Source organism: Microbacterium sp. NPDC064584 (genome assembly GCF_040687315.1).
GTDB classification, from domain to species: domain Bacteria; phylum Actinomycetota; class Actinomycetes; order Actinomycetales; family Microbacteriaceae; genus Microbacterium; species Microbacterium lacus.
Window position 1 is genome coordinate 647,599 of the sequence record NZ_JBFBMZ010000001.1, and the last position, 113,429, is coordinate 761,027.

A 113,429-nucleotide genomic window follows, 5' to 3' on the forward strand; every position below is an offset into this window, starting at 1 on the left:
CACGGTCGTCAGCGGCGTCGCCGGTTCCGGCAAGTCCTCGCTCATCCACGGGAACGTGCCACGCTTCGACGATGTCGTGGTCGTCGATCAGGCGCCGATCAAGGGGTCCCGCCGCAGCAGTCCGGCGACCTACACCGGGATCCTCGACGCGATCCGTGCAGCGTTCGCGAAGGCGAACGGCGTGAAGCCGGCCCTGTTCAGCGCGAACTCCGAGGGCGCGTGCCCCGCGTGCCGTGGGCTCGGGGTGATCATCACGACGCTCGGCTTCACGCAGACCGTGGAGACCCTGTGCGAACTGTGCGGCGGATCCGGGTTCAGCGACGAAGTGCTCGAATACACGCTCGACGGGCGCAACATCGCCGAGGTGCTCGCGATGTCCGCGGCAGAGGCAGAGGAGTTCTTCGGCGGATCCAAGGCGGTCGCGGCGGCGGCCCGCACGACGCTCGCGCGCATGAGCGACGTCGGACTCGGCTACATCACGCTCGGTCAGGCCCTCAACACGCTGTCCGGCGGCGAGCGACAGCGGCTCAAGCTCGCGATCTCGATGGCGAAGAAGGGCGCGATCTACGTTCTCGACGAGCCGACGACCGGTCTGCACCTCGCCGACGTCGACAACATGCTCGCGATGCTCGATCGACTCGTGGATGCCGGCGACTCGGTCATCGTGATCGAGCACCATCAGGCGGTGATGGCGCACGCCGACTGGATCATCGACATCGGACCCGGTGCGGGCCACGACGGCGGCACGATCGTGTTCGAGGGCACACCGGCCGACCTGGTCGGGGCCGCCGACACCCTGACGGCCCGCCACCTGAAGGCCTACGTCGGCGCCTGAGCGTCAGCGGAGCGGGGTCGTTCGTCCGCGAGGCTGGCATCGGGTCTGGCGGGGGCGCCGGCCGAAGGCCGCCGCCGGGGCATGCCTCGCGGACGAACGACCCCGCGGAGTCCCGAAGCGCCGCTCAGCGCCCGGCGTCGAAGAGGTGCCGGCCGCCGTGGCTCAGCACCTTCACCATGACTCCGCGCCGCCGCAGCTCGGCGACGGTCCGGGTCTCTTCGTCGATGTCACGGCCGAGGGCGTGCACGGTCGCGACGACGAGCACATCGCCGGTCTTGAGGGTGCCGAACAGGCGGACGAGTCGTTGCTCCCACGACTCGAGCCTCTCCGGGGCCGGATGCCGGAACCCCTCGATCGGCACTCCGAAACGCGTGAGCTCTTCGCGCTGCTCGGTCACGCTCGGCATGTCCTCGCGGGAGATCACCAGACCCACGAGGCGTGATCCCGCCGGTCGGGCGAGCCACCAGTCACGATCGCGCTGCAGCTCGGTGAAGCACTGCGGGCACTCGGCCGCCTCGTGCGGCAGGTGCAGCGGGCTGGTCCGGCTGTGCGGGTCGGCGTCGAGCGCGGCGGAGCGCTGCCGGGCGGCATCCGCTCTCTCGCTCATGGTCTCCATTCTCACCCGGATGCCGCCCGCCGCGTGACCGCTCAGAAATCGTCGTCGAGCCTCAGCTCGAGACTGAGCTGATCGGCGTCCAGCTCCGCGAGGGCGTGACGCAGCGCCGCGGTGCTGAATGTCCCGTCACGGGAGAGGTCGTTCAATCGCACCCGCATCGCGCCGATCATCGCGAGACGCAGCTCGAGCATGTCGTGGGCGAGCGAGGTCACATCGTCGTCGGGGGGCTGAGTGAGACGCGAGCCGACGCGCTCCACGAGTGCCGGGTCGAAGGCCCGACCGTCGCGCTTCGTGAGGTCACCCGTCGTGAGGTGCGCGGCGGCCGCCACGCGCATCTCCTCGTCGATGCGCCGTTGCTCTTCCGCCGTCGGTCCGGCCGAGGCCGAGTCCTCGATGCGAAGGGCGCGGACGAGCCACGGGAGGGTGAACCCCTGCAGCAGGAGGCTGCCGACCGCCACCAGGAACGCGACGAAGACCAAGAGGGCCTGCTCGGGGCCGGCAGGCAGGGTCTGAGCGGCGGCGAGGGTGACCACGCCGCGCATCCCGGCCCAGACGATGACCGTACCGTGCTTCCAGCCGAGCGGGGAGGCCTGGTAGTAGTCCAGATCGGTGAGTGTCCGCGAAATACGACGGCGCATGCGGCTGAGCCAGCGATCGCGGCGTTCATCCGGCCCACCACTGGACGTGTCGCGCGACCGCTGGACGGCCCCGTCGATCCGCCGGGCGAAGGCCTCGACCCGTGCGCGGGTCATCCGCTTGGCCCGGCGCGCCTGGGTCCACAGCAGCACGCTGACGTACGCCGCGCGGACCGCGATGAGCACCAGAAGTGCACATCCGGCGAGCCACGCGCCGTGCCACAGACCCTGGTGGTCCTCGATGTTGAGCCGCACGATCTCCTTGAGCTGCAGCCCCATGATCAGGAAGACCGCGCCCTCGAGCACGAGCTCCACCGTGCGCCAGTTCAGCTCGTCCGACAGGCGCTGCTCCGGCGTGAACCATCTCGCCGCGCCCTGGCCGGTGACGATGCCGGCGACCACCGCGGCGACCAGGCCGGAACCGCCGAGCTGCTCGGTCGGAAGGTAGGCGACGAAGGGGACGACGAAGCTCAGCGCGGTATTGGCGGCCGAGTGGGCGAGCCATGCGCGCACGCGGAGCGCCAGCAGACCGACAAGGCCGCCCACGACGATCGCGACGACCACTCCCCATCCGAAATCGATCACGGCTCCGCCGATCGGGACGCTGCCGATCGCGATCGCCGCGACGGCGGTGCGCAGCAGCACGAGCGAGGTCGCGTCGTTGAGCAGGCTCTCGCCTTCGAGCATCGTCACGACCCGTGGGGAGATGCCCACTCGTTTCGCGATCGATGTCGCGACGGCATCCGTCGGACTCAGCAGCGCCCCCATGCCGATCGCCAGGTACGGGTCGATCCCGGGGATCACCAGACCGAACAGGACGGCGAGAGCGGCCGTGCTGACCAGGACGAGGAGGATGGAGAGTCCGGCGATCGGGCGGAAGTCACGCCGGAACTCGATCGCGGGCAGCTGCACGGCCGATGAGTACAGCAGTGGAGGCAGGACACCGACGAGGATGATCTCGGGGTCGATCTCCCACGCGGGGACGAACGGCAGAAGGCTCACGCCGATGCCGATCGCCACCAGCGCGAGGGGCCCGGCGATCCCCACACGCGGGGCGAGCGCCGTGGCGAGGGAGACCACCACGACGCCGACGACTGCGACGAGAAGCAGTTCCATCGCCGCTAGAACACCCCGAGCGCGCGGACGGCATCGCGTTCCGCGACGAGTTCCGCCACGGAGGCCTCGATGCGGGCGCGGGCGCGGGCGTCGACCTCGAGTCCTTCGATCACGCGATAGCCGTTCCCGTCGGAGCGCACCGGGAACGAGCAGACGAGGCCTTCCGGCACGCCGTATTCGCCGCGCGAGACGACGGCCGCCGACGTCCAGGGCGTCCCGGCCTGCTCGTCGCGCACGTGCTCGATCGCGGCGTTCGCGGCGGAGGCGACCGATGACGAGCCGCGCACCTCGATGATCTCCGCCCCGCGCTTCGCGACCCGCGGGATGAACGTGTCATCCAGCCACGCCTGCGCGGCATCCCCACCGCCGAGCCGTTCGGCGAGCGCGTCGACCACGCGTTCGCCTCGGGCCCGCGCGTGGGAGACGTCGGGGAACTGCGTCGCGGAGTGATTGCCCCAGATCGCGACGTTCTCGATCTCGTCGGCGCGGACGCCGAGGGTCTGGGTGAGCTGGCCGACGGCGCGGTTGTGATCGAGCCGGGTCAGGGCGGTGAAGCGGTCGGCCGGGATCCCGGAAGCGGATGCCGCGGCGATGAGCGCGTTCGTGTTCGCGGGGTTGCCGACCACGACGACGCGCACGCCGTCGGAAGCGGCCTCGCCGATCGCCGCGCCCTGCGGACCGAAGATGCCGGCGTTCGCGGCGAGGAGGTCGGCCCGTTCCATCCCGGGTCCTCGCGGGCGTGCGCCGACGAGCAGGGCGATGTCGCATCCGTCGAACGCGACGGCCGGGGCGTCGCTGATCTCCACGTCACGCAGCAGCGGAAACGCGCAGTCCTGCAGCTCGAGGGCAGCCCCCTCGGCGCTGCGGATCCCCTGCGGGATCTCGAGGAGCCGGAGGCGGACCGGCCGGTCCGGGCCGAGCATGTCGCCCGCGGCGATCCGGTACAGCAGGGCGTAGCCGATCTGCCCGCCCGCGCCGGTGATCGTGACCGTGGTCTCGCGCTGTCTCGAGGTCGCCATGAACGAGAGCCTATTGCGGCGCCTGTCCGCGCGCAGACGCATACCGGATCGGACCGCGCCGAGCAATACCGCTCGTCGCAGGCGGATTTCCCGGACCGCGCGCGGCGGCACCGGTACCGTGATCCCATGACCTTCAACGACAACGCGAGCGTCGGAGGCAACTCGGCCCGCCGCCGGGGTGCCGGCGTCGCGGTGGCCGGCGGCGGTATCGCGGGCATCGGCGCGATCGCGGTGCTGCTGTTCCAGCTCTTCACGGGCACCGACATCTCCGGCCTCCTCGGCGGCGGGGGTGTGCCGAACCCGGCAGACACCGGCACGGCGATCGCGAACTGCGAGACCGGGGCCGACGCGAACGCGAGCGATGACTGCCGTCTGGCGGCGGCATCCCTGTCCATCAACCAGTTCTGGGCCGAGAACGTCGAGGGCTACCGCGAGCCGACGCTCATCATCGTCGACCAGTCCACCTCCAGCCAGTGCGGCACGGCATCCAACGCGACCGGTCCGTTCTACTGCCCGCCCGAAGAGACGATCTACGTCGATCCGACCTTCTTCGCGCTCCTGCGCGACCAGTTCGGTGCCACGGCGGGGTCGCTGTCGCAGCTGTACGTGCTCGCCCACGAGTACGGCCACCACATCCAGCAGATCACCGGCATCATGCAGCAGTACCCGAACAACGGCACGGGCGAGGACTCGAACGGCGTCCGCACCGAACTGCAGGCCGACTGCTTCGCCGGTGCGTGGGTCGCCGGGGCCTCCCAGACGGTGGACGAGAACGGCGTGCCCTATCTGAAGCCGCCCACCCAGCAGGAGATCAACGACGCGCTCAACGCCGCGCAGACCGTCGGCGACGACCACATCCAACAGCAGTCCGGAGGTGCCGTGAACCCCGAGACCTGGACGCACGGCTCCAGCGAGCAGCGCGCGCGCTGGTTCTCGACCGGACTCGACGGCGGCATCGCGGCGTGCGACACGTTCGCCGTCGCAGGAAGCGATCTATGACCCAGCCCGATGAGCTCGACTGCCTCTACCCGGAGATCGAACCGTACGAGACCGGGATGCTCCTGGTCGGCGACGGCCACCGCCTGTATTGGGAGCAGAGCGGCAATCCCGACGGCAAGCCGGTCGTGTTCCTGCACGGCGGCCCCGGAGCGGGGACATCCGCGTGGCACCGGCGCCTGTTCGACCCCGAGAAGTACCGCATCGTGCTGTTCGACCAGCGCGGCTGCGGGCGCAGCACGCCGCACGCGAGCGAACCGGGCGCGGACCTCCGCTACAACACCACGTGGCACCTCGTCGCCGACATCGAGCTGCTGCGCCGCAACCTCGGCATCGACCGGTGGCAGGTCTTCGGCGGCTCGTGGGGGAGCGCGCTCGCCCTCGCGTATGCGGAGACGCATCCGGATGCCGTGACCGAGCTCGTCCTGCGCGGGGTCTTCACCCTGCGCCGCCACGAGCTGGAGTGGTTCTACGAGGGCGGCGCGTCGGCGGTGTTCCCGGACCTGTGGGAGGACTTCATCGCGCCGATCCCGGTGCTCGAGCGCTCGCGCATGATCGAGGCCTACCACCGGCGGCTGAACGATCCCGACCCGGCGGTCCACGTTCCGGCCGCGGTGGCATGGTCGCGCTGGGAGGCCGCCACGCTCACCCTGCGCCCGGATGAGGCCCTCGTCGCCGCGATGACCGAGCCCGCGGCGGCCACCGCCTTCGCCCGCATCGAGAACCACTTCTTCGTGCACGGGGGATGGTTCCGCGACGAGCAGCTCATCGCCGACGCTGGCGCGCTGCGCGGCATCCCCGCCGTCATCGTCCAGGGGCGCTACGACATGTGCACGCCCATCATGACCGCCTGGGACCTGCACCGGGCGTGGCCGGAGGCCGAGCTCGTGGTCGTCGACGACGCCGGGCACTCGGCGAGCGAGCCGGGCATCGCCGCGGCGCTCGTCGCCGCGACCGACCGCTTCGCCGGCTGACCCGGACGGATGCCGCGGTTCAGCGCCCCCGGATGAGGTCGGCCGCGACCTCACCGACCACGATCGCGGGGGCGTTCGTGTGCCCGCGGATGAGCGACGGGATCACGGACGCATCGGCGACGCGGAGTCCCGCGGCCCCGCGCACGCGAAGCTCGGGATCCACGACCGCGTCGGCATCCGTTCCCATCCGCGCCGTGCCGACCGGGTGGTAGAGGGTGTGGGAGTAGCGCCGCAGCGATAGTTCGGCGCGCTCGTGCGGCGTCATGTCCTCCCCGCCCTCCGGCTGAACCCAACCGCCGGTGGTCACAGCACGCATCGCGGGGGTGGACAGCAGTCGCTCGCACTCCGCGAGCCCCGCGAGCATCGTCGCCCGGTCGACCCCCTCGCTGTCGGACAGGTAGCGCGGGTCGATGAGCGGCTTGTCGGCGGGGTCTGCCGAGCGCAGGCGGATGGTCCCGCGACTGCGCGGCCGCAGCAGGATCGCACCGACCGTGAGGCCCTCCGCGGGCGGTGGCACGAGCCCCTCGCCCACGTACGGCGCCGACGCGAAGATGATCTCGATATCGGGAAGCTCGGCCGCCATCCCGGTGCGGTCCGCGACATCGGTGCGCACGAACCCGTACGCTTCCGCGACGTTCGAGGTCAGCATCCCGCGCCGCGTCGTGAGGTACCGGGCGAGTTCGGCCGCGCGTGTGGCTCCGTACAGGGTGCCGCTGTGGGCGGAGGGGGCGAGCCCCGCGACGAGGTGATCCTGCAGGTTCGCCCCGACGCCGGGTCGGTCGGCGATGATCGGGATGCCGAGATCGGCCAGGTGATCGGCGGGTCCGAGCCCGGAGAGCATCAGCAGCTGCGGGGTGTTCACCGCGCCGCCCGCGAGGATCACTTCCCGCCGGGCCGCGGCGTGGCGGGTGATGCCGCCGATCTCGACGTACACGCCGGTCGCGCGCGGCACCTCGGCGTCGGAGTCGAACGTCACCCGCCGCACGAATGCGTTCGTGAGGACCCGGAGGTTCGCGCGCCTGCGCGCGGGACGGAGGTACGCATCCGCGGTCGAGGCCCGCGCGCCGCGGTGCTGCGACACCATGGTCTGCGAAAAGCCCTGATGATCGGGGAGGTTCGGTGGCGTCACCGCGTGCCCCGCCTCGATGGCAGCCTCGAGGAACGCCGCCGTCTGCGCGCGGGGCTCGCGCTGGTGCTCGACGCGCTGGGCCCCGTTCGTGCCCTGCGTCGGGTGCGTCGCGTCCTCGGTGCGCTCGGCGCGGCGGAAGTAGGGGACGAGCGCGTTCCACGACCAGCGGTCACCCGCGACTTCCGCCCAGTCGTCGTAATCCGCCGCGAAACCGCGGATCCACATCATGGCGTTCAGCGACGACGAGCCGCCGAGCGTCTTGCCACGCGGCCAGAACACGGTGCGGTCCTCGAGCTCGGGCTGGGGGACGGTGTCGTAGTTCCAGTCGTAGCGTCCGCGGAAGAGCTTCGAGAACGCGGCCGGGACGTGCAGTTCGAGCGCGGTGTCGGGGCCGCCGGCCTCCAGCAGCAGGACGGAGACCCCCGGGTCTTCGCTCAGCCGCGCGGCCACTGCAGCGCCGGACGAGCCCGCACCGACGATCACGTAGTCGGCGGACAGGTCGTGCGCGCTCATGCGCGGAACGCCTGGACGAGCGTGCCGGCGAGCCGGGCGAGGTTGCCGTCCATCCGGTAGCGCGTGAAGCCCTCACTCACGGCGGCGCCGGTCCGCGCGTCGACGAACCACGGGGGCTTGGGGAGGACCGAGAAACGGCTCCCCCGCAGCGACCGGGGGAACGGTCGGAACGGACCGCGCGTGATCGAGCGCTCCACGCCGTCCAGCAGAAGGGCGTTGTGCACGACGCCGATGCCGCTGTGGACGTCCTGCAGGGTGGCGCCAGGGAACCCTCCCCACGTGAGCGTCGGGGTGAGGAATCCGAACGCCGTCCACGAGTTGATCGCGATCGCGCCGTAGCGGAGCTCGGCGATCGCCCGCTCGAATCCGTCTCCGAGCGCGGACTGTGTCGCCGGATCGATCAGCACGTTCGCACCGAGGGTGCCCACGAGCGCGTCGTTCGCGTGCGCGACGGCGGCGTCGAGGAACTCCTGTCCGTTGCCCGGCAGGTCGACGACACCGAGGACGGGCGCGAAGTACTCCGTCGTCTCCAGGGCGGCGGCATCCGCACCGGCTCGCACTTCGACCAGGAGGCGTGAGCCGTCGCCGCACCGGCGGGCATCCGGGTAGCTCGCCGCGGCGGTGTCGAGCTTCTCGTCGCTGCGGGGGTACCAGACCGGGGGTGCCGGCGCCGCATCGAACGCGCGGCGGAGCTCGCGCAGGAACGCGGCCCGCTGCGGCCAGTCGGCGCTGAGGATCACGACCTGCCCGGCGATGCAGTTGTGTCCGCTGTTCTGCAGGCGCATCGTGACCACGTGCTCGGCCTGGAAGCGGAGGTCGGCCGCGCTCCAGGTACCCGGCACGACGATGATCGGTGAGACGCCCCCGAGCTCGGACGTGATGGGCTTCTTCAGCTGCGGTCGGTTCTCGCGCCGCCGACGGCTGCCCGCCGCCCCTGTGCCCCACACGATCGCATCGAACGTGGGGGCGGCCCCCGTGATGTGCACGTGGTCGACCTGCGGGTGGGCCGTCAGATAGGCGCCGACGTCGCCTGCGCCGGTGACGATGCGCAGCAGCCCCGGCTCGATGAGCGGGGCGAGCGCGCGCTCGAACACCGGTACGAGGGAGTCCTGCGTCGGGTTGACCTTGAGGATCACGACGCGGTTGTGAGCGAGCAGTTCGTACAGGACGTCGAGCACGGGGATCGAGGTGACGTTCCCGGCGCCCAGCACGAGTCCGATGCCGCCGCTGCGCGTCGGGTGGCGCTGGCCGAGGCCCGCCGCCATGAGCGCCTCGTGCCGGGTGACTCCCGCCTCGAACCACACTTCGCCGGTGTAGCCGGAGAGCAGCACGGAGTCCATCGCCGCGAGCGGGAACACGTGCGCGCGGAGGCGCCCGCCGGGAGCGGCATCCGTCTTCACGCCGTCCAGGGGACTGCGTCCGCTCGCCAGCGCCTCGAGGCTGCGGCGATAGGCCTCGAGGGCGACGAGCGTCGCGTACGGACCGCTCAGCCATTCCTCGCCACGCAGCGGATGCCGCGGGTCGAGTCCTTTCGAGGTCGCGGCCGTCTCGGCCCATTCCTGCGCGACCGCCGACACGGTGGCGTGCAGCCGCTCCAGCAGGCGCGCGCGTTGCGCGAGGGTCAGATGCGACCACGTCCGCGTGCCGGCGCTCAGATCGTCGATCGCGGCGTCGAGCCGGTCGGCACCGTCCGGGAGCGCCTCGGTGGACGGGGCGGGGGCTTTCACGCTGGACGACACGGCGCTCTCCTTCGGGCGGGCCTTCAGCTTACGGCGCGGAACTGAGTTCCATCATCGGTGCGCCTCGATCTCACGATGTGATGGTCGAGACCGCGTCGCGCACCGCGCGCATGCCCGCGAGGGTCTCGGCGAAGCTCGTCGACAGCGGCGACAGTCCGATCCGCAGGCCTCCGGGATCGCGGTAGTCCGGGATGACGTCCTGCGTCCACAGTCGCGCGGTCACGTCGCGCATGGATGGATGCTGCAGCGTCACGTGACCGCCGCGCTCGGCGGCATCGCGCGGCGAGGCGACGGTGACGCCGAGCGGGGCGAGCAGATCGTCGGCCAGGGCGATCGCGAACTCGGTGAGGGCGACGGACTTCTCGCGGATCGCCGGGACGCCGACCTCGGCGATCAGGTCGACCATGTCGCGCACCGGCAGCATGCCGATGATCGGCGGGGTGCCCGAGAGGACGCGCCGGATACCGGGCGCCGGGGTGTAGCCGGGACCCATCGCGAAGACGTCCGCGGTGCCCATCCAGCCCTGGATGGGCTGGGCGAGACGCGACTGCAGGTGCTCGGCGACGTAGGCGAACGCCGGCGCACCCGGTCCGCCGTTGAGGTACTTGTACGTGCAGCCGACGGCGAGGTCGAAGCCCCACGCATCCGCCTGCACCGCGACCGAGCCCGCCGAGTGGCACAGGTCCCAGAGGATGAGCGCCCCCGCGTCGTGCGCGATGCGGGTGAGTGCTTCGGCGTCGGCCAGGTACCCCGAGCGGTACGCGATCTGGCTGATCACGACGACGGCCGTCGCAGGTCCGGTGGCATCCCGCAGCTGGGCGGCGCTCACACCCGCCGACCGGTCGACGTCGATCCACCGCACGCGTCCTCCGCGCTCGGCGGCGATGCCCTCGACGAGGTAGCGGTCGGTCGGGAAGTTGTCGGTGTCGATCACGATCTCGACTCGGGCGGGGTCGGCGGCGCGCTGCGCGTCGAACGCCGCGCGGATGAGCTTGTACAGCAGCACGGTCGTGGAGTCGCCGATCACCGTCTGCCCGGGCGCCGCGCCGATGACCGAGCGCCCGATCGCGTCGCCGATCCGGAACGGCAGCTCCATCCAGGACTCGTCCCAGCCGCGGATGAGCCGCCCGCCCCACTCCTCGTGCACGAACCGTCCGAGGGTCTCGGCGCTGCGGCGCAGCGGCCGCCCGAGGGAGTTCCCGTCGAAGTACACCAGCGGGCTCTCCGCACCGATGAACGCATCGCGGTACGGGGCGAGCGGGTCGGCCGCATCGAGCTCGGCCGCCCGGGCGGTCAGTTCGTCAGCGATGGTCGTCATGGATCAGCTCCTCAGTGGGGACGACGGTGGCACCGGCCAGCCAGGCGGGGACCTCATCCACGGATCCGGGTGCCTCTCCCGCCACGAACGACGCGACACCGTGTGGCGCCTCGCGCAGCGGCCACGGGTCGGCCAGTGCCGCGACCAGCGCGGGTCCGCGCACGCCCGCGGAATCCAGCGCGGCCAGTTCGTCCGGCTGGATGCCGCTCGCACGGTCGCCGTTGCCGAGATCGGTGCCGTAGAGCACGCGCCCGCCCGCCGCGGCGAACGTGGTCAGATTGATCGTCGCCCGCTCACGGCCGGGCCCGTCGTGTATCGACAGCGTGGAGATCCACCGCTGCCCCATGGCCCGGGCGCGCGCGATCGACGCTGGATCGGCCCATTCGCTGAACGGCGTGTGCGCGAGGGCGTCGACGCCGGCGTCGAGCGCGCGGCGCAGCATCCCCTCGCCTTCGACGTGGGCGACCACGGGCAGCCCGCGGGCGTGCGCGGAGGCGACGATCGCCTGCAGCGTCTCGAGGTCGAACACCGGACCCGAGGAGAAGTTGAGGGCGACCTTGATCACCGACGCTCCGCACGTGTGCTGTTCGTCGATCGCGGTCGCGACGCCGCCGGGCACCCCGGCGTCGAGCGAAATGTTCGTGATCTCGTGCGTGGTCTCCGGGGGCGCCCACGATCGACCGACCGGATAGCCTCCCGGTGCGGTCAGGAATGCCCCCGCATAGGCGACGGCGGGGAAGCCGCCGCCCGGCCGGCGCGCCAGGGCGATCGGATCTCCGCCGAGGTCCACGACGGCGGCGATGCCGTGACGGGACAGTGGGGCCTCGTCGATCAGGTGGGTGTGCACGTGGTGATCGGTGAAGGCCGGCAGCGCGGTCCCGCGCTCGCCGGTGACCGCGCGCCGGCACGGCCGGGCATCAGGTCCGAGCAGCTCGTGCAGGGCGGAGAGATCGGCGTGCGGCATCCGTCACCCGCCGATCTCGGTCCTGACCGCGAACAGCTCGGGGAAGAACGTGAGTTTCAGTGCCCGCTGCAGGAACGGCACGCCGCTCGAGCCGCCCGTCCCCTTCTTGAACCCGATGATGCGGTCGACGGTCTTCAGGTGCCGGAACCGCCAGAGCTGGAAGTTGTCCTCGAGGTCCACGAGCTCCTCGCACGTCTCGTATGCGGCCCAGTGCGTCTGCGGATCGGCATAGATCTCGGCGAACAGGGGCACGAGTTCGGGGGTGAAGGTCCACGCCTTGGTGACATCGCGTTCGAGGACGGAGCCGGGGATGCCGTAGCCCTGCCGGGCGAGCAGGCGCAAGAACTCGTCGTACAGGCTGGGTGCCTCCAGCGCGTCGCGCACGAGGGCGTGTGCGGCGGCATCCGCGTCGAACACGCGCAGCATCGCGGCGTTCTTGTTGCCGAGCGTGAACTCCACCGCGCGGTACTGCGCGGACTGGAAGCCGCTCGCGTTGCCCAGCACTCCGCGGAACTGCGCGTACTCGGCGGGGGTGAGCGTCGCGAGCACCGACCACTGCTCGGTGAGCGTGCGCTGGATGTGCTTGACGCGCGCGATGCACTTGAGGGCCGGAGCGAGCCGGTCTTCGCGCAGGAAGACGCACGCGCCGGAGAGCTCGTGCAGGACGAGCTTGAGCCACAGCTCGGTCGTCTGGTGCTGGATGATGAACAGCAGCTCATCGTGATGCTCCGGGGAGCTCAGCGGATGCTGCGCCGCGAGCAGGGTGTCCAGCTCGAGGTAACCGCCGTAGCTCATGCGGTCGGAGAAGTCCGTGACGACCGACTCTTCGATCGTCCGGGTGTTCTGCTGCACGCCGTCGCTCACCCGCTCAGCCTAGTGAGCGGGGTGCGCTCAGATCAGGGACAGCTCGCGCAGCTTCGACTCGACGTCGGCGTTCGACGGCTCGACGTGGTGCGACGAGTCGGGGTACACGACCACGGGGATCTGCGTGCGTCCGGAGATCTCGCGGGCGACGTCCGCGGCGGCGGGCTCGGCCACCAGATCGACGTAGGTGTACTCCACGCCGAGGCCGTCGAGCTGGCTCTTGGTGCGGATGCAGTCGCGGCACCAGTCGGCACCGAACACCGTCAGGGAGGAGGGTGAAGAAGTCATCCCTCCATCCTCCCGCATGCAGCCTGGATGACGGCCGGATGCCCGGCACGGGGTCGCATGGCACGATTAGACCGGCATGCACCTCTCGATCGTCGTCCCGACCTACAACGAGGCTCCCAACATCGCGGAGCTCGTTCGGCGTGTCACGACCGAGACGGCGGGCATGGACGCGGAGATCGTCTTCGTCGACGACAGCACGGACGACACTCCCGACGTGATCGCCGCGGTCGCGGCGGAGGCGACGATCCCGGTCCGCCTGATCCACCGCGCGCGGCGCACCGGCGGTCTCGGCGGTGCGGTCCTGGAGGGCATCGCCGCCGCGGCGGCGGATGCCTGCCTCGTGATGGACGGCGATCTGCAGCATCCCCCCGAGGAGATCCCCGCGCTCTACGCCAGATTCCTGCAGGGCGACGTCGACGTCGTGATCGCCTCCCGCTACGCCGGCGACGGGACCTCGGCGGGCCTGGCCGGACGCACCCGTGTCATGGTCTCGAAGGCCTCGACGGCGCTCACTCGCGCGATGTTCCCCATCCGGCTCAAGGACGTCAGCGATCCGATGACCGGATTCTTCCTGATCGACCGGCGGGCGCTGGATGCCGAGACCCTGCGTCCGCGGGGCTTCAAGATCCTGCTCGAGATCCTCGCCCGCAAGAACCTGCGCGTCGCCGAAGTGCCGTTCGAGTTCGCGGACCGTCACGCGGGGGATTCGAAGGCCTCCGTGCGCCAGGGGCTGCACTTCCTCACCCAGCTGACCGCACTGCGCTTCGGGAAGATGTCGCTGTTCGCCGTGATCGGCGGACTCGGGGCCCTGGCGAACGTCGCCCTGGTGTGGGCGCTCACCCACCTCGGCGTCAACTACCTCATCGCCGCGATCGTCGCGTCCGAGGTCACGATCATCGGCAACTTCCTGCTGCAGGAGCGCTTCGTCTTCCACGACATGAAGGGGGCGGCATCCGGCGTCTGGTCGCGCTTCGCGAAGTCGTTCACCTTCAACAACGCGGAACTGCTGATCCGCATCCCCATCGTGGCCCTCATGGTGAACACCGGTCACATCTCCGCCGTGATCGCGACGGCGATCACGCTCGTCGTCGCCTTCATCGTGCGCTTCGTGTTCCACTCACTCGTGGTCTACGCGCCGCGGAAGGCGGGCGCTCCCGTGAGCGCCGGTCGCCGCTTCGTCGACGAGCTCGATGCGCAGGCGATGTCTCCCGGTGAACTCTGACGGGGCGATCAGCCGATCAGGTTGATGATGTCGTTCACGTTCATGCCGTAGTTCACGCGCACCACCGGGAGCGCGAGCTTGTCGGTGCCGATCGTGACGTATCCCGGCTCGATCGTGCGCGCCATCTCGAAGCCCGCTTCGCGCAGCGCTTCCTTCGCCGTCTCGTTGTAGTGCCCGAACGGGTAGGCCATGACCTCTTTCACGCCGAGCACGTCGGCGGAGGCCTGCATGTCGGCGACGATCTCGGGGATGCTCCAGTTCACGATGCGACCCTGGCCGTTCGCGCCCGCCTGGTGCATGTCGTGGGTGTGGGAGCGACGCAGCACGTACGGGCTCGGCGCCGGGTCCTGGCGGTAGGCGGTGATCATGAACGACGTCGACAGCAGCTTGTACTTGTCGATCACCGGCACCGCGAGGTCGAACCAGGTCTGGTCGGCGTCGTCGTCCGTGATGACGACGGAGTGATTGGGCAGCCAGAGCCGGCCGTCGATGAAGGCGCTCAGCTCGTCCCACGTCGGGAGGTAGAATCCGCCGGTGGCGACATGGTTCATGTGCGCGTCGAAGTCGCCGATGTACGCGTAGTTGCCGCGCAGCCACCCGTCCTCGCCCTCGGGCCGCGTCGTGAACTGGTGGTACATCATGATCGGGATCCGCGCGTTCTCCGCCACGTTCTCGTCCGGTGTCTTCCACGACCCGTACAGCGTGATCTGCTGGTCGGTGCACGCGACGAGCTCGGAGCCGTTGACGCGGGACGGGATGCTGAACGCGGCCGCCTCTGCGGGATCGGCGTACCAGCCGGCGAACACCATGCCGTCGCGAGAGGGGATCGGAAGCCCGGAATACAGGGCGCCCTGCGTCTGGAGCATGGGCGCATCGGCGACTCCGTCGCCGGCGAAGCTCACGGCGCACGCGTTCGGGTCGTCGGTCGAATCCAGCAGCTGCTGCGCGGCCGTGAGCGGGGTCTGGGTCGGCTCGGGCGTCGGATCGCTCGTCGCATCGGCCGGCGCGGGAGCGGCATCCGCCCCACCGCGGTTCAGCGCGATCACCGAGATCGTGACGACGAGCGCGGCGACGAGCACGAGGGCGGAGATGAAGGCGGTGAGGCGCCGACGGCGCCGCACCCGCGCGGACGGGCGACGCCTGCGCGCGCCGCTGCGTGTGGAATCAGTCACTCTGGTCGGCCCCAACCGTTTCGAGGCGATGTCGCTCGCCTGCCCCTCGCACATCGTACGACCGCATCTTGCGCCTGCCTGGGAAGTCGGCCGGTGGGTACGCTGTGGCCATGACAACGCTCGTCCTCACCGTCGTCGGCCCCGATCGCGCCGGCCTGGTCGCCGCCGTCGCCGATGTCGTGGACGCGCACGGCGGCAACTGGGAGAACAGCCAGCTCGCCGAGCTCGCGGGCGCGTTCGCGGGCATCGTCCAGGTCTCGGTCGACGAGACCCGCGTCGAGGAGCTGCGCGCCGCGCTCTCGGCGCTGGACGGGCTCCTCACCGTCACCGCGCACGCCGGTGCCGGCGAGGGTGTCTCGACACCCGACCGCGAGTTCTCGTTCCGGGTGCTCGGCAACGACCGCCCCGGCATCGTGCGGGAGGTCTCCACCGCCCTGAGCTCGCAGGGCCTGAGCATCGAGCGGATGAGCACCGAGACGTACGACGCGGCGATGGCCGGCGGCAGGCTGTTCGAGGCCTCCATCAGCGCCCGGGTGCCGGCATCCGTCGACGTCGACGCCGTCCAGGCGGCGCTCGAGGCGCTCGCCGCCGAGATCCAGGTCGACGTCACCCGCGAGGCCTGACCCGCCTGCCTTTTTCGCTGAGACTCCAACTGCACGTCGAGACCATGGGGTTTCCCCACCGTCTCGACGTGCAGTTGTCGTCTCACGGGTCGGTGCGGGCGCCGCGTAGCGTGGAGGCGTGGACGAAGCGACGTGGGACGAGCGCATCGCGGCCTTCTGGGCGGATGCCGATGACGAGCGACCGGACGCGATGTGGGCGGCGCTCGAGCCGCTGCTGGCCGAGCGCGGCGCCGACGATGCGGCGGCGCTGTTCGAGCGCGCGTCCTTGCACGACATGCTGGGCGATGAGCGGCAGGCCGTTCCGCTGTACCAGCGGGCCATCGCCGCGGGCCTGGATGCCGGACGCGACGGCTTCGCCGCGATCCAGCTCGGCAGCACGCTGCGCAACGTCGGCCGGTTCGACGAGGCGGCGGAACTGCTGCAGACTCGCGTGGACGATCCCGATCTCGGGCCGGCCGCCCGGGCCTTCCTCGCCCTGACCCGCCACGACCAGGGTCGGCACGCGGAAGCGCTCCGGCTCGTCCTCACGGACCACGCGCCGAACGTGCCGCTGTACGGACGCGCGCTCGCCGAGTATTCCGGGCTGCTGACCGACTGAGCGAGTTCAGGCGCCGAGGTCGCGGAGGGCCGCGTCGATGCGCCGCGCACGGGTTTCGGGCCGGCCGGCGGACTCGATCGACGCGAGTCGCTGACGGCGGTCGGCCGGGGTCAGTGCGTTCCAGGCAGCGCGCAGCACCGGGTCGTCCAGCGCCACCGCGACGTCGTCGGGCAGCGGTACGACCGACGGGTCCACGGGCGCCAGCTCTACGGGCCGATGACCCTCACCCTGTCCGGCCGGAACGGCGAGGTGAGACTGCGACAGCGGACGAGCTACCCGTTCGGCGAGGACGTCGACATCGAGGTGAGCGCGGGGGGAGAGGTCTTCACCTCGAGCTTCGCGTGCCCGGCTGGTGCCGCGAAGCGTCCGTGGTGACGGCCCGTGTCGACGAGGTCGTGATCGAACGGCGCGCGATGACGATCGCGGTGACCGGGCGCTGGGGTGATGCGATCACGGTCAGGCTCACACTCGCGCAGTCGCTCGACGCGGTGCCCACCGCGGATGGGCGGGTCGCGCTCCGGCTCGGCCCGCTCACGCTCGCCGCACCGATCGTCCATCGGGCCGTGGCGACGCGACAGTATCCCGGGAGCAACCTGCGCGATCTCGACATCGTGCCCGCCGACGGTGCCGCTCGATCACCGCTCGTGCTGCGGGAGGCGCGACTCTCCGAGGCGCGGGTCGAACGTGCGGGCGGCGAAGTGAGCTGGGCCGACACCGGCGTGCGCGTGACGGTGCCGATGATCGATCCCTCGCCGCGGTCCACGGCGACGACAGGTGCCGAAGACACCGAGGTCGTGCTCGTCCCGATCGGGCAGACGACGCTCCGTCAGACCGTCTTCAGCATGGTGCGATCCGGCTGACCGCCGCCGGGCCGGCTCAGGTCAGGTCAGGTCGCCGAGCGCCTCGAGGAGCTCGCCGACGGTGTGCGCCGCATTGGACGGATGGCGCAGGTGTCGCTCCGGGTGCACGACGTAGTGGTTGCGGCGACCCCGACGGTGTCGCTCCAGGTACCCGCCCGCCTCGAGGTCGCCGAGGATCTTCACGGCTGAGCGCGTCGAGATCCCCGCGGCTTCGGCGATCTCGAGGACGCTCGCGTCGGGGTTCGCGGACACCTGCAGGAGCACGTGCGCGTGATGGGTGAGGAAGGTCCACGCCGACATGCCTCCATTCTCGCCCCCGCTCTCGCACGGGTGGTCAATGGGTGAAGTATTCTTCATGTATCCTCCGATAGGTGAAGAAAGCTTCACCTATAAGGAGGCGTGGAGATGGATTCATCGATCACGATGGCGAGCCTGCTGAGCGCGCCCGTGCTCGCATTCGTGCTGGGCGTTCTGGCGGTCGCGATCCGCTCCGACCTGAAGGTCCCCGACGCGTTCACGCAGACCCTTTCCATCTACCTGCTCCTCGCGATCGGCCTGAAGGGCGGAGTCGCGCTTGCGGGCACCGATCCGTCCACCCTCGCGGTCCCGCTCGCGCTCGCGATCGCATTCGGTCTGGTCACCCCGGTCCTCGCCTATCTCGCGCTGCGCGTCCTCACCCCGCTCGGCCCGGTGGACCGCGGCTCGGTCGCCGCGCACTACGGGTCCACCTCGCTCGTGACCTTCACCGCCGCGATCGTCGCGCTGGAGTCCGCGAAGATCGCGGTGCCGCCGTACGCGGCGACCGTCCTCACGGTGCTCGAGGTTCCCGGCATCCTGATCGGTCTTCTCCTCGCCCGGCGGCACACCGCGCGGCGCGGGCGGTGGGGCGCCACGATCCACGAGATCCTCACCGGGAAGTCGATCCTCCTCCTGGTCGGCGGACTCGCGATCGGCGCGGTGATCGGCGAGAGCGGCTACGCGAGCGTCGAGCCGTTCTTCGGCGAGCCGTTCCGCGGCGCGCTCGTGCTTTTCCTGCTCGCCCTCGGTATCGATGCCGCCCGCAGATTCGGGGCGCTGCGCACCGGCGCGGTGGGTCTGATCGCCTTCGCGATCCTCTTCCCCCTCGTCGTCGGATCCACCGCGGTCCTCGTCGGCTCCGCCGCGGGGCTGGACACCGGAGGTGCCGCGATCCTGGGTGTGCTGTGCGCGAGCGCGTCGTACATCGCCGCGCCCGCCGCCGTGCGGATGTCGCTGCCGGACGCGAACCTCGCGTATCCGCTCGCAGCGAGCCTCGGCGTCACGTTTCCGCTGAACCTGACGGTCGGCATCCCGCTGTTCATCGGCCTCGCGCTGGTGCTGTGATGCGGGCGATCGGGCATGAAGAAACCCCCGTGCGTAGAAGCCACACGAGGGTCCCAGTGGCTCCGACGGGCGTCGATCCCGTGACCTCACGATTTTCAGTTGTGTGACACGGGTTTGTGGGTGTCAGTTGGTGCTCGATTGCCGTGTGATTCCGCGGATGTCGTGCTCGTTGGTGACGACTGGTGCTGGGCAGTTTCAGCCGAGTTCCCGGCCCGGGACCGGCCCGCAACTCCGGTCTCAGGTACCCACGCGTCCCCTGACCTCAGTGGCAACTCGCGTCCGCAGTCCTGCGCGAACCTCATCATGCACGGCCACCGTGCTGCCCACCCGGGTTTCAATCGACACAACCAGTCCATACCTGACCGATTTTCCACGTCGGAGCGTCGCCCCGTCCTTCATGCAATCGATGTGCAAGGTGAGAGACTCCTCGTCGGTGAAAACAAGTGCGCGGTCGCCCTCGATAATTTCGTGTTGACACGACCCGCGGCGCGCGGCGTGATAGTCCGCTTCGCGCCGGTCGCCAAGAGCGAACCGCTTCTCAGGCGCATCGAAAAAGACCTTCGTTCCGCGATATCGGGTGAGTGCTCCAGAGGTGGGCGCGAAGTAGGCGAGCGTCACTGTCAATCGGTGCCATTCGGCTTGGCGTCGAAGCGAGGGCGGGAGAGGAATGTCGTACGTGTGTCGCTGATCTCGTTCAATGGAGCCGCCCGCGATGAGTGTCGCTCTTTGGGCGAGGTCGCGGTCGATTCGGTCCGAGTTGAGCACGCCGTATCCCAGGAGTGCGGTGAGTTCCTTCCGCGCTTTGAGCGCGTCCATGCTGAGGACGCGCCGAAGCTGCGAGTTGCCGTCTCCCCACTCGCTTGCGTGTACGAGGAGCGCCTTCACGAGTACAGGATGGTAAAGCGCATCGGGGAATGCGGGGTCGCCCGTCGAAGCACCCTCCTCCAAGAGGTCGAACAACATGCTTGCTTCACGGGTAATGAGTGCGGTCGCATTGCTCGTGCCAAACGTAAAGACAGAGTTGTCGAGACTTCCGCCGACTCCTGGTGCGGCGACCTTCACCCCCGGACCGGTGGCGCGCGATTGGATGATTCCTACCCGCTGCTCGCTTTCTCCGAGAATCTGAACTGGTCTCGCGTATAGCGCCCGCCCGCCGGTGTGGTGGATTTCGGGCTTTACGGATCGACCAACCCCCGGGCCTACGCCTCCGTAGAAGGCCGGGAGGCCCGCGATTGCGAGATCCCATGCGGTCGCGGGAACATCGATGTCGCCAGCGCCGTCCGCGTGCGTGGCACCGACCGTCAGCGCGTTTAGCGAGTCACCTGGTGGGAGAATTCCACGAACGCGGGCGGACGCCTTCGCTGATCTCAGCGCCTCGGCTCTGACTCGATCTAGATCCTGGGCCTCTTCGGCGGTGATCGTCAGCTCATGTGCGTGGTTGCCGGCGCTTACGACGAACAGAACGTTGTACTCGAGTGAAAGCCAGTCGAGCAGTCTGCCGGCGGCGCTCATGCGGCGGACAAAAGCCCGAGTTTCGGCTCCGATAGAGAGGTTGAAGACGCGGACACTCGGCGCCGCGGCGGGTCGCCCGTCGTCGCCCTCGATGACACGTTTGACAGCTCGGTGCAGCAGATCAGGAAACAGCACGTCGCCGACGATCCGCTCGCTATTGGAAAGGAACTCGTGTGGTCGCAGGATTGGCCGGACGTACAAGGGTCGGTCTAGTGGGCCAGATGAGTTCGATAGATCGCCGTGGAGTATGAGAGACGCCATCGACGTGCCGTGGTGCCTGGCAGACAACGAATAGGCCTGTGTGAGATCGTCTGGATCATCGACGATCAGCCGCCCCTGAAGGACGGCGTGGTTCTCAACCGGCAGCCCGTCCAGAAGGGCGATGCGGGGTAGCGCCTGCGTTGGGGCGGGCTCGGGTGTGACGGTGATGGGGCCTGCCTCCACCTCAGCCGGGCCTACGCTCATCGGTTCAAAGGGGGAGACGAACATCACATCATCCATACCGAGCAGCCGAATCGCGCCCGCTCCATCGCGGAGCACAGACTCAACTTCCTGCGTCGGCAACTCCGCGAGGATCGCGTGGTATCCGATCTCGGGGATCTCGGCGGAACTTACGATCCGTCCGCCCGAGTCAGCGGTAATCGCTCGCACATGAGCCTCAGCGGCGCGACGACTCGCTGAGTCTTGCCGGTACCAAAGCTCGACCTCGACCCGGACAGGGCTACTCGAATGGCCTACAACCTCGAGCCTCTCACGCCATGCATCGAGCAGGCCGGTCTCGCGGATGCGGTCTTCAGGTCCCCACCGCCGAATAGTGCGCAGCTGGCTGAAGGCCGATCGGAACTTGGCTAGGCCACGATCAAAGATCATGTCGGGCTCTGCGACCCACTGATCAAACAATCGAACAAGCTGGCGTACAGCCTCGCTGTTTGACATCACAAGATAAAGCGATCGGCCGACCTTGTCGTCGGGGCGGTCCTCTCCGGACGACGACATGTGAAAGTCGTCGTCCGCATCGGTTTCGTCCTCGAGGAGCTCGGCCAAGAACTCGAGACCATCGATGTAAGCGATCGCATTCTTAAAGTCCTGCACGCTTCCGGCGAGGTCGAACACAACGACAAGTTCCGGGTCGATCTCGTCTGCCACCTCTGCGGTCAGCTCTGCACGACGATGCTCGAACGCCTCTGAGAGCTCACGGAACTTGGGTGAGAGTCGCGCTCCCTGTGCTGTGCTCGCCGGCCCGACAACCCGCGGCGGAACCGATGGTGATTGACGCCCGCGGTTTCCAACTCGCGGCGAGGGCAGCGCAAGTACCGGGTACGGCTCTCCGCTCATTCAGAGGCCTGTAGGCGCCGGTGTTCAAGTCGCTCCTGCACGATGGCGCGCAGATTCGGCTCAGGTAACGCTAGAACTGCTCGACGGCGCACATCGAGCGCAAACTCCTCTAGTTCCGCGTAGCTGGCGCCAGCCAACTTGTCCGCGAGGGTTCGCGGAGTGAATCCGAGATCGCCACCGAATCGTGCAGCGAGGCGCTCGAGGAATTTCGTTGCTCGAGTGCGGCTAGGTACTTCGAGATCGACCCTGATCTGGAAGCGGCGCCAGGCTGCGCGGTCCAGCAACTCGCTATGGTTCGTTGCTCCCACGAGGATCACATGAGCTGGCAGTCGGTCGATCTGCAGCAAGAGTGTAGAGACCACGCGTTTGATCTCGCCCGTCTCGTGCTCGTCAGCTCGCTCTTTCGCGATCGTGTCGAGCTCGTCGAAGAACAACACGCAACGTCGAGTGCGGGCAAATTCGAAAGCTGAATCGAGACGAGCGGCAGTTTCACCGAGGAAGCTGGAAACGATTCCTTCGTAGCGAACGACATAGAAGGGAAGCATCAACTCGGATGCGATCGCTTCCGCGACGCTTGTTTTTCCATTGCCAGGTGGGCCTGAAAGAAGCAGACGATTTCGAGGCTCAATCCCATAGCTTCTGAGGAGATCAGCCCGCTTCTGTTCTTCGATAAGTTCGCTCACGGTGCGCTCGGGAACGAGGGCGAGATCGAGATCCGACAGACGGCGCTGGGGCACGACCTCGTGGAGAAGATCCCGAACTGCGTTGCTCTTCTCATCCCGAGCAATGCCATGTCCCGAGGTTGTGATGACTTCCGAGAGGCGATCTGCCAGCAGATGATGCTGGTTGGCACGCTCTTCCGCGATGACGGCTTCGACAAGAGCGCGAAAACGCTCCCGGTCGCCGTGGCGCTCTGCCTGGACGAGGTCAAGCAGTAGGTCCGCGCGCGCCATCGTAGCCTCCTGTTGCTGCCGTCTCGCGCCTGATTCTACTGGGGTAGCTGACATTCGCCACGATCAACCCGAGTTTGGCGCAGGACAAGCGGCGATCCGTTCTCGATTGCGCGAGCCGCCGAGGAAACATCGGTGATCTTATGCAAGCGAGTCGTGTCCTTAACGTGCCGACGCGTACTGGGCTCGTCGGCCCGGTGCTGCCGCGGGGCTAGACATACCTCTCGAGGTCGCCCGTCATTCGATCATCTCCAGCGACGGCAGCCCGTTGACGATCTCGACCGTCTCGATGCTCACCGTCGTGATTCGCTTGATGAGGTCGAGGATGTAGCGCGGGTCGCCGTGCTCGTCGCCCCACGCGTTCGGGTCGTTGACGATGCCAGATGCCTTGTCGGTCTTCACTTGATACCGCTCGATGATCCAGTCGAGCGCGGAGCGCGAGCCAAGCAGGTACTCCTGCGCCTCCTCGGGGATGCCGGTGAGCGTAATGCCGTCGTTGTAGATGATCGTCGTCTTGTTGTCCTGACGACCCTCTTTCGCGTAACGCATCTTGGTGACGCGCAGCGAGGCGTTCGCCGTGACGTTCTCGATCAGTGGGTATGGCTCGACGGTCTCGTAGTTCAGATGAAGCTCGGAGAGCGCCCGACCGGCTTCAACGAACTGCTTGAACGCCTTCACCTTCGGGATGCGCGGGAGCATCTTCTTGAGGTCAGCCTCGAACTCTGCCCGGTACTCGCGCGAGTGAAGCAGCCCATAGACGTAGAAGAAGATGTCGTCCTTCGAGACACCCTTGCCGAAGGACTGCCGGTAGTCGGTCAGAATCTCGTCGGTGATGTTGTCGGCACGCTCGAAGCCAGGCGTCGCCGGAGCGGTGAGCTTGCCATCCATCTCGTCGAAGACTCCGAGCGTCCCGTCCTCTGGGAAGAGCGACGATGGGTCGCTCTCGACCGCACGGTACGTGTATCGCGGAAAGAACTGACCGCCTTCAGAACCCCACAGGTTGAGGTCGGGAACGACTCTGACCATCAACGCAGAGAAGGGCTTTAGCGCTCCGAGTCCGGACGTGTAAAAGCCTAAGTTCTGAGCGGCAGGGGTAGGGAACGCGTCGGCGAGCTGTGCACGACGGTGGATCATCTGCGAATCGAAATAGACATGCTGGAGGGAGAAGGGGCGGTACATGGCGACATACTTCGTTGCGGTGCCATCGAGAGTGGCCCGCCGCTCTCTCTTGATGTCGGGCTCAAGCGAACTTGTCCAACTAACGAACGTCGCGTCTCGATTCAAGAAGGTTGTGATGTTGGTTGGGCGTCCAGCGGAAACCCATCGATCGACCTCAAAGTTGAAGTTTGAGATCATTCGCCCGACGTTGCTGACCATTTCGTCGCGTGAAAAGTTGTAGACCCACGCATCCCGTCCGGAACCTAGACCAGTAGACCGCAGACGCAGCACTCGGAGTTCTCGGGACTTCGCATCCTTTGCCGCAACGGGCGTGAAGGTGGTGAACTTGTCGCTCCGCTGGGCGAGCCAATCCCCCTCGACTGACGGCTCCAACTGCTTCCAAGGAATGCCACTCAGCGCACCGAGAGTTTGCAACTTCGCGAGCTTCTGCTCGGTGCTGAGATAGTCACCGATGTCAAAGTAGTGGAGAACCGCTGGCGTCTTCTGCTGAGGATTCTTGACGAAAAGCGCAATGGCGATAGTCGCGCGTGATCCCGAGCCGAAGACCTTCCCGCCTTCACGTCTCGACTGCTCGCCCGATGTGCGCTGGTTGCCCCGGAGATTGATGATGTAGACGCTCGTGAACTCATCCGCAATGCTGAGCCGCACTCCGTCAGCCGAGTTTGAATCGATGTAGCCACCGTTCGAGACGAACGCAACAATGCCCTCTGAGCCGATCCTGTCAGACGCCCACCTGAGCGCCCGAAGGTAGCTGTCGAACAGCCGGTTCTTGTTCGTTGCACTCGATCGAGCGCCGTAGGTGTCTCGAATACGGGAGTCGAGCGTCTTGTACTCGTTGTTCGCGTTGGCATCATTGCTCGTCTTCTGCCCAGCGGAGTAGGGCGGGTTGCCGATGATGACGCGAATATCGCGTTCCTTCTGGGCGATCACGCGATCGTTGTTCGCTTGGAAGATGCCCATGTCGTCGAGTTCATCGTCGTCCTCGAACATCTGAAATGTGTCGGTGAGAACGATGCCGTCGAAGGGCACATACTCGCCGCCTCGGAGCGCGTGGTACGTCTCCTCGATGTTGATCGCCGCGACGTAGTAAGCGAGCAGCACGATCTCGTTGGCGTGAAGCTCGTAGCGGTACTTCCGTGCCAGGTCGTGCGGCTTGATGAGCCCCGACTGGAGCAGGCGAACGATGAAGGTGCCCGTGCCAGTGAACGGGTCGAGGACATGCACACCCTCATCAGAGATCGACGTGTCGAACTCGTCCTTCAGAATGTCGTCGACGCTGTGGAGGATGAAGTCCACGATCTCGTTCGGCGTGTAGACGATGCCGAGCTTGTCGCTCGTCTTGGAGAACGCGGTCGAGAAGAACTTCTCGTACAACTCCTTGACGATCGTCTGCTTCGCCGCCGCATCGTCGATACCTGTCGCGCGCACTCGCACGGACTCGTAGAACGACTCAAGCTTGTTCGTCTCGTTCTCAAGGTTTTCGCCGTCGAGCACCTTGACCATCGCGTTCATGACCTGCGAGACGGGGTTGTTCTCCGAGAATGCGTATCCCTCGAACAGCGCGTCGAACACCGGCTGCGTGATGAGGTGCTGCGAGAGCATCTGCACGGCATCGTCGTGGGTGATGTCAGGGTTCAGGTTGAGTCGAAGACCTTCGGTGAACGCCTCAAACTCGTCGCGGATCAGCTTGTTGTCACCCTTGACGAGCGCGTTGATTCTTTCGGAATGAGCCTGCGCGATATCTCCAACGTCCTTCGCCCAGTTTTCCCAGTAGCGGCGCTGCCCGACCTTCTGGACGATCTTGGAGAGGATCGCGTCACGCCAGGCTTCGATCTTGGAGAAGTCAAGCTGCAGAGCGCCCTGCACTTTGTCGGCACCTTTGGTTGCTGAGTCCTCTTCGTCGTCGCTCTTCCCGCCGCCCGCGCCGATCACGTCGACCATGAGACGGTTGGTCTTCTTTGTGAGGTCGATCTTGTTGACCTCGGCATCGAACCGCTCATCATGCGCGCGGAGAGCCTGGAGCACCTGCCAGACGACTCGGTACTTGTCGTTGTTGTTGAGTGCTTCATCGGGTTCGACGCCACCGGGGATCGCGATCGGCAGGATCACGTACCCGAACTTCTTGCCTGCCATCTTTCGCATGACGCGACCGACCGACTGCACAACATCGACCACGCTCTTACGGGGGTTCATGAACATCACCGCGTCGAGCGCGGGGACATCCACACCTTCGGATAGGCACTTCGCGTTCGACAGGATGCGAACGGTGGACTCCGGGGATGCTTCCTTTAGCCAGTCGAGCTTCTCGTTGCGCACGAGCATCGACTGCGTTCCGTCAACGTGACGCGCTTCTGCGTGAAGCAGCCGGGATGTGTCTTCACCCGATCCTTCGATCCGGTGAATCTCCCCCTCAACGACCTGCTGGAACGCATCCGAAAGCTTGCGAGAGGTCGCGATGTCCTTCGCGAACATCACCGCCCGCTGCATGGGCAATGGGTCGTCCTCGTACTCACCGGCGATCACCGAGCGCTTCGAGAGTCCGTTCCAGGTGCCGACGATCTTCGCGGTGTCTTCCATCGCGAGTTCGTAGCCGTCCTGCGACATCAACGACTGGAACTCGCGCGCGACGAATGACTCATCGACTGCGAGCACAAGCACCTTATAGTCGGTGAGGCGTCCCATGCTGACGGCCTGACCGAATCCGAGTCGATGGAACTCGGGTCCGTAGACCGCTTCGTCGTCCATGTCGGCGAGCTTCGCGCCGATCTCGCCCGCTTTCTTGCGAGTGCCGTCCGAGAAGATGCGCGGGGTAGCAGTCATGTAGAGGCGCTTCTTGCCCTGCACGAACGACTGGTCATGCACCTTCATGAACGCCGACTCGTCGTCATCTGACATCGCAGCACCAGTTGTGCGGTGTGCTTCGTCGCTCACGATGAGGTCGAACTCCGGCAGTCCCATCGCCTGCGCTTTCGAGATCACGGGGAGTGACTGGTAGGTCGAGAAAATCACGGTTAGCTTGTCCGAGCCGTCGCCGGAGTCGAACTGCTTGGCCAACGCCGCCGCGTTCGTTGTTGCGGGAAACGCGAGGTCAGTGACGGGGATGTCTTCGTCGGTACGACGCTTGCCGACCGACACGTCAGAGCAGACCGCGAACGACCGCATCGGCACCTCTGCCTGAATCGTCCACTCTTTTAGCGTCTGCGAGAGCAGAGCGATCGACGGCATGAGGAACAGGACGGTGCCGCCGAGCGGGACGACCTTCTCCGCGAGGCGCAGCGAAGTGAACGTCTTCCCCGTGCCGCACGCCATGATCAGCTTCCCTCGATCACGGTCTGCGAAGCCCGCGACAACATCATCGATGGCAGTGCGCTGGTAGTCGAACGGCGTCTTGAGGCGCTTCTTCTCCAGTCGCGCAGGCTCGTTCCAAACGAACTGCGACCAATCGATCGACGAGTCATCGAGGTCTTGCACGCGAAGACGCTCAACGGGGATCGACTGCCCGACTATCGCGTCTTCGGCGTTCTTTCCCCAGGTGTCTGACGTCGAGATCACAAGGCGCGAGGCGAACTCTGGTGTGTAGTCGACGGTCATCTTGCCGGACGCGGAGAGGAAGGAATCGAGCATTGGCTTCGTCACCGTGGTCGTGGGCGCAAAGAACTTGCACTGAATCGCGGTGAGTTCGCCTGTGTCACGACTCCGGGCAACCAGATCGACGCCTGTATCCGGGCGGGTTCCACGCTCGGGATACTCCGACCAGCGCCACACCTCGTCGTACAACTCGGCGTACTGCGGTTCGGTCCGGAGAAACGCCTGCATCAGCCGCTGAAAGTGCGCGCCCTTGTCGTATTCGTCGAACGCGACCTTCCGGTACTGATCGAGGACGTCGTGGATGCTCGTGATAGTGGGGTTCGTCATGTGATTCGCACTCGCTATGTAGCCGGCTGGTGAGTTACAACCTATCCAGGAGAAGGTCGATGGATCGTCGAAGGAGAGGGTCAGTCTGGCGAGGAGCGCCCGGACCGCAGCGAAGCGAGGACCGGACGCACCGCAGACGGGCTGACCCTCTCCGAGAGCCGGCCGTCAGGCCGGCCTTGAACGAGTAAGGAAAGTTCTCACAGCTTCGCGACCGGATGGTCCGTCGTGGTCGGCGTACCGGGAATGACTAACGGATCTTCGAGGAAGGGCTTTAGATCGGGGATCGTCTCTGTGCCGCGCGGGTTTGGCTGCCATGGCTTGAAGCGGGGGTCGTCCGCTGCGGCTTTCAACGCGCGGTCTAGTTCGTCGGAGATGCCCCAGAGGTCTTCGTACCCAAGGGTCCGTATCCCTTGCCGGATTGCGTCGAGGTCGGGTTGGTCGGACAGGAGCGAGTCGATCGCGGCTGTTGTCTTGGCGGTGTACCGCTTGGCGAATGTCTGAATTATTGTGTCCTGCGCGCGCGCGAGCTCCCCGATAGCGGGCTTGGGTCGGTGGTACCGGTGAACGTAGGCATTGAAGACGCTGCGGTAGTCGTTGGAGACCCGGTCGGCAACGTTGGCGGCGTGCGCCATTCGCTGGAATGCCGCGTCGTGCTCTCGTGCAACGTCGCCTGCGACCGCTGACGAATCCATTGCCGCCACCGCCTGTTGCAGGCGCTGTTGCAGGCGCATGAGGGTCTCGACGATCGGCCGAGGAACGATGCCCCACGATCCGGTCTGTTCTTCGCTCATGTCGAGTGCCTCCAGCTTTCAGCGTAGAGACTCGGCTCAATGGTTATCTATACGACTAAGACTTAGTTGATAAGAAAAAGGTTGACAGGCTGAGCGAGAGTCGCCATCCTGGATCTACCGAGCACCAACTGGTGGTGCCGAGAGGAGAAGTAGAAATGGCACTGCAGTCAGCAATCCCGGTCAATTTCGAGGCATTCTTTCCGCGCGGCGCGTTTGTCGTCGGCGAGGTCGAGCGCGTCATGAAGTGGAACGACGACGGCACACTCGGCGGTCAGGATGCGGATCGCAACAGTGGTCACCCGCTCTGGCAGGTTCGCGTGATCGACGCCGATCCCGAGGCGCGGAAGGGGCAGGGCGAGGTCACAGTCAAGCTCATCAGCATCGTGGAGCCGCAGCTCCCGCCCGAGATGAACGGCCTTCCGTTCCGCCCGGCGATCTTCGAGGGGCTGACGGTCACGCCCTACGTGAAGGAGAACAACGGCCGGCCGCGTGTGGCCTACTCGCTTCGTGCGAGCGAAATGAAGCCGGCGCCGAAGCAGCGCGGCGGCGAGTGATGGCTACCACCACGCCGCGCGGCCTTCGCACGTGGGGAGACGAGTTCGGTCTTCTCTGGCGGCGCGGCTGGTGGGCGCTCGTCGTCCTCTGGGGCATGTGGTGGTTGGCCTTCATTCCAGCCGTCCAAGCGTCGTTCAGTTGGGCGCTCGCCATCGTGGCGGGCCTCCTGGTCGTCTGGGTGGCGGTCACCTACAAGCGGATGCCCCGCGTTGATGCCGACAAATGGCGACGTGATGTGTCGCGGAACATCGTCGCTTCGTGGCCAGACATTGCGATGCGTCTCGGGCTCTCTGCTCGCAGCATGTCGGGTGGTGCGGTCTTCGCGAGCGTGGGCTATCCGAGGTGGGAGGGGTGGACCTGTGTGGTGCAGGTCTCCCTGCCTCAGGGGCTCGGGCGCGAGCACCTTCAACTGCATACCGGCCTTCTCGCTCAGGCTTTCGGCGCGCGAGAGGCGATCGTTCAGGGTTCCCGTATCGGTGAGCTGATGCTCAGGCTCGAGTACGCCGATGCTCTGGCGCAACCCTTCAGCCTCGGTTACGGCGAGCCGTGGGACGGGCGGACAGTCGTGATGGGTCGCGACAACACGGGCGCTGCGTGGCGGCTACGGCTCGGCCCGCACACCCTTGTTGCTGGCGCGTCAGGCAGTGGCAAAGCATCCCTCGTGTGGGGTCTTCTGCTGGGACTCGCGCAAACCATCCATGCCGGCACCGTCGAGATCTGGGGGATCGACCGCAAGGGCGGCATGGAACTGGCTATGGGCCAAACCCTGCTGACCCGATTCGCCGCCGACGCGCAGCGGTCCGTCATTCTGCTCGAGGAAGCCGTCGAGGCCATGCAAGCTCGAGCACGTGAGCTCGCCGGGCGCACTCGGCAGCATGTGGCCGCGCCTGGTAGCCCAACGGTTGTCATCCTGATCGATGAGCTTGCCGCTCTCACTGCGTATGAGACCGACCGAGAGCTGATGCGCCGCGCGAACTCCGCAATCGCGACCCTCGCCTCTCAGGGACGCGCCGTCGGCTTCATCGTCTTCGCATGCCTTCAGGACCCACGCAAAGAGACGCTGCCGGCTCGCGGTCTGTTCACGCAGACGGTTGGCCTTCGTCTTCGCGACGGCCTGGAGACAGCCATGGTTCTCGGCGACGGGGCGGTCGCGGCCGGTGCTCTTTGCCACAAGATCTCGCCAGACTCTCCCGGTGTCGCCTACGTACTCCCAGACGGCGGCGCTCCTCCTGAGCGGGTCCGCGCCGGGCTGATCACTGACGACATGATCCGCGATGCGTCCACCCGCTTCCCCGCACCGCGGCAGATCCCTGTCGTCATCCCAGAAACGCCCGAGGCTCCGGAACGTCCGGCCCGCGCACCGCGGCAACCCCGTCGCGCCCCACGAAAGGAAGCATCATGAATAGGCCCGCAACTCTCGTCACGGCCGCTGTCGCGGTCGTCCTCACCGCCTCTCTGTCCGGATGTGGTGTCCTCTCACCGAGCGAATCGGTCGCTTCAACGGCACCCGTCGGCTACCCGCAGCCAGCGTTCCGCACAGCTCCGTGCAACCTCGGCGAGTACTGGGACAGCACCGCGAAGGTCAAGCGGGCAGAGTTCGCGGCGCCGACAGTCGACACCGACGAACTCGAGCTCTACGGGCCGATGATCGCGAACGACACGTGCTCGGATGCCGAGATCCTCAAGTGGCAAGAGCTGCGCCGTGAGCTGGGGGAGGCCGACGAGATCTGCCGGGTCGTTTGGTACGACGACTACTTCTCCGCCGTCACGTACGACATCGGCTGCGCTGTTCCTGTGGTGGTGACGGATGCCTCTCGCTGAGTCTGTCGCTCGTCGGCTGCGGAGCCCTGACTATGACCGATGGATGGGCAACGCAGCCGCCACCGGCTACTGCCACAACCCCGTGCGGCTCGTTGGTTCATCCACAACGCTCCATGAACGAACGGGAGAGGTCCTCGCCGACTATGCCTCGTCGCGAGAGCCGGACGGAATCACCTTCACCCGCTGCGGCAATCGCCGCGCAATCCGCTGCGCGTCGTGCAGTCACGAGTATAAGGGCGACACGTGGCACATGATCATGGCCGGCGCCGCGGGCGGGATGAAGGAGGTTCCTGAAGCGGTCGCGACTCATCCGATGGTGTTCTTGACGCTGACAGCGCCGTCCTTCGGCGCGGTTCACACGACCGCCACTGATCGTCATGGCGGAACTTGTGAGCACGGGATGCCGCGGGGTTGTAGCTGCACCCACGCCGAGGATGACCCGCAACGCGGCGACGCCGTCTGTGCTGACTGCTACGACTACGTCGGACAGGTGGTCTGGCAGTACCACGCGCCGGAGCACTGGCGCCGGTTCACCATCCGCCTACGTCGGGAATTGGCGCGTGCCCTCGGCATCACTCAGCGGGCCGCGTCGCGAATCGTAAGGGTGCAGTTCGCGAAGGTTGCGGAGTTCCAGCGCAGGGGAGTAGTGCACTTCCACGCCATCATTCGTCTCGACGGCGTCGACCCGGTCGATCCCTTTCCGCCCGCTCCAGCATCCGTCACGACGGCTCACCTCATCGAGGCGATCGGCGCCGCGGTGAAGAAGACCAGCGTCATTGCCGCACCGGCACCTGGCGATGACGGTTCGCGAGAACTCCGGTGGGGCAAGCAGTTCGATGCCCGCGCGATCGTTCGCCGCGACGGACTCGACGGCTCTCTCTCCGATCGTGCCGTCGCTGCGTACATCGCCAAGTACGCCACAAAAGCAACGGAAGACCTCGACTCCGCGAGTGGTGGTCGCGCTCATATCCAGCGCGTCAAGCAGACGGTGCGGCATCTCGCCAAGTTCGTCGACGCGGAGGGGCCGTACGCGCAGCTGCACAAGTGGGACGGGATGCTCGGCTTCCGCGGTCACTTCTCGACCAAGTCGCGCCGCTACTCCGTGACTCTGGGCGCACTCAGGGGTGCTCGACGCGCATGGCGCCTCAGCGCACTGCTCGACAAAGTCAGGCCGACGGAAGACGTCACCCCGGATGAAGTTCTGGTCATCGGCTCGTGGTCCTACGCCGGGATGGGGTGGCTCACGGACGGCGACAAAGTTCTCGCGACCGAAGCAGCTAACGCCGCGCGCGAGTGGCGCAACGACAGAGCACGTGCCCGATACCAAACCCACGAAAGGAGAACGTCATGACCATAGGAGCCACCATCGTCGCCGAATCCGGGGCGACGCCCGAGGTAGATGCCACGGGATATCTGACGCGCAGAGAGGCCGCCGCTCGATGCCGTGTTCCGCTGTCGACATTCGACTCTCTGCGTCGGCAGAACAGGTTTCCGTTCCCGGATGCGCACATGGGCAAGCACATGCTGTGGCGTTCATCGACGGTGGACGACTTCCTCGAGGCCGGTGGGACTCGTGGCGACGGGTGACGGCGTGGGGCGTATCGATCCGAAGACGCGTCGCGCGCTACCCGCCGGCATCCGTTACCGAGAAGATCGCAAGAAGTATCAAGTGCGCGTGTGGGCTGTCGGGATGAACGGCGAGTGGAGGGAGCGCAGCTTCTACGTCTCAACGCTCTCGGAGGCAAAGAGGCTCCGAGCCGAGACTCAGGCGCAGCGCTTCCCGGATGGCAGCCTGACCTTGACCGGGTGGCACGCCCGCTACTGGGCTGTGATCGCCGATAGTATCCGCCCGTCTACCTCCCGCGCCTACGAGCGGGCATGGCGGCTGCGGGTGAAGCCATGGCTGGGTCACGTCAAGCTCGAGAAGCTGACGGCCGGTGAGATCGAAGCGGCGATGGCGGAATGGTCCGGAAGTAGCTCGACGCGGATCGACGCGCTCTCTGTGCTCAGTCGACTTCTCGACGGCGCCGTGCGGGGGCGCATCGTTCCGCTGAACCAAGCTCGGCTTGCCCGTCGGCCGCGCAACGACGCTCCGAAGAGTCTGCGTTCACGCGCGCTCACGGCTTCGGAGGTACCGCTGCTACTGGCGGCCATTGCGAGCGAGCCACACCGTCGTTACATCGCCGGTCTTGTCTATACAGGGATGCGCGCGAACGAAGCCACTGCGCTGCGCGTCGAAGACATCGATCTCGGCCAACGAACCATTCACGTGCGCCGCTCGTTCACCATTGGCAACGACGGCAAGACGCTCGAGGTGACGCCGAAGAGCCACAAAGAGCGGGCAGTGCCGATTCCTGCGGCGCTCGTTCCCTATCTCGCGGCCTCGGTCCTCGGCAAGGGTCGCAGCGACCTCGTCTTCACCGGACCTCGAGGCGGACGACTGAACGCGTCCAACGTGCGGCGTGCGATCGATTGGGGTGCTCTGCGCAAGGAACTGCACCGAACCGATCTGCGTATCCATGATCTGCGCCACACGCTCGCCACGCTGCTCTTCGATGCCGGCGCCTCGGCGAACGACGTTCAGGCGATCCTTGGGCACTCGAGCATGCAGATGACTGAGAGGTACAGCCACGCCCGCTCCGACGTCGCTCAGCGCGCTGCCAATGCGATCGACTCGCTCTTTGAGGAGCCCGAGGGATGAGTGGACTCGAGCGTCTTGTGGCGCTGCTCGAGAACCCTGAGCTGTTCGCAATCCTCGCGAACGCCGTTGACGACTACCGCGCGACGCTGCTGGAGCATCGCGACACGTTCGCTGACGGTCCGGAGGCTGACTACTTCTCCCGTTCTGTCGATCAGATCGACGAACTGCGCGCTGCGCTCTGGGAGTGATTCTGGACCCGCCGTGTCCGCGAACGGCACTTCGGGCGGCCTATATCTAGTGAGGGTGACATCGCGCCCTCCACGACCGAGAGGAAGATCGATGTCATCAGCAACGGAAGCCCCGCTGTCCGCGCTCGAGCAGGTCTACACGCCGTTGGGGGACTACTTGCGGTCGGTGAGCTCGGATGAGGATGCAGCCCTGTCGTTCGCTGCGGTCGAGCTACTCGTTGGCCGGCCCCTGCCGTCACGCGCGCGCTCGAGTCTCCTGTGGTGGGGGTCTGTGCCGAAGCAACCTCAAAGTCGGGCGTGGCTCCGCGCTGATCGCCGAGCCGAGGTTGATCTGACGGCCGCGACCGTCACCTTCGTCTTCGAAGTCTTCGAGCGGAACAACCCGCTCGACCGGATTCAGAGGATGCGCGCTGACTGGCTCGAGTACGCGCGCACTTGTCTGTCGATGCCGCCGCGAGACGCTCAAGGTCCCCACGTTGACCTCGGCTGGTGGGAGCCTCACGAGACCTACCTGCTGCACCTTCCCGCACACAGTCAATTCAAGGTCGGACTCGCGCGGCTCGGCAGCAAGCGCCTCCACTCGGTTGGTGGCGCCCATGCTCGAGTAGCGGATCGGCTCACCATGGCGAACCGCTGGGCCGCACTTGTCGTCGAGCATCATGTGCTTGAACTCGCCTGGGATGCGTGGGAACGCCCGGACCGATTCGCTACTGGAGACAGGGGCGAGACCGAGCGCTGGAATGACTGGCTGGTGCCGCCGCCGTTGTCCGTAGTCTGTGATTCTCTTCATCCGTATCGAACGTTGCCCGGCTGGGGGACAAGCGTCTTCAGGAAAGAGTCGTGATGCGCGTTACCTACGACGAGGTCGTTCCGGTCGAACGCTTGAAGCGCCCGATTAGCTCGCCGCACCTGGAACGCGCAAACGGGTTCGCCGTTCGACTCGAGGACGAGTGGTTCTGGTTCTCGGCGCTCGAACCGGCCTACACATTCGGCCGGGCCGGGAGGATGTCTGTACAAGTTCGGAGCTGGGATCTTGTTGAGGCCGCGACGGAGGCGCGATTCGACAACGCGCTCGGTCGAGACGTGTTCACGCTGTATGTCGTGGACGGCGCCGGGGTCGAGCGTGACGCCGCGACGGACCGCCGGATCGTTCGCCGGTTTGCCGATGGCGTGAGCCCTCGGAGCTCACACTGGAACCCGTGAAGCGGGTGGGAACGGAGCGATCGAATGAACGTTGAGGATCCGTATGTGGAGTTCGACAAGGTCGATTTCGTCACGAGCGACCACCACTTCGGCCATGCTCGCATCAGCGAGCTCGCTGGCCGGCCATTCTCCACTGTCGATGAGATGGATGCCGCGCTCATCGAACGTTGGAACTCAGTTGTTCCGCCCAATGCCGTGGTGCTCCATCTCGGCGATGTCGCGCTCGGGCCGATCAGCGACAGTATCGCGCTGACCGCTCAGCTCAACGGTCGACGGCTTCTTGTTCCGGGGAACCACGATCGAGTCTCGTCGGCCACACAGTCGCGGAAAGCGATTGAGCGATTCGCGCCGCTCTACGAGGCCGCGGGCTGGGTGATTCTGCCTGAGATCGTCGAGGGCACACGCCGAGGGCACCGGCTTATGGCATCGCACTATCCGTACCGGGGCGACTCTCAGGAGATCGATCGGCACAGCAAGCACCGTCCGACCGATGTGGGGGTCCCGCTGCTGCATGGTCACACGCATAGTCGGGATCATGGACCAGACGGCAATCAGTTTCACGTCGGCGTCGACGCTTTCGAGTTCCGCCCCGTCGCGATGGACGTTATCGATCGGTGGCTCGGAGTCGGGCATCAGGCAGCACGGGTGACCATTCCGAACGAGGTTGCGGTGCTCCTCCATCGTCACTACATGCCCGATGCTGCCGATGCTTGGCTCCACGGCCATAACTCCCACCTGGCCGGCGCTCGGCCGATCGATCTGCTCGCGCTCGATCGCGTTGCCGAGGTTCTCGCAGCGCTCGATACAGAGTCTCAGGGCGGATACAGCTGAGGTGCTGAGGGACTACGGCGACGAAAGCTGTCCCGGGTACCGCATCAATACGAGGTGAACCCTGCCAGCTCGTTGGCTGGACGTTGGTCGAGCGTTCGGAGGTGCCGCCTTTGTCAGCCCCTGCTATTCGTAGCATTGACATATCTAATAGGTATGGATAGAGTCGGATTAGCGACGGGAAACGAGGCTTTGAGCATGGTCACTACGGATATCACGGTGCCGATCCCGTCGGATAGGGTCCCTGAGTTCTATCGATGGTTCGCCGACTGGATTGACAGCGGCGCGGTTGGCACGCCGCCGAGTCAGCCGGCGGCGCCACCAGTTGATGAGCTCGATGCAGCGGTGCGATGGTGGAAGTTGCTCAAACCTCGTGAGCGCCAGATCTTTCGCCTGTGGATGGAAGCCTCACCGCGGATGGTGACCGCCAGTGAGATCGTCGATGCGCTCGGTCTGAACGGGCCGCGGGATATTCCTGGGATCCTCTCCTGGCCAGGACGCAAGGGGCACAAAGCTGGCTTCGATGTCCACTGGAGCTTCCGCTATGACCCGACCACCAACGATCCGATCTATGGCCTCGAGAGCCGCGAGTACGCAGATCTCATTCTGCGCGCTAGTGCGGCCGCGGAAGCTGAGTAGGGGTCGCATCGTGGCCGCACAGCTGAAAAAGTATTCATCCCTCGACGACGCTATGCAGAGCTTCCGAATCCCAGAGCGCAATCGCGAGTTCATCCGACTGTTTGTTGACGCCATCGGCGTCGCTGACTTCTATGAGACAACGGGATACATTAAATGTGTACGGATCGACTCTGGACCTGACCTGCATATCGCCAGTGGTTGGTCCAACGGGTTCGCTTCCGAGGCAGAGATTGTCGATATCCTCGGTGACGTCGACCGGTGGGGTGACGATGAGCGCGCGCGTGTGTGGGGTGTGAGTCACCCGGAGAACCGCATCGGACACGGGGGAGGCGGCGCTGCCTCTCGTGAGCCTCGAGAGTACGGAGTCTGCGCAGAGTGCTTCACGGGCTACACGGCGAGCGGTGCCTGCAACTGTCAGTAGCGGCCTGCTTCTCCGACGCAGATTCACTCATCACCACTCGATGGCCGACCCCCATCCATTGCCAAAAAGATGGTCGATGGATTTGCGCTTCGCGCGAGACCCGTCGTGCAGAGGCCCACGTCAGCTTGTTCACCGTTTCGATGACATCGCCTCAATCAATCCTCGACTTTGCACGTGTAGTCGGAGTTGTCGACCGATATCTCGAGCGTGCCCGGGTCCACCCGTTTGTACCCGGTCGCGGCGACCTCAGTGGACGTGCTTGTTTGCGGGTCGAAGGTAGTCACGCTCACGATTTCCCCTCCCTCGACGCGGACGGTGGGGTTGACCCAGACTGCGGGTCCTAAGCCTCGGCTTTCGAGGTACTCGTCGCGACACGTATAGGCACCGTCGCTCTGCGGGATACCCGGCTGGCCCATGGCCCACCAAATGAAGCCGGCCGCGATGATGCCCATCACGATCAGTACCCAGTTCAACGGGTTACCGCGGACCGGCGCTCGCTCGGGTTGCTGCGACACGTGAACTCCTCGCGACGGGGTGAATTCCCATATTGGCAGTGCGGGCGTCTGGCACAAGTGCATAGGCGTCGTCGCGTGCGTCGGCGTGGGGCTCGTTCATGCGTGACGGCTGGGTGGCACGGAACTCGACGCAGCTCTTCGCGATGGACGACAAAATCGGAGGAAACCGGACGTCTCCCGGCCCATTCCCGGCCCAGGCGACCGCAAGAGTTGCTGAACCGCCATCCGATCACGGCGGCTTCACCCGACCCTCGATCGCTTATCGACCCGAGGACGAGGCCTTGCTCGTTGGCGAAAAATATGCCCTGACCAGGGTAAAGCAAAACCCCCGCGGATAGAAGCTCCGCGAGGGTTTCTGGGGTGATTGTAATGATCACCCTTGTGGCTCCGACGGGCGTCGATCCCGTGACCTCACGATTTTCAGTCGTGCGCTCTACCAACTGAGCTACAGAGCCGCGCGGCACGGATGCCACGTCCTAGACGAAAGCCCCTCCGAGAAGGGGCTGTCGCTCGGAGCGACCCTGACGGGACTTGAACCCGCGACCTCCGCCGTGACAGGGCGGCACGCTAACCAACTGCGCTACAGGGCCATGCGTATGAAGTTGTATATGTCGGATGTGACCCCAACGGGATTCGAACCCGTGCTACCGCCGTGAAAGGGCGGCGTCCTAGGCCACTAAACGATGGGGCCGGATGAACCCGGAGGCTCACCGTTACCGACGCTCAAGCATACGTAATACCGAGACGATCCGCCAATCGAACCACTGACCTGTCCGTGTGCGGTGCGGCGGGGGGTCGTGCGCACCAGGGCTTTTGCGGGCAGGATGAACCTCATCCACCCCTTGCGCCTGTGACTCGTGTTGCTAGTGTGATCAAAGTCGTCTTCGTGTAGGAGGAATCGTGGACTCCGAGCAATCGCCGGAAGATTGCGGCTGCGCGCCCACTCCGCGCGAGCGTCGCGCCCTCTTCCCCACGATGAGCCGGCGCGCAGCCCTCGGCATGGGCCTGCTCGGGGTGGCGGCGCTCGGCGTCACCGGCGGTCCCGTCATCTCTGCCGCCTTCGCCGCCGACTACCCGTCCTGGGCCGACGTCGAAGCCGCCCGTGCCAATGAAGCCGCCAAAGCCGCCGAGGTCACCAAGATCCAGGGGCTCATCCAGAGCCTGAACGCCGAGGTCGCCCGCACGCAGGCGGAGGCGAAGGTCGCATCCGACATCTTCTACGAGGCGCAGCAGGCCTTCTTCGCGCAGGCCCGTCGCGCCGACGAGCTCCAGGCGCAGGCCGACGAGAAGTCCGCCCAGGCCTCGGAGTCCGCCGCGAAAGCCGGACGCCTCGCGGCCCAGCTCTACCGCGACGGCGGGGATGACACCTCGCTCGAGCTCTTCTTCTCCGGCTCCGCCGCGACGACCGACGATCTGCTCGCCCGCCTCGGCACGATGGACAAGCTGATCGAGCGCAACAGCGACGTCTACTCCGAAGCAGTGCTCGCACGCGATTCCGCCCAGAGCCTCAGCGACCAGGCCGTCGTCGCCCGTAACGAGCGCGACCGGCTGCAGGCGGATGCCGAGCAGAAGATGGTGGCCGCGCAGGAAGCCGCGAACGCCGCACAGGCGGCTCTCGACGCGCAGACCGCGAACCTCGCCACCCTCGAGGCGCAGCTGGCAGCCCTGCAGGACACCACGGCCAAGACCGTCGCCGACTACCAGGCGGGGGTCGAAGCCGCTCGGATCGCCGAGGAGAAGCGCCAGGCAGCCCTGCGTGCCGAAGCCGAGCGCCGCGCCGCCGAAGCTGCGGCGGCCGCTGCGGCGGCCGCCGCCGCCAACGGTGGTGGCGGCGGCGGCGGTGGCGGCGGCGGCGGTGGCGGCGGCGGGTACGGCGGCGGCACCGTGAGTGGGTCCGGCTGGGCCCGCCCGGGTGCGGGCGGTGTAACCTCCGGGTACGGTCCGCGGTACGTCCAATGCGGCAACGGGTACTGCTCGAGCGGGTACCACGAGGGCACCGATCTCGGACAGGCCTGCTGGTCGGGCATCTACGCCGCACAGTCGGGCACGGTTGTCTACGCCGGGTACAACGGCGGGTACGGCAACTACATCAAGATCGATCACGGCGGCGGCGTCGCGACCGGATACGCCCACATCTCCTACGGCGGCTTCTACGTCGGCTACGGCCAGTGGGTCAACTCCGGCCAGCTGATCGCGGCGACCGGTCAGACCGGCAACTCCTTCGGCTGCCACCTGCACTTCGAGGTCTACGTCAACGGGCGCACGGTCAACCCGGCGCCGTTCATGGCGGACCGCGGCGTCTGGCTCTGAGCCGGCAGTCCCGCCCGGAACGCCGAAGGCGGACGACGCGCTCAGCGCGGCATCCGCCTTCGAAGCGAAGCGACTTCAGACGGTCTTGGGCGCGACGCCCTCACCCTGAGTCTTGGTCTCGCCCTCGTGCTCGGCGAACCGGACGATCGACTCGGCGAGCAGGCGCTCCGCCTCGTCTTTGCCGGCCCACACGTCGACCTTGACCCACTTGTTCGGCTCGAGGTCCTTGTAGTGCTCGAAGAAGTGCTCGATCTCCTTCTTCGTGTACTCCGGGATGTCCTCGAGGTCCTGGATGTGGCTCCAGCGCGGGTCCTTCGTCAGGACGGCGACGAGCTTGTCGTCGCCGCCGGCCTCGTCCTTCATCTTCAGCACGCCGACCGGGCGGACGTTCACCATGACACCCGGGAACAGAGTGACATCCAGCAGCACGAGCACGTCCAGCGGGTCGCCGTCCTCGCCGAGGGTGTTCTCGAAGAAGCCGTAGTCGGCCGGATAGCCCATCGGAGTGAACAGCACGCGGTCCAGGAACACGCGACCTGTGCCGTGGTCGACCTCGTACTTGACGCGGCTGCCGCGCGGGATCTCGATGACGGCGTCGTGTGAAGCCATGCGTGTCGCTCCTTGGTGAGGGGGTGGATGCCGCGCACCAGCCTACTCGGGGCGCTCACGGTGAAAGAACGCGGAGAAACGGCAGGTTTCGGCCCGTCTGAGCGACGTTCAGACCATAATCGCCCCGCGCTTTCACGCGGCATGGCCGATACCGTGAACGCGTGGAGAACCGATCGAGCCTGAGTCCGGCCGTCGCCGAGGTGCGCCGCGCCGTGCGGCAGGCGCTCGCCGCACTGCCGGAGGGGACCACAGTCCTCGTCGCGCTGTCCGGCGGCGCGGACTCGCTCGCGCTCGCCGCGGCGACCGCGTTCGAGGCGCCCAAGCGCGGTATCCTCGCGGTCACCGTCACGGTCGACCACGGTCTGCAACCGGGGTCAGCGGATGCCGCCGCCGCGGCATCCGCCCAGGCCGAGCGCCTCGGACTCGACGCGCGCGTCGTCCGAGTCGAGGTCGGCGGCACCGGCGGACCGGAGGCCGCGGCTCGCGAGGCACGCTACCGAGCCCTGGCCGACGCGGCGGCGCAGACCGGCGCGATCGCCGTCCTCGTCGGCCATACGCTCGACGACCAGGCCGAGACCGTGCTGCTGGGGCTCGCCCGAGGTTCCGGCGGCGCGAGCCTGCAGGGCATGGCGCCGGACGCGGAGCTCGTGCCCGGCATCAGCCTGCTCCGCCCCCTTCTCGAGGTGCGCCGCAAGACGACGCGCGCCGCGTGCGGGGCGGAGGACCTCACGCCGTGGGACGACCCGCACAACGCCGACCCCGCGTACGCCCGCGCACGCGTGCGTGAGCGGGTTCTTCCGGTGCTCGAGGCCGAGCTCGGTCCGGGTATCGCGGACGCACTCGCGCGCACCGCGGCCCAGCTGCGGGAGGACGCCGAGGCGTTCGACGACATGATCGACGAGACGATCGAGGACATCGTCGAGCACGCCGAAGCGGGCATCTCCGTCTCCGTCGCAGCTCTCGCGGCCAACCCGGCGGCGCTGCGGAACCGCGTCATCCGGCACGTCGTCGCGAGCGAATTCCACGCGAGCCTCACACGTGCGCAGACGCTCGAGGTCGCCCGACTCGTGACGGCATGGTCGGGCCAAGGTCCGATCGACCTGCCCGGATGCCGCGCCCGCCGCGTCGGCGGACGCGTCGAGTTCACGGCATCCGCCTCCTAGTTCTTGCCGAACAGGCCTCCGAGGAGTCCCCCGACATCGAGCCCTCCGGGGGAGGAGCTGCCGGTGGCGGAGCCACCGAGGAGGCCGCCGATGAGATCGCCCAGCCCGCCGCCCGCGCCGCCGCCCTGCGATGGCGCCGACTTCTGCTGCTGATTGGCGATGAGTCCCATGATGATGGGCGCGAGGATCGGCAGGAGCTTGCCGAAGTCGATCCCGGCGGTCTTCGGCTCGTCCGTGAGCTTCTGTGCGACCTGCTGCTCCTGGCCGCCGAAGACGTGGCCGAGGATCTTCTGTCCATCGGTCGTGCTGAGGTTGTTCAGATCGATCCGTCCCGAGGCGGTCTCGCCGCCGTGCGCGCCGAGCGCCTTCTCGAGCGCGGCGGCCCCGTCGGGCGTCTGCGCGTTGCGTTGCAGGCCGGCGAGGATCGTCGCCCCGCCCTCTTCGACGGCTCGGCGCGCCTCGCTCGGCGGCACGCCGAGCTGCCGCGCGATGTCGTCGATCGGTAGAGCCTGCAGGATGTCGTCCAGTCCGGCCATGCCGAGCCTCCTCGTCTGGGGCGCCGTCGCCCCGCTGTCCTAAACTCTCTCCATGCGCGCCGCCGATGTCCAGAGCGAGATCACCGAAGTCCTCGTCACCGAAGAGCAGATCCTCGCGAAGCTCGAGGAGGTCGCCGCGCAGGTCGCGGTGGACTACGCCGGAAAGGAGCTGCTGCTGGTCGGCGTGCTCAAGGGCGCGGTGATGGTCATGGCCGACTTCTCGCGCGCGCTGCCGGGCGAGGTGACGATGGACTGGATGGCGGTCTCGTCGTACGGCACCGGCACGCGCTCCAGCGGTGTCGTCCAGATCCGCAAGGACCTCGATACGGACCTCCACGACAAGCACGTCCTGATCGTCGAGGACATCATCGACTCGGGCCTGACCCTGAGCTGGCTCCTGACCAACTTCGCGTCGCGGGGAGCGGCATCCGTCGAGGTGTTCGCCCTTCTCCGCAAACCGGATGCCGCGAAGGTCCACGTCGACTGCCGCTATGTCGGGTTCGAGATCCCCAACGAGTTCGTGGTCGGGTACGGCCTGGACTACGCCGAGAAGTACCGCAACCTCCGCGACGTCGCGATCCTCGCCCCTCACGTCTACAGCTGATCCCACAGCCCGCGCACTGTACGCCGTGGGCGAATGCACAGTCCGGGCATAGGCGCGGCGGGATACCCTGAATCCACTGTCGCCCGGGCATCCCGATGCCCCGCGCGGATCGTCGACGAAAGGGAACGGGCCTCGCCCGCACCATGGACTTCAAGAAGATCACCCGGAACCCGCTGTTCTATGTGCTCATCATCGGCATCTTCCTGATCGTCGGTTTCTCACTCATCTCGAGCCTCGGCGGTGCGAAGCAGGTCTCCACCCAGGAGGGTCTGGAGCTGCTGAAGGGCGGGACGGTCACCGAGGTGCTCAACACCGACGGCGACCAGCGCGTGGACATGAAGCTGTCCAAGCCGTACGACGGCGCGTCCGACGTGCAGTTCTACTACGTGACCGCGCGCGCGAGCGAGGTCGTCGACGCGATCAACGCGGCCGACCCCGCCGACGGCTTCAACGACGCGGTCCCGCGCCCCACGTGGTTCGACGGCTTCCTCTCGCTCATGCTCCCGCTGCTCCTGCTGGGTGTGCTGTTCTGGTTCCTGCTCTCCAGCGCCCAGGGCGGCGGCAGCAAGGTCATGCAGTTCGGCAAGTCCCGCGCGAAGCTCGTCTCGAAGGAGTCCCCGACCGTCACGTTCGACGATGTCGCCGGCGCCGACGAGGCGATCGAGGAGATGCAGGAGATCAAGGACTTCCTGAAGGATCCGTCGAAGTTCCAAGCCGTCGGCGCGCGCATCCCGAAGGGCGTGTTGCTGTACGGCCCTCCCGGAACCGGAAAGACGCTGCTCGCCCGCGCCGTCGCCGGCGAGGCGGGCGTTCCGTTCTACTCGATCTCCGGCTCGGACTTCGTGGAGATGTTCGTCGGCGTCGGCGCGAGCCGCGTGCGCGACCTCTTCACCCAGGCGAAGGAGAGCTCGCCCGCGATCATCTTCATCGACGAGATCGACGCCGTGGGTCGTCACCGCGGCGCCGGCATGGGCGGCGGTCACGACGAGCGCGAGCAGACCCTCAACCAGATGCTGGTCGAGATGGACGGCTTCGACCCCAAGGTCAACGTCATCGTGATCGCGGCCACGAACCGTCCCGACATCCTCGACCCCGCGCTCCTGCGCCCGGGCCGCTTCGACCGGCAGATCGGCGTGGACGCGCCCGACCTCAAGGGCCGCAAGCGCATCCTCGAGGTGCACGGTCGCGGCAAGCCGCTCGCGGACGGCGTCGACCTCGAGGTCGTCGCCCGCAAGACCCCCGGCTTCACCGGTGCCGACCTCGCGAACGTCCTGAACGAGGCCGCCCTCCTCACCGCGCGCTCGAACGCGCAGCTCATCGACAACCGCGCACTCGACGAGGCGATCGACCGGGTGATCGCGGGTCCGCAGCGACGCACGCGCGTCATGCGCGACAAGGAGAAGCTCATCACGGCGTACCACGAGGGCGGTCACGCACTCGCCGCCGCGGCGATGAACAACACCGACCCCGTCACGAAGGTCACGATCCTCCCGCGCGGCAAGGCGCTCGGATACACGATGGTGCTGCCGATCGACGACAAGTACTCCGTCACCCGCAACGAGCTGCAGGATCAGCTGACCTACGCGATGGGCGGCCGCGTCGCCGAGGAGATCGTCTTCCACGACCCGACGACCGGTGCCTCCAACGACATCGAGAAGGCCACGAACATCGCGCGCAAGATGGTCACCGAGTACGGCATGACCAACGAGGTGGGGCCCGTCAAGCTCGGCTCCGCGAGCGGCGAGGTGTTCATGGGCCGCGACATGGGCCACGGCCGCGAGTTCAGCGAGAAGATCGCCGAGCGCATCGACAACCAGGTGCGCGCCCTCATCGAGCAGGCGCACAACGAGGCGTACCAGGTCATCAACGACAATCGCGATGTCCTGGACCGGCTCGCGCTGGCGCTCCTCGAGAAGGAGACCCTGGATCACCTCGAGCTCGCCGAGATCTTCAAGGACGTCAAGCGCCTCCCGCCGCGTCCGCAGTGGCTCTCCAGCGAGAACCGTCCGGTGTCGTACCAGCCGCCGGTCGAGGTGCCGCGGCGCGTGCACCCCGAGGGTGTGGCGGCGAGTGTCGAGGTCGAACAGGGCGCGCCCGAGAAGGCCGCGAAGCGTCGTCCCACCGGGCAGGCGCGACCCGCGACCGCGTAGGCTCGGCCCGTGGCCGTCGACCGTGAGCGCGTCGCCGCGCTCGTCCGAGAGCTGCTGGCGGCGATCGGAGAAGACCCCGAGCGTCCGGGTCTCCGGCTGACGCCGGGGCGCGTCGCCGACGCGTACGCCGAGTTCTTCTCGGGGGTCGGGCAGGATGCCGCCGCCCCGCTCGCGCACACCATCTCGGTGACCCGGGGGCCGGCTCCCGAGACCCTCCCGTCGGGAGCGGTCATGCTGCGAGACATCGCCTTCCGCTCAATATGCGAGCACCATCTGCTCCCGTTCCGCGGACGCGCGCACATCGCGTATCTGCCCGGCGAGCAGGTCGTCGGGCTCGGCGCCCTGCCGAAGGTCGTCGAGATCCTCGCCTCGCGTCCGCAGGTGCAGGAGCGGCTCGGCGAGCAGATCGCCGACACGATCGCCGCGTCGCTGGACACACGCGGCGTGCTCGTCGTGCTGGATGCCGCGCACGAGTGCGTGACGATGCGCGGCGAGCGTCAGCCCGAGGCGCGGACCCTGACGATCGCCGCGCGGGGCGAGTTGGCCGACCCGGCTGCGCGCGGCGAGCTCATCGCGCTTCTCGGGAGCAGCCGCGCATGACCACCCTCATCATGGGGATCGTCAACGTGACGCCCGATTCGTTCAGCGACGGCGGCCGCTACCTCGACGCGGACGCGGCGATCGCCCACGGACTGTGGCTGCGTGCCGAAGGCGCCGACATCCTGGACGTGGGCGGCGAGTCCACCCGCCCGGGTGCGGAGCGCGTCGCACCGCGCACAGAGCAGGAGCGCGTGCTTCCGGTGATCCAGGCTCTGACGGAGGCCGGCGCCCGCGTGAGCGTCGACACGATGAACGCGTCCACCGCACGCGCGGCGGTGGCCGCCGGGGCCCGTTACGTCAACGACGTCTCGGGGGGTCTCGCGGACCCCGACATGCTCCCCGCGATCGCCGAATCGGGCGCCGAGGCGATCATCGGTCACTGGCGCGGCCCGTCCGCCGATATGTACGCGCGCGCCCAATACGACGACGTCGTGCGGGACGTGCTGGGCGAACTCACCGAGCGCGTCGCGGCCGCCGCCGAGGCCGGCATCCCACCGGGACGCCTCGTCGTCGACCCGGGCATCGGCTTTGGCAAGAAGGGCGGCCAGAATTGGGAGGCGCTGCGCGCGCTGCCGCGCATCGTCGGGCTGGGTCACCGCGTGCTCGTCGGAGCGAGCCGCAAGCGCTTCCTCGCCGAGGCCCTCGCCACGGACGGCACGACGGACGACCCGAACGTGACGACAGCCCGGCGCGACCTCGCCACGGCCGTCACGAGCGTGCTGTCCGCCCAGGCAGGGGCGTGGGGCGTTCGCGTCCACGACGTCGCCGCCACCCGGGACGCCCTCCGCATCGCCGACCTCTGGAAGGGGGAGGGACGATGGACCACGTCGACGAGATCGCGCTGACCGGCCTCCGGGTCTTCGGACACCACGGAGTCTTCGACCATGAGCGCCGCGATGGCCAGGAATTCATCGTCGACGCCCGGCTGTACGTCGACACCGCCGCGGCCGCCGCGAGCGACGACGTCGCCGACACGGTCCACTACGGAGAGGTGGCCGAGCGCATCGCCGCGATCGTCGCCGGTGAGCCGGTGAACCTCCTCGAGACCCTCGCGCAGCGCATCGCGGATGCGGTTCTCACATTCGCCGGCGTCCGAATGGTCGCGGTCACCGTCCACAAGCCGCAGGCGCCCATCCCGCTCACCTTCTCCGACGTGTCGGTCACGATCCGTCGCGGCACCCTGTTCACCCCCGCTCCCGAGGAGCCCGCATGAACCGACGACTCGCTCACGGATTCGACTCCGAGCACGAGAACGTTCCGCGCCCGCCGGTCCGAGCCGTCGTCGCGCTGGGGTCCAACCTCGGCGACCGCGTCGCGACCCTCGACGCCGCGCTCGCCGAACTGCAGCGGCTGCCCCTCGTGGACGACGTCCGCGCCTCGGCACCGGTGGAGTCCGTCGCGGTCACGCCCGACGGACCCGACGCCGAGCGCCCCGCGTATCTGAACGCGGTCGCGCTCGTGCAGACCCGGCTCGCGCCGTCGGTGCTGCTGGCCTTCCTGCAGGCGATCGAGACCAGGCACGGCCGCGAGCGTCGCGAGCGGTGGGGCGACCGGACACTCGATCTCGATCTCATCGCGTACGGCGACGTGGTCAGCCGCGACGCCCACCTCACCCTGCCGCACCCGCGCGCCGCTGAGCGCGACTTCGTCCTGGTGCCGTGGCTGTCCCTCGATCCGGATGCCGAGATCCCCGGCGCCGGGCGCGTGGAGGACCTGCTCGCCCAGCTGCGGAGCACCGCGTGAAGCGCACCGGCGCCGGTCTTCTCCTCGTCTCCGCCGCCCTCGGCGTCGCCGCGGGATTCCTGCTCGATCAGGCTCTGACGGCGGGCGGTCGGGCGACCTTCACACCCTCCGTCACCCTGCCGATCTTCCTCGTGCTCCTCGGCGCGGTCGTGATCGCACTTGCCCTGCCGATCCGCCGGGCGACCAAGGGCACACTCAAGGCCCCGGTGAACCCGTTCTGGGCGCTGCGGATCGCGATGCTCGCGAAAGCGTCGAGCATCGTCGGCGCCGTGGTGACGGGTCTCGCCGGCGGTCTCGCGATCTTCCTGCTGACCCGGCCCGTCCCGCCGTCGGTAGGCTCGATGGGCGCCGTCATCGCGACCGCGGTGTGCGGTGCGGCCCTCGTGGCGGCCGGCCTGTACGCGGAGCACCTCTGCACGATCCGGAAGGACGACGATGACGAACAGCCCGGACTCGATGCCTCCCCCGACCACCGCTGATCGCTCGCCGTCCGCCCCGGCGGAGGGCCAGGCGACGGCATCCGTCCTCGATCGCGACACGTACGACGCGATCCGCGAACCCCGTGCGGCGGGGCGGCTGCCGCTCGGCGACGGCACCTGGCACCAGCTGGCCCGGCAGTACGTGTGGGTGCAGCTGATCTCCACCGGCGTCGCGGTGCTCGTCGTCGCCGCCGCTGCGATCGCCGCCAGCCTGCTGTGGCACCAGCTCTGGGTGTGGATCCCTGCCGGCGTGTTCCTGGTGATCCTGATCTGGACGATGGCGATCACCCCGCGGCAGGCCCGGGCGTACGGCTACCAGCTGCGCCGCGACGATCTCGTGTTCCGTCGCGGGATCCTGTGGCAGCGCGTCGTGGCCGTCCCCTACGGCCGCATGCAGCTCGTCGACATCACGCACGGACCGCTCGATCGAGGCTTCGGAATCGCGCAGCTCAAGCTCGTGACGGCGGCGGCCTCGACCGGCGTCGTCATCCCGGGGTTGACGCAAGCCGCCGCCGAACAGCTGCGCGACACGCTCGTGGACGTCGCCGAGTCGCGCCGGACGGGCCTGTGACCGAACCGGACGCGCCGCGGGCCGTGGCGGCACCGACCCTCACGGACGGGGAGTGGCACCGCCTGCATCCGCTCACCCCGCTCTTCCGGGGTGGGCTGTTCCTCGTCGTGGTCGCGGGCATCGTGATCGCGAACCTGCGCGACCGGCTCGTCTTCCTCTTCCTGCCGTGGTTCGACGACGACATCGATCGCGACATCCGCGAATTCGAGTCCGGCGGCGACCCCGTCGACTTCATCATCGCGAACAACCTCTACCTGGTCGCGGGCCTCGCCCTCCTCGGCATCCTCGCGGTGCTGATCGGGCTCTTCTACCTCTCGTGGCGCTTCCACACGTTCCGGATCACCGGCGACGACGTCGAAGTGCGCAGCGGCGTGCTGTTCCGCACCCATCGTCGCGCGCCGCTGGATCGGGTGCAGGGCGTCAATCTGACCCGGCCCATGCTCGCCCGGCTCGTCGGCATGGCCAAGCTCGAGGTCGTCGGCGCCGGACTGGACGCGAACGTGAAGCTCGAATATCTGTCGACGGGCAACGCGGAGGCTGTGCGCGCGGACATCCTGCGGCTCGCCTCCGGAAGCCGGCAGGCGCGGGCCGAACGGGTGGATCCTGGAATCGTCTCGCGGCGCGCGGCGGCGGCATCCGTGGTGAGCGCCGGGATCACCGGACTCATCGAGGGCGCGGAAGAGCCCGTGAGCGAGCCCGAGTCGGTCGTCCACATCCCCGTCGGCCGGCTCATCGCCTCGCGTCTGCTGAGCTCCTCCACGCTGTGGCTAGTCGCGATCACCGTGGCGATCGTCGTGGGATCGATCGCGGGGACGCCGTGGGTGCTGTTCACCCTCATTCCCGCGCTCCTCGGATTCGGGGCCTACTGGGTGCGGACGATCACACGATCGCTGCGGTATTCGATCGCCCCGACCCCCTCGGGGGTGCGCATCACGTTCGGCCTCTTCACCACGATCACCGAGATCCTGCCGCCCGGGCGCGTGCACGCGATCGAGGTGCAGCAGTCGCTGCTGTGGCGCCCGTTCGGCTGGTGGGCGATCACAGTCAACCGACTGTCCGGGCGGGGCTTGTCGGACGGGACCACCGACCAGTTCACGACGGTGCTGCCGGTCGGCACGCGCTCCGACGTCGAGCGGGTGCTGCGGCTTCTGCTGCCCGACCTCCCCGAGGCGGAGTGGCCCCTCGTCTTCGAGCACGGACTCCTCGGTCCGCGCGAATCCGACCCGTACACGAACACGCCGCGCCGCGCGCGACTGCTGCGGCTCCTTTCCTGGCGCCGCAACGGCTTCCAGCTGTCACCCGACGTCCTCCTGATGCGCCGTGGGGCGATCTGGCGCACGCTCGCGGTGTTCCCGCTCGCCCGCCTGCAGAGCATCGGGCTCGAGCAGGGCCCGCTCGACCGGGCGTTGCGCGTCGCGAGCGTGCGCGCCCACACGATCGCGGGGCGCGTCTCGGGACGGCTGGGGATCATCGATCGGGATGCCGCGCTCGAGCTGTTCGAGACCGCCGAAGCGGCGGTGATCCACGCGGCCGCGCGGGATCACACCCACCGGTGGGCGCAGGGAGAGGCATCGGACCCCGAGGGCGGCGCGGGGATGGACCCGAGGACGGATCCGCTGGAGGTGCCGCGGTGAGGCGGGACGGTCGGCTCGGGGTCGGCGTCATCGGCGCCGGTCGCGTGGGTCCCGTGATCGGCGCCGCGCTCGGGGGCGCCGGACACGCGATCGTCGGCATCACCCGCGGCGCGGATGAGGAGCGCGCGGAGGCCGTCCTCCCCGGCGTCCCCAGGTTCGATGCCCTGGAGGTCGTCCGCCGCAGTGAGCTCGTGGTGATCGCCGTGCCGCACGATGAGCTCCCCGGGCTCGTGTCCGGACTCGCCGAGTTGGGCGCGTGGCAGTCCGGGCAGCTGGTCCTGCACACCGATCCGGCGTACGGCACCGGTGTCCTGGGTCCGGCATCCGCCCGTGGCTCGATCCCGCTGGCCGTGCACCCCGCCGTCACCTTCACCGGCACGTCGATGGATCTGCGCCAGCTCGCCCACGCCTACGCCGCCGTGACCGCGCCTGCCGCGGTGCTGCCGATCGCCCAGGCGCTCGCGGTGGAGCTCGGCTGCGAACCGGTCGTCGTCGCCGAGGAGGCTCGGCCGGCGTACGCCGAGGCGCTCGCCACCGCCACAGAGTTCTCGCGCTCGATCGTGCGGCAGTCCACCGATCTGCTCGCGGGTGCCGGCGTGCCCGAGCCCGGCCGCTACCTGTCGGCGCTCGTGCATTCGGCGGTCGATCAAGCGCTCTCGGATGCCGGGTCGGGGGCCCCGGGATCCCTCGAGCCCTGACCGCACAGAGCGGCGCAGATAGACTTGGGCCCGACTTTCCGAGGAGCCCCGAGAACAGATGAGCGACACGCCCGCGCCCGCCGACGCCCCCGAGCCGACCGAAGAGGACATCTTCGAGCAGAAGGCGGTGCGGCTCGCCAAGCGGGAGCGACTCATCGCGGACCGCGAGGATGCCGCCGGCGGCGCGTACCCGGTCTCGCTCCCGATCACGGACACGATCCCGGCCCTGCGCGAGCGGTACGCCGACCTGGAGGCGGGCGAGGAGACCGGCGTGACCGCTGCGGTCGCGGGCCGCGTCGTGTTCAGCCGCAACACCGGCAAGCTGTGCTTCGCGACGCTCCAGTCGGGCGATGGCAGCCGCATCCAGGCCATGGTGTCGCTGGCCGCCGTCGGTGAGGAGTCCCTCGCGCAGTGGAAGGAGATCGTCGACCTCGGCGATCACGTGTACGTGTCCGGTGAGGTGATCTCGAGCCGCCGCGGCGAGCTGTCGATCATGGTCGCCGAATGGAAGGTCGCCGCGAAGGCGATCCTGCCGCTGCCGAACATGTACGGCGAGCTCTCGGAGGAGAGCCGGGTCCGCAGCCGGTACCTCGACCTGATCGTGCGCGATCAGGCTCGGCAGACCGTCCGCGCGCGGGCGAAGGTCAATGCCTCGCTGCGCCAGACGTTCGCCGACCGCGGGTACATCGAAGTCGAGACTCCCATGCTGCAGGTGCAGCACGGCGGCGCATCGGCCCGCCCGTTCATCACGCACTCCAATGCGTTCGACACCGACCTCTACCTGCGCATCGCACCCGAGCTCTTCCTCAAGCGGGCCGTCGTCGGGGGTCTCGAGCGCGTGTTCGAGATCAACCGCAACTTCCGCAACGAAGGCGCCGACTCCACGCACAGCCCCGAATTCGCGATGCTCGAGTCCTACGAGGCCTATTCGGACTACAACGGGATCGCCGACCTGACGCAGGACCTCGTCCAGAACGCCGCGCTCGCCGTGGCCGGATCCACGACCGTGACGTGGGCGGACGGCACAGAGTACGACCTCGGCGGCCGTTGGGACCGACTCTCGATGTACGACTCCCTCTCCGCCGCCGCGGGCGTCGAGGTCACGCCGCAGACCTCGCTCGAGGATCTCCGGTCGTTGGCAGCGTCCGCCGGTGTCGAAGAGCCGCCGCTCGCGACCCACGGCAAGCTCGTCGAAGAACTCTGGGAGCACTTCGTCAAGGGTGGGCTGGTCCGACCGACGTTCGTGATGGACTTCCCGGTCGACACGAGCCCCCTCGTCCGCGAGCATCGCTCGATCGCGGGCGTCGTCGAGAAGTGGGATCTGTACGTCCGCGGATTCGAGCTCGCGACCGGGTACTCCGAGCTCGTGGACCCGGTGATCCAGCGTGAGCGGTTCACCGAGCAGGCCAAGCTCGCCGCCCGCGGCGACCTCGAGGCGATGCGCATCGACGAGGAGTTCCTGCGTGCCCTCGAGCACGGGATGCCGCCCTCGGGCGGGCTCGGCATGGGGATCGATCGCCTGCTCATGGCCGTCACGGGGCTCGGCATCCGCGAGACGATCCTCTTCCCGCTGGTCAAGTGAGCGGATGCCGTGCGTCGCTTCGACCTTGAGGGCGATCACACGCACCGCTCTCGCCGCGAGAAGCCAAGCGGGTAAGCGATGAGCAGGATGAGTCTTGCCACAGTGACGCGAGTGTCCGTGGTCCTGCTATGGGTGCTGGCAGCACTGATTTCAGTTGCGCTGATCGTCGCAAGGTACCGGTCGGCGATCGCTGACGGCACCTGGTTCGATTTCACCAACTACTTTCTTCCGGCTGGCCTTGCGGTAACCGACGGACGGTCGCCGTACGACGTTGACGGATACGTCTACTCGCCGATAATCGCAGTTCTTGTCGGGGCGACTCTCGGCTTCCCGGAGCCGATCACGGTGTGGACGATTTTGAGTCTCGGTGCGGCTGTCGGCGCGATCGCCCTCTTCACAGCGACCATTTGGCATCAACTACGCCCATGGCAACGACCATGCATTGCGGCCGTCGCAGTCATCACGCTGATGTGGAACTGGCTCACGACGCTGATGCTCGGATCAGGGCAGACCGACCTCTATGTCATGGTTGCACTCTGCGGCGCGGGATTCGCAGCGAGCCGACGCAACGCGGTTGCGACGGGAGCGGGGATCGCGATTGCCGCGCTGATGAAGACCTGGCCGATGATTGTCGGAATCTGGATGTTTCGGCGAGGGGCGTCCAAGCGGTGGACGACGCTCATCGCGGCTTTCGTCACGGGTTCGGTCGCTCTCGTCGTCATCATCGTCATCTGGGGCCCCGAAGCCATTTCAGCCTGGGCGGATGCGGTGCTCCGCGCACGCAGCCAACCCGGCCTCATCCACTTCAACGTGCTGAGCATGGGTGAGCAGATTTTCGGCGGAGGCAAGGGAGTGGTGAGCGCGCCGCCGACCTTTCCCGCACTTGCGATCGCCCTGACGATTGTGAGCATCCTCGTGATCGTGAGCGCGCTCATTGTCGCGCTGCTGTGGCCCGGTGACGATCTGTTGTCGCTCTGGCATGTGACCCTCGCCGTGGTGCTTCTGCTGCCGGTGACGCACAGCGTCTACCTCATCCTCGGTCTGCCGATACTCTGGGTTCGATTCGCTCGGTTCATGAGCAGGCCTCGCCGAAGTGTCAACGTCGTGACACTTGCGATCTGGATCCTGTGGTGGGTCGCGAGCGCGCGTGTCCAGTGGTCCGGCGACACCTTCACCACGATGTCGACAGTGGGCTACGCCACCGTCATGGCGCTCACGATGATCGCGCTCGTCGTCTCCGTGATCCTTGAAGCGAGGGTGCGCACCAGGGACAGTGGCGTCGCCATCACCGGCGCCTGAACGCCCAGTCCGGCAGGTGCCCGGCGTGCACGAACGATCGCACGATCTCGGAAAGTCCGTGCTCGGGTTCGATCTCGCACGCGAGGACCGCGTACCGCTCGGCGTGGGTCGACCTGCCGAGCGCCCATGCGAGCCATCCGCACGTGGCGAGCACGCCGGCGCGCGCGTCGCGCGGAACCGCCGCCGCGATACGCCGCAAGAGGGTGAGCGCCGCGAGGAGTCGGTCGGGATCCGGCCGTTCGCCCTCTCCCCACATCTGCATCGCCAGGTGTGCGGGGTACTCCTTCCCGGCTTCCCAGCGCAGCTGAGCATCGAAGGCCTCATCCCCGGCGTTCATCCCCCGGCACCACTGCACGAGGGCGATGTCGCGCAGCGCCGGGCGCATGAGACACCAGGCCAGAGCCGCAGCATCGAACGGGGCGAGACTCTCCGCATCCCAGTCGAGCGCCTCCTCGAACAGCGTCGGCAAGTCATCCAGCACGCACGCCGCGGCGAGCGCCTGCGGATCGACCCGAGCGTGGTCCTCTGCGAGGGGCTCGCCCTGGCCGCACAGCAGGCGCGCCGCGGCGTCCAGGGATGCCAACGCTCGCGCGGTGCGCTCCTTCTCGGCGAGGTCGACGCGCGGGAGCTCCGCACCGGAGGCCTGATCGCCGTCGATGACGGTCAGGTCCTCGGCGCCGCGGGGCTCGGCGGCCAGCTCCGCCAGCGGGCGCCCGCCCGCAGGGCACGCGGGATCGAAGTGCGAACCCCATCCGTCGGCGGCCACGCTCAACGCGTCGTTCATGCGCAGACCGCACGCGTCGGCGCGGTCCTCGAGCGCGTCGAACAGATCCGCGTGCGGCAGTCCCCGGCCGGCGAAATACTCGTCCGTGTAGGCGATCGCGGCGACGGCGTCGGCTTCGGGCAGCCGGCACACCATGCCGATGAAGGTCGCCGCGACGCGGGCGATGTCTTCCGCATCGGCGTCGGAAGGCAGGTCGAAGCGCATCGCTCCGATGCTGCGCTTGCCGGAGAAGGGAACGAGGACGAGGCTCTGCGTCGGGAGGTAGCCGAGCATCTTCGGAATGAGGGACAGGAATTGCGCCGCGCTCGCGGCCTTGACGATCGTGGTCATGCGATGACCCTCGCCGATCCGCGGATCCCCGAACGGCCGCTCTCCGAAGCTGGGGAAAGGTCGGCCCCCGAGCCGGGTTGGGGAGAAGTGGATGGGCGTATCCTGGAGGGTATGGATGACTACTGGGTGGCCGTGTTCTGGTCGCTGCTGCCGACGGTCGTCGTGAGCGGACTGTTCTTCTTCATCCTCCGCAGCATCCTGCGTGCCGACCGGACCGAGCGGCGCGTGTACGCCCGCATCGAGGCGGAGGAACGCGCCAAGCGCGGTCTGCCCCCGGAGCCTGCGACTTCCGAGCGCTGAGTGTTCGCCCCGTAAGCTGAGAGGGTCCACGGGGAGGCCGAGTGATCACTGTCACGTTCGATGCGACGTGGTGGCTCATCCTCGTCTTCATCACCGACCTGGTCATCCGTGTCGCCGCGATCATCATCGTGCCGCGCAACCGCCGGCCGACGGCCGCGACCGCCTGGCTTCTGGCGATCTACTTCATCCCGTTCGTCGGTGTTCTGCTGTTCCTCCTGATCGGCAACCCGCGGCTGCCTCGGAAGCGGCGCCGCAAGCAGGAGCAGATCAACTCCTACATCCAGGAGACTAGCGAGCACCTCGATTTCGGCACCCTCCGGCCGAATGCGCCGGGGTGGTTCACGTCGCTCGTGACGCTCAACCGCAACCTGGGCGCGATGCCGCTCGCCGGCGACAACTCGGCCCACCTGATCTCGGAGTATCAGCAGAGTCTGGATGCGATGGCGGATGCCATCCGAGAGGCGGAGCGCTACATCCACGTGGAGTTCTACATCCTGCAGTCCGATGAGTCGACCGACAATCTCTTCCGGGCGATGGAGGAAGTCGCCGCGCGCGGAGTGACGGTCCGCGTGCTGCTGGACCATTGGGCGAACCGCGGCAAGCCGTTCTACAAGAAGACCCTCAAGCGCCTGGACGCCATGGGTGCCCAGTGGCACCTCATGCTGCCGGTCCAACCTCTCAAGGGGAGATACCAGCGCCCCGACCTGCGCAATCACCGCAAGCTCCTCGTCGTGGACGGCCGGGTCGCGTTCACCGGCTCGCAGAACGTGACCGATTCGACGTACAACCTGAGCAAGAACATCAAGCGGGGCCTGCACTGGGTGGACCTCATGGCGCGGATCGAGGGACCCGTCGTGGCGTCCGTCAACGCGGTGTTCCTCTCGGACTGGTTCAGCGAGACGGACGAGGTGCTCACGGACGAGATCGACCTGTTCGACGTCAAGAGCGGACCGGGCGACCTCGACTGCCAGATCATCCCGTCCGGACCCGGCTTCGAGTTCCAGAACAATCTCAAGCTGTTCGCCGGGCTGCTCTACGCCGCCCAGCGCAAGATCATCATCGTCAGTCCGTACTTCGTTCCGGATGAGGCGCTGCTCCTGGCGATCACGACGGCCTGCCAGCGCGGCATCCACGTCGAGCTCTTCGTCTCCGAGGAGGGCGACCAGGCGATGGTCTATCACGCGCAGCGCAGTTACTACGAGGCCTTGCTGCGCGCCGGCGTGCAGATCTGGATGTACCGCAAGCCCTACATCCTGCACAGCAAGTCGATGACGATCGACGACGAGGTCGCCATCATCGGTTCCAGCAACATGGACATGCGCTCGTTCGGTCTCAACATGGAGATCTCGATGCTCGTGCGCGGCGAGGAGTTCGTGCGCGAGATGCGCGACGTGGAGGCGCAGTACCGTGCGCTCAGCCGACAGCTGACCCTCGAGGAATGGGAGAAGCAGCCGCTGCGCTCGACGGTGCTGGACAACCTCGCGCGGCTCACGAGCGCGCTGCAGTAGGTGGTCGTGGAGAACCCGTCTCGCGTACCCGTCCCGCTTCGCATCCGTCTGCGCTTCGGGCGCGCGGCTGTCCAAGTCGTCGCGGACGCTGTGGGCGTCGATGTGCTGCACATCAAAGGCAACGCCGCAGATCCCGCACTCCGGCCGATCGAATCCTCAGGGACGGATGTAGACATCCTCGTGCGCCCCGCACATGTCGCGGCTCTCGATGGTGCACTGCGTTCCCACGGCTGGCGGCTTTACAGCACGTTCGTCTACGGATCCCCCTTCGAGCATGCACAGACCTATCTCCACGATTCGTGGGGGTATCTCGACCTACACCGGTGGTTCCCGGGCATCCGTGCTGATCCCGAGGTCGCCTTCCAGCGCATGTGGACGGACCGCCGCACAGTGTCGTTTGCAGGTGTCGGCTGCGAAGTCCCCGACATCGCCGCTCAGGCTGCGCTTCTCGTTCTCAATTTGGCCAGAGGTGCCGGCGATGATGCTGATCTGGCGCGGAGTTGGACGGATGCCGCGTCGGACCACCGGGATCAGGTCCAGGAGCTCGTCCGTGACTGGCAGGCCCAGGTGGCCTTCGCTGCTGCGACGGGTGAGCTCGAGCGCTGGAAGGGCGCGCGGGACTACCGCTTGTGGAAGGTGATCTCTGAGGGCGGGCCCCGCACGGCCGAATGGTGGGCGCGGATCCGGAGCGCGCCGTCGTGGAGCCAAGCCATGAGAATCGCGCTCCGCGCGCCGATGGTCAACGTCGAGCATCTGACGATCGAGCTCGGGCGGGTGCCGACGCGGCTCGAGATCGTCGCCGCGTTCCTCGATCGACCGCGTCGGATGATCGTCGAGACCAGTCGCGTCGTGGGTCGACATCGAGGTGCTCGATGAGTCGCCTCGAGCTCGCGCCGGGCGTCGCAGTCATCGACGAGGGTTTGACCGTGTACCTCGCCCCGCTCCCGGACGGACCGATCGCGGTCCTCGACGACATCGCGGCCTCAATATTCCGGCTGGCTGTGGAAGGTGCGGCCGAGACCCTGGCGGATCGTGCCCGCGCCGACTTCGATCCTCCAGGGGCTGATGTCGCTGAAGACGTGGAGCGATTCATCGCGGGGTTGATCGCGCTCGGGCTGCTCGTGAGGGTGCCGTGACGAGCCTGCGATACTTGATCGACTGTCGCAGGAGAACCCCATGATGCAGACCGCTGCCCGCGCCGAGGTGTGGCGTGCGCGAGTGGCGGAATGGTGGGGGAATCTTTGGCGGTGGGTGCTTCTCGCCGCCGGCGCAGCGGTCTCGGTGTATGTCATCCTCAACCAGGGGATCGAGAACGGTGTGTTCTCCGCCGCTGCGATCGCTCTGCTCGTCATCGGCGCGGCCGTTACTCAGAACAAGCCGATGGCGATCGCTCTGATGTCCATGCCGGCTTTGTTCGTCGTCGAGCGTGTCGGCCTCGGCGGCCTCGAGTTGTCGGTGTCCGATGTCGTGCTCGCCGCGGCGTTCGGCACGGCGGTGCTTCTCGGCACACGCCCCTACAGCCGTGCACTGCGGCAGCTGCTGTGGCTGAATCTCGTCTATCAGTTCACGACTCTCTTTACGGTCATCGTCAACCCTTACGTGGCGAACACCGTCGAGTGGTTCCACGCTTGGCTGCTCGTTTCCGGGGCTTTGGTCGTCGGCTGGGCTCTGGGTCGCGGCGGCCACGCGCGGCTGGCTCTCTTGTTGATCATTGCGACAGCGTGCGTGATCGCGCTGGGAACTCTTGTCACCGGTGTCCTGCAATACGCGTCGGGGAACTTCAGTGCCGTTTATCCCGCGGTGCCGCTGCCCATGCACAAGAATTTCGCCGGCACGGCGATGGCATTCGCCGCAGTGGTCGCGTACGCCAATCCGGCCTGGATGGCCTGGTCGAAGAACTGGGCGCGCGCGGCCTTCTGGCTGTTGATCATCGGGATCGTGATGACACAGTCGCGACAGGCGATCATCGGACTCATCGTCGCCATCCTCCTCCTCGCGCTGCGTCGTGGCAGCGGAGAGCACTCGCGTCTAGTCCTTCTTCTGATCATTCCGGGAGCCTGGCTGGTGATCGCGATGGTCATCGATCAGGTGGAGTCGCAGAACCAGTTCAACTCGGTCTTCCAGCGGGTGCAGTGGGTGCGAGAGGTGTACGCGCTGTGGAAGCTCGCGCCCGTGTTCGGCCACGGCCTGCGGTATTGGTACAACGACACCACTGCGCCCTACCAACCGCCGCAGGCGGAGTTGGAGGTGCTCGCGTCGGCGGGGATCTTCGGACTGATCGGTTTCGTCGTGATGTGGGTCGGGATCGTCTTCGTCCTCTGGCATGTGGATCCCAGATACGGCACCCTCGCTCTGGCCGTCGTGATCAGTCGGCTCGTCCAGGGCCAGTTCGACCTCTTCTGGATCGCCGCGCAGGTGTCGATCCCGTTCGTCATCGCCGGGATCTGCCTCGGCGCCAAAGCGCTCGCGGAGTCCCACCCTCCATCCCCCGCTGCGGCGCCGGGCACGGGGTTCGCTCCCCGGCAGGCAGCTCGCGCTGGACGTGCGTTGACATAGCATGGGAACACTTGCGGGGGTGCCGATCCGGCGATCCCGGGGTTGAGACACGTCCGGGGGCGACATGGAACTGCGTGACTACCTTCGCGGTCTACGCCGGCATTGGATTGCGATCGTGCTCATGGTCGTCCTCGGAATCGGCGTCGGCTACGGGTGGACGCTGCTGCAGACCCCTGTCTATGAGGCATCCGCAAGTGGCTTCGTCGCCTCGCGCCAGGCGGAGGACGTCGGGACGTCGATCGCGGGAGATTCCCTCGCTCGCTCGAAGGTGGCGTCGTACCTCGATATCGGCGGCTGGCGAGTGGTCGCCGAGCAGACGATAGATGAACTGGGTCTGGACACCACCCCCGAGGCACTCGTGACCCGAGTCGCCGTCACGAACACCCCTGACACCGTCATCCTGCGCGTCACGGCCACCGGCCCGTCTCCGATCGAAGCCCGTGATCTCGCCGAGACGTGGATTCGATCGATGTCCACGGCGATCGACAATCTGGAGGGCGACGGCACGCCGGGCTCATCGCCCGTCACGATCATCCCTGGAGATGCAGCCTCGCTGCCGAGCGACCCCATCTTCCCGAATGTCCAGACTGCTCTGCTCGTGGGTGGAATCCTCGGACTCGGATTCGGAATCGCGTTCGCTCTGATCCGGACGGTGTCGGACCGTCGTGTTCGGGCGGGAGACGATGTCGAGTCGAAGACGGGCGTTGCGGTGGTCGGAAGCATCCCGATCACTGACGGTCTCAACGCAGAGAGTCGACTGTTGGAGGCGAGTGCCGGCAAGCAGAAGGGCGGCGGTTTCGCCGTGGCGGAGTCGCTTCGCGCACTTCGGACGAACCTCCAGTTCATGGACGTCGACCATCCGCCTCGGACGATCGTCGTCACGAGTCCGCTGCCGGGCGACGGCAAATCGACGATCGCCTGCAACCTCGCCCTGACTCTCGCGGCGAGCGGCCGGACGGTGGTCCTGATAGACGGAGATCTGCGCCGATCCATGGTGGCCAAGACGATGGGACTCCCGGGTGGCGCCGGCCTGACCGATGTGCTCTCCGCCCGCGCGACGCTGAGCGACGTGTTGCAGCGAACGCCGCGCTCGCCCAACCTCCTGGTCCTGGCCGCCGGGAGCATTCCGCCCAACCCCAGCGAGATCCTGGGGTCGGAGCGCATGAACGCCCTCCTGGCGGATCTGGCCTCACATGCCACCGTGATCGTCGATGCACCCCCTTTGCTCCCGGTCACCGATGGAGCAGTGCTCACACATCAGGCCGATGGGGCGCTGCTGGTGGTCAGCATCGGCAAGACGACCTACGACTTGGTCGACAAAGCGCTGGACACTCTGGAGAAGGCGCGCGGGCGCGCGCTCGGAATCGTGCTGAACAAAGTGCCTCTGCGCGGCCTCGACTCGTCGCCGTATTCGTACGAGTACCGGCGAGAATACGGCAGCGCGTCCAAGCTCGAGAACGCGGACGAAGTTCCGTACCAGGCCGCACCGATCGACCTGGATGGTGTGTTCGGTGATCCTTCGAACGACAACGACGGAGGCGCAGAAGCCAAGCGCGTCCGTGCCCGCCGCTCCTGACACAGGGCTCCGGATGAGCGGACGCACCGAACGCAGGGCAGGGCGGCGGATCAATGCATACGTCCTCGCTGCGGATCCATGGTGGCTTGAGGACAGCGTCGAGAGCTACTACGACCTCGTCGGGAGGATCGTCGTTTCGTATGACGAAGACGGTCGGTCCTGGACCGGAACGCCGCTTCCCGTGGAGGAATGCCTGGATCGGCTGCGTGCGATCGACCGTGACGGCAAGCTCGATTTCCGGCCGGGCCGATTCTTCCATTCGGAACGCACGGCTCTTGAGAACGATACCGCGCAGCGCCAGATCGCACTCGACCAGGCCTCAGACGGTGCGGACTGGGTGATTCAGCTCGACACCGATGAGGTCGTCCTGGACGCCGGGGCTCTGCTCGACGCGATCGATGAGGCGGAAGTGCGGGGCTGCGACGCCGTCGAATACCCCGCACGCTATCTCTACGCGCGCAGTCCGTCCGGGTGGATGCTGGAGAGCACCCGTGCGCTGTGGAGGCGCAGAGCTGGATACCCCGGACCTGTCGTCATCAGGCCACACGTGACACTCGTGCACTGTCGGCAGGCTGCGCTGCCGATGCTGCGTGTGGACATGTCGCCGACGAACACCGATCCCGCGCACGCTCGGGATGTGGTCGTTCATCGGGTGGTGCGCCCGGACCAGGCCATCCTTCACTACAGCTGGGTTCGGGATGACGAATACATGGTGCGGAAAGCGGCATGGTCCGGGCACAGCGACACATACACATCCTGGCTGAAGGACTGGCGGTGGAGGACCAGGCATCCCGTGCTGGCCGTCGCGATCGGCTGGGCCCGCCGAGACCACTCGTGGTACCGACCGGCTCACCTCGGGCCAGGACGTCATCGCTGGAGGGGGGAGTCCTGAGCACATCGCTTGTCTTCATCAACAACAGTCGCGAGACGTACACGAGCAGCCATAGCGGAGCGATCGCGACGTGCATCAGGGCTGTAACTGCGGAGGCGGCCGCGGGGGGTGTCGAGCCCAAGATCATCACGCGCCGCCACGCCACTGGTGCCAACCCCGACCCCTGGCCGTCTCTGTATGAGGTCCCCGCGATCAGGCCGTTGCGAACTCGCGCCGGGATGACGGTATCGCGCGCAAGGCGAAGGGTGAACGGATGGGCGCGTCCCGATCAGTGGACGTACTCGTCAGATGTCGAGCGGATCCTCAGAACGATTCGCCCGCGCACGGTGATCGTCAACAACGATCCTGAGATCGCCGTTCGACTGCGGCGGCGGTTTCCGGCCATGCACGTCATCCACTGGTTCCACAACCTCGAGTTGACATCGGATCGCTTCCGACGGCACTTTGCTGCGGATACCGGGATCACGTCGATGGCCGTGAGCGCCTACCTCGCCCGCGCGGTCGAGCATGCATACGGAATGTCGCCCGGGCGGGTGCGGGTCAATCTCAATGGGGTCGATTCGGCGGAGTTCGCGCCGGCCGAGCGTCCCGAGCGGGTGCCCACGGTGGGATTCCTCGGCAGGATCGCCGTCGAGAAGGGCCTGGACGTTCTGCTGGATGCTGCGATGATGCTCGCCGGCAGCGACGTGGCGTTCACCGTGCAGATCATCGGCGACACCAACTGGGGGGAGAGGAACTCGAACCCATACATCAGAGCTGTGGAGCAACAGATCGTCGCCCTCGGCGATCACGGTGTCCGTGTGACGAACCTCGGGCATCTCGGGCGCGCGGCAGTGCCCGCCGCCCTCGCGTCCTCGGACATCCACGTCTTCCCCTCGCGCTGGGACGAGCCGTTCGGGTTGGCGTTACTCGAGGGGATGGCGAGTGGCCAAGCCGTCATCGCCAGCGCCACCGGCGGCGCGCCGGAAGTCCTCGCGGGCACCGGTGCGCTCTTCGCGCGCGAGGACGCCCGCGCGCTGGCAGGTATCCTCAGGCCGCTGCTCCGAGACAGACAGTCGCGGATCAAGCTGGGCGACGAGGCGCGCCGTCGCGCGAAGGAGCTCACCTGGCACGCGACGTGGCAGCGGATGCAGGCCCTTATCGAGGACGGGCCGAGCTGAACTTGGTCACGAACGTTTCGGAGGCCTGCGATGATGGATCCCGTTCCAGAGGACGGGGATTCGAGACGTGCTGACCACCGCCGTCGTCATACCGACGTACAACCGCCCCGACCGGGTCGTCGACTGCGTGCGGCACCTCATGCGTCAGATCCGAATTCCACAGCGCATCGTCGTTGTGGATTCATCGGAGGGCGATCAGACTCGGGACGCGCTACAGGAGTTTTCCGGGGTGACCTACGTGCGCAACCCGATGGGTCGCGGGCATACGGCCGAGTCGCGAGCGATCGGTGTCTCGCTGTGCTCGGAGGACATCATCGCCTTCCTCGATGACGACGCCAATGCCCGGCCCGACTGGCTCGTCGAGATTCTTCGCCGATACGACCAGCGCTCGGTCGCCGGTGTCGGGGGCAGCGCGCTGAACGGATACCCCGGCGAACGCGAGGAGGGGTTGGGATCGATCGGGTGTCTTCTCCCCGACGGACGCATGACCGGCCATTTCGCAGCGGATCCGGGACGGGACGTCGACGTTGACCATCTCCTCGGGGCGAACATGTCCTACCGCCGCGCGGCGATAGACCAGGTCGGTGGCATTCGCGGCGGCTATCCGGGAACATGCCTTCGGGAGGAAAGCGATCTTGCCCTCCGGGTTGCCAAGAGCGGCGGAAGACTCGTCTACACCCCGGACGCAATCGTCGACCACCTTCCCGGCGAATACGCGAAAGGAAAGAGGTTCGACCGTCGATACGTTTATTTCGCCAACCGCAACACGGTCGTCCTGTTCAGCCGGGTGTACGGGTTCGACGCACCGATCCTGCGGCGATACGTCCGTCTCGCGCTCACCGAAGCCGTCAGCGAGATCCGACGCGCCGCTCGGGCACTGACCTCGGCCTTCGTGGTTCCCCCCTCCGTCACTGCCAGGACCGTCGTGGGCGGCATCACGAGATCGGGTTCGATACTCGCGGGACTCGTGGCAGGGTTTCCCGCCGCTGTCGCCGGCATGCGCGACGACCGCCGCCGCAGCCCGAGCTGACCATGCGCTTCGCCTTCATCCTGCCCATCGACGAGTACTACACGCCCGTGTGGTCGGGTGCGATCGCGACGGTCACGCGGCAACTCGTCGCGGAACTCAGCGCAGAAGGCCACAAGTGTCGTGTGTACACGCCCGACGATGGTCATCCGGTCTACACCGGCCATCCCGTGTCACGACTGGCATTCGGTCCGGCGTACTCTCGCTCCGTCGCTGCGCGCAAACTGGGAAGCGCTCTCGCGCGCGCACGTCGCCTCCCGCGATGGGACTATGCCTCCTACTGGGCAGCGGTCCACCGAAGCCTGGGTGGGTCTCCTGGCGACGTACTCGTCGTTGCCAATGATCCTGTCACCGCCGCACGTCTCGCGCGTCGGTATCCGTCCGCCCAAGTTGTCCTCTGGCTCCACAATTTCCTGCACGAGGCGGCTGCCCGAGCGCTGCCGACGCTACCCCAGGAAGTGCTCGTCGTCGCCGTGAGCGAGGCTGTGGCACGCACGACCGCACTCGTGTCCGGCGGCACCTGCGTACCCCACGTCATTCACAATGGCGTCGATACCGACCTGTTCCACCCGCCTCACGATGATCCACCCGGCCGCCCGCTCCGCGTGGTCTGCCACGGGCGGATAGATCCGAACAAGGGACAGGATGCCGCGGCTGAAGCCGTGGCACAGCTGAGGGCAGAGGGACTCGATGTCGAGCTCACGGTCATCGGCGAACCGCGTACGTTCGGCTTCGATCAGGCATCGGTCGACGAGTACGCCTCCCGAGTACAGGATGCGGTCACGTCCGCTGGTGGGCGGATCTTGGGGTGGGTGTCGCACGACGAGCTCGCCGCAGAGTTGCGCACGTACGACATCGCCTGCGCTCTCTCCCGCGTCCATGAGCCGTTCGGACTCGCGGCGCTCGAGGCGATGGCATCCGGGTGCGCCGTCATCGCCACTGATCAAGGCGGTCTGCCCGAAGTGGTCGGATCAGCCGGCATGATAGTGCCGGCTGATTCGCCGACCGAAGTCGCGGCGGCGATCTTCGCTCTCAGCGATCCCGCCCGTCTACGGCGAGTGCGCCGATCTTGCGCCGAAAGGGCGTTGATCTTCACGTGGAGTGCGACGGCCGCCGGCCTGCTCGCGCTTGTCGGCGACGCTCAGCTGCCGAAGGATTCCCACACGCGAGAGTGACCGGCCAGGCAGTGCTCCCAGGTGTACTCCGCAGCACGCGCGCGACCGGCGATGCGGAGCACATCCGCTTCCTCCGAGTCTGAGAGCACGGCAATCACCGCATCGGCAATTCCGGTAGCCGTGGGCGCGGCGAGCAGGCCCGCTCCGTCGACCACCTCCGACAGGGCGGACGTATCGGCCGCCACGACGGGGGTCCCCGCCGCCATCGCTTCGATGGCGGGAAGGCCGAATCCTTCGTACAAGGAGGGGATGATCGCCGCGCTGGCTCCGGCGATCAGCCCGGGCATCAGATTGTCCGCCACCTTGCCGAGCATGAGTGCGCCATCGAGAGCGCCGAACAGGGCAGTGCGTCGTGGATGGGGCGGTCCGGCAAGCACGAGGGTTAGTTCAGGAAACTTTCCCCGGATGATCGGCCATGACTCAGCGAGAGCTTCGAGATTCTTGCGCACGGACGCACCGCCCGTATGCAAGATGTAAGGCTGCTCAATCCCCGAGGCGTTGAGGACGTGCGGCGCAAGGGGAACAGCGCGGAAGAACCGCTCATCGACGCCGTTGGGGACGACGGTCGGGTCGCGCAAGCCCAGGAATGCCACGGCATCCTCAGCAGTGAACGCTGAGACGCAGATCACGGCATCCGCTCGACGCAACTCCTCCGCTGCTGCCGTGATCGGAGCGGATTCGTCGGGGAACCGCCACGCCACCGTGTCGTGCAGTGTCACGACGTTCGCTCCAGGTCCTGGGGGCAGCACGAGGTCCATGCGGTGAACGATGCCCGGTCGCGACCCGTACGCGACGCGCCCGATCGCCCGACGGGCGTTCACGGAGGATCCGGCGAGCCACCCCATCGGCAGGCGCCGGGTGCCCCCGAGAGCGGACCGTAGAGACCGGATCGTCTCGTGTCGGACATCCCAACTCGGCGGTAGAGCACGGGCCGCGCGCGCGGCGACCTCGCGCTCGTAGCGCTGTGCACCCATCGGATTCGCTGAGGCGGTCGTCGCCAGGGTGAGCCTCGGCATGGCGGCCTCCTTTCGTCTTAGGCTAGTACGGCAGCACCGTCGGGTACCGCCGACCGAGATCCGCGAGAGTGGGGGACCCGTGGCGCGCATCGCCCTCGTCACGAGCTCCTATCTGCCGCGCATCGGGGGCGTCGAGGAGCACGTCGCGCATGTCGCCCGGCGATTGACTCTGAGCGGGCATTCCGTGGTCGTCTGGACCGTCGACCAGGGCGATGCCGCCGTCGCTGACGATGGCGGCATCCCGGTTCGCTACCTGCCCTGTCCTCTCCCTAACCGCTCCCTCGGGGGTGCCTTGCGGTTCGTCGTGCGCGGCATCGGTGCGCGTCGTGCCTGGCGTGAGGCGTTTCGCCGTGACCGGCCTGACATCGTGCACGTCCACTGCTTCGGCCCGAACGGCGTCTACGCCACTCATTTCGCCGGTCGCAGCCTCGTGGTCTACAGCCACCACGGTGAGACGTTCATGGACTCGGTGTTCGATTCGTCGGCCCTGCTGCGGCGATCGCTGGTCCGCTCGCTCCGACGCGCGGATGCCGTCACCTCGTGCTCGTCGTACGCCGCCCGCGATCTCGAGCGTTTCGGCCTGGCCGCGGATCGGGTGGAGGTCGTTCCCAACGGCGTCCAGCTTGACGAGGTGGTCGGGAACCCTCCCCCCATGCTCCACTCGGCGGGGCCTTACGTTCTCGGGGTCGGCAGACTGGTGAAGGTGAAGGGGTTCGATGCACTGATCCGGGCGTACGCGATGCTCGTCGGAAGTGCGGCGGATGGCGGGGTCGATCTGGTCATCGGCGGAGACGGCCCGGACCGTGACCGCTTGGAACGTCTTGCCGAAAGCCTGCACCTGAGCGATCGCGTATGGTTCCCGGGGGCGCTGTCGCGTCCCGAGGTGGGTGCGGTCATGTCCGGCGCGGTCGCCCTGATCGTGCCGAGCCGCGTCGAGGCGTTCGGGATCACGGTGCTCGAGGGCTGGCGCGCCGGTATCCCTGTCATCGCGACCAACAACGGCGGTCCCGCGGAATTCCTCACCGACGGGATCGACGGAATCTTGGTGGATCCGGGCTCCGATGTGTCGATCTGCACGGCGCTAGAGCGCGTGGTCGCCGACCCTCGCTTCGCCTCGGCCGTCGGTGAGGCAGGGGCCGCGGCCGTTCGCAGCTTCACATGGGAAGCGACTGCGGCTGCCTACGAGGATCTCTACGTGCGATTGGCGCAGCGGCGAAAGTGAGGTGTCATCGACCGTTCGCTGGTGGGCGGCGACTCGTCGCGAAGTGGGTCTAGAACCGGCTCAGCTACAGCCCCGCGCCGGCCAGCCACGCGCGAGATCAGGCGGGTTGGCTCGTGTCTCAGTGGCGACGGTCGACGCGGTAGGTGAAGTCGGCGAGCACCGGCGTGGCCGCGTATGCTTCTTCGCTCGCGTGCTCGGGGTAGGGCAGTCCTGGCAGGACTTCGAAAGTCGCGGCGCCCTCCCATGCGTCGAGGATCCCTGCACTGCACAAGAAAACATCCACGGAGTACCGCCCGGGCCGCAGCCACAGATCCTTGATCGAAAGCGTGAGGTCGTGGGAGCGATCACCCGTGAGCCAGGTGCCCGACAGGCGGGAATCGCACTGGGCGAGGACCGCGCCGTTCGCGTCAGAGATGTGGCAGGAGACGTAGTAGGTGGCCAGGTCGGGATGGCCCGCGGGAATCGAGATATGTATGGCTTTGTCGTCGGTCACCGCTGGTGTCGTGTCGGCGACCGAGACGGCTCCGACACGGACCTCGCCCGTACCGGGCCGGCGCGTGGCCTCCTGTTGTGCGACGACGTAGTCATCGAACGAGTCGCGATATCGGGCCATGGCCGAGTCGACGTCGCCCTGGAATTTGAGCCGACCCGCCTGCAGGAAAAGGGCGGATGTGCACAGGCTCATGACCGTCTGCATCTGGTGACTCACGAAGAGCACCGTGCGTCCGTCAGCTGCGGCGTCGCGCATCTTCGCGATCGACTTGCGCTGGAACTCCGCGTCGCCGACGGCGAGCACTTCGTCGATCGCGAGGATCTCCGTGTCGAGGTGAGCGGCGACAGCGAACGCCAGCCGCACGTACATGCCGGATGAGTAGCGCTTGACCGGAGTGTCGAGGAACTTCTCCACTCCGGCGAAGTCGACGATCTCGTCGAATCTACGGATGATCTCCCGTCGACGCATCCCCAGCAGCGTGCCGTTGAGGAAGATGTTCTCCCGCCCGGTCAATTCGGGGTGGAATCCGGTGCCGACCTCGAGGAGGCTGCCGATGCGGCCGGCCAGAACGATACGGCCCGTACTGGGCGCGGTGATCCGCGTGAGCAGCTTTAGAAGCGTCGACTTGCCCGCGCCGTTGCGACCGATGATGCCGACTGCCTCACCGGGTGCAATCTCGAAGTCCAGTGAATGCAATGCATCGAATAGCTCGACCTCCGCACGGCGGAAGGGGTGCCGCAGGAAGTCCACGAAAGCCTCGGTTGCGCGATTGCTGCGCTGCTGGTGGCTGATGCGGTAAGTCTTCGAAAGGTCGTTGACCGCGATTGCCGGGCCGTTCGGCATTGATGGGTTCCTCATCTGGGCGTCTTCGGGCGTGTTCATCAGCCGGTAGCCGTCGGGCCCCTGTCGTGCGAACCCGCCATGTACGGTAGCATCCGGAACAGCCAATGAATTGGCGCCTGGGTCGGGAGTTTGGGGATTTCCTTCATCGGGTTCGTTGCTCTCTGGGGAAGCATCCACCTGCCATATGCAAGGAAGATTCAGGGAGAGGTTCGCACCATGGGTGAACTCGAAGATGCAGTGTCCTCCGGCGTCAGCCGGCGCACGGTGACCAAAGCTGCGGCGTGGGCGGTTCCCGTCATTGCCCTCGCGGCCACCGTGCCCCAGGCCGCGGCGAGTGTGTGCACACCGGTCATCACATTCGGAGCGGGCAGCTGCAAATGCCCTGGTGGCTCGACGGGGATCAAGTTCGGATATGTCCTCCGCCTTTGCGCCACCGTCGGCGAGGGATGCGCTGTCACACCGGGAACCACGTTGACGGTGACGGGAATCGTGAACGGATCGGGCAAGGACGTCGTCCCTCTCGCACCGTTCTCGTATCCGATCGTCATCCCGATCGGTCAGTGTTCGACGGATTTGATCAAGTTCGAGTCGACGAGCAGTTCGCAGACTCTCGTGATCTCGTACACCATCGGATCAGCCCCGCAGACGCCGCTCCAGGTGCCGGCACCCCCGGACTGCGCCAACGGGGAGTGCGAGCCGGTGGCGGCGTAGCGCCTCCGTCGCCCGCCGGTTCCTGCGCGCGTTCGCCGCTCTCAGATGAGATCGGCGAACGTGCGCTCGTTGCGCTGGAAGACGAACGTTCCGAGGAAGAAGACCACCGGGCACACGATGAAGGCGGCGACGATCTGCCACGTCGCCGGTGCGGGCGTGCCGAGCATGGAGAAGCGGAAGCACTCCATGAGCCAGGAAACGGGATTGGCGTTGAAGACCCAGGCGAGATCGGCGGGCACCGCGTCGATCGAATAAGCGACCGGGGTCGCGAACAGGGCGATCTGCATGAGCCACGGCAGGACGAACTGCACGTCGCGATAGCGGACCGTCCACGCCGCCGCCGCGAGGCCGATGCCCAAACCGAGCAGGACGAACAACAGAACCCATACGGGCAGCAGAAGCGCCGGCCAGCCCGGGTTGACCCTGTAGACGAAGAGCAGCACGATTCCCAGCACCAGTGCGACGGCGAAGTCGAGCAGCGCTGATAGGACCGTCGACAGGGGCACCAGCATGCGCGGGAAGAAGACCTTCGAGACGAGGGCCTGGTTCGCAACGAGGGACGGCGCGGCGCGTGTGACGACACTGCTGAACAAGGTCCACGCCAGCATGCTGATGAAGGAGAACAGGAAGTACGGGATGCCGCCGGTCGGCAGCTGCGCGACGCTGCCGAAGATGATCGAGAAGATGCCAGCCGCGGCCAGCGGCTGAAGCAGAACCCAGATGACACCGATCGCGGTCTGACGGTAGCGCAGGACCACATCGCGCTGGCCGAAGCGCAGAGCCACCTCCCGCGCATCCCACAACTCGCGCCACCGAGGCAGCGCGAGGCGCGTCGGCGGCAGGATGACGGTCGGCTTCACGAATACGAACCTACCTTGCGAGTCGACCGATGATCGCGGCCATAGAGGTCACACGGTCTTTCCAGTCCGCGACGTGCGCCGACGGCGTGGTCGTCGAAAAGGGCGCGACGACAGCGCGGTCCAGTGAGGCTGGGAACACGGCTGTATCGGCGATGGAGACCCGCGGATCGTCCGCATCGCGGAATCCCGCAACGGGTGTCGAAACAATCGGGCGATCGACGGCGAGATACTCGTAGAGCTTGATCGGGTCCAAGCTCTCGGTGAAGTCAGTGACGACGTGCGGAACGACGAGAATAGTCGCGTGCTGCAGGTACCCGACGACCGCCTCGTGCGATCGTGAACCAAGCAGCAGTGCGCCCGCATCCTGCAGTCGGCGTGTCGAATCTGATGTCAGCGCGTTCGGTCCGACCAGCACCAACGCCGCACGGCCACGCGCGACCTTCTCGCAGAGAGCGACGTCGATTCGGTCTTCGTGCAGAGTGCCCACGTACACCGCTGTGAGTCCGTCAGGCAGATCCGACGGGCGGGCGGCGGGACGACGGTAGGTGTCCGCGTCGACGGCGTTGGGGATCAGAGCGATGGGTGAGCGCGTCGACGGGCGGCGTGGAGCCTTCCGCCGGACGAGCTCGGGCGAGCACGCTACGACCTCGGCCGCTTCTGACAGGAGGTATTCTTCCGCGGCGGCGACACGACTCAGTTCCGCGGCGGGGCGATCCGCCGAAAGCCAGTCGTCGGTCATGTCGTACAGGGTCGGCCACCCGGTCAGCTTCGACAACGTCGACGCGCTTGGGTCGTTGATCCAGAGCAGCGGGTGCTGCATACCTCGCCGGCGCACGGTCTTCATGACGCTTCGGGCGAGTCGTTCGTCGGCACGGGAATCGAAACGACGGGGCAGCCACTTGACCGGCTGCCGACGCCAGAGCCGGCCGGGTGCGACGTCGGGGATCTCCGTCAGGCGTCGGCCGAAGGAGGGTCGCCGTCCCGAAGCGAGGGCGTGGAGGGGATCGGCCGGCGGCTCGACGAAGAGGACCTGCAGCCCGGGGTTCGTGCGCAACAGCCCCGCGATCAGATGCTGATTGCGTCGCCAGACCTCATCCCAACCCTCGAGTGAGATCACGACAAGATCGGTCACGGGGCTGTCCCGTCGAGCCCGTGAATCGCCGCCAGGTACACCTTTGCAGTGCCCTCGACCTGAGCGGCAACGGTGAAAGACTCACGCTGCCTGAGCTGTGCGCGGGATCCGAGAGCAGCGCGCGCCACGGGATCTGCGGCCAAAGCGCGCAGAGCGGCGGCCGCTCGATCCGCGTCGCCGATCGGGAACAGAGCGCGTTCGTCGAGGCCCTCCAACAGCTCGGCATGACCGCCGCCGTCTGCCGCGACGACCGGAAGCGCCGTGGCCATCGCCTCGAGAACGGTCAGTCCGAGCCCCTCGTTTGGACAGGGCGCGAGAAGGATCCCTGCTTCCGACATGAGGTCGGGGAGGTCGTTGCGGAACCCGAGGAATCGCGTCACGGCCCCGATGCCGAGAGCTTCGGCGGCCCGGGTGAGGTTCTCCTGTTCCGTGCCCCTGCCCGCGATCTCGAGTGTCCATCCGTCCGCGGCGACTCCGGATGCGGCGAACGCACGGATGCCGACGTCAGTCGCCTTCTCGGGCTCGAGTCGCTGCGCCATGAGCACCGTCCGGCGGCGGATTCGCGTCCCCGTTGATCGCACGACCTCCACGCCAGAATGCACGACGGTGCTGGGCACCGACGTCATCTGCGCGACCGCCTGACTGATCGCGATCTCATGACCGATCATCCTCCGCACCACGGCATCGATCGGCACGGGGCCCACCCGCCCGCGCTGTCGGGCGAAGTGGCGTGTCGAGACGACAGCCGGCCGTGCACGCACGCCGGTCAACGCGATGACGGCGGCCGCATCGGCCGCGGTCATATGGGTGTTGACGACCTGCACATGCGTGTGGAGCTCGCGTATCGCTCGGACGACCTCGGCCGTCCGAGCTGCGGGCGCGAATCCCACGCCCGCGCCGCCGAGGACCTCGCTCATGCGACGTGGATCGCCTCCGATCACGTGCACGCGGTCGCCTGCCTCGGCTTGAGCCACGGCCAGCCGTCTCACGAACTGCTCGACGCCGGCGAATCCGTCCGATCGGATCGCGTGCAGGATCCGCAGTGGCCTGTTCACAGCCTGCGCCGTCCGTCTGTTCCCACGCTCTCCAACAGAGCCAGATAGCGGTCGGCGACAGCGCTCCAAGCGAACGGCTCTGCCGAACGCCGCGCGCGGACGGCCCACTCTCCGTCGCGGGACGCGGAGAAGTCGTTCAAGCGCGCGGACAGGGATGCGGCATCTCGACCGATGAGGTAGCCGTTCTCGCCGTCGACGATGAGCTCGGGGGCGAACCCCACTCTCGTCGCGATCACCGGCACGCCGCACGCGAGGGCTTCGAGGACCACGAGGGCATTGGCCTCGTACGCGCTCGGAAGCACCAGGACGTCCGCGGCGTGCAGGAACGGCACCGGATCGGTGAGGGTGCCGGCGAAGAAGATGCGACGGGCGACGCCGCGATGCTGCGCCCTGGCACGCGCGGCGGAAATCGAATCAGTGGTACCTCCGACGACGAGAAGGACCGTTCCGGACGTTTCCGCGAGGGCATCGATCGCGATCGACAGGCCCTTCCGCTCGAACTCGTGGCCGATGAAGACAGCGACCAGAGCTTCCGGCGGTACTCCCGCGGCGTCACGTGCTGCGCGGCGCCCTTCAGAGGTCGGTGGTGCGAAGCGCGCTAGATCGACACCGTTGGGGATTACCGTGATCGGCGCCTGGACCGTGCCGTATGTGGTCTTCAGGAGACTGGCCTCTCCAGCCGTGAGGGCCACGATCGCCCGATGCGCGTGCCCCCGATACCGTCGACGATCCCGGACCGCGGTGTAGACGTGCACCGGATTGCGCAGCATCCTCCAGGCGTAGCCGCCGCGGGCGCGCATGGCCGGTTGCAGCAGCCCGTGATTGACGTACACGTCGCCTGCGACGACGTCGTTGTGACATAACGAGATCGCGTCCGGTCGAGCGGCGAGGAAGCGGCGTGCCGCACGTGTGCCGACGGTGCTGAACCACACGACGTTCCACGCCGCCGCCAGGCGCCGTGCCAGCGGCCGCTGCGGCACGCGCCTGACCTCGCCTCGCACATCGTCGAGCGTGAAACGCTCGACCCGTGCGCCGGCGGCCGAGAACTCGCGCTCGAGAGCCGCTGCCACTCCTTCCACCCCGCTGCCGGGCGCGATGCGCGGCGCGATCTGCACGATGTGCAGCGAGTTCCGGGGGCTCACGCAGACACCTTCGCGCGGCGGAGGTCGTCGATCAAGTCGAGGTAGCGCATGGCGACTGCTCGCCAGTCGTGCGGTTCCGCACTGGCACGGGCATTCGCCCGCCACGGCGCGAGGTCTTCGTGAGCGAGCTGGTCCATTCGACGGCCCACCTCGTGCGCGTCCCTGGTGACGAGGTACCCGTTGCGTCCGTCGACCACGATTTCTGGCGCGAATCCCACGGGAGTGCAGATCACCGGCAACCCGCTGGCGAGCGCTTCGAGGATCACGAGCGCGTTGGCCTCGTAGGCGCTGGGAAGGACGAACATGTCGGATGCTGCCAGAAACGTGGGGAGGTCATGTCGTGGGCCCGTGAACATCACCCGCTCCCCGACGCCGTGATCCTGGGCGTCGGTGCGAGCAGATTGGATGATCTCGGCGGAACCTCCGACGATCAAGAGGAGGACGGACGGTGCCTCACGCAGACCCTCGATCGCGAAGGACAGACCCTTGCGGTCGAACTCATGCCCGATGAACAGAGCGACCCTTGCGTCGTCTTCCAGCCGGAACAGCGCACGGGCGGCCTGTCGCTCCTCCACGGACGGCGGTCGGAACCGTTCGAGATCCACGCCGTTGGAGATCACGATGATCGGGGCGGAAACCCTCCCGTAGACGCGTCGCAGTGTCTCGGCCTCTGACGCGGCGAGCGCGACCACTGCTCGGTGAGTGCGGCTCCTGTAGCGATAGAGATCGCGCAAGAAAGTGAACACATGCGTCGGGTTGCGCAGCATCCGCCACGTCGCATGCCCGCGTGCGCGCATCGATGCGGCGACGGTGCCATGGCTGACGTAGATGTCGCCCACGAGCGCGTTGTCGTGGCAGATCGAGATCGCATCCGGACGCTCGGCCAGGAATCGACGCGCGCGCACAGTGCCGGCGGTGCTGAACCAGATCACCCGCCAGGCGCGCGCGAGCCGGCGGCCGAACCGCCGCCGTGGCCATGGACGCACCGGCCCGCGCCGGGCCATGTCGAAGGTGAACGTCTCGACGGTCGCTCCGAGCGAGCGGAACTGCTGGTCGAGGTTCCAGGCGACCCCTGCGATGCCGCTGCCTGGACCGATGAACGGAACGACTTGCACGATATGGCTCATGAGGTCCGTCCACCCGTGAAGCGACTCTCGACGCGGATCGGTCCGAGGCGGTACAGAGCCGCGCGTCGTCGGGCCTCGAGGCGGCGCGCTCCGGAAAGCACCAGGGCCCGAGCCAGAGAACCCACCCACGCCGCGATCCGCGCAGACTGCCATCCCGCTTTTCCGAAGTGCTTGCGGAGGTATCGCTCCTGCGATGCGTGGAAGTGGACCTCTCGTCGCCGGGGATCAGTGCTCGTGCCACCACCGTGGTGAACCGCTCGCGCATCGGACACCACTTCGTGATGCCATCCCATCCGGTGAGCCCGAAAAGCCCAGTCAGTCTCCTCCGCGTAGAGGAAGAAGCGCTCGTCGAATCCACCCACCTGCGCGAGGGCCTCCGCGCGCAAAAGCAACACCGACCCGATCACGAACCGGGGCCCGCGGCGCAAGCGGGCGAGTCCGAGGGCTTCGAGCCAGGACCCGGTTGGCGAAGGGAACTCCCATGCGACACGCGCCGGGTTGCCGTCGGGGTCGACCTGAGTCGGCGCGACGCTCGCGATTGCGGGCTCCGCCAGGAGGGCCCGCTGCAGTCTATCGATCTCGGTGCGGCTCACGACGGCATCCGGATTCAGCAGCAAGACGTCTGCCTCGGGATCAAGCCGATCAGCCAACCCGATGTTGACCCCGGCCCCGAATCCGGCATTGAACCCGGCGTCGAGGTAGCGGACCCCTAACTCGTGGCACAGCGCGGAGATCTCCGACAGGGAGGAATTGTCGACGACGGTGACCGGCAATCCCACGACCGGGAGCAGTGCGGCGCGGAGCATCTCGGGAGCGCCGTAAGCCACGACAATGATCTCGACTCCCCGCCTCGTCCTGTCAGGCGGCGGTGTGGATGCTGTTGCCGTCGCCGCCAGGTACAACTCAAGGTATTCGGACGCCACGCTCTCCCAGCTGCACGTCTCGGCGCGGATCAATCCAGCAGTCCTGAGCTCTTCGCGGCGCGATCCGCCGGCCTCCGCAATCGCTTCCGCGAGCGGAGCGGGCCGTCCCGGAGGTACCAGTATGCCCGCGCCGCCGACCACATCCGGGAGCGCACCCGCTCGGCTCGCGACGACCGGCACCCCTGAAGCCATCGCCTCGACGGCGACCCGGCCGAATTGCTCGGTCCATCGCGGCGTCGGCATGGAGGGCACCGCGAGGACATCGATCGAGCGATAGAAGTCCTCGACGGCCTCCGGGCGGATTGGACCGAGCAGATCCACGCGGTCGGCGATGCCGAGGTCCCGGCATCGCGCGGGCAGCGACTCGGTCAACGGCCCGGTACCTGCGATCCGTGCTCGCAGCCGCTCGTCGAGGGTGAGAGCTTCGAGAAGGACGTCGACGCCCTTTTCGGGCACCAGCCTGCCCAGCAGGCCGACGGTGATGGCGTCCCGTACGTGACGAGGGGTTTCCGCGGGGTGATGGCGACCCGCGTCGATTCCCAGAGGGATCGTCCGCGCATGACCGGCGAAGCCCTTGCGCTCGACGATACGGGCGGCCTCGCTGTTGCAGGCCGATATGCCGCGCGCGGTGCGCAGCGCCCACCGTTCGAACCAGCGGAACGGAACGGGATAGCGCTTGTCGAGGTTCTGCGCCGTATAGAGGACGACCGGTGCACGCTGACCACGCAATGCCCGCAGCAGGAGGATCTCGGCGGTGGCCAGGGCGAAGGGCTCTTCGTGAACGTCGATGACGTCCCAGGGTTCGCCGAGCGCCCGCCAGATCGGCCGGGGGTCGAAGACGAACAGAGCCGGATGCCGCCCCAGCATGTCGACCGCAGTAGCCTGCTCTCCGGGCCGCGGCTCGAGCGTCACCAGCGCGCCGCCAGCATCCGTGTGTCGACCGCTCAGCAGCGCGACATCGACGCCGAGATCGCGGAGGGCGCGCTCACGGCCACGCCATTCGTCGACGGCCGCGCTGTGCGAGATCCGCAATGCGCGCACGTGACCTCCTTGTAGGCTTCTGCAGGGACCATTATCGCCGGTCGGGACCGGGAATCCTGCGCCCAGTCCTGAGGGGGTACGGCATGTCGGACGGGACGGACTCCGTTGCTTCGCCCGAGCGGTTCACCATCCTCTGCGTCTGCGCCGGCAACATCCACCGGTCTGCTCTCGCGGAGGCACTTCTGCAGACGTGGGTGCAGTGGTACTTGCCATCTGCTGTTGCTACCCGTGTCGACGTCCGCAGTGCGGGACTCATCGCCGAGGCCGGAGTGCCGATGGGTGCGACGGCGCGCCGCATGGCGGCGGCGCTCGGCGCGGATGACCGGATTCGGACTGCCACGACGTTGACGGATGATCTGATCGGACGGGCGGATCTCATCCTCACCGCCACCCGAAGGCAGGCCGACGAAGTGGTGAGGCGGGTTCCGTCCGCTCTTCGCACCGTGTTCACGATGCGCCAGGCCGGGCGTGCAGCGGACGAGGCGCGCATCGATCTGGGGGGGCGAACCATCGACGCGGATGACCTTCGCGCGATCGTGGGCCGACTCGCAGACCACCGTCGAGGGGGTACGGAGGAGGACGACGTCATCGATCCCCAGGGCCGCGGCGGGGACGCCTATTTCCTGATGGCGCGCCAGGAGGTTCCTGCGCTCGCCGCGCTCGCTCAGGCGTTGCTGGGGATGTCGGCCGCTGACCGCGCGGCATATGTCCGCGTTGCGGCCGACTCCGACACGTTGCTGTCGGAGCGCCCTGTTCATAGGGGCGGAGAGTGACCGCACGACGCCGGTCCGACCGAGGAATTCGGGTGGCGCACCTCGAGCACACCACCGTCGCCGGCGGTGCCGAGTTCGCATTGTCGCGCATGTTGGAAGCAGGCGCCCCGTGGAACCCCCTCTTGCTTCTGCCGCCCACCGCCGATCTGGGCGTCTTCGAAGCGGTGCAGGGCGTGACGATCCGTGGGGTCGGAGTCGTGCAGCCCGCTGGTGCGAGTACGCGCGGCGGCACCTTCCTACTGGCGGCGACGGCTCGTCTGCTTGTGCAGGCGGCGGCGGTTCGGATGCATCGCGGGTTCCGGCAGTCGGACATCGTCGATGCGAACACCGCTCGCGCGGCGGCGTACGGTGCGCTCGCCGCATGGACGTCCCGCACGCCGTTCGTGGTTCACCTGAGAGACATGGTCGACGCTGAGGCGCTCGGCGCCTTCGGATTCACCCTGATGTCGCGAGTCGTCCTTCCCCGGGCGGACGGTGTGATCGCAGATACCGTGAAGACTCTCGCCTCAGCGGAGCCGTACCTCCGCGACGATGCCGTCGCGGAGGTGATCGTGAGTGCTTCCGGACTGCGGGCGTCGCGCGGCCCCAGTACCCGTGGTGAGCGGAGTCCCCTCCGGATCGGCATGCTGGCGCGATTGGACCCGTGGAAGGGGCAGGAGCTGCTGCTGCGGGCGTTCGCCGCGGCCTTCCCTCATGGCGACGAGCGACTCGAGCTCGCAGGAAGCGCCCCATTCGGCCACGAGGGCTTCCGGCACGACCTCGGCCGTCTCGCGACCGACCTCGGTGTCGCTGACCGCGTCGAGTTCTTGGGTCATGTCGCGGATATCCATTCGCTCCTCGAGAGTTGGGACATCGCCGTTCAGGCATCGACCCGTCCGGAACCACTCGGTCAGAACGTCGTGCAGGCGCTCGCAGCCGGCTGCGCCGTCGTTGTGGCCGACGAGGGCGGTCCGACCGAGTGGGTCACCGACGACGTCAACGGCTTGCGTTTCGCACCGAGGGATCTCGCGTCCCTCACCACCACCCTGCGCCGGCTGGCAGACGATCGGGTTCTGCGTCGCCGACTCGGCGAGACTGCTGCGTCGACGCCGGGATTGCTGACGGACGCTCAGGTTGCCGAGCAGACGGCGGGGTTCTACCGGAGGGTGCTACGAGGTCGAGGCCGGTGACCTCAGCGCCGGTACGATCGGACCATGCCGGTCGCCGCCGCACTCGTCCTCCCTCTCGTGATGGCCGGCGTGCTTCTCGCAAGCGGGATAGCCAAGATCCGCGAACCCGACGATCTCGATGGATGGGCAGAGCTGGGCGTGCCACGCCGTTTTCGTCGCCGATGGCTCGTGCGGCTGCATCCGTGGGCAGAAATCGCCCTCGCACTCGCTCTAGTGGTCCTCGGCGGTGTCCTGGGCGCGCTGGCGGCGCTGGTGTGCCTGACGCTGATGGCCGGGTATCTCGCACTCGTCATACGCACCCTGCGGGCCGCGCCGGACGCGTCGTGCTCGTGCTTCGGTACGCGCAGGCCCGTGACACGTCTCACCGCGGCGCGAAACGTCTGGCTCACCGTTGTCGCGGCGGTGACGGTCGCGGTCATATGGCGCGCGCCGACCTTCGGCGGGGCGCTGGCGGGGATCACCGGAGTTCACGCGTGGGCGTGGGTCGCCGTCGCCGCGGTGGCGGTGCTCACCGCGCTCGTGATCGTCTGGCCCGACGCGATCGTGCCTGCGTCATCAGCCGTTCCTCCGTCGCCGATCGTGGGTGACGACGAGGACGAGGACTACGTCCGCGTACGCACGCCCGCTGTCCCGGTCACGCTCGCCGATGGCGCGGTCGTGAACTTGCGGCGTCTCGCCACTGCCCGTCCGCTCCTGCTCCTGGCCGTTTCACCCGGATGTGCCGCATGTGCACCCGTCATCGACCACACGCCGGTCTGGCGTGACCGGCTGCCGGAGCTGGATATCCGCTTCCTCCTCAGCGCGGCGCCCGGACAGGCGTCACTCACCGAGCGTGACGAGCCACAGTCCCTTCACGACCCTCACGGGTACGTGCGGGAGTCGATCGGCGAGTGGTCGACTCCGACCGCCGTGCTCCTCGGCGCCGACGGACTCCTCGCTGGGGGCCCGATCACCGGAGGCGATGCCATCGCAGCCTTCGTCGAGGACATCCGAGCGTCGCTCGATGAACTCCGTGCCGAGCCCCACGCGGTCAGCGAGTCAGGGAGCGCTTCCCCGTGACCTCTCCGTGACCGATTTCCCTGGTGAACCACAGGCGCCCTCGGCCAGGATCGGGACCATGGTCTCACCTCGCCTCCTCGTCGTCCCCGTCCTGGCCGCGCTCGCGGTCGGCGCGTTCGCCGGCTGCGCAGCGACACCCGCTGACGCCCCGTCGCCGACCGGCACGGACCCTGCCACGCAGACCGAGCTCGACGCGGCCTGGCTGGACGGCGGGCGCATCATCGGCCTCGTCACCTCCGGCAGCTCCAGCTGCGTGCCCGCCGCGGACGCCGCGACGGTCGAAGCCGACGGCTCGCTCCTGGTGACTCTCGTCGAACCGGATGCCGAGACGGCGTGCACGCGCGACCTCGTGCCACGCGTCACGCTGGTGGAGGTTCCGGAGGGAGTGGATCCGACGCAGGATCTCGCGATCATCGTGTCCGGTGACGGCTATTCCGGACAGGTCGAGCTCGACGGCGTGACCGGCCTCGCCGGCGGCGGGATGACGGATTACCTGCCGAGCGCCGGATGGACGGACACGGACGGACAGTTCGTGGTGCTGACGTGGGGTTCGTCCTCCTGCGCCCCGGTCGTGGACCAGGTGGCGGCATCCGGCCCCGCAGAAGTGACGGTCACTTTCCAGACGCCCCCGGCCGATCAGGTCTGCACGATGGACATGGCGCCGCGCGCATTCGTGGCGGTCGTGGACGGACTCGAGGAAGACGGCGACGTGTCGCTCGTGCTCACCGGCACCCCCGGGTTCGATGATGTGCGTATCCCGATCTACGGAGAGGACTGATCATGGCACGGCGTCCGGCACCCCTCATCGGCGCTCTCGCCCTCGCGGCGATGCTCGGCGCGGCCCTGACCGGCTGCGCGACCGCAACCCCGTCCAGCGGAGCGGATGCCACTCCCCAGGCGACCGAGACACCCGCCGGTGAGCTCACCGAGTTCGACGCGGCGTGGCTGGACGGCGGGCGGCAGGTCGGCCTGGTGACCCAGGGCTCCTCCACGTGCATCCCGACCGCCGAGGATGTCTCCTACGCCGACGGTGTGCTCCAGCTGACGCTCGCCGACGTCTCCGATGGCCCGTGCACGATGGACTACGTCCCCCGGGTGTCCCTCGTCCCCGTCCCCGACGATGTCGACCCGTCCGCGAACCTCGCGATCGAGGTCTCGGGCGACTACGTCGGCGAGATGGTCCTGCCTGGTGTTGAGGGGCTTGCCGCCGAGAGCCCGTCCGAGCAGTTGCCGAGCGCGGGATGGACCACGACCGACGGCACGTTCATCGTGCTCCTGTGGGGTTCTTCCGGCTGCCCCGAGTACATCACCACCGCCGAGGTCTCCGGCGACGCGGCGATCTCCGTCTCCCTGTCCGGCCAGCCGGCGGACAAGGTCTGCACGGCCGACATCGCTCCGAATCCGCAGCTGACCACCGTGGACGGCCTCGTCGGTGTTCCGGATGTGGCACTCACCCTCAACAGTCCGGGCGTCGATCCGTACACGACGCCGATCCTCGGCGTGAACGGCGGCACCGCCGGCTGAGTCACGGATCGGCGCGCACGAGCAGATCGCCGATCTCGCAGTCCAGTGCCCGGCAGATCGCCGCGAGCGTCGAGTAGCGGATCGCCTTCGCGCGATCGTTCTTGAGCACCGAGAGGTTCACCACCGAGACCCCCACGATCTCGGAGAGCCGGGTGAGGGTCATGCCGCGCTCGACGAGCAGCTCGTCGAGCCGGCAGTGCACCCCGGTCGGGCCCTCATCCTCGGCGGGGGTCATACCAGGCCCTCGGTGTCGCGCTGCAGCCGGTCGCCGACGGTGAACGTCGTGACCGCGAGTGCCCCGAGGAACCCGACCGTGAGGAGCTGCACCAGGTCGGCGGAGAGGACCACGTTGTCGAACGTGCGGTCCGAGATCCAGGCGAACGCGCCGTTCGCGCCCATGTTGGCGAAGAACGGTGCGGCCGCGACCCCCAGGAAGGTCACGATCCCTGCCGTGCCGACCAGCCGGGTGTTCGTCTTGCTGAACATCCGGCCGTGCAGGACGTTCCAGGTGAGCAGGAGCAGACACGTGACGACGGTCACGACCGCCGCGGCGACGACGACGGGCTCGAGGACGAGTGCCGCGACCGAGGCGATCGGCAGCTCGGGAGCGGTGAGGTAGGCGGTGTCGAGCTCCACGGTGACCGGCGCTCCGTCCGGTCCGATCGGCGCCTGCGCGGGCGTGCCCGCGAACTGGGCGAACACCCGCACCGCACCGCCGCCGAGCACCTCGGTGATCCGGATCACCGACTGCACCACGCTCACCACCGCGAAGGCGGCGCCGGCGAGCATGAAGACGGCCATCGAGACGGCATCCCATCGAGACAGGATGCGAGGTGTGTGCGTCTGAGCAGTCATGGTGAACCTCCATATCGATAAACGTTGTTATCGAAAAACGATATGCAGGTGATCCGCGTCTGTCAAGCGCGTCAGGCGCTATGCCCACGGCGAACAGCGGCGTGCGGCATCCGCGTGCTCGTTACCCTCGATGTATCGCACGAAAGTGCGTCAGATGGCCCGAGGCCGGAGGAATGACATGTTCGAGAGATTCACGGACCGTGCCCGTCGTGTGGTTGTGCTCGCCCAGGAAGAGGCGAAGATGCTCAACCACAACTACATCGGCACCGAGCACATCCTGCTCGGCCTGATCCACGAGGGCGAGGGTGTCGCCGCGAAGGCGCTGGAGTCGCTCGGCATCTCGCTGGATGCCGTCCGCGAGCAGGTGCAGGACATCATCGGCCAGGGCCAGCAGCAGCCGACCGGGCACATCCCGTTCACGCCGCGCGCCAAGAAGGTGCTCGAGCTGTCGCTGCGCGAAGCGCTTCAGCTGGGCCACAACTACATCGGCACGGAGCACATCCTGCTGGGTCTCATCCGCGAGGGCGAGGGCGTCGCCGCCCAGGTGCTCGTCAAGCTCGGCGCCGACCTGAACAAGGTGCGCCAGCAGGTCATCCAGCTGCTCTCCGGCTACCAGGGCAAGGAGCCGGCCGCCGTCAGCGGTGCCGCTCACGAGGGCCAGCAGGCCGCCCAGGGCGGCTCGGCCGTGCTCGACCAGTTCGGCCGTAACCTGACGCAGGCCGCACGCGACAACAAGCTCGACCCGGTGATCGGTCGCGAGAAGGAGATCGAGCGGGTCATGCAGATCCTCTCGCGTCGCTCGAAGAACAACCCCGTGCTGATCGGAGAGCCCGGCGTCGGCAAGACCGCGGTCGTCGAGGGCCTCGCCCAGGCGATCGTGAAGAACGACGTCCCCGAGACGCTCAAGGACAAGCAGGTCTACTCGCTCGATCTCGGTTCGCTCATCGCCGGATCCCGCTACCGCGGTGACTTCGAGGAGCGCCTGAAGAAGGTCACGAAGGAGATCCGCACCCGCGGCGACATCATCGTCTTCATCGATGAGATCCACACGCTCGTGGGCGCCGGTGCCGCCGAGGGCGCAATCGACGCCGCGTCGATCCTCAAGCCGCTGCTGGCCCGCGGCGAGCTCCAGACGATCGGTGCGACGACGCTCGACGAGTACCGCAAGCACTTCGAGAAGGATGCCGCGCTCGAGCGCCGCTTCCAGCCGATCCAGGTCGCCGAGCCGAGCCTGCCCCACGCGATCAACATCCTGAAGGGGCTGCGCGACCGCTACGAGGCGCACCACAAGGTGCAGATCACCGACGGGGCGATCGTCGCCGCGGCGAACCTCGCCGACCGCTACGTGAGCGACCGGTTCCTGCCCGACAAGGCGATCGACCTGATCGACGAGGCCGGCGCCCGCCTGCGCCTGTCGATCCTCTCCAGTCCGCCGGAGCTCCGTGAATTCGACGAGAAGATCGCGAAGGTCCGCGAGCAGAAGGAGCAGGCGTCCGAAGACCAGGACTTCGAGAAGGCCGCGTCGCTGCGCGACGAGGAGAAGTCCCTGCTCGCCGAGCGTCTGCGCCTGGAGAAGCAGTGGAAGTCCGGAGACGTCGCGACGCACGCGGTCGTGGACGAGGGACTGATCGCCGAGGTGCTCGCTCAGGCCACCGGCATCCCGGTGTTCAAGCTCACCGAGGAGGAGTCCTCGCGCCTGGTGTTCATGGAGAAAGCGCTGCACCAGCGCGTCATCGGCCAGGAGGAGGCGATCGCCGCACTCTCGCGCACGATCCGCCGCCAGCGCGCGGGTCTCAAAGACCCCAAGCGTCCGTCCGGCTCGTTCATCTTCGCCGGCCCCACCGGCGTCGGCAAGACCGAGCTCGCCAAGGCGCTCGCCGAGTTCCTCTTCGACGACGAGACCGCACTGATCTCGCTGGACATGTCGGAGTTCGGTGAGAAGCACACCGTCTCGCGTCTGTTCGGTGCCCCTCCCGGATTCGTCGGCTTCGAAGAGGGCGGCCAGCTCACCGAGAAGGTGCGCCGCAAGCCCTTCAGTGTCGTGCTGTTCGACGAGATCGAGAAGGCCCACCCGGACATCTTCAACTCGCTCCTGCAGATCCTCGAAGAGGGTCGCCTGACCGACGGTCAGGGTCGCGTGATCGACTTCAAGAACACGGTCATCATCATGACCACGAACCTCGGCTCCTCCGCGATCGCGGGCGGACCGGTCGGGTTCCAGGTCGAGGGCAATGCGGCCACGAGCTACGAGCGGATGAAGGGCAAGGTCGACGAGGAGCTCAAGCGCAACTTCAAGCCCGAGTTCCTGAACCGCCTGGACGACGTGATCGTCTTCCCGCAGCTGAACAAGGACGAGCTCCGTCAGATCGTCGGCCTGTTCACGAAGCGCCTCAGCGAGCGTCTGCTGGACCGCGACATGACCGTCGAGCTGTCGGATGCCGCGAAGGACAAGCTCATCGAGATCGGCTTCGACCCGACCCTCGGTGCGCGGCCGCTCCGCCGCGCCATGCAGCGCGAGGTCGAGGACCGCCTGTCCGAGAAGATCCTGCACGGCGAGCTGAACGCCGGCGACCACGTGAAGGTCGACGTCGAGAACGGCGCGTTCGTCTTCGAGACCGTCCCGCGCGGTGAGAAGGTCGCGATCGGGGTCGGTGGCGGCGGCGAGATCGCGGTCACGCCGGACCTCGCGATCACGAGCGACTGATCCGGCCGGGCCCCGCCCGGACACCGAGAGAGCGGATGCCACCCGAGGGGCGGCATCCGCTCTCTCACGTTGTTCGGTCGTACGCTGGGAGGATGACCCAGTACCGGATCCGGTCGGCGCGGTCCGCCGACGTGCGCGGCATCCGCGACCTGCTCGAGCCCTACGTGCAGCGGCGGATCCTGCTCGGCAAGGATCTGGTCGTGCTCTACGAAGCGGTGCAGCAGTTCGTCGTGGCCGAAGCCCCCAATGGAACACTCATCGGCTGCGGCGCCCTGCACGTGATGTGGGAGGACCTGGGCGAGGTGCGCACCCTGATCGTGGCCGACGAGTGGCTGCATCACGGTGTGGGGCGCGCGATCGTCGAAACGCTCGAGGACAACGCCCGCACGCTCGGGCTCACGCGCCTGTTCTGCCTGACGTTCGAGGTCGACTTCTTCACGCGCCGCGGCTTCACCGAGATCGGCGAGCAGGTCGTGGACCCCGACGTGTACTCGCAGCTCGTGCGCAGCCCCGACGAGGGCATCGCGGAGTTCCTCGACCTCGCCCACGTCAAGCCGAACACGCTCGGCAACACGCGGATGCTCAAGACCCTCTGACGGCGTCGTCCTGACAGGATGCCGTCAGCCGGCGCGCGGCGCCGTGGCAGGCGGAGGTGCCGACGTAGCCTGGAGACATGAGCGCCGAATTCCCGCGCCGGCGGCCCTCGCCGGCGGTCTACCGCCGGCGCCGGCTCGTCCTCCTCGTCGCCCTCGTCGCCGTCGCGGCGCTCGTGTGGCTGCTCATCGCCCAGCCCTGGCGCGGGGCTGCGGTCGAGAAGCCGGCGCCGACCCCGACGCGCTCCACGTCGACGCCGACGCCGAACCCGATGCCGACCGGCACGACGACGCCGACGGAGTCCGCGGCTCCGGCTGCGCCGTCACCGGAGGCGTCGGCCGAAGAGACGCCGACGGCGAAGCCCTGCGTCGCGCGCGACATCGCCGTGCAGGCCGTGACCGACCAGGAGACGTACGCCGCCGGCCAGAACCCGCAGCTGTCGATCACGCTCACCAACAACGGCGCCACGGATTGCACGCTGAACGTGGGAACCAGCGCGCAGACGTTCACGATCATGAGCGGCAGCGACGTGTGGTGGCGTTCGACGGACTGCCAGACCGAGCCGAGCGACATGGTCGTCCTGTTGAGCGCGGGCCAGACCGTCTCGAGCGCGACGCCGCTGACGTGGGACCGCACGCGCTCCTCCGTCGGCTCGTGCGACGACACCGGTCGACAGGTCGCGCCCGGTGGGGGAGCCTCGTACCATCTGAGCGTCGAGATCGGCGGAATCGCCTCCACCCAGTCCGCGCAGATGCTGCTGTACTGACCCCGGGCCGGGGCTTTCGGGTGAACCGGGAACCCACCCAATCTGTCCCCCGAAGAGGGGACAGACGGATGTGCGGGGTGGGCGTAGCGTGGATGGCAGCTCCCGCTCGTCGGCTCATAGCTGTCCCCAGCAGCGTCTCGTCCCCAGCGAGGAACTGAGCCACCGGAGAGCACTTGGCCCTCTCGAGTCCCTCCCCGCGCAGGGGGCGGCCCGAGGGGGCCGAGTCATTTCCGTTCGGCGGATGCCGGACCCCCGGCATCCGTCCGCGAACGTGAAGCGGGGCCGCGGCGTCCTCCCGGATCGCCGCGGCCCCGCCCGCTCCTCGTCGGCTACTTCTTTGCTTCGTCTCCGAACACCTCGGTCTCCATGGCGTCGTAGCCCTCTTCCTCAGGGTTCCAGTGCTTCCCGCCGGACAGGGCGTACTCCTCCTCGGGGGAGAGGACGAGGCGGTGGCGGAAGAACAGCGCGAAGCCGAGCAGGATGATCACGTACACGATGAAGATCGCGATGATCGCGGGCACGAACGTGGGATTCAGCAGGAACCCGACGAAGATGAGCGCCGCGATGGCGGCCGCGATCACAGCGCCGGCGATGCCCCACGGGCTGCGGTAGGGGCGGTGCGCATCGGGGAACTTCCGGCGCAGGATCACGAAGGAGATCATCTGCAGCAGGTAGGCCAGCACCGCACCCCACACCGCGATGTTCAGCACGATCGCGCCCGCGACCGCACCGGCGCCTTCGTTGAGCGCGGCGACGGTGTCGAGCACCACCAGGGCGATGAAGCCGATCACGGCTCCGATCGTGAGGGCGACCCAGGGAGTCTGGCGCTTTCCGGTGAGGGAGAGGAAACGCGGGTAGTAGCCGGCGCGGGAGAGCGAGTACATGTTGCGCCCGTACGCGAACATGATGCCCTGGAGGGACGCGAGGAGGCCGACGAGCGCGAACAGCGCGAGGAGCGCGGCGAGCTGGTCGCCGACGATCGCGCGGAAGCCGTCCAGCAGCGGCTCGGCCGCGACGCCGGTGGCCTCGGCGCCGATCACGCCCGTGTTCAGGAACAGCACGAGCAGACCCGTGACGATCAGCGTGCCGCGCGCCCAGAAGCCGGCCTTCGGGATGTCGCGCACCGGGTTGTGAGCCTCCTCCGCCGCGAGCGGCAGCTCCTCGATGCCGAGGAAGAACCACATCGCGAAGGGCAACGCGAACAGGATCGGGAGCACGCCGTGCGGCAGGAACTCGGTCTGACCGGGATCGGGGGCGATGTCCCACAGGTTCGCCCACTGGAACGCGCCCGAGAAGATCGCCATCGCCGAGAAGACGAGGATGATGCCGATCGAGATGATCGAGACCACGATCGCGAACTTGAACGAGATCGCCGCCCCGGCGGAGTTCAGCGCGATGAAGACGACGTAGAGGATGATCCACCACACCCACGTCGGCATCGAGAAGTTCAGCAGCTCGCTCGTGATCGCGTCCGCGTAGGAGGCGGAGAAGTACACGATCACCGCGGTCGTCGCGACGTACTCGATCGTCTCGGCGGCGCCGGTCACGAGACCGCCCCACGGGCCCATCGCCGACCGGGCGAACGAGTAGGCCCCACCGGTGTGCGGCATCGCGGCGGCCATCTCGCCGATCGAGAAGATCATGCCGTAGTACATGACGACGAGGATCGCGAAGGCGATCAGCATCCCGCCGAAGCCGGCGAAGTCGATGCCGAAGTTCCATCCCGAGAAGTCGCCCGAGATGACGGCGGCGACCGCGAGGCCCCACAGGCCCCAGATGCCGGCGGACCGCTTGAGGGTCCGCTTCTGGAAGTACTCCTGACCGGCTCTGGTATAGGTCGCGCCTGCGACCTTCGCCGAATCCTTGCGGGTCTGGGACATCGATCCTCCGTGCAGTCGGGTGTGAGTCGGGGGTGCCGTCTTGCGCATGATTGTGATGCCTATTGGTGGGTTCTGTCTACCTTTGGAGCGAACTTCGTGGTTACAGTGGACGCGACACGGGCGCCCTGCTCGCGTCGCGGACGGGCCCCGGGCCCGTCGCCGGAAGGGGAGCAATGCCAGGCAACCTCAGCGTCGCGGAATTGAGCGCCGCCATCTCGGCAGACGAGATCGACACCGTGATCGTCGCCTTCGCCGACGCGCAAGGGCGCCTGGTCGGCAAGCGCGTGTCCGCCCGGCTCTTCCAGGAGGAGGTCCTCCCACACGGCGCCGAGGCGTGCAACTACCTGCTCTCCGTCGACGTCGACATGAACACCGTCGACGGGTACGCGATGTCCAGCTGGGAGAAGGGGTACGGCGACATGATGCTGCGCTCCGACCCCGGCACCCTCCGCCGGATCCCGTGGCAGCCCGGCACCGCGCTGGTGATCGCGGACCTCGGCTGGGAGAGCGGCGAGCCGGTCGCGCAGTCGCCGCGCGCGATCCTGAATTGTCAGCGCGATCGCCTCGCCGAGCGCGGGCTCACCGCCTACGCCGGGACCGAGCTCGAGTTCATCGTGTTCGACGACACCTACCGCGACGCCTGGGCCAAGGGCTATCGCGACCTGACCGCATCCACCGACTACAACGTCGACTACGACCTCCTCGCATCCGGACGGCTCGAGCCGCTCCTCCGGGACATCCGCCGCGGCATGGACGGTGCCGGGATGTACTGCGAGGGCGTGAAGGGCGAGTGCAACCTCGGTCAGCAGGAGATCGCCTTCCGGTACGCCGAGGTGCTCGAGACCGCCGACCAGCACACGATCTACAAGGCCGGCGCGAAGGAGATCGCCGAGAAGCACGGAAAGGCTCTGACCTTCATGGCCAAGTTCAACGAGCGCGAGGGCAACAGCTGCCATATCCACTTGTCCGTGCGCGACCAGGACGGGCGACCCGTGATGGCCGGCGACGGCGCGTACGGCTTCAGCCCGTTCATGGAGCACTGGATCGCCGGGATCCTGGCGACCCTGCGCGAGTTCACCCTGTTGTACGCGCCCACGATCAACTCGTACAAGCGGTACCAGAAGGGCACGTTCGCACCGACCGGGGTCGCGTGGGGGCTGGACAACCGCACGTGCGCGCTGCGCGTCATCGGGCACGGCAATTCCCTGCGTCCCGAGAACCGGGTGCCGGGCGGTGACGTGAACCCGTACCTGGCGATCTCCGCGATCATCGCGGGCGGCCTGTACGGAGTGGAGAACGAGCTGCCGATGCCCGACCCGCTCGCCGGGAACGCGTACTCGTCCGACGTCGACCACCTGCCGACGACTCTTCGGGAGGCCGCGGCGCTGTTCGAGCAGTCGACGATCGCGCGGGCTGCCTTCGGCGACGACGTGGTGGAGCACTACCTCAACCAGGCGCGCATCGAGGTCGAGGCGTTCGATGCCGCCGTGACCGACTGGGAGCGGATCCGTGGCTTCGAACGTCTCTGACGGGATCGAGAACGGCCTGACCCGTCCACCGGTCATCGGCCTGACCACGTATCTGGAGCAGGCCAAACAGGGCGTCTGGGACGTCCGCGCGGCCTTCCTCCCGCAGCAGTACTTCGACGCCGTCACGGCATCCGGCGGCATCGCGGTCCTCCTCCCCCCGCAGCCCGCGCGGGATGCCGTCGCCGACGCCGTGCTGGAGGGCCTGGACGGACTGATCCTCACCGGAGGACTGGACGTCCAACCCGAGCTGTACGGGGCGGAGCGGCATCCGCTCACCGACCCCGCCCGGCCCGACCGCGACGCGTGGGAGCTCGCGCTGTTCCGGGGAGCAGAAGAGCGGCGGATGCCGGTCCTGGCGATCTGCCGGGGACTCCAGCTCGTGAACGTCGCGCGCGGAGGCACGCTGCACCAGCATCTGCCGGAGGCGATCGGCACCGACCGCCACCGCATCGGCGGCGGGGTGTTCGCGACCAACACCGTCTCCGTGCAGGGCGGTACCGCGCTCGCGGCGCTGATCGGCGAGGGCGAGTTCGGTGTGCACAGCTACCACCACCAGGGCGTCGATCGCGTGGGCGAAGGCCTGACCGTCACCGCGACCGATGAGGTCGGACTCGTCCAGGCCTTCGAGTCCACCGGCGACGGCTACGTCGTCGGCGTGCAGTGGCACCCCGAGGAGAACGTCGAGGATCGCCGCCTGTTCGCCGGACTCGTCGACAAGGCCGCGGCGTATGCCGCCGCACGCATGAAGACAGGACAGATCGCGTGAGCACTTTCACCGTCATCAACCCCGCGACCGCCGAGCCGCTCCGGGAGGTCTCGCGGGCGAGCGTCGACGATGTCGACGCGGCGATCGCGCGCGCGGTGCGGGCGCAGCGCCACTGGGCCGCGCTCGCCCCGCTCGCCCGCGCCGATGCGATGCGCGCTTTCGCCCGGGTCGTCGAGGCGCACGTGGAGGAACTCGCGCTGCTCGAGGTCCGCAACTCGGGACACCCCATCTCGTCCGCGCGGTGGGAGGCCTCGCACGTCGCGCAGGTGCTGAATTACTACGCGGGATCGCCGGAGCGACTCATCGGGCAGCAGATCCCGGTCGCCGGCGGCATCGACGTCACGTTCCACGAGCCGTACGGCGTCGTCGGGATCATCGTGCCGTGGAACTTCCCGATGACGATCGCCGCCTGGGGGTTCGCGCCGGCGCTCGCCGCGGGAAACGCCGTCGTGCTCAAGCCCGCCGAGCTCACCCCGCTCACCGCGATGCGGCTCGGAGAGCTCGCGCTCGAGGCGGGTATGCCCGAGGGTCTGTTCGAGGTCGTCACCGGCTCGGGATCCGTCGTCGGGCAGCGGTTCGTGTCGCACCGCGACGTGCGCAAGGTCGTCTTCACCGGATCGACCGAGGTCGGCACGGACGTCGCAGCCGGGTGTGCGCGTGCACTCAAGCCGGTCACCCTCGAGCTCGGCGGAAAGAGCGCGAACATCGTCTTCGCGGATGCCGATCTCGAGCGCGCGGCGGCATCGGCGCCGGGCGCTGTGTTCGACAACGCCGGGCAGGACTGCTGCGCCCGCAGCCGCATCCTCGTGCAGCGCTCGGTGTTCGACCGCTTCCTCGAGCTCCTCGAACCTGCCGTGGCGGACTGGCGTGTCGGCGCCCCGCTCTCGGAGGCGACTCAGATGGGCCCGCTCATCTCGGCCGCGCACCGGGACACCGTGACGCCGTTCGTGAAGCACTCCCGGGTCGCCTTCCGCGGCTCGGCGCCGAACGACCCCGGGTTCTGGTTCGCGCCGGCCGTCGTGATCCCCGACTCCCGCGAGGACCGTGTCGTTCGGCATGAGATCTTCGGACCGGTCGTTGCGGTGCTGCCCTTCGAGGACGAGGAGGACGCGATCGCCCTCGCGAACGACACGATCTACGGCCTCGCCGGTTCGATCTGGACCGAGAACCTCGGCCGTGGCGTGCGCGTGGCGCGCGGCGTCAAGAGCGGGGTGTTGTCGGTGAACTCCCACTCGTCCGTCCGCTACACGACCCCGTTCGGGGGCATGAAGGCGTCGGGGCTCGGCCGTGAGCTCGGACCCGACGCTGCCGAGCACTTCACCGAAACCAAGAACGTCTTCTTCGCCACGGATATGCCGTGAGCGGCATCCACCCCACCGCACAACCCAGGGAGCATCAGCAATGACCGTCGATCTCACCCAGCGTCTGAAGGACCGCGTCGCCATCATCACCGGCGGTGCGAGCGGGATCGGCCTGGCGACCGCGCGGCGCTTCGCCGCCGAAGGGGCGTTCGTCGTGATCGCCGACCTCGACCCGGCGACGGGCGAGGCGGCGGCATCCGAGGTGGGGGGAGTCTTCCGCCGCGTGAACGTCGCGGACGAGGATCTCGTGAACGAGGTCTTCGACGGTGTCGCGGCCGAGTTCGGCCGCATCGACATCGCGTTCAACAACGCGGGGATCTCGCCCGCCGATGACGACTCGATCGAGACGACCGAGCTGCCGGCCTGGGATCGCGTGCAGGACGTGAACCTCAAGAGCGTGTACCTCTGCTCGCGCGCGGCGCTGCGGCACATGGTGCCGGCCGGCAAGGGGTCGATCATCAACACGGCGTCCTTCGTGGCCCTGCTCGGGTCGGCGACGTCGCAGATCAGCTACACCGCGTCCAAGGGCGGCGTCCTGGCGATGACGCGCGAGCTCGGTGTGCAGTTCGCGCGGCAGGGCATCCGGGTCAACGCCCTGTGCCCGGGCCCGGTGAACACGCCGCTCCTGCAGGAGCTGTTCGCGAAGGACCCGGAGCGCGCGCAGCGCCGCCTCGTGCACGTGCCGATGGGCCGGTTCGCCGAACCAGAGGAGCTCGCGGCATCGGTGGCGTTCCTGGCCTCGGACGACGCGTCCTTCATCACCGCGACCGCGTTCGTCGTGGACGGCGGCATCACGAACGCGTACGTCACGCCGCTCTGAGGCCCGAACATGTGCCGAACGACTGCTGCGCGGGACGAAAGTGAACTCCGCGGGACGAATGGACCGTCGCCCGTCCCAGCGAGCCGTCGTTCGGCACGGTCAGGGCGGACGCCGTGAGCGAGGCGCCGCTCCGGGAGGTCCGCCGGGTGGTCTACCGGCCCCTCCGCGAAGGCAACGCGCTCGAGGACACCGTCGCCCGGCTCGTGCAGACCATCCGCCTCGGGGTCGTCGCGCCTGCGGAGTCGCTGCCGCCCGAGCGTGAGCTCGCGGCACTCTATGGCGTGAGCCGCGACACGGTGCGCGAGGCGATCCGCGAGCTCGCCGACACCGGCTTCCTCGTGCGGCGGCGTGGCCGATACGGGGGGACCTTCGTCGCCGATCCCTTGCCGCAGCCTCCGCCCCCGGGGGTCGTGCCGGTCGCGGAACTCGAAGACGTCCTGGGTCTCCGCCGGGTCGTCGAGGCGGGTGCCGCGCGCGAAGCGGCCGCCCGGACACTCGACCCGGAGATCCGCGCGCAGCTCTGGGAGCGGCACGAGGCCGCGACCGGCGCGAGCCCGGCCGACTACCGGCGCCTCGACACCCTCCTGCACCTCACGATCGCCGAGATTGCCGGCATCCCGTCGCTCGTGGAGATCGCAGCGGACAACCGGGCGCGGGTGAATGCGTGGCTCGACACGTTCCCGCTGCTGCCGCGCAACATCGAGCACTCGAACGCCCAGCACGAGACCATCGTCACGGCGATCCTCGCCGGGCGTCCCGAGGCGGCCGAGGCGGCGACGCTCGAGCATCTCGCGGGGTCGGAGGCGCTGCTGCGCGGGTTCCTCACCTGAGCCGTAGGTACGCTGAGCGGATGCCGTCGCCTAGCGATCCCGATCAGCCGGAGTTCCGAAACCCGTCCTTGAGCGACGCGCTCCAGACCCGGGACCTCGCGGCGGTCGCGTTCGCCCTCCGGCATGGGCCGACGGTGGTGCCGTTCCGGGCGGAGGACGACGAGGTCCTGACGACCACGGATCCCGCCACGGGGCAGGGTGTCCTGCTGCTCTTCAGCGACATCGCCTTCGCGCGCGCCGCGCTCCCGGGCCCGGTGGCCCTGCGCACCCCCGGCTGGCTGCGTGCGTTCCTGGACCTGTACGAAGGACAGGTCACCACGGTGATCCTGGACGTCGCGGGCCCGCATCCGATGCGTGCCGCGGCACCCGACCTGCTCGCCGCCCTCGACGCCTGACGGCACCTCGCGAGAGGGCAGAAATGTAGGGTCCGCGCGGCGTGTCGCCCTACAGAAGTGCCCTCTCGCGAAGGGCAGGGAGCTCGACATCGGAAGCGGGATTTGGCACACTCGCCGGATGGAATTCCTCATCGTCGGCCTCGTGTGCGCGGCGGGACTCGTGATCCCGGTCGTGCTCGGCGTGCGCGACAGCAGATACCGCCGCACCCACCGTGGCCGGTGAGCTGCGACTCAGAACGTGGGGGCGTCCTCGCCCGGACGGGACTTCGCCCGCCGGCGCACGTCGTTCAGCGCCCCGCGCAGCGTGAGGGACCGGTCATCGATCAGGTCGGCGTAGCCGAGACGTGTCGCCTCGCTCCGGCGCTGGGATGACTGGGTGACCCGTCGCACCTCGCCGGCCAGGCTCAGCTCGCCGATCGCGGCGAGACCCTGCGGTGTGGATTCGTTGCGGACCGAGCCGGCGACGGCGATCGCGATCGCGAGGTCGGCCGCGGGTTCGGTGAAGCGCACCCCGCCGACCGTCGAGACGTAGACGTCGAGGTTGGACGTCGTGATGCCCGCGCGCTTCTCGAGAACCGCGAGGACCATCGCCACGCGGGCGCCGTCCACACCGTTCACGATGCGACGCGGGTTCGGTGCCGCCGTGGCGATCGTGAGCGCCTGCACCTCTACCGGCAACGCACGCCGGCCCTCGAGCGCGATCGCCACGCACGTGCCGGGCTCGACGCTGCCGTGTCCGAGGAAGAGTGCGCTCGGGTCGGCGACCTCGGCGATGCCCGAGCCGGTCATATCGAAGCACCCGACCTCATCGGTCGGCCCGAAACGGTTCTTGAGCGCACGCACGAACCGCAGCGAGGTCTGCCGATCGCCCTCGAACTGGCAGACGACATCGACGAGGTGCTCGAGGACGCGGGGACCGGCGATCGTGCCGTCTTTCGTGACGTGCCCCACGATGATCACGGGGAGACCGCGTTCCTTCGCGACGCGGATGAGCGTCGAGGCTACTTCGCGCACCTGGCTCGGGTGGCCGGCCATGCCGTCGGAGAGGGCGGAGGACACGGTCTGCACGGAGTCGACGATCAGCAGCTCGGGCCGGACCTCGTCCACGTGCCCGAGGATCGTCGCGAGGTCGGTCTCGGCCGCGATGTAGAGCTCGTCGTGCAGCGCCCCCGTCCGCTCGGCCCGAAGGCGCACTTGCGCGGTCGATTCCTCCGCGCTCGCGTACAGCACGCGCCGCCCGGACCGCGCACTCTGCGCTGCGACCTCGAGCAACAGGGTCGACTTGCCGACCCCCGGCTCGCCGGAGAGCAGGATGGCCGCGCCGGGCACGAGACCGCCGCCCAGGACGCGGTCGAACTCCCCGACTCCTGTCGTGCGCCGCGGCGCGTCCCTCGTGTCGATCGCGGTGATCGGGCGGGCTACGCGCTCGGCGCTCGGCGCGACGGGGACCATGGTGCGCACCAGGCCGGTCTGCTCTGCGGCCTCGACTACGGTGCCCCACTGCTGGCACTCGCCGCAGCGGCCGACCCACTTGGGTGCCGTCCACCCGCATTCCGTGCACTTGTAGGGCGCGGGTGCGGAGGTGCGTCGGGTCGCCATGAGCCCAGGGTAGGTGGCACCTCCGACAGACGGATGCCGCACCCGCGGCATCCGTCCGAGTCGGGTCCCGTCCTAAGCTGTCGGTATGCGCGTCGACTCCGCCCACCGCCGAATCGCAGCCCTGCCGGAAGAGGTCTTCCGTGCGTTCCGGGACCCCGGCCTGCTTGCCGCGTGGCTTCCGCCCGAGGGGATGCACGCGCACCTCGAGCAGTTCGACCTCCGCGCGGGCGGCGGATTCCGCTCCGTGCTGACGTACGAGACGCACGATGCGCCCGGCAAGTACTCGGCGCACACTGATGTGACAGAGACCAAGATCCTCGAGATGGACGCCCCGCACAAGATCGTCTGGTCGGTGCGGTTCCCGTCGGAGGATCCGTCGTTCGCGGGCACGATGTTCATGGAATGGACGTTCGAGGCCGTGCTGTCCGACGACCCCGAGCAGACCCCCGGCTCGCAGGTCCACGCCGATCTCGGCACGCTCGTCACCGTGCAGGCGAAGGACGTCCCTCCCGGGATCGACGCCGCCGAGCACGTCGCGGGGCTGGAGTCCTCGCTGCGGAAGCTCGCGGCGCTGTTCGAGCACCGCGCCCGCTGACCCCGGCGCTCACCGCAGCGAGGCGGCGACCTCGCGCAGCGCGTCGGCGGACCGGCGCATGAGGCCGAGCTCGCTCGGCGAGTACGGCGTCTGCGGGATCGGGTGCGCGCCCGCGGCGTCCACGACCGACGGCACCGAGAGGGCGACCCCGTCGATGCCGTGGTAGTCGTGCAGCACCGTGCTCACCGGCATCACGGCGTGCTCGTCGTGCAGGATCGCCTCGACGATCCGCGCGCTGGAGAGGCCGATCGCGTAGTTCGTGGCGCCCTTGCCCTGGATGACCTTGTACGCGGCATCCCGGACGTCGACGGCGATCGCGTCGAGCTCGTCGACGGTCATCCGCGGGTGCCCTTCGCTCTCCCATTCCAGGATCGGCACGGTCCCGACCGTCGCGGTCGACCACAGCGGGAACTCGGTGTCTCCGTGCTCGCCGACGATGTAGGCGTGCACGCTCGCGCGGGAGACCCCGGCGCGCTCGGCGAGCCGCCAGCGCAGGCGGGAGGTGTCCAGGACGGTGCCGGACGCGAAGATCCGCTCCGGCGGGAGGCCGGTCTGCTCCTGCGCGAGGACCGTCAGCACGTCGCACGGATTCGTCACGATCACGTAGATCGCGTTCGGGGCGACCTCGAGCAGCTGCGGCATCATCGTCTTCAGGATGCCCGCGTTCACGCCCGCGAGTTCGATGCGGGTCTGGCCCGGGTTCTGCTTCGCGCCGGCGGTGATCACCACGACGTGGGATCCCTCGACCACCGAGATGTCGCTGCCGCCGACGATGTCGCTCGACCCGGTGAACTGCGTGCCGTGCGCGAGGTCGAGCACCTCGGCCTCCACCTTCGCCGTGGCGATGTCGTAGAGCGCGACGTGCCGTGCTGAGCCGCGGATCAGTGCGGCGTACGCGGTGCTCGCGCCGACGCTCCCCGCTCCGACGACGGTGAGCTTCGAGTTCTCGATGACGGTCATGCGACCAGTGTGGCAGGACGCGCACCGACCGGCACGGGTGGGGTCGCCGTGATTATCCGGCCGCCGGGGTGGCGGCATCCACGGGTCGCGAATTGCGGATGCCGAGGAAGGAGACCAGTCCGCCGAACGCCAGCATCGCGGCGGCGACGATCGCTGCCCGGTAGAACCCCTCCAGGTCCAAGGTGCCGCCGACGATCGTGGCCAGCATCGCGATCACGAGCAGGCCCGCGACGCGCGAGACCGCGTTGTTGACGGCGGACGCGATGCCTGAGCGGCTCGTGTCGACTGCGCCGAGGATCGCCGTGGTCAGCGGTGACACCGTCGCGGCAAGGCCCAGGCCGAAGACGATCATTCCGGGGAGCATCTGCGTCCAGTAGTCGAAGTCCTCCTGCACGCTCAGCAGCAGCAGAACTCCGACTCCCATCACCAGCGGGCCGACCGTCATGAACAGGCGAGGCCCCCACTTGCCGGCCAGGGCACCCATGCGCGAGCTGAGCAGGATCATCAGGATTGTCGTCGGGATGCTGGCGAGCCCGGCGAGCGTGGCGGGCAGGCCCGCGCCCTGTTGGAGGTATACCGCGACGACGAATCCGTTCAGCGACAGCGCGGCGTAGATGAAGAAGGTCGCCACGTTGCCGGTCCAGAAGTTGCGGATCTTGAACAGGCCGAGGGGCAGAATCGGGTCCCGCGTCGTCCGCTGGCGGACGAGGAAGCCGGCGAACAGAAGGATGCCGATCATGAGCGGGATCCAGATCGCGGGATCGGTCCAGCCGAGTCTCGGCTGCTCGATCAAAGCGAAAACGGCCGCGCCGAGGCCGAAGGTGCACATCAGCCCACCCAGCCAGTCGATGTGCGTGTCGGGCTTGCGCACGTCGTGGGCCTGGAGTCGGGTGAGCAGCCACAGGGTGAGGCCGATCGGGATCACGTTGATGAGGAACACCCAGCGCCAGGAGAGGAAATCGACGAACAGGCCGCCGATCAGCGGGCCGGCGATCATCGCGCTGGTCGTGAGGGCCGTCCACTGTCCGATCGCCTTGCCCTGCAGCGGGCCGCGGATCGTCGAGGTGATGAGGGCGAGTGAGCTGGGCACCAGAAACGCGCCGGCGGCCCCCTGGACTGCGCGGGCGATGATGAGGAAGAGCGGTTCGGGGGCCACAGCGATGGCGATCGAGGCTATGCCGAACCCGATCAGGCCGATGCGCATGACGAGGATGCGGCCGAACGCATCGCTGACCGAGCCGGCCAGAAGGATCAGCGCGCTGAGGGTGATGAGGTAGGCGTCGACCACCCACTGCTGGGTGATCAGCCCGCCGCCGAGCTCCCGGCTGATCGCCGGCAGGGCGACGTTGACGACGGTCCCGTCGAGGAACGCCACGAACGATGCCAGCGCCGCGATCCAGACGACCAGCCGCTGCTGGCTGTCCAGAGTCGGGCTCATTTTCTCAAACTAGACCTTCGTCGGGACCGGCGGGCCGCGGGGTGCGGTCAAGGACGTAGCATCTGTGCAGACGTGGGCGGATGCGGCATCCGATGCGCCTGAGGGGAATGGCGGAATGGAATTCGGACTGCACATCGCGGACTTCACGTGGCGCACCGGCGCGGCGCGCCTCGGCCCGGCGCTCGCGGCGCACGTGCGGGGCGCCGAGGCGGCGGGCATCCAGCGCATCACCGTGATGGATCACTTCTGGCAGCTGCCGGGGATCGGACCCGTCGAGCACGAGATGCTCGAGGCGTACGCGACCCTCGGGTTCATCGCGGCGCATACCGAGAAGGCCCTGTTGCACACGCTCGTCACGGGGGTGATCTACCGCCATCCCGCGCTCCTGGCCAAGCAGGTCACCACGCTGGACGTCCTTTCCGGCGGCCGTGCCGCTCTCGGGATCGGCGCGGCATGGAACGAGCAGGAGACGCAGGGTCTCGGCTTCGCCTTCCCGCCGGTCGCGGAGCGGTTCCGGCAGCTCGAGGAGACGATCCAGATCTGCCTGCAGATGTGGTCGGAGTCCGAAGAGCCGTATGACGGAGCCATCTGGCAGCTGGAGCGGACGCTGAACTCGCCGCAGAGCATCAGCCGGCCGCATCCCTATCTCATGATCGGCGGGGGTGGCGAGAAGAAGACGCCGCGGCTGGTCGCCCAGTACGCCGATGCGTGCAACCTGTCGGCGATGGGGGAGCTGCCCGCGCACAAGCTCGACGTCCTGCGGGGGCATTGTGACGCGGTCGGGCGCGACTACGACGAGATCGAGAAGACCGCGATGATCGGTGTGAATCCGCAGTCGACGCCGAAGTCGGTGGCGTCGGTGGTCAGCGGCTTGAGTGACTTGGGCTTCACTGCGACGTACGTTTTCTCGGTCGGCATCGACGAGCCGGAGCGGGTCGTCGACCTGATCGCCGGGGTCGCCGCGCGGGAGTAGGTTTCGTTCGCGGGCTCGGTGTGTCGTAAGCTTGTCGGCGGTGACGTGTCCGAGCGGCCGAAGGTGCAACTCTCGAAAAGTTGTGTAGGGTAACCCCCTACCGTGGGTTCAAATCCCACCGTCACCGCCATAAATCCCTGATCAGGGGGTATTTTCCGCTTCCGTTGAACGGAAGTGAGTAAAGCCGTTCCCGGTCGGGGTCGCGCTATTGCCCGTTTTGCCGCGTGATTCCGCGGAGTCTGCGCCCTCGCTCCCGATTAAAGCATCGCGGATGCTCGTTTTACTCACTTCTTACTCGAGCGCTGGTGGGCCGGCCTAGGCGTAGACGCTGGAACCCCGGAATGACGCGGATCTGCCCGCGAAATCTACGGTGAGAATGTGCCCCACCGCAACTGACGCGCGGCCGTCCAATCACCGTGGTCGATGGGACCACGGCAAGCGATGCCGATGGAACTTTCCAACGTCCGGAATTCGGAAGGCCGGATGTCACCGCGAGCGATCTGCCCCACCTCGCGGATGGGAACGTACCGAGCGATCGCGGACCTTGGTCTCGTGTTCGCCAACGGCATGTAGGAGGAGCCGGCCGGCAGTACCGCGATGGAGCGTCAGACCACGGATCCAGTGCGAGAGTGCGCGGGTTAAGTGACGAAAATGCCGGCCGGATCGTGCGCGTGTCGGACGTCGTCGAGTCGCGTCTTCTGGTCGTCGCGCCACGACGTCTCGAAGGCACGAGGGGCGTTGGCGCGCCCGACGAAGTTCACCAGTGGGTTGGGCAGGTGGTGCGCTGCGGTCGCGGCCAGCACGGAGCGTGCCGCGGCCAGCCGAGCCTCGTCAGGCAGCGATGGGACGGGCGCTGCATAGACGTTGAGCAGGTGCTGAGTCGGTCGACCACCCACTGCATCCGGGTCCGATTCGCGCAGTGTGGCACCGCCAAGGGTCCGGATCTCCACCGCCGATAGCGGGAGGTCGACGTCGAGTCCGCCCGAGGCGAGCACCGCATCGACAGTCACGTGATCGAGGGTTGTGAGTGATGCGGTGCCGTTGGCCACGGCCATGGGCGCGGTCGGGTCGGCGTGGATCGACCCCACCTGCGCGTAAGGCAGCACGCCAACGGTGTCCAGTAGAGGCGTCGCGGCCGCGCGCAGCGGTACGAGCTGCGACTGGGCGGCGTCGAGCGTATCGAGGCTCGCGAAACGCACATGGACGACGTGCTTGCCGCTGAGGGCGGGCGGCAACGCAGGGGAGTCGGGAAAGCGCAGCAGCGCGATCGAGGTAGTCGTGGACTCGGGCAGCGCGGGCGCCCAGGCGGCGTACGCGCCCAAGACGTCGGCTGCCGCATCGGCCCCGAAGTAGACGCCTCCCCCCGTTATCTCGGGATACGGCAGCAGCTCGATCGTCACGGCGGTGACCACGCCGAACCCGATCTTGCCTCCGCGCATCGCCCAGAACAGGTCGGGGTGCGTGTCGCATGAGACGGTGATCGGCCCGTCGGCTGCGGTCACGACCTCGAACGAGCGCACGTGGTCGGAACTGAAACCGAAAGAGCGAGCGAGCGGACCTACGCCTCCGCCGAGCAGATAGCCGACGACTCCCACGGTGGGCGATGACCCGCACGGCGCCGCGAGACCGTGAGCGGCGGCCGACGCGACGACGGGTGACCAGGTGCATCCGGCGCCGATGCGAGCGGTGCGGGCCGAGGCATCCACCTCGACCTTGTCGAGCTCGCGCAGGCTGATCGCGGCGCCGCCTGTGAGCGGGCCCAGGCGGCCATGCCCGGAGCCCAGCGCGGTGAGCTGCATGCCCTGTTCGGCGGCGACCGAAACGGCGGATGCGACATCCGTCGCTGTCTGCGCGTCAACGACGACCGACGGCGCGACCTCGACCCCCAGATCGAAGCCCGCAACGGCATCCGCGTAGCCGGCGTCGCCGGGGACCAGGACGACCGAGACGCCCGCGCGACGGAAGGCGTCGATCGTGCTCACCGGAGTGCCTCGGAGGGCGCGGCCGAAACGGCGGCGATGTACGCGTCGATGTCGGTGGGGTGCTCGGCATCGGAGATCGCGGCGATGTATCCGTCCGGGCGCACCAGGATGGCACCGCCTCGCTCGTCGAGACCGTAACGCGCGGCGACCCGCCTCTCGGGATCGGCGAGGTCACCACTATCGGTCGTCGGCGCGACCCGGATCGTCTGCGCGCCGGCCGGCGCGGCCTGGTCGGGGAACGCGCCGGCCTCGTCGGCGACCAGCACGAAGGCGTACCCCGATCCGCTCGGGTCGCGGTGGGCCAGGGCCGGCCACAATCCGACCTCGGCGACGGCGCGGACGGGGTCGCCCGCTCGGACGGGACCCCGGTGGCCCGTTTCGCCCAGCGGCGCGTAACGGTATTCGACGGTCATCTGCTCGATCTCGTTCGCCATCGAGTGGCGCGCGAGCCTCAGCTCCAGGCCCGCTTTCATGAGCAGATCTCGCGCTTCGCGCGCGAAGGGCGAGTTGAGCGTGCCGGCGTGCGTCAGCTCCGTCGTGAATTTGATGACATCGGCGGCTACGGGGTGGCGCTCGTCGTGGTAGCTGTCGAGGAGCACTTCGCTCGCCTCGCCCTGCACGGCGGCCGCGAGCTTCCAGGTGAGGTTGAAGGCATCCTGGATGCCGGTGTTCATGCCGAGCCCGCCCGCGGGGGAGTGCACGTGGGCTGCGTCACCCGCGAGGAACGAGCGGCCCGTGCGGTACCTCGGCACTTGCGCGTGATGGATCTCGAAGATCGTGAGCCACCGCGAGGACTCGATCCTGACGTCCATCTCGCGCTCGTCGACCGACTCCTGAAGCCACCCGAGAGTCGGTTCGCGCGTCTCGGGGGTGTCGGCGGGGATCTGGCAGATCACGCGCACGCGCTTGCCCGCCATCGGGAACAGCATCCCGACGGCGTCGCCGGGGGAGAAGAAGATGTGGAACGACTGCTTCTGGTGGGCGAAGTCGGCATCGACGTCGCCCATGAGGAACCGCTCGCCCTGGAAGACGCCCTCGAGCTTCAGTCCCAGGCTGTGCCGCACGGCGCCCTTCGCGCCGTCGGATCCAACGAGCCACTCCACGCGCGCGATCTCGGTCGTGCCGTCGGAGTGGGTCAGGTTGGCGCGCACCCCGCTCGCGTCCTGCTCGAGGCCCGTGTAGGTTACGCCCCGCTCGATCTCGACGCCGAGCGACGAAAGACGCTCGCGCAGGATGCGTTCGGTGTCGGTCTGCGGAATCGTGATCGAGTACGGGAACGGGCTGTCGATCGTGTCGAACCCGACGCGTCCGAGTAGCGAGCCGTTCGCGTGCATCTGGGCGCCGGTCGTCCTCACGCCGGTGGCCGCGATTTCGTCCAGCACACCGAGCTGGTCGAGGAGTTCGAGGGATCGCGCGTGCAGCACGACCGCGCGGGATTCGTCGGTGGGCTCGGGAAGCTTGTCGATGATCCGCACCACCACACCCCGCCGTGCGAGGTCGATCGCGGCGACGAGGCCGACCGGTCCGGCGCCCACGACGAGGACGTCGGTTGGCGGTTGTGTGGATGCTTCGTCGACCATCGTGCTCTCCTGTATCGGCCGTGTGTTCGTGCGCGGGAATCAGCGCGCGGGACTCCTCGTGCAGGGCCCGGTGGGGTGGGGTGGAACCGCTTGTTCCGCGCGAAAACTGCTCGACGGTCGGTTTTTTGGTTACTGTACCAAGACAGAGGTTTTCCGGGAAGAGACACTTCGATGCCAGATCGCCGTGAAGCACTGCTCGACGCCGCCATCGCCGTGGTGCGCGAGGGCGGCTATCCGGCGCTCACCCAGACCGGTGTCGCGTCGCGGGCGGGGATGACCCAGGGGCACCTCACCTACTACTTCTCGACGCGCAGCGACCTCGTGCGCGCGGTCGCCGAGCGCATCGTGCAGAACCAGTTCGCCCTGTTCGACACCCGTGGGCTCCCGAGCTCGGTGGAGGAGGCGGTGCAGAACGTCGCGACGTTCGCCGTCGCGACCGAAAACACGCGGGCGCTCGCGACGCTGATGCTCGCCGCCGACGCCGAGCCGGTGGCGGGCGAGGCCTTCAACGCGCTCGCTTCGGGGATGCGGCAGCGGGCGACCTCGTTGCTCGCCGCGTTGACCGGCGACGCCGATGGGCCCGAGACCATCGGATCGCACACCCTCGACGGCAGGCTCCTGCACGCGGCCGCGGTCGGGGCCGCGGTGCTCACCCTCGCGGAGGGCGCGAACGCCGACAATGCCGAGACCAGGCGCATGCTCGCGCGCCTGCTCGAGCTGCTGACCTCCGTCGCGGGCGAGCCATACGAACCAGAAGGCGCATGACGCGCCCCGAACTCGCCGGAGCACCCAGATGAGCCACGACGACCACGCGCTACCGCTCAAGGGTTCCACCTACGGCCCGCAGTACGCGGGATGGACGCCCACCGCCTTCGCGATGCAGGGACTCGGCAATCGGGCACTGCTCGACCAGTTCGTCGACGTCGGCGACGGCGTCGGGCTGCACGCCGACGTCTATCTGCCGAAGGTCGAAGGGCGCTATCCCGCCGTCGTCTGCTTCGCCGGCTACAGCACCGAGGGCCACACGGCGGGGCTGCCGTCGGGGACGAACGAGATCGGCTCGCCGCCGGTGTTCACCGACCGCGGGTACTGCCCCGTCGTGGTCGAGCGCCGCGGCATGGGGCGCTCGACGGGTGAGCAGGTCGTCTTCTTCGACCCGCAGGACGTCGATGATCACGAGAAGGTCATCGCCTGGGCGGCCGAGCAGCCGTGGTGCAACGGCGACGTGGTGCTCTTCGGCACGTCGTATTACGGAATGGTCCAACCGCTGGTGGCCGCACGCAGACCTCAAGCGCTCCGGGCGTTCTTCGCGCACGAACTGTGCACGGACTTCTACCGCCACCTGGTCGCGTTCGGCGGCGTGCCCGGGCTGATCTTCCTGAACCTCTGGATGGGTGCCAACTTCACGCAGGAGAAGTACGACGAGCGCATGTCGGAGGGTCGCAGGGCGCTCATCAGTCACGTGACGAACGGGATGCTGCATCCGCTGCTCGAGAAGATCGTGCACAAGAACGTGGGCCGATTGTTCGCCTCCTTCATGTCCGCCATGCCAGTCGAGGCTGTGCGCCGGATGTACGTGAACTGGGTGTTCGACGGCAAGACCCGCGAGACCTCGACGATCCCCGAGGGTTCCACCGGGATGCTCGGGCAGATCGACGTGCCGTTCGTCGCCGTGCAGAACCTCGGCCACTTCAACGTGCACCAGTTCGGCACCTACGACCTGTTCGAGAACACGGGAACCCCCGACGATCAGAAGTGGATGATCGTCGGGCCGGCGCAGTACGACCTGCCGGTGTACGAGTGGCAGGGCGAGGCGCTCGCGTTCTTCGACTACGTGCTGCGGGGAACGGAGAACGGCTACGAAGGTCAACCGCACGTTCGGTACTGGGTTGACGGGGCGGGGGAGTTCGGGACGGGAAGCGCGTTCCCGCCACTCGATGGCACGCCCACGCGTCTGTACCTCGCGTCGACGGGCGAGGACGAAGACCTGCACCGGCTGGCGCTCGAGCCCGCGACGGAGTCGGCGAACACGTGGGTCGCGGTGCCGCTGGGCCTGCCCGTGATCGGCGGTCTCGACGACGTCGCCGTGCAGTCGCTCGGCTTCGAGATCTCGTTCGATCGCGACGTCCGGCTCGCCGGTGCGGTCACGGCCAACCTGCGCTTCAGTTGCAACGAGATCGACTCGTTCGTCATGGCGCGGCTGTCGCGCATCGACGCGGAGGGCGATCGACACCACCTGTCGATGGGCGCGATCCGCCCGGCGGCGCCGACCGAGGATGCGCCTCGCTCGACGCGGAACGAGATCGCGATCGACTCGGGGCGGCGTGTCCCGCTCGTCCCCGGCGAACCGGTGACCCTGCGCTTCAGCCTGACTCCGGGCCCAACGCACGTGAAGCCGGGGGAGAAGCTGCGGCTCGACATCGCGAGTCGAAGCGACCTGCTGCGGCTGGACCCGAGCCAGGGCTACGGCCACTACGACCTGCCCGTCCCCCCGTACCTGTGCCGCAACACGGTGCACATGGGGAACTGCAGCTGGATCGAGGTCACCGAGATTCCCCTCTCCGCACCACCCGTGTGACCGGTCAGGCTCCCCTCGTCCGGCAGCGCCTCCGGTGACACGCGTGTGCGGGCCGGCGCCCTGAGGCGCCGACCCGCACACGACCCCCGACGATTTCAGTCGCGCACGGAGTCCTCGGCCCGGACCCGCGTGCGACGCACGGTGGCCCATCCGAGCGCGGCTGCGCCCAGGACGAGGATCACCGCGGCAATTCCCAGTGCCTCGAGGTTCGCTCCTCCGCCGGTCACCGCCAGCGAGGATGCCGCCGAACGGGGTGCGGCGGCCGAACGGGGCGCGCCGGCGCCGACTCGTCGCACCTGGATCGTGACCTCGGCGGACGAGGGCAGGTGCTCCGTGCTGCCCAGGTACTCCAGTCGTAGCCTGTGAATGCCCGGTCGGAGGTTCTCGACGGTGAGCGTCGCCGTTCCCTCCCGCACGTCGGCCCGCACGAGTTCCGTGTCGCCCTCGAGCACGCGCATCGTGCCCTGGGGCACGGCGGCCGTGCTGATCTGCGTGGCCGTCGCCGCGACATCCGCGTGGATGACCCCGGAGTCGCCCACCACGCGAGCGTCGCGGACGGTCACGACCGTGGCCGCGCGTTCGTCCGGCGCGCTGGGCGGGTCGTACGCCGCCGTGCCGGTGACGGACGGATCGGTTGTCAGCGTCGCCGTGAAGGTCCGCGATGCCGGGTTCAACTCGTCCAGCTCGACCGTCCACGACGAGCAGTCCGCGGCGGGGAGCACGCGGTCGACGATGTCGCTGCTCGTCAGGGCCACGTCACAGCCGAACGACTGACCCGTCGGTACGCCGTAGACGTCGAGTGCTTCGACATCGACGATCGGAGCCGACGGGTCGGCGGGATCGATCGTGACGTCCAAAGACGCGGGGGTGGCGGTCGGGACGTCCGTGTAGACCTGGAGCCCGACGAGCTGGAAGCGGTATCCGTCATCCCCGGCAGCCTCCGGCCCGAGCTCGGTCACGAAGACCCTCAGGTAGCGGCCGGTCGTGGCCTGGTCGAAGACGTATGTCCGGGCACCATAGTCGCCGGTCTGGTTCGTGTAGGTCTCGACGGTTGTCCAGGTCGCCCCGTCGTCGGAGACGTCCACGCGGAACGCCTGGGGGTACCCCGCGCCATCGACGTTCGCCGGATCGGTCACCGTCGTCGAGCGGGGAACGAGGATCACGCCGCCCACGCTCTGTTCGGCGCCGAGGTCGACCGACACCCAGGCCTCGGCGTCCTGCGTGGGTGAGGCCGGATCGGTCGTGAATCCGTAGTGACCGACCTCGCTCTGCGTGTTGCCCTGCGTGAGGTATTGCGCGGACCATCCGTTCGCCTCGAACGAGCTGCTCGCGGTCACGGTCTTGCCGAGGGCGAGATCGTTCGCGCTGACCGTGACGGGGAGGGTGGCCGTGGTGGTCGAGTACGCGGGGTCTCCCGAGTAGGCGGCCTGGATCGTGTGCGTGCCGAGCCCGCTCAAGGGGGCGGATGTCTGGGCCAGCATGGCGAGTCCGTCGCTCACCGTCGCCGAGCCGAGCGGGATCGGGGAGGACGCGTTCGTGACGTCGCTGAAGTCGACGGTCCCCGTGGCATCGTCCGGGAGGGATGCGGCCACCCAGCCGATCGATCCGCCCTCGAGGATGGACGCGTTCTCCACGGCGACATTCATCGTCGGGACCGGCTTGTAGGTGACGATCAGCTCGACCCATCCGTTGGGCGGGTAGTCCCATCCGTTGGTCGAGAAGTCGACGCCGGTCGGTTCGATCGACGCGTCGGAGACGATCGAGGCGACCATGGATGAGCCTGCGCCTCCGCCACCCCCCGCCGAGACGCCCTGAGCGCCGCCGCCGCCGGCGCCGCCCTTCACGCCGCCGCCTCCGCCTCCGCCGCTCCCGCCCAGGTCCGTGCCCCCGTTGCCCGCCTCGCCCTGACTGGTCGGTGCGCCCGCGGCGGCACCGCCGCTGCCCCCGAGAGGCCCGACCGTGCCGTGGTGCCCGTCCTCGCCGGTCCAGCTGCCCGTGTACCCAGCGTTGCCGCCCAGCCCGAAGTGGTCGGGGTCGCTGCTGGATCCGCCCGCGCCGCCGCCGCCGCCCGCCACGGCGAGGGTCGTCGTCACGTCACCGCGGACGAGCTGGATCGTCGTCGCGCCGCCGCCCGCGCCGCTCGTGCGGGTTTCGAGGCTGTCCCAGGCGCCGTTGCCGCCGTTCGCACCGAGGCCGCCCCATCCGCCGAGGGGCGGGTGGGGGTTGCTCGCGTCGTCCCAGCCGCTTGCCGGCTCGCCCGCGGCGCCCACCGATATCAGCAGCTCGTCGCCGGGTTCAAGCGCGATGGTGCCCGTGACCTGAGCGCCCCACGATCCGCCGGATATCGTGTAGCCGCCGCTCGGCCCGCCGCCGCCGCCCGCGGCCTGGAACTGCAGTGACTGCATATTCGGCAGCACTGTGAATGTCTGGACCGTTTCGCCGTCGACTTGGAAGACCATCGAATCCGTGGCGGCGGCCGGAGAGGCGCTCGATACGACTGTCGTGCCCGCGCAGACGAGCCCCAGCGTGAGCGCGGCCGCGACTGCGCGCACTTTCGACGCGGGACCCGAAGTCCGCCGGTGGGGCGCTTCCCCCACGTTCCGGTGAATATCCATGCCAGCTCTCCTCCATGTGCTCGAACGTGTGTTTCGTTGCAAGAGGACACTGCACCGGGCCGATCCAATCCCACTCCAATCTCCGGTCCCGCCCCGGCCGCCCGGCCAGTCTGGTGGTCGCTACGATGTGTGGCGGCGGGGTTGGAGCCCACACGCCTTGCTCTCTTGGCGGGCGCGTTCCGCCGTCGCCGAACGTTGAGAAGGGACCCGGGGGTGCCGACGATCTCCACTTCGTCCGGACCGGTCGAGTATCAACAGGCCGGAACCGGGATGCCCGTGCTCATCCTGCACGGAACACCCGGCGGCGCCGATCAAGGCCTGGCCGTGGCGCGGGTACTCGACATCGACGCGCGAGTCGTCGCCCCGTCTCGTCCCGGCTACTTGGGCACGCCATTGGCCACCGGGCGGACTCCCGCGGAGCAGGGTGACGCGATGGTGGCACTGATGGATGCCCTCGATTTGGACAGCGCAGTCGTTCTCGGAGTTTCGGGGGGCGGCATGACCGCGCTCGCAATGGCGGCGCGGCATCCCACCCGCGTCCGCGGCGTCGTGCTGTGGTCGGCGGTCACCGCGCGGATGGGCGTCCCTGTGTGGCCGCTCGTGCATGGACCGCTGTCGCGGCGGCCGGCGGGCGAGGCGATTCTGAGGAGGTTGCGTCGTACGCCGCGGCTGCTCGTCGGTCGAGCCGCCGGTGACCGAGCCGCGGTGGAAGCGGCCTTGGCCATTGCCGAGACTGTGTTTCCGATCGACGAGCGCCGCGAGGGGGTTGTGAACGACGCTCGCCAGGCGCGACGACTGGACGCGGTCAACGTCTCGGGCATGACCGCGCCGGCGCTCATCGTTCACGGCACCCGCGATCGCAATGTGCCGTTTCGCCAAGCGACCCATGCGGCGCGTGCGCTTCCTCACGCGCGGATCGTCACGGTGCCGGGAGCGACTCATTGGACGACCCCGGCGGACCGTGCTGCCCGGTCGGCGCTGAAGCTCTTCCTCTCCGAGATTTCGAACGGCCCCGAGCGCCATCCGTGACACTTCGCTCCAGGCATTGGAGCGGCCTTGGAGTCCGATCAGCGAGGGTCGGAGGATGAGCCACGAAGCATGCATGACCGGATCCGTCGTCATCGGCCCGAGAAGCTGCCTGTGGTGAGCGCACTCGCCGTGTGGACGTACGCGGACCCGGCCGGTGCGCGGCGCCTCGAGAGATGCCTATCGGACGGCGCTGTCGGAGATATCGCCGTCACCGACGGCGCAGTGGTCACCTGGACCCACGGTCGCGCGTCCGCGCAGGTGCGGGAGCTGCAGGGTATGGCGCGCACGTGCAGCTTGGGGGCGTTCTGGGCCATGCTGTTCGGGATCGTGGTGTCTGGACCGGAGCTGACGAGCATGGTGGGATCGAGCCAACCCGCTCTCGACGGTTCGCTCGAAGGCGTCGGCGTCGATCGTGGGTTGCTCGTCGCGTTGAGGTGCCGATTGCGACCGGGCGGTTCGGCAGTCGCTGCGATCTGCGACGAATCCGTGGCATCCGACATCGGGTCTGCGAGCACCGCCGTCGCACGCGGAGCACCACACCCGTCCGTGCCCGCCGTCAGCACGAGGAGGCTCCTGACCTTCGATCAGGAGCGCGCGCTGCGCAGAGTCTTCGCGGTGTGAGCGCTTCTGCGCGACTGCCTGTGCTCTACTGGTGCGATGCGGGTGCGTGACCTCGGATTGATCACCGTCGAGGTCGACGGCGTCGAGCAGCCATTGCGCGGACGCCGCCCGCAGGTCATCCTCGCTCGCCTCGTTGTGAGCGTCAATCAGCGTGTCACCGCGTCGGAGATCATGGAGGCCGTGTGGGGGGATGACGCGGTCGATCATTCGTCGACTCTCGAGTCCCACATCTGGCGGTTGAGGCAGGTGCTCGAGCCGCACCGTGCCGCCCGTCAGCCTGCCCACGTGCTGATCACCGATGTCGAAGGGTATCGGCTGCTCGCGCGCATCGAAGACGTGGATTCGCTTCGATTCGAGCGGGATGCGGGTGAGATTCGGGAGCTCGTCGTGGCCGGCGACCCCGGCCGCGTGCTGCGGCACTGCGACGACGCTCTCTCGCTCTGGCGGGGGACGCCGTTCGAGCCGGTCTCCGACGAACTCTGGGCGAGCTCTGCCGTCGCCCGCCTTCACGAAATGCATACCGAAGTTTCCGCTTCGCGGATGGACGCGTTGCTCGATCTCGGGCGGCATGAACAGGTGCTCGCCGACCTGGAGCCGCTGATCGAGCGTGCGCCGCTGAACGAGCGGTTCTGGAAGCAGCGAATGCTGGCACTTCTCCGTGCGGGCAGGACCGATCAGGCTCTCGAGGCGTATCACCGCATTCGAACGTTGCTCGACGACGAGCTCGGCCTTCGGCCAGGAGTCGATCTGGATCAGATTCACCACCGCATCCTCGATCAGGACCCGGGTCTCGCCCTACGTCCGCTGGCTGCCGCACTCTCATCGGACGCCACGGCCACACGCTCTCTTCTGCCGCGCCGAACGACGTCTCTGGTGGGTCGCAGCGGTGATCTGGGACGGATCTCGCGCTTGGTGGCGATGCACCGACTGGTCACACTCACCGGCGTCGGTGGCGGCGGCAAGACACGGTTGGCGGTCGAAGTCGCGCACTCCCTGTCGGCGGATTTCCCCGATGGCGTGTGGTTCATCGATCTCGCGACGATCGAAGACGAGTCCATGGTCGCCGAGCTCGTCGCCTCCACACTGCGGCTCCCTCCCGGAGTCGTCGGCTCCGCTTCCGACTCGACCGTCGACTACCTTCGCCGGCGACGGGCTCTCATCGTTCTCGACAACTGCGAGCACGTGGTCTCCGGCGTGGCCGAATTCGTAGAGAGGCTCGCCGACGATCAAGCGCGCTGCGCGGTCCTCCTCACGAGCCGTGAGGCTGTCGCTTTTCCTGGCGAAGTGATCTGGACGCTCGGCCCCCTTCCCGTAGAAGCGAAGTCGCCCGAGTCGCCTGCCCCGGCTGTCCAACTCTTTCTCGCGCGACTCTCGGAGGCGGTCCCGGAGGTCGAGATCGATGAGCACGTCCGCCGGCAGGCCGAACGAATCTGCGCCGCAGTCGACGGTGTGCCACTGGCGATCGAGCTGGCTGCGGCTCGTGTCCGCACAGATGGTCTCGCAGCCGTGGTCACGCAGGCGGCGACCGACCCGAGCCGGCTGCGGCGGCTGGGGCGATCGTCGAGCGCACATCACGACAGCATCGGCGATGCGATCGAGTGGAGCACTCGCACGCTGACCGCTGAGGAGCGGATCCTGCACCGCCGACTGGCAGCTCTCTCCGGGCCGTTCACGACCGATCTCGCTGTCGCTGTCGCTTCGCTCCCCGACGAGTCGATGCCCGCGCTCGACGTCGAAGCAGTTCCCGATCTTCTCTCGCTGCTTGCACACCGCTCCCTGCTGGTGCCGGTTCCGCCGGCGACATCCCGAAGTCGCATGCGGTTCCGCCAGCTCGCCACCGTGCGGTCGCATGCGCGACGGGCGCTGACAGTGGAGGGCGAGAGCGCGACCGCCGAGGGTGCCCGCGACGCCTGGGTGACGGCGCTCATCGAAGACCGACCGCGACTCTTCAACGCTGACCGCGACGGCTGGTATGACGCCGTCGACGACAACTTCGACGCCGTTCGCAGCACACTGCACCGGCTGCTCGTCGAGGAGCAGCGGCCTGCGGGTGCGACGCTGGTGACAGCGCTGGGCGGCTACTGGTATCTGCGTCGTCGACTGGTCGAAGGCCTGACGTGGTTGGAGCTCGCCGAAGCGGTGCCGGGAGTCGACGGCGTCGACGCAGCGGGGGTGCAGTGCGCACTCGCCGTTCGCTTCGTCCTGCAGGGTCGCACTGACCTCGCCCGCCCGCACATCGCGTTCGTCCGTGCCGCGATCACGCGCTCTGCAGACTTTGGTCAATCGGCGGGCCTCGCGTGGGCGCTGGCCGGCCTCGCCTATGCCTTGCTCACCGGTTCAGAGCAGGAGTTGACTGCAGAGGTCACGCGCGATGTCCGCGATGCCGCGGCGGCGATGCTCGATGCCGACCTCGCCATCGTCGCCGACGCCCTCGCAGCGACGAGCGCCGCTCGCCCCGACCCGCATGAGGTGCAGGCGGTCTACGAGCGCGCACTGCTTCACGACAACACGTTTGCTGCCTCCATCTGCGCCTCCTTCTTCAGCCTCTACGCGCTGCTGACGAAGGACCCTGCGCTCGGCGAGCTGTGGGTCGGCCGTGGTCGGGAGCTTCATGCGAGGGCCGGTGGCCGGGCGTTCAGCGGCTTCGACGAGAATCACGCGGACTTCGCCGCCATGGCGGGCGATTTCAGCGCCGCCGCGCGGCTTTACGGCGCCTCGAGTTCGGCGGCCTTCCGTGACGGAACCGTTTGGCCCCGGCAATCAGCGACCCGTGAGCTGCTCCGCCGCACCGAGGAGGCCCTCCCCCACGAGGACTTCCTCCGAGCCTGGCGTGCGGGCGAGGAGCACCGCGGCGCGTAGCCGGATGCCGCAGCCGGCTCATTCGCCGCAGGCGGCGCGAAACGCGCCCGTAGGAGCGGTGTTGGATTCATCCCTGTCACCGTCGTCGAAGAAGTCGACCTGCGATGTCGTCGATGACAGAATGGGCCGGGGCGACCGTGTCCGCAAAGCAGAGAAGTAATGTGCCTCTCTCGTGAGTAAACGAGTGAGAAAGAACGTGTCGCATCGGGCGCCGATCTGCACATCGACGAAAGGTCGTCACCCGCGAAGTCACGGGCGAGGACGGCCCCGCACTGCGGCGAAAGATCACTGGATGTGAGTTCAAATCCCACCGTCACCGCCACTGAAACCCACTCAAGCAGATCAGTCTGATCGACTTGAGTGGGTTTCGTTCAGTTTGGGTACAGCTCGAATGTTGCCATTTCGTTGCCGCTTGACCTGGGGGTTCTTCGCCTGCCGACCCGATTCGCCCGGAGCAGGGGCTCCACGCCATGGACGCGCTGCGCGGGTTGACGGTGGAGCCGTACCGGACGATCGGCCGTCGCGGCGGCATCCTCGAGGTGGGCGCACCCGCGGACCTGACCGTCCTCGACCGGGATCCGCGAACGGTCGACCCGGTGTCGCTCGGTCGCGCCGCGGTGTTGCTGACGGTCGTGGACGGCCGTCCGGTCGCGCAGCCCGTAGAGTCGTGACGTCGGTCTCCACTCAGCCGCGGAACGGGATCTCGGACGAGATGATCGCGATGTCCGGCATCCGGTGGCTCGCCAGTAGCGCCGCGACGGACTCCCGCGCCGCCGCTCCGTTCGCCGACGGAGAGATCGCCACGGCCCGGATCGGCAGGGGAGCCCGTTCGGTCGTGAGATGTCCCGTCGCCGCCGCAGAATCGCCGGTGAGCTGGATATACGGTGTCACGCCGTAGGGAGTGTGCCGGAAGCGCGCGAGCGCGGCGAGCGCCTGCTCTCGGGTCCCCTCGCCCAACACGATCGTGGTGTGGCGCGTCTCCTGCTCCTCACGGAATCCGGGGTGCTTGATCAGCAGGAGTGCCTGAGCGGCGGCCTCGATCGTGCGGTCCAGTGCGGTGAGGTAGTCGGTCGTCGTGGCGTGCGGTGTCTCGGTCAGCGTGAGGACGGCCGCCAGCTCGCCGGCGAACTCGGTGAACACGGCATCCACCAGCGCATCCTGCTCCGCCGGGTCGTACCGCACGGCACTCCACGGCCGCGTGCCGACCACCGCGTGCGCGCAGCCGTCGACGTCATCGACCAGCACCCGAAGATCGTGGGCCGGGTCCAGCCCGATGGCGTAGGACTCCCCGCGCCCACCGTACGTGCGCCACATCGCGAGCGAATCGG

General features: G+C 67.9%; 106 protein-coding genes and 4 tRNA genes (2 of these 110 only partly in view). 69 read left to right on the forward strand and 41 right to left on the reverse strand.

Going from position 1 to position 113,429, the window contains the following annotated elements:
• On the forward strand, positions 1–835 hold the end of the coding sequence (locus AB0P18_RS03095) for an excinuclease ABC subunit UvrA (RefSeq protein ID WP_363358884.1). Its footprint begins 1,529 nt before the window's first position; only the last 835 of its 2,364 coding nucleotides appear in the window; its start codon lies beyond the left edge, outside the window; the stop codon is at positions 833–835.
• 124 nt (positions 836–959) lie between these two features.
• Here AB0P18_RS03095 and AB0P18_RS03100 read toward each other — a convergent pair whose 3' ends face one another.
• Genes AB0P18_RS03100 through AB0P18_RS03110 form a run of 3 tightly spaced genes read right to left on the reverse strand, consistent with a single transcriptional unit; the run spans position 960 to position 4,221 of the window.
• Positions 960–1,442: a recombinase family protein gene (locus AB0P18_RS03100; protein ID WP_363358885.1), complete on the reverse strand. Its 483-nt coding sequence runs from the start codon at positions 1,440–1,442 to the stop codon at positions 960–962.
• A 41-nt stretch (positions 1,443–1,483) separates the two neighbouring features.
• Positions 1,484–3,202, reverse strand: coding sequence for a sodium:proton antiporter (locus AB0P18_RS03105; protein ID WP_363358886.1), 1,719 nt, complete (start codon positions 3,200–3,202; stop codon positions 1,484–1,486).
• Positions 3,203–3,207: 5 nt separating this feature from the next.
• On the reverse strand, positions 3,208–4,221 hold the full coding sequence (locus AB0P18_RS03110) for a malate dehydrogenase (protein WP_344051277.1): 1,014 nt from the start codon (positions 4,219–4,221) through the stop codon (positions 3,208–3,210).
• 126 nt (positions 4,222–4,347) lie between these two features.
• Between AB0P18_RS03110 and AB0P18_RS03115 the strand changes: the two genes are divergently transcribed.
• Both AB0P18_RS03115 and pip read left to right on the forward strand, forming a co-directional pair.
• A complete protein-coding gene (locus AB0P18_RS03115; protein ID WP_344051279.1) occupies positions 4,348–5,220 on the forward strand; it encodes a neutral zinc metallopeptidase in 873 nt (290 codons plus the stop codon).
• A complete protein-coding gene (gene pip / locus AB0P18_RS03120; protein ID WP_363358887.1) occupies positions 5,217–6,191 on the forward strand; it encodes a prolyl aminopeptidase in 975 nt (324 codons plus the stop codon). Before AB0P18_RS03115 ends, pip begins: the two co-directional genes overlap by 4 nt.
• 19 nt (positions 6,192–6,210) lie before the next feature.
• On the opposite strand, the gene AB0P18_RS03125 is transcribed toward pip, so the two are convergent.
• From AB0P18_RS03125 to AB0P18_RS03150, 6 genes are all read right to left on the reverse strand, one after another.
• Positions 6,211–7,833, reverse strand: a complete 1,623-nt coding sequence (locus AB0P18_RS03125; RefSeq protein WP_363358888.1) for a GMC family oxidoreductase N-terminal domain-containing protein — start codon at positions 7,831–7,833, stop codon at positions 6,211–6,213.
• Complete coding sequence (locus AB0P18_RS03130; RefSeq protein WP_363358889.1) at positions 7,830–9,572, reverse strand: aldehyde dehydrogenase family protein; 1,743 nt, start codon at positions 9,570–9,572, stop codon at positions 7,830–7,832. The genes AB0P18_RS03125 and AB0P18_RS03130 overlap by 4 nt, the downstream gene beginning before the upstream one ends.
• A 70-nt stretch (positions 9,573–9,642) precedes the next feature.
• A complete protein-coding gene (locus AB0P18_RS03135; protein ID WP_363358890.1) occupies positions 9,643–10,890 on the reverse strand; it encodes an aminotransferase class V-fold PLP-dependent enzyme in 1,248 nt (415 codons plus the stop codon).
• Positions 10,874–11,854 carry a hypothetical protein gene (locus tag AB0P18_RS03140; protein ID WP_363358891.1) on the reverse strand — a complete coding sequence of 327 codons (981 nt, stop codon included), beginning with the start codon at positions 11,852–11,854 and terminating at the stop codon, positions 10,874–10,876. The genes AB0P18_RS03135 and AB0P18_RS03140 overlap by 17 nt, the downstream gene beginning before the upstream one ends.
• A 3-nt stretch (positions 11,855–11,857) precedes the next feature.
• Entirely contained in the window at positions 11,858–12,718 is an 861-nt protein-coding gene (gene kynA, locus AB0P18_RS03145; protein ID WP_363358892.1) for a tryptophan 2,3-dioxygenase, read from the reverse strand.
• A 27-nt stretch (positions 12,719–12,745) separates the two neighbouring features.
• On the reverse strand, positions 12,746–13,006 hold the full coding sequence (locus AB0P18_RS03150; protein WP_363358893.1) for a glutaredoxin domain-containing protein: 261 nt from the start codon (positions 13,004–13,006) through the stop codon (positions 12,746–12,748).
• 76 nt (positions 13,007–13,082) lie between these two features.
• On the opposite strand from AB0P18_RS03150, the gene AB0P18_RS03155 reads away from it, so the two are divergent.
• Positions 13,083–14,228: a glycosyltransferase family 2 protein gene (locus AB0P18_RS03155; protein WP_363358894.1), complete on the forward strand. Its 1,146-nt coding sequence runs from the start codon at positions 13,083–13,085 to the stop codon at positions 14,226–14,228.
• An 8-nt stretch (positions 14,229–14,236) separates the two neighbouring features.
• On the opposite strand, the gene AB0P18_RS03160 is transcribed toward AB0P18_RS03155, so the two are convergent.
• Entirely contained in the window at positions 14,237–15,400 is a 1,164-nt protein-coding gene (locus tag AB0P18_RS03160; protein WP_344051298.1) for a polysaccharide deacetylase family protein, read from the reverse strand.
• 110 nt (positions 15,401–15,510) lie between these two features.
• On the opposite strand from AB0P18_RS03160, the gene AB0P18_RS03165 reads away from it, so the two are divergent.
• Together AB0P18_RS03165 and AB0P18_RS03170 are read left to right on the forward strand one after the other, a co-directional pair.
• Complete coding sequence (locus AB0P18_RS03165) at positions 15,511–16,023, forward strand: ACT domain-containing protein (RefSeq protein WP_344051301.1); 513 nt, start codon at positions 15,511–15,513, stop codon at positions 16,021–16,023.
• Between the two features lie 118 nt (positions 16,024–16,141).
• Positions 16,142–16,621 (forward strand): tetratricopeptide repeat protein, encoded by a 480-nt coding sequence (locus tag AB0P18_RS03170; protein ID WP_363358895.1) that lies wholly within the window; start codon positions 16,142–16,144, stop codon positions 16,619–16,621.
• Between the two features lie 6 nt (positions 16,622–16,627).
• On the opposite strand, the gene AB0P18_RS03175 is transcribed toward AB0P18_RS03170, so the two are convergent.
• Positions 16,628–16,816: a YdeI/OmpD-associated family protein gene (locus AB0P18_RS03175; protein ID WP_363358897.1), complete on the reverse strand. Its 189-nt coding sequence runs from the start codon at positions 16,814–16,816 to the stop codon at positions 16,628–16,630.
• A 21-nt stretch (positions 16,817–16,837) separates the two neighbouring features.
• On the opposite strand from AB0P18_RS03175, the gene AB0P18_RS03180 reads away from it, so the two are divergent.
• Both AB0P18_RS03180 and AB0P18_RS03185 read left to right on the forward strand, forming a co-directional pair.
• The gene (locus AB0P18_RS03180; RefSeq protein WP_363358898.1) at positions 16,838–16,996 is read left to right on the forward strand and encodes a hypothetical protein; all 159 of its coding nucleotides are present in this window, start codon (positions 16,838–16,840) and stop codon (positions 16,994–16,996) included.
• Positions 16,993–17,481 carry a hypothetical protein gene (locus AB0P18_RS03185; RefSeq protein WP_363358899.1) on the forward strand — a complete coding sequence of 163 codons (489 nt, stop codon included), beginning with the start codon at positions 16,993–16,995 and terminating at the stop codon, positions 17,479–17,481. Before AB0P18_RS03180 ends, AB0P18_RS03185 begins: the two co-directional genes overlap by 4 nt.
• A gap of 21 nt (positions 17,482–17,502) precedes the next feature.
• Here the strand turns inward: AB0P18_RS03185 and AB0P18_RS03190 are convergent, their stop codons facing one another.
• The gene (locus tag AB0P18_RS03190; protein ID WP_344051307.1) at positions 17,503–17,781 is read right to left on the reverse strand and encodes a winged helix-turn-helix domain-containing protein; all 279 of its coding nucleotides are present in this window, start codon (positions 17,779–17,781) and stop codon (positions 17,503–17,505) included.
• Between the two features lie 105 nt (positions 17,782–17,886).
• On the opposite strand from AB0P18_RS03190, the gene AB0P18_RS03195 reads away from it, so the two are divergent.
• Complete coding sequence (locus tag AB0P18_RS03195; RefSeq protein ID WP_363358900.1) at positions 17,887–18,843, forward strand: sodium-dependent bicarbonate transport family permease; 957 nt, start codon at positions 17,887–17,889, stop codon at positions 18,841–18,843.
• A 237-nt stretch (positions 18,844–19,080) separates the two neighbouring features.
• Here AB0P18_RS03195 and AB0P18_RS03200 read toward each other — a convergent pair whose 3' ends face one another.
• From AB0P18_RS03200 to AB0P18_RS03215, 4 genes are all read right to left on the reverse strand, one after another.
• Positions 19,081–21,690 (reverse strand): S8 family peptidase, encoded by a 2,610-nt coding sequence (locus tag AB0P18_RS03200; RefSeq protein WP_363358901.1) that lies wholly within the window; start codon positions 21,688–21,690, stop codon positions 19,081–19,083.
• Positions 21,687–22,643, reverse strand: a complete 957-nt coding sequence (locus AB0P18_RS03205; protein WP_363358902.1) for an ATP-binding protein — start codon at positions 22,641–22,643, stop codon at positions 21,687–21,689. The genes AB0P18_RS03200 and AB0P18_RS03205 overlap by 4 nt, the downstream gene beginning before the upstream one ends.
• Positions 22,644–22,877: 234 nt before the next feature.
• Complete coding sequence (locus tag AB0P18_RS03210) at positions 22,878–27,734, reverse strand: type ISP restriction/modification enzyme (RefSeq protein WP_363358903.1); 4,857 nt, start codon at positions 27,732–27,734, stop codon at positions 22,878–22,880.
• Positions 27,735–27,931: 197 nt separating this feature from the next.
• Positions 27,932–28,525 carry a hypothetical protein gene (locus tag AB0P18_RS03215; RefSeq protein ID WP_363358904.1) on the reverse strand — a complete coding sequence of 198 codons (594 nt, stop codon included), beginning with the start codon at positions 28,523–28,525 and terminating at the stop codon, positions 27,932–27,934.
• A 155-nt stretch (positions 28,526–28,680) separates the two neighbouring features.
• Between AB0P18_RS03215 and AB0P18_RS03220 the strand changes: the two genes are divergently transcribed.
• The 12 genes from AB0P18_RS03220 (at position 28,681) to AB0P18_RS03275 (ending at position 36,881) form a co-directional block, all read left to right on the forward strand.
• Entirely contained in the window at positions 28,681–29,079 is a 399-nt protein-coding gene (locus AB0P18_RS03220; protein ID WP_261606236.1) for a plasmid replication, integration and excision activator, read from the forward strand.
• Positions 29,079–30,482, forward strand: a complete 1,404-nt coding sequence (locus AB0P18_RS03225; RefSeq protein ID WP_363358905.1) for an FtsK/SpoIIIE domain-containing protein — start codon at positions 29,079–29,081, stop codon at positions 30,480–30,482. The genes AB0P18_RS03220 and AB0P18_RS03225 overlap by 1 nt, the downstream gene beginning before the upstream one ends.
• Positions 30,479–30,901 (forward strand): hypothetical protein, encoded by a 423-nt coding sequence (locus tag AB0P18_RS03230; protein ID WP_363358906.1) that lies wholly within the window; start codon positions 30,479–30,481, stop codon positions 30,899–30,901. Before AB0P18_RS03225 ends, AB0P18_RS03230 begins: the two co-directional genes overlap by 4 nt.
• Entirely contained in the window at positions 30,888–32,252 is a 1,365-nt protein-coding gene (locus AB0P18_RS03235) for a replication initiator (protein ID WP_363358907.1), read from the forward strand. Before AB0P18_RS03230 ends, AB0P18_RS03235 begins: the two co-directional genes overlap by 14 nt.
• Complete coding sequence (locus tag AB0P18_RS03240) at positions 32,249–32,488, forward strand: hypothetical protein (RefSeq protein ID WP_363358908.1); 240 nt, start codon at positions 32,249–32,251, stop codon at positions 32,486–32,488. The genes AB0P18_RS03235 and AB0P18_RS03240 overlap by 4 nt, the downstream gene beginning before the upstream one ends.
• 4 nt (positions 32,489–32,492) lie before the next feature.
• On the forward strand, positions 32,493–33,602 hold the full coding sequence (locus tag AB0P18_RS03245) for a tyrosine-type recombinase/integrase (RefSeq protein ID WP_363358909.1): 1,110 nt from the start codon (positions 32,493–32,495) through the stop codon (positions 33,600–33,602).
• A complete protein-coding gene (locus AB0P18_RS03250) occupies positions 33,599–33,790 on the forward strand; it encodes a hypothetical protein (RefSeq protein ID WP_363358910.1) in 192 nt (63 codons plus the stop codon). Before AB0P18_RS03245 ends, AB0P18_RS03250 begins: the two co-directional genes overlap by 4 nt.
• A gap of 91 nt (positions 33,791–33,881) precedes the next feature.
• Positions 33,882–34,634, forward strand: coding sequence for a hypothetical protein (locus AB0P18_RS03255; protein WP_363358911.1), 753 nt, complete (start codon positions 33,882–33,884; stop codon positions 34,632–34,634).
• Positions 34,631–34,993: a hypothetical protein gene (locus tag AB0P18_RS03260; protein WP_363358912.1), complete on the forward strand. Its 363-nt coding sequence runs from the start codon at positions 34,631–34,633 to the stop codon at positions 34,991–34,993. The genes AB0P18_RS03255 and AB0P18_RS03260 overlap by 4 nt, the downstream gene beginning before the upstream one ends.
• A 45-nt stretch (positions 34,994–35,038) precedes the next feature.
• Positions 35,039–35,824 (forward strand): hypothetical protein, encoded by a 786-nt coding sequence (locus AB0P18_RS03265; protein ID WP_363358913.1) that lies wholly within the window; start codon positions 35,039–35,041, stop codon positions 35,822–35,824.
• A gap of 195 nt (positions 35,825–36,019) precedes the next feature.
• Positions 36,020–36,460, forward strand: coding sequence for a hypothetical protein (locus AB0P18_RS03270; protein WP_363358914.1), 441 nt, complete (start codon positions 36,020–36,022; stop codon positions 36,458–36,460).
• Between the two features lie 10 nt (positions 36,461–36,470).
• The gene (locus AB0P18_RS03275; RefSeq protein ID WP_363358915.1) at positions 36,471–36,881 is read left to right on the forward strand and encodes a hypothetical protein; all 411 of its coding nucleotides are present in this window, start codon (positions 36,471–36,473) and stop codon (positions 36,879–36,881) included.
• Between the two features lie 155 nt (positions 36,882–37,036).
• Here the strand turns inward: AB0P18_RS03275 and AB0P18_RS03280 are convergent, their stop codons facing one another.
• The 4 genes from AB0P18_RS03280 to AB0P18_RS03295 all read right to left on the reverse strand — a co-directional run bounded on the left by AB0P18_RS03280 (position 37,037) and on the right by AB0P18_RS03295 (position 38,087).
• The gene (locus tag AB0P18_RS03280) at positions 37,037–37,396 is read right to left on the reverse strand and encodes a hypothetical protein (RefSeq protein ID WP_363358916.1); all 360 of its coding nucleotides are present in this window, start codon (positions 37,394–37,396) and stop codon (positions 37,037–37,039) included.
• 382 nt (positions 37,397–37,778) lie between these two features.
• Positions 37,779–37,851, reverse strand: a tRNA-Phe gene (locus AB0P18_RS03285).
• A 61-nt stretch (positions 37,852–37,912) separates the two neighbouring features.
• Positions 37,913–37,986: transfer RNA gene (locus AB0P18_RS03290), tRNA-Asp, on the reverse strand.
• A 28-nt stretch (positions 37,987–38,014) separates the two neighbouring features.
• Positions 38,015–38,087: transfer RNA gene (locus tag AB0P18_RS03295), tRNA-Glu, on the reverse strand.
• A gap of 209 nt (positions 38,088–38,296) precedes the next feature.
• Here AB0P18_RS03295 and AB0P18_RS03300 point away from each other — a divergent pair.
• Positions 38,297–39,706: a M23 family metallopeptidase gene (locus AB0P18_RS03300; RefSeq protein WP_363358917.1), complete on the forward strand. Its 1,410-nt coding sequence runs from the start codon at positions 38,297–38,299 to the stop codon at positions 39,704–39,706.
• Positions 39,707–39,781: 75 nt separating this feature from the next.
• Here the strand turns inward: AB0P18_RS03300 and ppa are convergent, their stop codons facing one another.
• Positions 39,782–40,315, reverse strand: coding sequence for an inorganic diphosphatase (ppa, locus tag AB0P18_RS03305; RefSeq protein WP_344051315.1), 534 nt, complete (start codon positions 40,313–40,315; stop codon positions 39,782–39,784).
• Positions 40,316–40,476: 161 nt separating this feature from the next.
• Here ppa and tilS point away from each other — a divergent pair, with 161 nt between their 5' ends.
• A complete protein-coding gene (gene tilS / locus AB0P18_RS03310) occupies positions 40,477–41,478 on the forward strand; it encodes a tRNA lysidine(34) synthetase TilS (protein ID WP_363358918.1) in 1,002 nt (333 codons plus the stop codon).
• On the opposite strand, the gene AB0P18_RS03315 is transcribed toward tilS, so the two are convergent.
• The gene (locus AB0P18_RS03315) at positions 41,475–42,014 is read right to left on the reverse strand and encodes a DUF937 domain-containing protein (RefSeq protein WP_363358919.1); all 540 of its coding nucleotides are present in this window, start codon (positions 42,012–42,014) and stop codon (positions 41,475–41,477) included. The two genes, tilS and AB0P18_RS03315, sit on opposite strands and share 4 nt — an antisense overlap.
• Before the next feature lie 52 nt (positions 42,015–42,066).
• Between AB0P18_RS03315 and hpt the strand changes: the two genes are divergently transcribed.
• From hpt to AB0P18_RS03375, 12 genes are all read left to right on the forward strand, one after another.
• Positions 42,067–42,618: a hypoxanthine phosphoribosyltransferase gene (gene hpt / locus AB0P18_RS03320; protein ID WP_344051322.1), complete on the forward strand. Its 552-nt coding sequence runs from the start codon at positions 42,067–42,069 to the stop codon at positions 42,616–42,618.
• A gap of 143 nt (positions 42,619–42,761) precedes the next feature.
• Positions 42,762–44,768: an ATP-dependent zinc metalloprotease FtsH gene (gene ftsH / locus AB0P18_RS03325; protein WP_344051324.1), complete on the forward strand. Its 2,007-nt coding sequence runs from the start codon at positions 42,762–42,764 to the stop codon at positions 44,766–44,768.
• 9 nt (positions 44,769–44,777) lie between these two features.
• On the forward strand, positions 44,778–45,368 hold the full coding sequence (folE, locus tag AB0P18_RS03330) for a GTP cyclohydrolase I (RefSeq protein WP_344051326.1): 591 nt from the start codon (positions 44,778–44,780) through the stop codon (positions 45,366–45,368).
• Complete coding sequence (folP, locus tag AB0P18_RS03335) at positions 45,365–46,213, forward strand: dihydropteroate synthase (RefSeq protein ID WP_363358920.1); 849 nt, start codon at positions 45,365–45,367, stop codon at positions 46,211–46,213. Before folE ends, folP begins: the two co-directional genes overlap by 4 nt.
• Positions 46,186–46,581, forward strand: coding sequence for a dihydroneopterin aldolase (folB, locus tag AB0P18_RS03340; protein WP_363358921.1), 396 nt, complete (start codon positions 46,186–46,188; stop codon positions 46,579–46,581). Before folP ends, folB begins: the two co-directional genes overlap by 28 nt.
• The gene (gene folK, locus AB0P18_RS03345) at positions 46,578–47,111 is read left to right on the forward strand and encodes a 2-amino-4-hydroxy-6-hydroxymethyldihydropteridine diphosphokinase (protein WP_363358922.1); all 534 of its coding nucleotides are present in this window, start codon (positions 46,578–46,580) and stop codon (positions 47,109–47,111) included. The genes folB and folK overlap by 4 nt, the downstream gene beginning before the upstream one ends.
• Complete coding sequence (locus AB0P18_RS03350) at positions 47,108–47,590, forward strand: DUF3180 domain-containing protein (protein WP_344051333.1); 483 nt, start codon at positions 47,108–47,110, stop codon at positions 47,588–47,590. Before folK ends, AB0P18_RS03350 begins: the two co-directional genes overlap by 4 nt.
• A complete protein-coding gene (locus tag AB0P18_RS03355; protein ID WP_363358923.1) occupies positions 47,547–48,161 on the forward strand; it encodes a PH domain-containing protein in 615 nt (204 codons plus the stop codon). The genes AB0P18_RS03350 and AB0P18_RS03355 overlap by 44 nt, the downstream gene beginning before the upstream one ends.
• Positions 48,158–49,795 carry a PH domain-containing protein gene (locus AB0P18_RS03360; protein WP_363358924.1) on the forward strand — a complete coding sequence of 546 codons (1,638 nt, stop codon included), beginning with the start codon at positions 48,158–48,160 and terminating at the stop codon, positions 49,793–49,795. The genes AB0P18_RS03355 and AB0P18_RS03360 overlap by 4 nt, the downstream gene beginning before the upstream one ends.
• Positions 49,792–50,493 carry a DUF2520 domain-containing protein gene (locus tag AB0P18_RS03365; protein WP_363358925.1) on the forward strand — a complete coding sequence of 234 codons (702 nt, stop codon included), beginning with the start codon at positions 49,792–49,794 and terminating at the stop codon, positions 50,491–50,493. The genes AB0P18_RS03360 and AB0P18_RS03365 overlap by 4 nt, the downstream gene beginning before the upstream one ends.
• A 58-nt stretch (positions 50,494–50,551) precedes the next feature.
• Complete coding sequence (gene lysS, locus AB0P18_RS03370) at positions 50,552–52,075, forward strand: lysine--tRNA ligase (protein WP_344051342.1); 1,524 nt, start codon at positions 50,552–50,554, stop codon at positions 52,073–52,075.
• A 111-nt stretch (positions 52,076–52,186) separates the two neighbouring features.
• Positions 52,187–53,374 carry a glycosyltransferase family 87 protein gene (locus AB0P18_RS03375; RefSeq protein WP_363358926.1) on the forward strand — a complete coding sequence of 396 codons (1,188 nt, stop codon included), beginning with the start codon at positions 52,187–52,189 and terminating at the stop codon, positions 53,372–53,374.
• Here AB0P18_RS03375 and AB0P18_RS03380 read toward each other — a convergent pair.
• Positions 53,361–54,488: a DUF4192 family protein gene (locus AB0P18_RS03380; RefSeq protein WP_363358927.1), complete on the reverse strand. Its 1,128-nt coding sequence runs from the start codon at positions 54,486–54,488 to the stop codon at positions 53,361–53,363. The two genes, AB0P18_RS03375 and AB0P18_RS03380, sit on opposite strands and share 14 nt — an antisense overlap.
• Positions 54,489–54,599: 111 nt before the next feature.
• Between AB0P18_RS03380 and AB0P18_RS03385 the strand changes: the two genes are divergently transcribed.
• The 10 genes from AB0P18_RS03385 to AB0P18_RS03430 all read left to right on the forward strand — a co-directional run bounded on the left by AB0P18_RS03385 (position 54,600) and on the right by AB0P18_RS03430 (position 64,682).
• A complete protein-coding gene (locus tag AB0P18_RS03385; protein WP_344051345.1) occupies positions 54,600–54,788 on the forward strand; it encodes a hypothetical protein in 189 nt (62 codons plus the stop codon).
• A 41-nt stretch (positions 54,789–54,829) separates the two neighbouring features.
• Positions 54,830–56,296 (forward strand): cardiolipin synthase, encoded by a 1,467-nt coding sequence (gene cls, locus AB0P18_RS03390; protein ID WP_363358928.1) that lies wholly within the window; start codon positions 54,830–54,832, stop codon positions 56,294–56,296.
• A 6-nt stretch (positions 56,297–56,302) separates the two neighbouring features.
• Complete coding sequence (locus AB0P18_RS03395; RefSeq protein WP_363358929.1) at positions 56,303–57,172, forward strand: nucleotidyltransferase family protein; 870 nt, start codon at positions 56,303–56,305, stop codon at positions 57,170–57,172.
• Positions 57,169–57,432: a PqqD family peptide modification chaperone gene (locus tag AB0P18_RS03400; protein ID WP_363358930.1), complete on the forward strand. Its 264-nt coding sequence runs from the start codon at positions 57,169–57,171 to the stop codon at positions 57,430–57,432. Before AB0P18_RS03395 ends, AB0P18_RS03400 begins: the two co-directional genes overlap by 4 nt.
• A 40-nt stretch (positions 57,433–57,472) precedes the next feature.
• Positions 57,473–58,852 carry an O-antigen ligase family protein gene (locus tag AB0P18_RS03405; protein WP_363358931.1) on the forward strand — a complete coding sequence of 460 codons (1,380 nt, stop codon included), beginning with the start codon at positions 57,473–57,475 and terminating at the stop codon, positions 58,850–58,852.
• 64 nt (positions 58,853–58,916) lie between these two features.
• Complete coding sequence (locus AB0P18_RS03410) at positions 58,917–60,428, forward strand: polysaccharide biosynthesis tyrosine autokinase (protein ID WP_363358932.1); 1,512 nt, start codon at positions 58,917–58,919, stop codon at positions 60,426–60,428.
• Between the two features lie 13 nt (positions 60,429–60,441).
• Complete coding sequence (locus AB0P18_RS03415) at positions 60,442–61,320, forward strand: hypothetical protein (RefSeq protein WP_363358933.1); 879 nt, start codon at positions 60,442–60,444, stop codon at positions 61,318–61,320.
• On the forward strand, positions 61,263–62,480 hold the full coding sequence (locus AB0P18_RS03420; RefSeq protein ID WP_363359105.1) for a glycosyltransferase family 4 protein: 1,218 nt from the start codon (positions 61,263–61,265) through the stop codon (positions 62,478–62,480). The genes AB0P18_RS03415 and AB0P18_RS03420 overlap by 58 nt, the downstream gene beginning before the upstream one ends.
• A 67-nt stretch (positions 62,481–62,547) precedes the next feature.
• Positions 62,548–63,510 (forward strand): glycosyltransferase family 2 protein, encoded by a 963-nt coding sequence (locus AB0P18_RS03425; protein WP_363358934.1) that lies wholly within the window; start codon positions 62,548–62,550, stop codon positions 63,508–63,510.
• 2 nt (positions 63,511–63,512) lie between these two features.
• A complete protein-coding gene (locus AB0P18_RS03430) occupies positions 63,513–64,682 on the forward strand; it encodes a glycosyltransferase family 4 protein (RefSeq protein ID WP_363358935.1) in 1,170 nt (389 codons plus the stop codon).
• On the opposite strand, the gene AB0P18_RS03435 is transcribed toward AB0P18_RS03430, so the two are convergent.
• The gene (locus tag AB0P18_RS03435) at positions 64,649–65,788 is read right to left on the reverse strand and encodes a glycosyltransferase family 1 protein (protein ID WP_363359106.1); all 1,140 of its coding nucleotides are present in this window, start codon (positions 65,786–65,788) and stop codon (positions 64,649–64,651) included. The genes AB0P18_RS03430 and AB0P18_RS03435 overlap by 34 nt on opposite strands.
• On the opposite strand from AB0P18_RS03435, the gene AB0P18_RS03440 reads away from it, so the two are divergent.
• The gene (locus AB0P18_RS03440) at positions 65,778–66,920 is read left to right on the forward strand and encodes a glycosyltransferase family 4 protein (RefSeq protein WP_363358936.1); all 1,143 of its coding nucleotides are present in this window, start codon (positions 65,778–65,780) and stop codon (positions 66,918–66,920) included. The two genes, AB0P18_RS03435 and AB0P18_RS03440, sit on opposite strands and share 11 nt — an antisense overlap.
• Positions 66,921–67,038: 118 nt before the next feature.
• Here the strand turns inward: AB0P18_RS03440 and AB0P18_RS03445 are convergent, their stop codons facing one another.
• From AB0P18_RS03445 to AB0P18_RS03475, 7 genes are all read right to left on the reverse strand, one after another.
• On the reverse strand, positions 67,039–68,256 hold the full coding sequence (locus AB0P18_RS03445) for a polysaccharide ABC transporter ATP-binding protein (RefSeq protein WP_363358937.1): 1,218 nt from the start codon (positions 68,254–68,256) through the stop codon (positions 67,039–67,041).
• Between the two features lie 752 nt (positions 68,257–69,008).
• Positions 69,009–69,827, reverse strand: coding sequence for an ABC transporter permease (locus AB0P18_RS03450; RefSeq protein ID WP_363358938.1), 819 nt, complete (start codon positions 69,825–69,827; stop codon positions 69,009–69,011).
• A 10-nt stretch (positions 69,828–69,837) separates the two neighbouring features.
• The gene (locus tag AB0P18_RS03455) at positions 69,838–70,959 is read right to left on the reverse strand and encodes a glycosyltransferase (RefSeq protein WP_363358939.1); all 1,122 of its coding nucleotides are present in this window, start codon (positions 70,957–70,959) and stop codon (positions 69,838–69,840) included.
• Positions 70,956–72,014: a glycosyltransferase family 4 protein gene (locus AB0P18_RS03460; protein ID WP_363358940.1), complete on the reverse strand. Its 1,059-nt coding sequence runs from the start codon at positions 72,012–72,014 to the stop codon at positions 70,956–70,958. Before AB0P18_RS03460 ends, AB0P18_RS03455 begins: the two co-directional genes overlap by 4 nt.
• A complete protein-coding gene (locus AB0P18_RS03465; RefSeq protein ID WP_363358941.1) occupies positions 72,011–73,156 on the reverse strand; it encodes a glycosyltransferase family 4 protein in 1,146 nt (381 codons plus the stop codon). The genes AB0P18_RS03460 and AB0P18_RS03465 overlap by 4 nt, the downstream gene beginning before the upstream one ends.
• On the reverse strand, positions 73,153–74,283 hold the full coding sequence (locus tag AB0P18_RS03470) for a glycosyltransferase family 4 protein (RefSeq protein WP_363358942.1): 1,131 nt from the start codon (positions 74,281–74,283) through the stop codon (positions 73,153–73,155). Before AB0P18_RS03470 ends, AB0P18_RS03465 begins: the two co-directional genes overlap by 4 nt.
• Entirely contained in the window at positions 74,280–76,247 is a 1,968-nt protein-coding gene (locus tag AB0P18_RS03475) for a glycosyltransferase (RefSeq protein WP_363358943.1), read from the reverse strand. Before AB0P18_RS03475 ends, AB0P18_RS03470 begins: the two co-directional genes overlap by 4 nt.
• An 83-nt stretch (positions 76,248–76,330) precedes the next feature.
• On the opposite strand from AB0P18_RS03475, the gene AB0P18_RS03480 reads away from it, so the two are divergent.
• From AB0P18_RS03480 to AB0P18_RS03500, 5 genes are read left to right on the forward strand one after another with little or no spacing between them, the layout of a single operon-like run.
• The gene (locus tag AB0P18_RS03480) at positions 76,331–77,020 is read left to right on the forward strand and encodes a hypothetical protein (protein WP_363358944.1); all 690 of its coding nucleotides are present in this window, start codon (positions 76,331–76,333) and stop codon (positions 77,018–77,020) included.
• A 32-nt stretch (positions 77,021–77,052) separates the two neighbouring features.
• On the forward strand, positions 77,053–78,189 hold the full coding sequence (locus AB0P18_RS03485) for a glycosyltransferase (RefSeq protein WP_363358945.1): 1,137 nt from the start codon (positions 77,053–77,055) through the stop codon (positions 78,187–78,189).
• 24 nt (positions 78,190–78,213) lie between these two features.
• Positions 78,214–79,248, forward strand: coding sequence for a MauE/DoxX family redox-associated membrane protein (locus AB0P18_RS03490; protein ID WP_363358946.1), 1,035 nt, complete (start codon positions 78,214–78,216; stop codon positions 79,246–79,248).
• A 58-nt stretch (positions 79,249–79,306) separates the two neighbouring features.
• A complete protein-coding gene (locus AB0P18_RS03495) occupies positions 79,307–80,026 on the forward strand; it encodes a hypothetical protein (protein ID WP_363358947.1) in 720 nt (239 codons plus the stop codon).
• A 2-nt stretch (positions 80,027–80,028) separates the two neighbouring features.
• On the forward strand, positions 80,029–80,772 hold the full coding sequence (locus AB0P18_RS03500; protein WP_363358948.1) for a hypothetical protein: 744 nt from the start codon (positions 80,029–80,031) through the stop codon (positions 80,770–80,772).
• 1 nt (position 80,773) lies between these two features.
• On the opposite strand, the gene AB0P18_RS03505 is transcribed toward AB0P18_RS03500, so the two are convergent.
• Together AB0P18_RS03505 and AB0P18_RS03510 are read right to left on the reverse strand one after the other, a co-directional pair.
• Entirely contained in the window at positions 80,774–81,007 is a 234-nt protein-coding gene (locus tag AB0P18_RS03505; RefSeq protein WP_363358949.1) for a helix-turn-helix transcriptional regulator, read from the reverse strand.
• Positions 81,004–81,627, reverse strand: coding sequence for a hypothetical protein (locus tag AB0P18_RS03510; protein ID WP_344051396.1), 624 nt, complete (start codon positions 81,625–81,627; stop codon positions 81,004–81,006). Before AB0P18_RS03510 ends, AB0P18_RS03505 begins: the two co-directional genes overlap by 4 nt.
• 178 nt (positions 81,628–81,805) lie before the next feature.
• Here AB0P18_RS03510 and AB0P18_RS03515 point away from each other — a divergent pair, with 178 nt between their 5' ends.
• From AB0P18_RS03515 to AB0P18_RS03525, 3 genes are all read left to right on the forward strand, one after another.
• Positions 81,806–84,331 carry an ATP-dependent Clp protease ATP-binding subunit gene (locus tag AB0P18_RS03515; protein ID WP_344051398.1) on the forward strand — a complete coding sequence of 842 codons (2,526 nt, stop codon included), beginning with the start codon at positions 81,806–81,808 and terminating at the stop codon, positions 84,329–84,331.
• 92 nt (positions 84,332–84,423) lie between these two features.
• Positions 84,424–84,927 carry an amino-acid N-acetyltransferase gene (locus AB0P18_RS03520; RefSeq protein WP_363358950.1) on the forward strand — a complete coding sequence of 168 codons (504 nt, stop codon included), beginning with the start codon at positions 84,424–84,426 and terminating at the stop codon, positions 84,925–84,927.
• A 77-nt stretch (positions 84,928–85,004) separates the two neighbouring features.
• Complete coding sequence (locus AB0P18_RS03525; protein ID WP_363358951.1) at positions 85,005–85,691, forward strand: hypothetical protein; 687 nt, start codon at positions 85,005–85,007, stop codon at positions 85,689–85,691.
• Positions 85,692–86,020: 329 nt separating this feature from the next.
• Here AB0P18_RS03525 and AB0P18_RS03530 read toward each other — a convergent pair whose 3' ends face one another.
• Complete coding sequence (locus AB0P18_RS03530) at positions 86,021–87,571, reverse strand: amino acid permease (RefSeq protein WP_344051404.1); 1,551 nt, start codon at positions 87,569–87,571, stop codon at positions 86,021–86,023.
• A gap of 173 nt (positions 87,572–87,744) precedes the next feature.
• Between AB0P18_RS03530 and AB0P18_RS03535 the strand changes: the two genes are divergently transcribed.
• The 6 genes from AB0P18_RS03535 (at position 87,745) to AB0P18_RS03560 (ending at position 93,272) form a co-directional block, all read left to right on the forward strand.
• The gene (locus tag AB0P18_RS03535) at positions 87,745–89,100 is read left to right on the forward strand and encodes a glutamine synthetase family protein (RefSeq protein ID WP_363358952.1); all 1,356 of its coding nucleotides are present in this window, start codon (positions 87,745–87,747) and stop codon (positions 89,098–89,100) included.
• Positions 89,081–89,866, forward strand: coding sequence for a gamma-glutamyl-gamma-aminobutyrate hydrolase family protein (locus AB0P18_RS03540; protein WP_363358953.1), 786 nt, complete (start codon positions 89,081–89,083; stop codon positions 89,864–89,866). The genes AB0P18_RS03535 and AB0P18_RS03540 overlap by 20 nt, the downstream gene beginning before the upstream one ends.
• Positions 89,863–91,227: an aldehyde dehydrogenase family protein gene (locus AB0P18_RS03545; protein ID WP_363358954.1), complete on the forward strand. Its 1,365-nt coding sequence runs from the start codon at positions 89,863–89,865 to the stop codon at positions 91,225–91,227. Before AB0P18_RS03540 ends, AB0P18_RS03545 begins: the two co-directional genes overlap by 4 nt.
• A gap of 40 nt (positions 91,228–91,267) precedes the next feature.
• Positions 91,268–92,047: a 3-oxoacyl-ACP reductase gene (locus AB0P18_RS03550; RefSeq protein ID WP_344051411.1), complete on the forward strand. Its 780-nt coding sequence runs from the start codon at positions 91,268–91,270 to the stop codon at positions 92,045–92,047.
• 113 nt (positions 92,048–92,160) lie between these two features.
• Positions 92,161–92,877 carry a GntR family transcriptional regulator gene (locus AB0P18_RS03555; RefSeq protein ID WP_363358955.1) on the forward strand — a complete coding sequence of 239 codons (717 nt, stop codon included), beginning with the start codon at positions 92,161–92,163 and terminating at the stop codon, positions 92,875–92,877.
• 20 nt (positions 92,878–92,897) lie between these two features.
• A complete protein-coding gene (locus AB0P18_RS03560) occupies positions 92,898–93,272 on the forward strand; it encodes a dehydrogenase (protein ID WP_363358956.1) in 375 nt (124 codons plus the stop codon).
• A gap of 231 nt (positions 93,273–93,503) precedes the next feature.
• Here the strand turns inward: AB0P18_RS03560 and radA are convergent, their stop codons facing one another.
• Positions 93,504–94,871 (reverse strand): DNA repair protein RadA, encoded by a 1,368-nt coding sequence (gene radA / locus AB0P18_RS03565; protein WP_363358957.1) that lies wholly within the window; start codon positions 94,869–94,871, stop codon positions 93,504–93,506.
• Positions 94,872–94,956: 85 nt separating this feature from the next.
• Between radA and AB0P18_RS03570 the strand changes: the two genes are divergently transcribed.
• Positions 94,957–95,466 (forward strand): SRPBCC domain-containing protein, encoded by a 510-nt coding sequence (locus tag AB0P18_RS03570; protein WP_363358958.1) that lies wholly within the window; start codon positions 94,957–94,959, stop codon positions 95,464–95,466.
• 9 nt (positions 95,467–95,475) lie between these two features.
• Here AB0P18_RS03570 and AB0P18_RS03575 read toward each other — a convergent pair whose 3' ends face one another.
• Positions 95,476–96,426 carry an L-lactate dehydrogenase gene (locus tag AB0P18_RS03575; RefSeq protein WP_363358960.1) on the reverse strand — a complete coding sequence of 317 codons (951 nt, stop codon included), beginning with the start codon at positions 96,424–96,426 and terminating at the stop codon, positions 95,476–95,478.
• Positions 96,427–96,478: 52 nt separating this feature from the next.
• Entirely contained in the window at positions 96,479–97,864 is a 1,386-nt protein-coding gene (locus tag AB0P18_RS03580; RefSeq protein WP_344051424.1) for an MFS transporter, read from the reverse strand.
• 115 nt (positions 97,865–97,979) lie between these two features.
• On the opposite strand from AB0P18_RS03580, the gene AB0P18_RS03585 reads away from it, so the two are divergent.
• Together AB0P18_RS03585 and AB0P18_RS03590 are read left to right on the forward strand one after the other, a co-directional pair.
• Positions 97,980–98,837, forward strand: coding sequence for an LLM class F420-dependent oxidoreductase (locus AB0P18_RS03585; RefSeq protein WP_363358961.1), 858 nt, complete (start codon positions 97,980–97,982; stop codon positions 98,835–98,837).
• Between the two features lie 39 nt (positions 98,838–98,876).
• Positions 98,877–98,967, forward strand: a tRNA-Ser gene (locus tag AB0P18_RS03590).
• A gap of 508 nt (positions 98,968–99,475) precedes the next feature.
• Here AB0P18_RS03590 and AB0P18_RS03595 read toward each other — a convergent pair.
• Both AB0P18_RS03595 and AB0P18_RS03600 read right to left on the reverse strand, forming a co-directional pair.
• On the reverse strand, positions 99,476–100,819 hold the full coding sequence (locus tag AB0P18_RS03595) for an FAD-binding protein (RefSeq protein ID WP_363358962.1): 1,344 nt from the start codon (positions 100,817–100,819) through the stop codon (positions 99,476–99,478).
• Positions 100,816–102,399 (reverse strand): FAD-dependent monooxygenase, encoded by a 1,584-nt coding sequence (locus tag AB0P18_RS03600; protein ID WP_363358963.1) that lies wholly within the window; start codon positions 102,397–102,399, stop codon positions 100,816–100,818. The genes AB0P18_RS03595 and AB0P18_RS03600 overlap by 4 nt, the downstream gene beginning before the upstream one ends.
• Positions 102,400–102,570: 171 nt before the next feature.
• Between AB0P18_RS03600 and AB0P18_RS03605 the strand changes: the two genes are divergently transcribed.
• Positions 102,571–103,164, forward strand: coding sequence for a TetR/AcrR family transcriptional regulator (locus tag AB0P18_RS03605; RefSeq protein ID WP_363358964.1), 594 nt, complete (start codon positions 102,571–102,573; stop codon positions 103,162–103,164).
• 28 nt (positions 103,165–103,192) lie between these two features.
• The gene (locus AB0P18_RS03610) at positions 103,193–104,977 is read left to right on the forward strand and encodes a CocE/NonD family hydrolase (RefSeq protein WP_363358965.1); all 1,785 of its coding nucleotides are present in this window, start codon (positions 103,193–103,195) and stop codon (positions 104,975–104,977) included.
• 95 nt (positions 104,978–105,072) lie between these two features.
• Here AB0P18_RS03610 and AB0P18_RS03615 read toward each other — a convergent pair whose 3' ends face one another.
• Entirely contained in the window at positions 105,073–107,592 is a 2,520-nt protein-coding gene (locus AB0P18_RS03615; protein WP_363358966.1) for an Ig-like domain repeat protein, read from the reverse strand.
• Positions 107,593–107,805: 213 nt separating this feature from the next.
• Here AB0P18_RS03615 and AB0P18_RS03620 point away from each other — a divergent pair, with 213 nt between their 5' ends.
• From AB0P18_RS03620 to AB0P18_RS03635, 4 genes are all read left to right on the forward strand, one after another.
• A complete protein-coding gene (locus AB0P18_RS03620; protein ID WP_363358967.1) occupies positions 107,806–108,621 on the forward strand; it encodes an alpha/beta hydrolase in 816 nt (271 codons plus the stop codon).
• 114 nt (positions 108,622–108,735) lie between these two features.
• Complete coding sequence (locus AB0P18_RS03625) at positions 108,736–109,242, forward strand: DUF1269 domain-containing protein (protein WP_363358968.1); 507 nt, start codon at positions 108,736–108,738, stop codon at positions 109,240–109,242.
• Between the two features lie 36 nt (positions 109,243–109,278).
• Positions 109,279–112,101, forward strand: coding sequence for a BTAD domain-containing putative transcriptional regulator (locus AB0P18_RS03630; protein ID WP_363358969.1), 2,823 nt, complete (start codon positions 109,279–109,281; stop codon positions 112,099–112,101).
• A gap of 443 nt (positions 112,102–112,544) precedes the next feature.
• Positions 112,545–112,772, forward strand: a complete 228-nt coding sequence (locus tag AB0P18_RS03635) for an amidohydrolase family protein (protein WP_363359107.1) — start codon at positions 112,545–112,547, stop codon at positions 112,770–112,772.
• A gap of 13 nt (positions 112,773–112,785) precedes the next feature.
• On the opposite strand, the gene AB0P18_RS03640 is transcribed toward AB0P18_RS03635, so the two are convergent.
• Positions 112,786–113,429, reverse strand: partial view of a DUF2971 domain-containing protein gene (locus AB0P18_RS03640; protein ID WP_363358970.1) — the 3' portion only. It continues 271 nt past the right edge of the window; only the last 644 of its 915 coding nucleotides appear in the window; the start codon falls outside the window, past its right edge; its stop codon occupies positions 112,786–112,788.

Excerpts from the sequence above, each read along its gene's own strand:
- AB0P18_RS03510 (WP_344051396.1), bottom strand. The coding sequence starts at position 81,627 with ATGACTGCTCAGACGCACACACCTCGCATCCTGTCTCGATGGGATGCC.
- AB0P18_RS03135 (WP_363358890.1), bottom strand. The coding sequence starts at position 10,890 with ATGACGACCATCGCTGACGAACTGACCGCCCGGGCGGCCGAGCTCGAT.
- AB0P18_RS03105 (WP_363358886.1), bottom strand. The coding sequence starts at position 3,202 with ATGGAACTGCTTCTCGTCGCAGTCGTCGGCGTCGTGGTGGTCTCCCTC.
- AB0P18_RS03570 (WP_363358958.1), top strand. The coding sequence starts at position 94,957 with ATGCGCGTCGACTCCGCCCACCGCCGAATCGCAGCCCTGCCGGAAGAG.
- folK (WP_363358922.1), top strand. The coding sequence starts at position 46,578 with ATGAACCGACGACTCGCTCACGGATTCGACTCCGAGCACGAGAACGTT.
- AB0P18_RS03410 (WP_363358932.1), top strand. The coding sequence starts at position 58,917 with ATGGAACTGCGTGACTACCTTCGCGGTCTACGCCGGCATTGGATTGCG.
- AB0P18_RS03430 (WP_363358935.1), top strand. The coding sequence starts at position 63,513 with ATGCGCTTCGCCTTCATCCTGCCCATCGACGAGTACTACACGCCCGTG.
- AB0P18_RS03230 (WP_363358906.1), top strand. The coding sequence starts at position 30,479 with ATGAATAGGCCCGCAACTCTCGTCACGGCCGCTGTCGCGGTCGTCCTC.
- AB0P18_RS03155 (WP_363358894.1), top strand. The coding sequence starts at position 13,083 with ATGCACCTCTCGATCGTCGTCCCGACCTACAACGAGGCTCCCAACATC.
- folP (WP_363358920.1), top strand. The coding sequence starts at position 45,365 with ATGACCACCCTCATCATGGGGATCGTCAACGTGACGCCCGATTCGTTC.
- AB0P18_RS03630 (WP_363358969.1), top strand. The coding sequence starts at position 109,279 with ATGCGGGTGCGTGACCTCGGATTGATCACCGTCGAGGTCGACGGCGTC.
- lysS (WP_344051342.1), top strand. The coding sequence starts at position 50,552 with ATGAGCGACACGCCCGCGCCCGCCGACGCCCCCGAGCCGACCGAAGAG.
- AB0P18_RS03515 (WP_344051398.1), top strand. The coding sequence starts at position 81,806 with ATGTTCGAGAGATTCACGGACCGTGCCCGTCGTGTGGTTGTGCTCGCC.
- AB0P18_RS03200 (WP_363358901.1), bottom strand. The coding sequence starts at position 21,690 with ATGAGCGGAGAGCCGTACCCGGTACTTGCGCTGCCCTCGCCGCGAGTT.
- AB0P18_RS03355 (WP_363358923.1), top strand. The coding sequence starts at position 47,547 with ATGACGAACAGCCCGGACTCGATGCCTCCCCCGACCACCGCTGATCGC.
- AB0P18_RS03525 (WP_363358951.1), top strand. The coding sequence starts at position 85,005 with ATGAGCGCCGAATTCCCGCGCCGGCGGCCCTCGCCGGCGGTCTACCGC.
- AB0P18_RS03505 (WP_363358949.1), bottom strand. The coding sequence starts at position 81,007 with ATGACCCCCGCCGAGGATGAGGGCCCGACCGGGGTGCACTGCCGGCTC.
- AB0P18_RS03100 (WP_363358885.1), bottom strand. The coding sequence starts at position 1,442 with ATGAGCGAGAGAGCGGATGCCGCCCGGCAGCGCTCCGCCGCGCTCGAC.
- AB0P18_RS03150 (WP_363358893.1), bottom strand. The coding sequence starts at position 13,006 with ATGACTTCTTCACCCTCCTCCCTGACGGTGTTCGGTGCCGACTGGTGC.
- pip (WP_363358887.1), top strand. The coding sequence starts at position 5,217 with ATGACCCAGCCCGATGAGCTCGACTGCCTCTACCCGGAGATCGAACCG.
- AB0P18_RS03400 (WP_363358930.1), top strand. The coding sequence starts at position 57,169 with ATGAGTCGCCTCGAGCTCGCGCCGGGCGTCGCAGTCATCGACGAGGGT.
- AB0P18_RS03240 (WP_363358908.1), top strand. The coding sequence starts at position 32,249 with ATGACCATAGGAGCCACCATCGTCGCCGAATCCGGGGCGACGCCCGAG.
- AB0P18_RS03215 (WP_363358904.1), bottom strand. The coding sequence starts at position 28,525 with ATGAGCGAAGAACAGACCGGATCGTGGGGCATCGTTCCTCGGCCGATC.
- AB0P18_RS03270 (WP_363358914.1), top strand. The coding sequence starts at position 36,020 with ATGGTCACTACGGATATCACGGTGCCGATCCCGTCGGATAGGGTCCCT.
- AB0P18_RS03615 (WP_363358966.1), bottom strand. The coding sequence starts at position 107,592 with ATGGATATTCACCGGAACGTGGGGGAAGCGCCCCACCGGCGGACTTCG.
- AB0P18_RS03535 (WP_363358952.1), top strand. The coding sequence starts at position 87,745 with ATGCCAGGCAACCTCAGCGTCGCGGAATTGAGCGCCGCCATCTCGGCA.
- AB0P18_RS03210 (WP_363358903.1), bottom strand. The coding sequence starts at position 27,734 with ATGACGAACCCCACTATCACGAGCATCCACGACGTCCTCGATCAGTAC.
- ftsH (WP_344051324.1), top strand. The coding sequence starts at position 42,762 with ATGGACTTCAAGAAGATCACCCGGAACCCGCTGTTCTATGTGCTCATC.
- AB0P18_RS03115 (WP_344051279.1), top strand. The coding sequence starts at position 4,348 with ATGACCTTCAACGACAACGCGAGCGTCGGAGGCAACTCGGCCCGCCGC.
- AB0P18_RS03560 (WP_363358956.1), top strand. The coding sequence starts at position 92,898 with ATGCCGTCGCCTAGCGATCCCGATCAGCCGGAGTTCCGAAACCCGTCC.
- AB0P18_RS03125 (WP_363358888.1), bottom strand. The coding sequence starts at position 7,833 with ATGAGCGCGCACGACCTGTCCGCCGACTACGTGATCGTCGGTGCGGGC.
- AB0P18_RS03575 (WP_363358960.1), bottom strand. The coding sequence starts at position 96,426 with ATGACCGTCATCGAGAACTCGAAGCTCACCGTCGTCGGAGCGGGGAGC.
- AB0P18_RS03435 (WP_363359106.1), bottom strand. The coding sequence starts at position 65,788 with ATGCGCGCCACGGGTCCCCCACTCTCGCGGATCTCGGTCGGCGGTACC.
- AB0P18_RS03405 (WP_363358931.1), top strand. The coding sequence starts at position 57,473 with ATGATGCAGACCGCTGCCCGCGCCGAGGTGTGGCGTGCGCGAGTGGCG.
- AB0P18_RS03165 (WP_344051301.1), top strand. The coding sequence starts at position 15,511 with ATGACAACGCTCGTCCTCACCGTCGTCGGCCCCGATCGCGCCGGCCTG.
- AB0P18_RS03140 (WP_363358891.1), bottom strand. The coding sequence starts at position 11,854 with ATGCCGCACGCCGATCTCTCCGCCCTGCACGAGCTGCTCGGACCTGAT.
- AB0P18_RS03180 (WP_363358898.1), top strand. The coding sequence starts at position 16,838 with ATGACCCTCACCCTGTCCGGCCGGAACGGCGAGGTGAGACTGCGACAG.
- AB0P18_RS03495 (WP_363358947.1), top strand. The coding sequence starts at position 79,307 with ATGGTCTCACCTCGCCTCCTCGTCGTCCCCGTCCTGGCCGCGCTCGCG.
- AB0P18_RS03470 (WP_363358942.1), bottom strand. The coding sequence starts at position 74,283 with ATGAGCCATATCGTGCAAGTCGTTCCGTTCATCGGTCCAGGCAGCGGC.
- AB0P18_RS03235 (WP_363358907.1), top strand. The coding sequence starts at position 30,888 with ATGCCTCTCGCTGAGTCTGTCGCTCGTCGGCTGCGGAGCCCTGACTAT.
- hpt (WP_344051322.1), top strand. The coding sequence starts at position 42,067 with ATGCGCGCCGCCGATGTCCAGAGCGAGATCACCGAAGTCCTCGTCACC.
- AB0P18_RS03315 (WP_363358919.1), bottom strand. The coding sequence starts at position 42,014 with ATGGCCGGACTGGACGACATCCTGCAGGCTCTACCGATCGACGACATC.
- AB0P18_RS03480 (WP_363358944.1), top strand. The coding sequence starts at position 76,331 with ATGTCGGACGGGACGGACTCCGTTGCTTCGCCCGAGCGGTTCACCATC.
- AB0P18_RS03500 (WP_363358948.1), top strand. The coding sequence starts at position 80,029 with ATGGCACGGCGTCCGGCACCCCTCATCGGCGCTCTCGCCCTCGCGGCG.
- AB0P18_RS03610 (WP_363358965.1), top strand. The coding sequence starts at position 103,193 with ATGAGCCACGACGACCACGCGCTACCGCTCAAGGGTTCCACCTACGGC.
- AB0P18_RS03550 (WP_344051411.1), top strand. The coding sequence starts at position 91,268 with ATGACCGTCGATCTCACCCAGCGTCTGAAGGACCGCGTCGCCATCATC.
- AB0P18_RS03580 (WP_344051424.1), bottom strand. The coding sequence starts at position 97,864 with ATGAGCCCGACTCTGGACAGCCAGCAGCGGCTGGTCGTCTGGATCGCG.
- AB0P18_RS03490 (WP_363358946.1), top strand. The coding sequence starts at position 78,214 with ATGCCGGTCGCCGCCGCACTCGTCCTCCCTCTCGTGATGGCCGGCGTG.
- AB0P18_RS03530 (WP_344051404.1), bottom strand. The coding sequence starts at position 87,571 with ATGTCCCAGACCCGCAAGGATTCGGCGAAGGTCGCAGGCGCGACCTAT.
- AB0P18_RS03225 (WP_363358905.1), top strand. The coding sequence starts at position 29,079 with ATGGCTACCACCACGCCGCGCGGCCTTCGCACGTGGGGAGACGAGTTC.
- AB0P18_RS03600 (WP_363358963.1), bottom strand. The coding sequence starts at position 102,399 with ATGGTCGACGAAGCATCCACACAACCGCCAACCGACGTCCTCGTCGTG.
- AB0P18_RS03195 (WP_363358900.1), top strand. The coding sequence starts at position 17,887 with ATGGATTCATCGATCACGATGGCGAGCCTGCTGAGCGCGCCCGTGCTC.
- AB0P18_RS03585 (WP_363358961.1), top strand. The coding sequence starts at position 97,980 with ATGGAATTCGGACTGCACATCGCGGACTTCACGTGGCGCACCGGCGCG.
- radA (WP_363358957.1), bottom strand. The coding sequence starts at position 94,871 with ATGGCGACCCGACGCACCTCCGCACCCGCGCCCTACAAGTGCACGGAA.
- AB0P18_RS03605 (WP_363358964.1), top strand. The coding sequence starts at position 102,571 with ATGCCAGATCGCCGTGAAGCACTGCTCGACGCCGCCATCGCCGTGGTG.
- AB0P18_RS03250 (WP_363358910.1), top strand. The coding sequence starts at position 33,599 with ATGAGTGGACTCGAGCGTCTTGTGGCGCTGCTCGAGAACCCTGAGCTG.
- AB0P18_RS03220 (WP_261606236.1), top strand. The coding sequence starts at position 28,681 with ATGGCACTGCAGTCAGCAATCCCGGTCAATTTCGAGGCATTCTTTCCG.
- AB0P18_RS03385 (WP_344051345.1), top strand. The coding sequence starts at position 54,600 with ATGGATGACTACTGGGTGGCCGTGTTCTGGTCGCTGCTGCCGACGGTC.
- AB0P18_RS03445 (WP_363358937.1), bottom strand. The coding sequence starts at position 68,256 with ATGCCGAACGGCCCGGCAATCGCGGTCAACGACCTTTCGAAGACTTAC.
- AB0P18_RS03415 (WP_363358933.1), top strand. The coding sequence starts at position 60,442 with ATGAGCGGACGCACCGAACGCAGGGCAGGGCGGCGGATCAATGCATAC.
- AB0P18_RS03380 (WP_363358927.1), bottom strand. The coding sequence starts at position 54,488 with ATGACCACGATCGTCAAGGCCGCGAGCGCGGCGCAATTCCTGTCCCTC.
- ppa (WP_344051315.1), bottom strand. The coding sequence starts at position 40,315 with ATGGCTTCACACGACGCCGTCATCGAGATCCCGCGCGGCAGCCGCGTC.
- AB0P18_RS03110 (WP_344051277.1), bottom strand. The coding sequence starts at position 4,221 with ATGGCGACCTCGAGACAGCGCGAGACCACGGTCACGATCACCGGCGCG.
- AB0P18_RS03520 (WP_363358950.1), top strand. The coding sequence starts at position 84,424 with ATGACCCAGTACCGGATCCGGTCGGCGCGGTCCGCCGACGTGCGCGGC.
- AB0P18_RS03205 (WP_363358902.1), bottom strand. The coding sequence starts at position 22,643 with ATGGCGCGCGCGGACCTACTGCTTGACCTCGTCCAGGCAGAGCGCCAC.
- AB0P18_RS03190 (WP_344051307.1), bottom strand. The coding sequence starts at position 17,781 with ATGTCGGCGTGGACCTTCCTCACCCATCACGCGCACGTGCTCCTGCAG.
- AB0P18_RS03255 (WP_363358911.1), top strand. The coding sequence starts at position 33,882 with ATGTCATCAGCAACGGAAGCCCCGCTGTCCGCGCTCGAGCAGGTCTAC.
- folB (WP_363358921.1), top strand. The coding sequence starts at position 46,186 with ATGGACCACGTCGACGAGATCGCGCTGACCGGCCTCCGGGTCTTCGGA.